108 protein-coding genes and 1 pseudogene (1 of these 109 cut by a window edge) are annotated in these 112,429 nt (G+C 64.5%); 72 read left to right on the plus strand and 37 right to left on the minus strand.

Features of this window, described 5'->3' with window-relative positions; genetic code table 11:
* A partial coding sequence (locus LY622_RS14560; RefSeq protein WP_234291563.1) for an aldehyde dehydrogenase family protein occupies positions 1 to 804 on the plus strand: 804 nt, incomplete at its 5' end.
* A gap of 88 nt (positions 805 to 892) precedes the next feature.
* Positions 893 to 1,639, plus strand: a complete 747-nt coding sequence (locus tag LY622_RS14565; protein ID WP_223137484.1) for a CvfB family protein — start codon at positions 893 to 895, stop codon at positions 1,637 to 1,639.
* A 39-nt stretch (positions 1,640 to 1,678) separates the two neighbouring features.
* On the opposite strand, the gene LY622_RS14570 is transcribed toward LY622_RS14565, so the two are convergent.
* A complete protein-coding gene (locus tag LY622_RS14570) occupies positions 1,679 to 2,224 on the minus strand; it encodes a VOC family protein (protein WP_223137485.1) in 546 nt (181 codons plus the stop codon).
* Positions 2,225 to 2,388: 164 nt separating this feature from the next.
* On the opposite strand from LY622_RS14570, the gene gshB reads away from it, so the two are divergent.
* Genes gshB through ruvX form a run of 4 tightly spaced genes read left to right on the plus strand, consistent with a single transcriptional unit; the run spans position 2,389 to position 5,407 of the window.
* Positions 2,389 to 3,372, plus strand: a complete 984-nt coding sequence (gshB, locus tag LY622_RS14575) for a glutathione synthase (protein WP_234291564.1) — start codon at positions 2,389 to 2,391, stop codon at positions 3,370 to 3,372.
* Positions 3,373 to 3,417: 45 nt separating this feature from the next.
* The gene (locus tag LY622_RS22565) at positions 3,418 to 4,341 is read left to right on the plus strand and encodes an energy transducer TonB (protein ID WP_305038587.1); all 924 of its coding nucleotides are present in this window, start codon (positions 3,418 to 3,420) and stop codon (positions 4,339 to 4,341) included.
* A gap of 38 nt (positions 4,342 to 4,379) precedes the next feature.
* On the plus strand, positions 4,380 to 4,952 hold the full coding sequence (locus tag LY622_RS14585) for a YqgE/AlgH family protein (RefSeq protein ID WP_066445876.1): 573 nt from the start codon (positions 4,380 to 4,382) through the stop codon (positions 4,950 to 4,952).
* Positions 4,952 to 5,407 (plus strand): Holliday junction resolvase RuvX, encoded by a 456-nt coding sequence (gene ruvX / locus LY622_RS14590; protein ID WP_234291565.1) that lies wholly within the window; start codon positions 4,952 to 4,954, stop codon positions 5,405 to 5,407. Before LY622_RS14585 ends, ruvX begins: the two co-directional genes overlap by 1 nt.
* Positions 5,408 to 5,430: 23 nt before the next feature.
* On the opposite strand, the gene LY622_RS14595 is transcribed toward ruvX, so the two are convergent.
* The 6 genes from LY622_RS14595 to LY622_RS14620 all read right to left on the minus strand — a co-directional run bounded on the left by LY622_RS14595 (position 5,431) and on the right by LY622_RS14620 (position 11,338).
* A complete protein-coding gene (locus LY622_RS14595) occupies positions 5,431 to 6,651 on the minus strand; it encodes a Tm-1-like ATP-binding domain-containing protein (RefSeq protein WP_234291566.1) in 1,221 nt (406 codons plus the stop codon).
* A 56-nt stretch (positions 6,652 to 6,707) separates the two neighbouring features.
* Entirely contained in the window at positions 6,708 to 7,145 is a 438-nt protein-coding gene (locus tag LY622_RS14600; RefSeq protein WP_234291567.1) for an SRPBCC family protein, read from the minus strand.
* A 21-nt stretch (positions 7,146 to 7,166) separates the two neighbouring features.
* A complete protein-coding gene (locus LY622_RS14605; protein ID WP_234291568.1) occupies positions 7,167 to 7,994 on the minus strand; it encodes a phosphoenolpyruvate hydrolase family protein in 828 nt (275 codons plus the stop codon).
* Between the two features lie 22 nt (positions 7,995 to 8,016).
* On the minus strand, positions 8,017 to 9,000 hold the full coding sequence (locus tag LY622_RS14610) for a branched-chain amino acid ABC transporter permease (protein ID WP_234291569.1): 984 nt from the start codon (positions 8,998 to 9,000) through the stop codon (positions 8,017 to 8,019).
* A 2-nt stretch (positions 9,001 to 9,002) separates the two neighbouring features.
* The gene (locus tag LY622_RS14615; protein WP_234291570.1) at positions 9,003 to 9,890 is read right to left on the minus strand and encodes a branched-chain amino acid ABC transporter permease; all 888 of its coding nucleotides are present in this window, start codon (positions 9,888 to 9,890) and stop codon (positions 9,003 to 9,005) included.
* 218 nt (positions 9,891 to 10,108) lie between these two features.
* Positions 10,109 to 11,338, minus strand: coding sequence for an ABC transporter substrate-binding protein (locus LY622_RS14620; RefSeq protein ID WP_234291571.1), 1,230 nt, complete (start codon positions 11,336 to 11,338; stop codon positions 10,109 to 10,111).
* Positions 11,339 to 11,445: 107 nt separating this feature from the next.
* Here LY622_RS14620 and LY622_RS14625 point away from each other — a divergent pair, with 107 nt between their 5' ends.
* Positions 11,446 to 12,291 (plus strand): helix-turn-helix transcriptional regulator, encoded by an 846-nt coding sequence (locus tag LY622_RS14625; RefSeq protein ID WP_234291572.1) that lies wholly within the window; start codon positions 11,446 to 11,448, stop codon positions 12,289 to 12,291.
* Between the two features lie 8 nt (positions 12,292 to 12,299).
* Here LY622_RS14625 and LY622_RS14630 read toward each other — a convergent pair whose 3' ends face one another.
* From LY622_RS14630 to LY622_RS14650, 5 genes are all read right to left on the minus strand, one after another.
* Complete coding sequence (locus LY622_RS14630) at positions 12,300 to 13,028, minus strand: ABC transporter ATP-binding protein (protein WP_234291573.1); 729 nt, start codon at positions 13,026 to 13,028, stop codon at positions 12,300 to 12,302.
* Positions 13,021 to 13,776 carry an ABC transporter ATP-binding protein gene (locus LY622_RS14635; RefSeq protein WP_234291574.1) on the minus strand — a complete coding sequence of 252 codons (756 nt, stop codon included), beginning with the start codon at positions 13,774 to 13,776 and terminating at the stop codon, positions 13,021 to 13,023. Before LY622_RS14635 ends, LY622_RS14630 begins: the two co-directional genes overlap by 8 nt.
* Positions 13,777 to 14,015: 239 nt before the next feature.
* The gene (locus LY622_RS14640) at positions 14,016 to 14,663 is read right to left on the minus strand and encodes a hypothetical protein (RefSeq protein ID WP_234291575.1); all 648 of its coding nucleotides are present in this window, start codon (positions 14,661 to 14,663) and stop codon (positions 14,016 to 14,018) included.
* A gap of 229 nt (positions 14,664 to 14,892) precedes the next feature.
* A complete protein-coding gene (pyrB, locus tag LY622_RS14645) occupies positions 14,893 to 15,924 on the minus strand; it encodes an aspartate carbamoyltransferase (protein ID WP_234291576.1) in 1,032 nt (343 codons plus the stop codon).
* A gap of 88 nt (positions 15,925 to 16,012) precedes the next feature.
* The gene (locus LY622_RS14650) at positions 16,013 to 16,690 is read right to left on the minus strand and encodes an IclR family transcriptional regulator (RefSeq protein ID WP_234291577.1); all 678 of its coding nucleotides are present in this window, start codon (positions 16,688 to 16,690) and stop codon (positions 16,013 to 16,015) included.
* 185 nt (positions 16,691 to 16,875) lie between these two features.
* Between LY622_RS14650 and LY622_RS14655 the strand changes: the two genes are divergently transcribed.
* The 3 genes from LY622_RS14655 to LY622_RS14665 all read left to right on the plus strand — a co-directional run bounded on the left by LY622_RS14655 (position 16,876) and on the right by LY622_RS14665 (position 20,952).
* Positions 16,876 to 19,218 (plus strand): cytochrome P450/oxidoreductase, encoded by a 2,343-nt coding sequence (locus tag LY622_RS14655; protein WP_234291578.1) that lies wholly within the window; start codon positions 16,876 to 16,878, stop codon positions 19,216 to 19,218.
* 74 nt (positions 19,219 to 19,292) lie between these two features.
* Positions 19,293 to 20,348, plus strand: a complete 1,056-nt coding sequence (locus tag LY622_RS14660) for a TRAP transporter substrate-binding protein (RefSeq protein ID WP_234291667.1) — start codon at positions 19,293 to 19,295, stop codon at positions 20,346 to 20,348.
* 169 nt (positions 20,349 to 20,517) lie between these two features.
* The gene (locus tag LY622_RS14665) at positions 20,518 to 20,952 is read left to right on the plus strand and encodes a hypothetical protein (protein ID WP_234291579.1); all 435 of its coding nucleotides are present in this window, start codon (positions 20,518 to 20,520) and stop codon (positions 20,950 to 20,952) included.
* 57 nt (positions 20,953 to 21,009) lie between these two features.
* On the opposite strand, the gene LY622_RS14670 is transcribed toward LY622_RS14665, so the two are convergent.
* Positions 21,010 to 21,939: a LysR family transcriptional regulator gene (locus LY622_RS14670; protein ID WP_234291580.1), complete on the minus strand. Its 930-nt coding sequence runs from the start codon at positions 21,937 to 21,939 to the stop codon at positions 21,010 to 21,012.
* 123 nt (positions 21,940 to 22,062) lie between these two features.
* Here LY622_RS14670 and amaB point away from each other — a divergent pair, with 123 nt between their 5' ends.
* Positions 22,063 to 23,556, plus strand: coding sequence for an L-piperidine-6-carboxylate dehydrogenase (gene amaB, locus LY622_RS14675; protein WP_234291581.1), 1,494 nt, complete (start codon positions 22,063 to 22,065; stop codon positions 23,554 to 23,556).
* Between the two features lie 39 nt (positions 23,557 to 23,595).
* On the plus strand, positions 23,596 to 24,876 hold the full coding sequence (gene amaA / locus LY622_RS14680; protein ID WP_234291582.1) for an L-pipecolate oxidase: 1,281 nt from the start codon (positions 23,596 to 23,598) through the stop codon (positions 24,874 to 24,876).
* A gap of 37 nt (positions 24,877 to 24,913) precedes the next feature.
* Here the strand turns inward: amaA and LY622_RS14685 are convergent, their stop codons facing one another.
* Positions 24,914 to 25,396: an Lrp/AsnC ligand binding domain-containing protein gene (locus tag LY622_RS14685; RefSeq protein ID WP_234291583.1), complete on the minus strand. Its 483-nt coding sequence runs from the start codon at positions 25,394 to 25,396 to the stop codon at positions 24,914 to 24,916.
* Between the two features lie 205 nt (positions 25,397 to 25,601).
* Here LY622_RS14685 and nhaC point away from each other — a divergent pair, with 205 nt between their 5' ends.
* Positions 25,602 to 27,146 carry a Na+/H+ antiporter NhaC gene (nhaC, locus tag LY622_RS14690; RefSeq protein ID WP_234291584.1) on the plus strand — a complete coding sequence of 515 codons (1,545 nt, stop codon included), beginning with the start codon at positions 25,602 to 25,604 and terminating at the stop codon, positions 27,144 to 27,146.
* A gap of 114 nt (positions 27,147 to 27,260) precedes the next feature.
* Here the strand turns inward: nhaC and LY622_RS14695 are convergent, their stop codons facing one another.
* Positions 27,261 to 28,508, minus strand: coding sequence for an NAD(P)/FAD-dependent oxidoreductase (locus tag LY622_RS14695; protein WP_234291585.1), 1,248 nt, complete (start codon positions 28,506 to 28,508; stop codon positions 27,261 to 27,263).
* A gap of 326 nt (positions 28,509 to 28,834) precedes the next feature.
* Here LY622_RS14695 and LY622_RS14700 point away from each other — a divergent pair, with 326 nt between their 5' ends.
* Positions 28,835 to 29,086, plus strand: a complete 252-nt coding sequence (locus LY622_RS14700) for a hypothetical protein (RefSeq protein ID WP_234291586.1) — start codon at positions 28,835 to 28,837, stop codon at positions 29,084 to 29,086.
* A 333-nt stretch (positions 29,087 to 29,419) separates the two neighbouring features.
* Here LY622_RS14700 and LY622_RS14705 read toward each other — a convergent pair whose 3' ends face one another.
* A complete protein-coding gene (locus LY622_RS14705) occupies positions 29,420 to 30,226 on the minus strand; it encodes an outer membrane protein OmpK (protein WP_234291587.1) in 807 nt (268 codons plus the stop codon).
* Between the two features lie 540 nt (positions 30,227 to 30,766).
* Positions 30,767 to 32,341: a sulfatase-like hydrolase/transferase gene (locus LY622_RS14710; protein WP_234291588.1), complete on the minus strand. Its 1,575-nt coding sequence runs from the start codon at positions 32,339 to 32,341 to the stop codon at positions 30,767 to 30,769.
* Positions 32,342 to 32,474: 133 nt separating this feature from the next.
* Here LY622_RS14710 and LY622_RS14715 point away from each other — a divergent pair, with 133 nt between their 5' ends.
* The 7 genes from LY622_RS14715 (at position 32,475) to LY622_RS14745 (ending at position 39,319) form a co-directional block, all read left to right on the plus strand.
* Positions 32,475 to 33,269: a helix-turn-helix domain-containing protein gene (locus tag LY622_RS14715; RefSeq protein ID WP_234291589.1), complete on the plus strand. Its 795-nt coding sequence runs from the start codon at positions 32,475 to 32,477 to the stop codon at positions 33,267 to 33,269.
* A 106-nt stretch (positions 33,270 to 33,375) separates the two neighbouring features.
* The gene (locus LY622_RS14720) at positions 33,376 to 34,410 is read left to right on the plus strand and encodes a type 2 periplasmic-binding domain-containing protein (protein ID WP_234291590.1); all 1,035 of its coding nucleotides are present in this window, start codon (positions 33,376 to 33,378) and stop codon (positions 34,408 to 34,410) included.
* On the plus strand, positions 34,385 to 34,897 hold the full coding sequence (locus tag LY622_RS14725; RefSeq protein ID WP_234291591.1) for a TRAP transporter small permease: 513 nt from the start codon (positions 34,385 to 34,387) through the stop codon (positions 34,895 to 34,897). The genes LY622_RS14720 and LY622_RS14725 overlap by 26 nt, the downstream gene beginning before the upstream one ends.
* On the plus strand, positions 34,891 to 36,189 hold the full coding sequence (locus tag LY622_RS14730; protein ID WP_234291592.1) for a TRAP transporter large permease: 1,299 nt from the start codon (positions 34,891 to 34,893) through the stop codon (positions 36,187 to 36,189). The genes LY622_RS14725 and LY622_RS14730 overlap by 7 nt, the downstream gene beginning before the upstream one ends.
* Before the next feature lie 267 nt (positions 36,190 to 36,456).
* Entirely contained in the window at positions 36,457 to 36,729 is a 273-nt protein-coding gene (locus LY622_RS22570; protein WP_305038588.1) for a GMC oxidoreductase, read from the plus strand.
* An 11-nt stretch (positions 36,730 to 36,740) separates the two neighbouring features.
* Positions 36,741 to 38,165, plus strand: coding sequence for an aldehyde dehydrogenase family protein (locus LY622_RS14740; protein WP_234291593.1), 1,425 nt, complete (start codon positions 36,741 to 36,743; stop codon positions 38,163 to 38,165).
* A gap of 38 nt (positions 38,166 to 38,203) precedes the next feature.
* A complete protein-coding gene (locus LY622_RS14745) occupies positions 38,204 to 39,319 on the plus strand; it encodes a class II histone deacetylase (RefSeq protein ID WP_234291594.1) in 1,116 nt (371 codons plus the stop codon).
* 231 nt (positions 39,320 to 39,550) lie between these two features.
* Here LY622_RS14745 and LY622_RS14750 read toward each other — a convergent pair whose 3' ends face one another.
* On the minus strand, positions 39,551 to 40,915 hold the full coding sequence (locus tag LY622_RS14750) for an aminotransferase (RefSeq protein WP_234291595.1): 1,365 nt from the start codon (positions 40,913 to 40,915) through the stop codon (positions 39,551 to 39,553).
* A 128-nt stretch (positions 40,916 to 41,043) separates the two neighbouring features.
* On the opposite strand from LY622_RS14750, the pseudogene LY622_RS14755 reads away from it, so the two are divergent.
* Positions 41,044 to 41,316: pseudogene (locus LY622_RS14755) on the plus strand (IS1634 family transposase); the annotation flags it as partial.
* Positions 41,317 to 41,449: 133 nt separating this feature from the next.
* Here the strand turns inward: LY622_RS14755 and LY622_RS14760 are convergent.
* Positions 41,450 to 42,493, minus strand: a complete 1,044-nt coding sequence (locus LY622_RS14760; RefSeq protein ID WP_234291596.1) for a TAXI family TRAP transporter solute-binding subunit — start codon at positions 42,491 to 42,493, stop codon at positions 41,450 to 41,452.
* Between the two features lie 27 nt (positions 42,494 to 42,520).
* Positions 42,521 to 44,392, minus strand: a complete 1,872-nt coding sequence (locus LY622_RS14765; RefSeq protein ID WP_234291597.1) for a TRAP transporter permease — start codon at positions 44,390 to 44,392, stop codon at positions 42,521 to 42,523.
* Positions 44,393 to 44,962: 570 nt separating this feature from the next.
* Here LY622_RS14765 and LY622_RS14770 point away from each other — a divergent pair.
* From LY622_RS14770 to hpaR, 8 genes are all read left to right on the plus strand, one after another.
* Complete coding sequence (locus tag LY622_RS14770) at positions 44,963 to 45,352, plus strand: 5-carboxymethyl-2-hydroxymuconate Delta-isomerase (RefSeq protein WP_234291598.1); 390 nt, start codon at positions 44,963 to 44,965, stop codon at positions 45,350 to 45,352.
* A 13-nt stretch (positions 45,353 to 45,365) separates the two neighbouring features.
* On the plus strand, positions 45,366 to 46,874 hold the full coding sequence (gene hpaE, locus LY622_RS14775) for a 5-carboxymethyl-2-hydroxymuconate semialdehyde dehydrogenase (protein WP_234291599.1): 1,509 nt from the start codon (positions 45,366 to 45,368) through the stop codon (positions 46,872 to 46,874).
* A gap of 114 nt (positions 46,875 to 46,988) precedes the next feature.
* Entirely contained in the window at positions 46,989 to 47,867 is an 879-nt protein-coding gene (locus LY622_RS14780) for a fumarylacetoacetate hydrolase family protein (RefSeq protein ID WP_234291600.1), read from the plus strand.
* Positions 47,864 to 48,667, plus strand: a complete 804-nt coding sequence (hpaH, locus tag LY622_RS14785) for a 2-oxo-hept-4-ene-1,7-dioate hydratase (RefSeq protein ID WP_234291601.1) — start codon at positions 47,864 to 47,866, stop codon at positions 48,665 to 48,667. The genes LY622_RS14780 and hpaH overlap by 4 nt, the downstream gene beginning before the upstream one ends.
* 35 nt (positions 48,668 to 48,702) lie before the next feature.
* Positions 48,703 to 49,566 carry a 3,4-dihydroxyphenylacetate 2,3-dioxygenase gene (gene hpaD / locus LY622_RS14790; RefSeq protein WP_234291602.1) on the plus strand — a complete coding sequence of 288 codons (864 nt, stop codon included), beginning with the start codon at positions 48,703 to 48,705 and terminating at the stop codon, positions 49,564 to 49,566.
* Between the two features lie 70 nt (positions 49,567 to 49,636).
* A complete protein-coding gene (hpaI, locus tag LY622_RS14795; RefSeq protein ID WP_234291603.1) occupies positions 49,637 to 50,440 on the plus strand; it encodes a 4-hydroxy-2-oxoheptanedioate aldolase in 804 nt (267 codons plus the stop codon).
* A 19-nt stretch (positions 50,441 to 50,459) separates the two neighbouring features.
* Positions 50,460 to 51,914: an NAD-dependent succinate-semialdehyde dehydrogenase gene (locus LY622_RS14800; protein WP_234291604.1), complete on the plus strand. Its 1,455-nt coding sequence runs from the start codon at positions 50,460 to 50,462 to the stop codon at positions 51,912 to 51,914.
* 65 nt (positions 51,915 to 51,979) lie between these two features.
* Positions 51,980 to 52,408 (plus strand): homoprotocatechuate degradation operon regulator HpaR, encoded by a 429-nt coding sequence (hpaR, locus tag LY622_RS14805; protein WP_234291605.1) that lies wholly within the window; start codon positions 51,980 to 51,982, stop codon positions 52,406 to 52,408.
* Between the two features lie 150 nt (positions 52,409 to 52,558).
* Here the strand turns inward: hpaR and LY622_RS14810 are convergent, their stop codons facing one another.
* Positions 52,559 to 53,476, minus strand: coding sequence for a LysR family transcriptional regulator (locus LY622_RS14810; protein ID WP_234291606.1), 918 nt, complete (start codon positions 53,474 to 53,476; stop codon positions 52,559 to 52,561).
* 163 nt (positions 53,477 to 53,639) lie between these two features.
* Between LY622_RS14810 and LY622_RS14815 the strand changes: the two genes are divergently transcribed.
* A complete protein-coding gene (locus LY622_RS14815) occupies positions 53,640 to 54,398 on the plus strand; it encodes a sulfite exporter TauE/SafE family protein (RefSeq protein ID WP_234291607.1) in 759 nt (252 codons plus the stop codon).
* 102 nt (positions 54,399 to 54,500) lie between these two features.
* On the opposite strand, the gene LY622_RS14820 is transcribed toward LY622_RS14815, so the two are convergent.
* The gene (locus LY622_RS14820) at positions 54,501 to 55,286 is read right to left on the minus strand and encodes a helix-turn-helix transcriptional regulator (RefSeq protein ID WP_234291608.1); all 786 of its coding nucleotides are present in this window, start codon (positions 55,284 to 55,286) and stop codon (positions 54,501 to 54,503) included.
* Positions 55,287 to 55,398: 112 nt separating this feature from the next.
* Here LY622_RS14820 and LY622_RS14825 point away from each other — a divergent pair, with 112 nt between their 5' ends.
* On the plus strand, positions 55,399 to 57,096 hold the full coding sequence (locus LY622_RS14825; protein WP_234291609.1) for an FAD-dependent monooxygenase: 1,698 nt from the start codon (positions 55,399 to 55,401) through the stop codon (positions 57,094 to 57,096).
* A gap of 2 nt (positions 57,097 to 57,098) precedes the next feature.
* Positions 57,099 to 57,302 carry a DUF2783 domain-containing protein gene (locus LY622_RS14830; protein ID WP_066445818.1) on the plus strand — a complete coding sequence of 68 codons (204 nt, stop codon included), beginning with the start codon at positions 57,099 to 57,101 and terminating at the stop codon, positions 57,300 to 57,302.
* On the opposite strand, the gene LY622_RS14835 is transcribed toward LY622_RS14830, so the two are convergent.
* Together LY622_RS14835 and LY622_RS14840 are read right to left on the minus strand one after the other, a co-directional pair.
* A complete protein-coding gene (locus LY622_RS14835) occupies positions 57,295 to 57,750 on the minus strand; it encodes a hypothetical protein (protein WP_234291610.1) in 456 nt (151 codons plus the stop codon). The two genes, LY622_RS14830 and LY622_RS14835, sit on opposite strands and share 8 nt — an antisense overlap.
* 122 nt (positions 57,751 to 57,872) lie before the next feature.
* Positions 57,873 to 59,297: an aminotransferase-like domain-containing protein gene (locus tag LY622_RS14840; protein WP_234291611.1), complete on the minus strand. Its 1,425-nt coding sequence runs from the start codon at positions 59,295 to 59,297 to the stop codon at positions 57,873 to 57,875.
* Between the two features lie 167 nt (positions 59,298 to 59,464).
* On the opposite strand from LY622_RS14840, the gene LY622_RS14845 reads away from it, so the two are divergent.
* The 22 genes from LY622_RS14845 to LY622_RS14950 all read left to right on the plus strand — a co-directional run bounded on the left by LY622_RS14845 (position 59,465) and on the right by LY622_RS14950 (position 80,745).
* Positions 59,465 to 59,629: a DUF1127 domain-containing protein gene (locus LY622_RS14845; protein ID WP_234291612.1), complete on the plus strand. Its 165-nt coding sequence runs from the start codon at positions 59,465 to 59,467 to the stop codon at positions 59,627 to 59,629.
* A 286-nt stretch (positions 59,630 to 59,915) separates the two neighbouring features.
* A complete protein-coding gene (locus LY622_RS14850; RefSeq protein WP_234291613.1) occupies positions 59,916 to 60,680 on the plus strand; it encodes a GntR family transcriptional regulator in 765 nt (254 codons plus the stop codon).
* A 219-nt stretch (positions 60,681 to 60,899) separates the two neighbouring features.
* The gene (gene nirD, locus LY622_RS14855; RefSeq protein WP_234291614.1) at positions 60,900 to 61,217 is read left to right on the plus strand and encodes a nitrite reductase small subunit NirD; all 318 of its coding nucleotides are present in this window, start codon (positions 60,900 to 60,902) and stop codon (positions 61,215 to 61,217) included.
* 4 nt (positions 61,218 to 61,221) lie between these two features.
* Positions 61,222 to 61,530: a recombinase-like helix-turn-helix domain-containing protein gene (locus LY622_RS14860; RefSeq protein WP_234291615.1), complete on the plus strand. Its 309-nt coding sequence runs from the start codon at positions 61,222 to 61,224 to the stop codon at positions 61,528 to 61,530.
* Between the two features lie 38 nt (positions 61,531 to 61,568).
* Positions 61,569 to 62,600 (plus strand): Rieske 2Fe-2S domain-containing protein, encoded by a 1,032-nt coding sequence (locus tag LY622_RS14865; RefSeq protein ID WP_369413792.1) that lies wholly within the window; start codon positions 61,569 to 61,571, stop codon positions 62,598 to 62,600.
* Between the two features lies 1 nt (position 62,601).
* Complete coding sequence (locus tag LY622_RS14870) at positions 62,602 to 63,360, plus strand: SDR family oxidoreductase (RefSeq protein ID WP_234291616.1); 759 nt, start codon at positions 62,602 to 62,604, stop codon at positions 63,358 to 63,360.
* A gap of 11 nt (positions 63,361 to 63,371) precedes the next feature.
* On the plus strand, positions 63,372 to 64,580 hold the full coding sequence (locus LY622_RS14875) for an NAD(P)/FAD-dependent oxidoreductase (protein ID WP_234291617.1): 1,209 nt from the start codon (positions 63,372 to 63,374) through the stop codon (positions 64,578 to 64,580).
* Positions 64,581 to 64,660: 80 nt separating this feature from the next.
* Positions 64,661 to 64,891, plus strand: a complete 231-nt coding sequence (locus tag LY622_RS14880; protein ID WP_234291618.1) for a DUF2798 domain-containing protein — start codon at positions 64,661 to 64,663, stop codon at positions 64,889 to 64,891.
* A 225-nt stretch (positions 64,892 to 65,116) separates the two neighbouring features.
* On the plus strand, positions 65,117 to 66,247 hold the full coding sequence (locus tag LY622_RS14885; protein WP_234291619.1) for an FAD-dependent monooxygenase: 1,131 nt from the start codon (positions 65,117 to 65,119) through the stop codon (positions 66,245 to 66,247).
* A gap of 49 nt (positions 66,248 to 66,296) precedes the next feature.
* A complete protein-coding gene (gene dctP, locus LY622_RS14890) occupies positions 66,297 to 67,277 on the plus strand; it encodes a TRAP transporter substrate-binding protein DctP (RefSeq protein ID WP_234291620.1) in 981 nt (326 codons plus the stop codon).
* Positions 67,278 to 67,350: 73 nt separating this feature from the next.
* The gene (locus LY622_RS14895) at positions 67,351 to 67,863 is read left to right on the plus strand and encodes a TRAP transporter small permease (protein ID WP_234291621.1); all 513 of its coding nucleotides are present in this window, start codon (positions 67,351 to 67,353) and stop codon (positions 67,861 to 67,863) included.
* 43 nt (positions 67,864 to 67,906) lie between these two features.
* Positions 67,907 to 69,223, plus strand: coding sequence for a TRAP transporter large permease (locus tag LY622_RS14900; protein ID WP_234291622.1), 1,317 nt, complete (start codon positions 67,907 to 67,909; stop codon positions 69,221 to 69,223).
* A 61-nt stretch (positions 69,224 to 69,284) separates the two neighbouring features.
* Complete coding sequence (locus LY622_RS14905) at positions 69,285 to 70,847, plus strand: sulfatase family protein (RefSeq protein ID WP_234291623.1); 1,563 nt, start codon at positions 69,285 to 69,287, stop codon at positions 70,845 to 70,847.
* A gap of 296 nt (positions 70,848 to 71,143) precedes the next feature.
* The gene (locus LY622_RS14910; RefSeq protein WP_234291624.1) at positions 71,144 to 71,944 is read left to right on the plus strand and encodes an IclR family transcriptional regulator; all 801 of its coding nucleotides are present in this window, start codon (positions 71,144 to 71,146) and stop codon (positions 71,942 to 71,944) included.
* A gap of 97 nt (positions 71,945 to 72,041) precedes the next feature.
* Entirely contained in the window at positions 72,042 to 72,959 is a 918-nt protein-coding gene (locus tag LY622_RS14915; RefSeq protein WP_234291625.1) for a VOC family protein, read from the plus strand.
* A 252-nt stretch (positions 72,960 to 73,211) separates the two neighbouring features.
* Positions 73,212 to 73,733 carry a cupin domain-containing protein gene (locus LY622_RS14920; protein WP_234291626.1) on the plus strand — a complete coding sequence of 174 codons (522 nt, stop codon included), beginning with the start codon at positions 73,212 to 73,214 and terminating at the stop codon, positions 73,731 to 73,733.
* Positions 73,734 to 73,746: 13 nt separating this feature from the next.
* Positions 73,747 to 74,580: an alpha/beta fold hydrolase gene (locus tag LY622_RS14925; protein ID WP_234291627.1), complete on the plus strand. Its 834-nt coding sequence runs from the start codon at positions 73,747 to 73,749 to the stop codon at positions 74,578 to 74,580.
* 9 nt (positions 74,581 to 74,589) lie between these two features.
* The gene (locus LY622_RS14930; RefSeq protein ID WP_234291628.1) at positions 74,590 to 75,384 is read left to right on the plus strand and encodes an SDR family oxidoreductase; all 795 of its coding nucleotides are present in this window, start codon (positions 74,590 to 74,592) and stop codon (positions 75,382 to 75,384) included.
* 20 nt (positions 75,385 to 75,404) lie between these two features.
* On the plus strand, positions 75,405 to 76,202 hold the full coding sequence (locus LY622_RS14935) for an aspartate dehydrogenase (protein WP_234291629.1): 798 nt from the start codon (positions 75,405 to 75,407) through the stop codon (positions 76,200 to 76,202).
* Positions 76,203 to 76,219: 17 nt separating this feature from the next.
* Positions 76,220 to 77,686 (plus strand): aldehyde dehydrogenase, encoded by a 1,467-nt coding sequence (locus LY622_RS14940; protein WP_234291630.1) that lies wholly within the window; start codon positions 76,220 to 76,222, stop codon positions 77,684 to 77,686.
* A gap of 40 nt (positions 77,687 to 77,726) precedes the next feature.
* The gene (locus LY622_RS14945) at positions 77,727 to 79,358 is read left to right on the plus strand and encodes a thiamine pyrophosphate-binding protein (protein WP_234291631.1); all 1,632 of its coding nucleotides are present in this window, start codon (positions 77,727 to 77,729) and stop codon (positions 79,356 to 79,358) included.
* Between the two features lie 172 nt (positions 79,359 to 79,530).
* Positions 79,531 to 80,745, plus strand: coding sequence for a DcaP family trimeric outer membrane transporter (locus LY622_RS14950; RefSeq protein ID WP_234291632.1), 1,215 nt, complete (start codon positions 79,531 to 79,533; stop codon positions 80,743 to 80,745).
* Positions 80,746 to 80,868: 123 nt separating this feature from the next.
* Here the strand turns inward: LY622_RS14950 and LY622_RS14955 are convergent, their stop codons facing one another.
* The 8 genes from LY622_RS14955 to LY622_RS14990 form a co-directional block, all read right to left on the minus strand.
* Entirely contained in the window at positions 80,869 to 82,083 is a 1,215-nt protein-coding gene (locus tag LY622_RS14955) for an MFS transporter (protein ID WP_234291633.1), read from the minus strand.
* A gap of 2 nt (positions 82,084 to 82,085) precedes the next feature.
* Positions 82,086 to 83,300, minus strand: coding sequence for a multidrug effflux MFS transporter (locus tag LY622_RS14960; RefSeq protein ID WP_234291634.1), 1,215 nt, complete (start codon positions 83,298 to 83,300; stop codon positions 82,086 to 82,088).
* Between the two features lie 140 nt (positions 83,301 to 83,440).
* Positions 83,441 to 84,085 carry a maleylacetoacetate isomerase gene (gene maiA, locus LY622_RS14965; RefSeq protein WP_234291635.1) on the minus strand — a complete coding sequence of 215 codons (645 nt, stop codon included), beginning with the start codon at positions 84,083 to 84,085 and terminating at the stop codon, positions 83,441 to 83,443.
* Positions 84,086 to 84,103: 18 nt separating this feature from the next.
* A complete protein-coding gene (locus tag LY622_RS14970; RefSeq protein WP_234291636.1) occupies positions 84,104 to 85,138 on the minus strand; it encodes a fumarylacetoacetate hydrolase family protein in 1,035 nt (344 codons plus the stop codon).
* Between the two features lie 123 nt (positions 85,139 to 85,261).
* Entirely contained in the window at positions 85,262 to 86,572 is a 1,311-nt protein-coding gene (gene hmgA, locus LY622_RS14975) for a homogentisate 1,2-dioxygenase (RefSeq protein ID WP_234291637.1), read from the minus strand.
* A 26-nt stretch (positions 86,573 to 86,598) separates the two neighbouring features.
* On the minus strand, positions 86,599 to 86,829 hold the full coding sequence (locus LY622_RS14980; protein WP_114479251.1) for a DUF2783 domain-containing protein: 231 nt from the start codon (positions 86,827 to 86,829) through the stop codon (positions 86,599 to 86,601).
* The gene (locus LY622_RS14985) at positions 86,816 to 88,552 is read right to left on the minus strand and encodes an FAD-dependent oxidoreductase (RefSeq protein ID WP_234291638.1); all 1,737 of its coding nucleotides are present in this window, start codon (positions 88,550 to 88,552) and stop codon (positions 86,816 to 86,818) included. Before LY622_RS14985 ends, LY622_RS14980 begins: the two co-directional genes overlap by 14 nt.
* 99 nt (positions 88,553 to 88,651) lie before the next feature.
* A complete protein-coding gene (locus LY622_RS14990) occupies positions 88,652 to 89,620 on the minus strand; it encodes an MBL fold metallo-hydrolase (RefSeq protein ID WP_234291639.1) in 969 nt (322 codons plus the stop codon).
* Positions 89,621 to 89,995: 375 nt separating this feature from the next.
* Between LY622_RS14990 and LY622_RS14995 the strand changes: the two genes are divergently transcribed.
* Genes LY622_RS14995 through LY622_RS15010 form a run of 4 tightly spaced genes read left to right on the plus strand, consistent with a single transcriptional unit; the run spans position 89,996 to position 93,483 of the window.
* The gene (locus LY622_RS14995; RefSeq protein WP_234291640.1) at positions 89,996 to 91,051 is read left to right on the plus strand and encodes a TRAP transporter substrate-binding protein; all 1,056 of its coding nucleotides are present in this window, start codon (positions 89,996 to 89,998) and stop codon (positions 91,049 to 91,051) included.
* 24 nt (positions 91,052 to 91,075) lie between these two features.
* Positions 91,076 to 91,627: a TRAP transporter small permease gene (locus LY622_RS15000; protein ID WP_234291641.1), complete on the plus strand. Its 552-nt coding sequence runs from the start codon at positions 91,076 to 91,078 to the stop codon at positions 91,625 to 91,627.
* Entirely contained in the window at positions 91,624 to 92,919 is a 1,296-nt protein-coding gene (locus LY622_RS15005; RefSeq protein WP_234291642.1) for a TRAP transporter large permease, read from the plus strand. Before LY622_RS15000 ends, LY622_RS15005 begins: the two co-directional genes overlap by 4 nt.
* Positions 92,920 to 92,964: 45 nt before the next feature.
* Positions 92,965 to 93,483, plus strand: a complete 519-nt coding sequence (locus LY622_RS15010) for a MarR family winged helix-turn-helix transcriptional regulator (RefSeq protein ID WP_234291643.1) — start codon at positions 92,965 to 92,967, stop codon at positions 93,481 to 93,483.
* Positions 93,484 to 93,492: 9 nt separating this feature from the next.
* On the opposite strand, the gene LY622_RS15015 is transcribed toward LY622_RS15010, so the two are convergent.
* The 3 genes from LY622_RS15015 to LY622_RS15025 all read right to left on the minus strand — a co-directional run bounded on the left by LY622_RS15015 (position 93,493) and on the right by LY622_RS15025 (position 95,794).
* On the minus strand, positions 93,493 to 94,017 hold the full coding sequence (locus LY622_RS15015; protein ID WP_234291644.1) for an Lcl C-terminal domain-containing protein: 525 nt from the start codon (positions 94,015 to 94,017) through the stop codon (positions 93,493 to 93,495).
* A complete protein-coding gene (locus tag LY622_RS15020; protein WP_234291645.1) occupies positions 94,014 to 94,853 on the minus strand; it encodes an IclR family transcriptional regulator in 840 nt (279 codons plus the stop codon). The genes LY622_RS15015 and LY622_RS15020 overlap by 4 nt, the downstream gene beginning before the upstream one ends.
* A 149-nt stretch (positions 94,854 to 95,002) precedes the next feature.
* A complete protein-coding gene (locus LY622_RS15025; RefSeq protein ID WP_234291646.1) occupies positions 95,003 to 95,794 on the minus strand; it encodes an enoyl-CoA hydratase in 792 nt (263 codons plus the stop codon).
* A 119-nt stretch (positions 95,795 to 95,913) separates the two neighbouring features.
* Between LY622_RS15025 and LY622_RS15030 the strand changes: the two genes are divergently transcribed.
* Entirely contained in the window at positions 95,914 to 97,161 is a 1,248-nt protein-coding gene (locus LY622_RS15030) for an amino acid deaminase (protein ID WP_234291647.1), read from the plus strand.
* Here LY622_RS15030 and LY622_RS15035 read toward each other — a convergent pair.
* Both LY622_RS15035 and serA read right to left on the minus strand, forming a co-directional pair.
* On the minus strand, positions 97,158 to 98,069 hold the full coding sequence (locus tag LY622_RS15035; protein ID WP_234291648.1) for a DMT family transporter: 912 nt from the start codon (positions 98,067 to 98,069) through the stop codon (positions 97,158 to 97,160). The genes LY622_RS15030 and LY622_RS15035 overlap by 4 nt on opposite strands.
* Positions 98,070 to 98,360: 291 nt before the next feature.
* Positions 98,361 to 99,611, minus strand: a complete 1,251-nt coding sequence (gene serA / locus LY622_RS15040) for a phosphoglycerate dehydrogenase (protein WP_234291649.1) — start codon at positions 99,609 to 99,611, stop codon at positions 98,361 to 98,363.
* A gap of 280 nt (positions 99,612 to 99,891) precedes the next feature.
* On the opposite strand from serA, the gene LY622_RS15045 reads away from it, so the two are divergent.
* The 12 genes from LY622_RS15045 to icmH form a co-directional block, all read left to right on the plus strand.
* Entirely contained in the window at positions 99,892 to 100,191 is a 300-nt protein-coding gene (locus LY622_RS15045) for an exodeoxyribonuclease VII small subunit (protein WP_234291650.1), read from the plus strand.
* Complete coding sequence (locus LY622_RS15050) at positions 100,178 to 101,065, plus strand: farnesyl diphosphate synthase (protein WP_439649593.1); 888 nt, start codon at positions 100,178 to 100,180, stop codon at positions 101,063 to 101,065. The genes LY622_RS15045 and LY622_RS15050 overlap by 14 nt, the downstream gene beginning before the upstream one ends.
* A 51-nt stretch (positions 101,066 to 101,116) precedes the next feature.
* Entirely contained in the window at positions 101,117 to 103,021 is a 1,905-nt protein-coding gene (gene dxs / locus LY622_RS15055) for a 1-deoxy-D-xylulose-5-phosphate synthase (protein ID WP_234291652.1), read from the plus strand.
* Positions 103,022 to 103,662: 641 nt separating this feature from the next.
* Positions 103,663 to 104,172, plus strand: a complete 510-nt coding sequence (gene tssB, locus LY622_RS15060) for a type VI secretion system contractile sheath small subunit (protein ID WP_234291653.1) — start codon at positions 103,663 to 103,665, stop codon at positions 104,170 to 104,172.
* Positions 104,173 to 104,250: 78 nt separating this feature from the next.
* Positions 104,251 to 105,732, plus strand: coding sequence for a type VI secretion system contractile sheath large subunit (tssC, locus tag LY622_RS15065; RefSeq protein WP_223137517.1), 1,482 nt, complete (start codon positions 104,251 to 104,253; stop codon positions 105,730 to 105,732).
* A gap of 15 nt (positions 105,733 to 105,747) precedes the next feature.
* Positions 105,748 to 106,179 carry a type VI secretion system baseplate subunit TssE gene (tssE, locus tag LY622_RS15070; protein ID WP_114479268.1) on the plus strand — a complete coding sequence of 144 codons (432 nt, stop codon included), beginning with the start codon at positions 105,748 to 105,750 and terminating at the stop codon, positions 106,177 to 106,179.
* A gap of 74 nt (positions 106,180 to 106,253) precedes the next feature.
* Positions 106,254 to 108,017, plus strand: coding sequence for a type VI secretion system baseplate subunit TssF (tssF, locus tag LY622_RS15075; protein ID WP_114572646.1), 1,764 nt, complete (start codon positions 106,254 to 106,256; stop codon positions 108,015 to 108,017).
* Complete coding sequence (tssG, locus tag LY622_RS15080; protein ID WP_234291654.1) at positions 107,981 to 109,003, plus strand: type VI secretion system baseplate subunit TssG; 1,023 nt, start codon at positions 107,981 to 107,983, stop codon at positions 109,001 to 109,003. The genes tssF and tssG overlap by 37 nt, the downstream gene beginning before the upstream one ends.
* Before the next feature lie 6 nt (positions 109,004 to 109,009).
* Positions 109,010 to 110,416, plus strand: a complete 1,407-nt coding sequence (gene tagH, locus LY622_RS15085; RefSeq protein ID WP_234291655.1) for a type VI secretion system-associated FHA domain protein TagH — start codon at positions 109,010 to 109,012, stop codon at positions 110,414 to 110,416.
* 56 nt (positions 110,417 to 110,472) lie between these two features.
* Positions 110,473 to 111,012: a type VI secretion system lipoprotein TssJ gene (tssJ, locus tag LY622_RS15090; protein ID WP_234291656.1), complete on the plus strand. Its 540-nt coding sequence runs from the start codon at positions 110,473 to 110,475 to the stop codon at positions 111,010 to 111,012.
* Positions 111,012 to 112,346, plus strand: a complete 1,335-nt coding sequence (tssK, locus tag LY622_RS15095; RefSeq protein ID WP_234291657.1) for a type VI secretion system baseplate subunit TssK — start codon at positions 111,012 to 111,014, stop codon at positions 112,344 to 112,346. The genes tssJ and tssK overlap by 1 nt, the downstream gene beginning before the upstream one ends.
* 3 nt (positions 112,347 to 112,349) lie before the next feature.
* Positions 112,350 to 112,429 carry the 5' portion of a type IVB secretion system protein IcmH/DotU gene (gene icmH, locus LY622_RS15100; RefSeq protein ID WP_234291658.1) on the plus strand. The gene runs 763 nt beyond the window's last position, so only the first 80 of its 843 coding nucleotides appear in the window; its start codon is at positions 112,350 to 112,352; the stop codon falls past the right edge of the window.

A 112,429-nucleotide genomic window follows, 5' to 3' on the forward strand; every position in this document is an offset into this window, starting at 1 on the left:
CCGATCCCGGTCTACGCCGAGATGAGCTCGATCAACCCGGTGTTCCTGCTGCCCGAGGCCTTGAAGGCGCGCGGCGACAAGATCGCCGAGGGCTTAGTCGCCTCGATGAACATGGGCGCCGGGCAGTTCTGCACCAACCCGGGGCTGGTGATCGCGGAGAAGGGGCCCGAACTCGATGCCTTCATCGAAGCCGCCGGCAGCGCCGTCAAGGGCAGCGCCGCCCAGACCATGCTCACCCCCGGCATCCACGGCGCCTATGCCGACGGCCTCGGGGCGCTGGCCGGTCATCCCAAGGTCCGCGAGATCGCTCGCGGCCAGAGTGGCGACGGCCCGTACCAGTGCCAGACCGGGCTGTTCGTGGCCAGTGCGGCGGACTTCCTCGCCGACGAGGCGCTGCAGGCCGAAGTCTTCGGCGCCACCTCGCTGGTGATCGAGTGCCAGGACGCGCAGGAGATGCAGCGCGTGGCGGCCCAGCTCGAAGGCCAGCTCACCGCTACCCTGCAGATGGACGACGGCGATCTCGCCGTGGCGAAAGGCCTGCTGCCCATTCTCGAGCGCAAGGCGGGGCGGATCCTGGCCAACGGCTGGCCCACTGGCGTGGAGGTGTGCCACGCCATGGTCCACGGCGGGCCCTACCCGGCGACGTCGGACTCCCGCACCACCTCGGTGGGCAGCGCGGCGATTTTCCGCTTCCTGCGCCCGGTGTGCTACCAGGCGCTGCCGGAAGGCTTGCTGCCGGAGCCGCTCAAGGACGGCAACCCCTGGGGTGTGTCGCGGCTGGTGGATGGCAAGCGCGAGGCCTGAAGCAGGGGAGTTCTCTATTGGCGGCCCGGGCAACCCGGCGCCGCCTTTTTTTGCCATAATGCCCGCACACTCCTGCGGAACCCTCGCCATGTCCTCCTCCTTTCACGATCGTCGTAACGGTCGGCCCACAGCGTCCCGCCCGCCTCAACCCTCCGGCCGTGAGAGTCGGCCTCGTGCCCCGAAGGCAGCGGTGGGCGAGGTGGCCTACCTCGAGGTAGTGACGGTCAACGAGACCGGTGCCTTCCTCGACTGGGGGCATCCGAGGGACCTGCTGCTGCCCTACGGTGAGCAGCGCTTCCGGCCCACGCCCGGCAAGCGGGTGCTGGTGATTATCTACGAGGATCAGCAGGGCCGGCCGGTGGCCTCCCAGAAGCTCGACCGATTCGTTCAGGACGAGGCCACCGGCTACGCCGCGGGAGATGAGGTCGTGCTGGTCATCGCCGACCGCACCGACCTCGGCTACAAGACGGTGGTCGACCATCGCTTCTGGGGCCTGCTCTACCAGGATGACGTGACCCGGCCGCTGCGTCGGGGCCAGCGTGTGCCCGGCTTCGTCAAGCGGCTGCGCGAGGATGGTCGCCTCGACCTTTCGCTGTTGCCGCCGGGGCCGGCTCGGCTCGATGTGGTGGGGGAGCAGGTGCTCAAGGCGCTGCGGGAAAGCGGCGGCTACCTGCCGCTCTCCGATGCCAGCCCGGCCCACGTGATCAAGGCCCGGCTGGGGGTGAGCAAGAATGCCTTCAAGCAGGCCATCGGGCGGCTCTACAAGCGCCGCCTGATCGTCATCGAGGCGAGCGGTATTCGCCTGGTGCCCGGGGCAACGAGCGACCCAGCCTGATCCCCGGATCGCCTGGATCGGTCTTCATCGAAGGGGCGCTCAGTCGAGCGCCTTGAACTCCTCCTCGTGCAGCCAGGCGGCGTGCTTGGGCGCCCGCTTGGTCCTGGACCACTCCTCGACCATGGCCGGGGCCACTTCCCGAAGCTGCTTCATCTGTGCCGGGGTGCCCTTCTCATAGGTCAGCTCCAGGCGATGCCCATTGGGATCGAAGAAGTAGATCGAGCGGATGATGCCGTGCTCGGTGGGGCCCAGCACCTTCACGCCCTTGCTCTCCAGCTCCTCCTTGGCCGCCAGCAGGGCGGCCTCATCGGCCACGCGGAAGGCGATGTGCTGGACCCACTCCGGGGTGTTGGGGTCGCGGCCCATGGGCGGTGAATTGGGGATCTCGAAGAAGGCCAGGATATTGCCGTTGCCCGCATCGAGGAACAGGTGCATGTAGGGGTCGGGTTCCTTGGTGGAGGGCACCCGGTCCTCGGCGATGGCGACCAGGAAGTCCATATTGAGCTTGTCCTGGTACCACTCGACGGTCTCCTTGGCATCGCGGCAACGATAGGCGACGTGATGAATCTGCTGGATATCGATCATGGCGTGGGTCTCTTGGCGGTGCGCTATAATAGTTTCAACTGAAACTAAATCTAGTGGCAGTGATTGATGAAGTCAAGCGCAACGCATCGGGTCCGCCTTGGTGTTGCCCTCGAGCCTGCGGCATACTTCGCCCACACCAATCCATTCGTGGAAGCCCGGAGCCGATGAGCAAGCCGAGTAGCAAGCCGACAAGCGAACGTGCCCTCAGGGTAGGGGTGGTGATGGATGCCATCGCCGACCTCACCTACAAGAAGGACACGACACTGGCCATGCTGTGGGCCGCCCAGGAGCGCGGCTGGTCGCTGCACTACATGGAGCAGGAGGACCTGTTCCTGAAGGATGGCCGCGCCCATGCGCGGATGCGCGACCTGACCGCCTTTCGCGACCCCGAGCGGTGGTATGCCCTGGGCGCACCGGAACCCACCCCGCTCGCCGAGCTCGACGTGATCCTGATGCGCAAGGATCCGCCGGTGGACAGCCACTTTCTCAACGCGGTGCACCTGCTGGGCTTCGCCGAACGCGAGGGCGTCCTGGTGGTCAACCCTACGGTGGCGCTGCTCGCCTGCAACGAGAAGCTCTTTGCCCAGGAGTTTCCGCAGTGCTGTACGCCGACCCTGGTCTCCTGCAGCGAGCCGGTGCTGCGCGACTTCCACGCCGAGCATGGCGACGTGATCTTCAAGCCACTGGACGGCATGGGCGGCAGCGGCATCTTCCACGTGCAGCCGGAAGGGCGAAACCTGGGGGCGATCATCGAGACGCTCACCGAGCGGGGCCAGCGACAGATCATGGCCCAGCGCTACATTCCCGAGATCAGGGATGGCGATACCCGCATCCTGTTGGTCGACGGTGAACCGGTGCCCTATGGCCTGGCCCGGGTGCCCATGGCCGGCGAGACCCGCGGCAACCTGGCCGCCGGGGGCACGGGCGTCACCCGTGAGCTGACCGCGCGCGACTATTGGTTGATCGAGCAGGTGCAGCCGATGATTCGCGAGCGGGGGCTGATGTTCGTTGGCCTCGACGTGATCGGCGACTACATCACCGAGATCAACGTCACCAGCCCCACCTGCGTGCGCGAGATCGATGACCAGCGTGGTACCGATATCGCCGGGCTGTTGATGGATGCCATCGAGCGACGCCTGGCGCGGTAACCCCATATCGCCACACATCCAGTACGAGGAGAGCCTGCGAATACCATGGCGGTCACCATCAGCGATCCCATCCGCTATGCTCCGGTCACGCGGTCCTATCGCCGCTGGCTGGCGCTCTCGGCTGCGCTGCTGCTGCATCTGGCCCTGATCGGTGTGGTGGCCAGCTTCCGGTTTGCGCCGGCTCCGGCGGAACGCTCGAGCCTGGATGTGGTGCTGGTGACGCAGCCCGCCGAGATACCGGTGGAGGCGGACGCCATGGCCGAGGCCGATCAGCAGGCTGCCGGGGAGCCTTCCGAAGAGGCTCCCGCCGAGTCGCGGGCGGCGGCCATGGAGGAGATACCCGTGCTGGAGGCGCCGGAGAGCGCGGTTGACCCGGCCACCACGGCGGAGCCGGAGCGTGCGGCTCAAAGCGAGACGGAGCCGGCCCCCGCTGAGGAGGCACCGCCGTCAGCGGAAGTGGCCCGTGATGAGAGCGCCGTTCCCGAACCCCGCGAAAGCGCTCCCCAGGCCAGCGAGTCGCCCACCGCGCCGGCCACGGCGGCCCCATCGGCATCGGGCCGCGACCTGCTGGCCCAGGCCACCAGCAGCATTCGCGAGCAGGGGCTGGCGCCCAGCGTGGAGGGCCCCTCCGCCGATTCGCAGCGGCCGGCGGCCCAGCGCGCCGCCGAGGCCCGCTATATCGACGACTGGACGCGACGGGTGGAGGACTATGGCAACCGGGTTCACCCGGCACCTCGCCACCTGGACGGACAGCTGCGCATCCGCGTGGTGATTGGACGAGATGGTCAGCTCCGTCAGGCGGAGGTGGTACAATCGTCAGGACATACCGAACTCGACCAGGCGGCACTGGATACCGTCCATGGCGCGGGCCCCTACCGGCCCTTCGACAGCGGCATGGGAGAGCTGGACAGCCTCTCCATTACCCGGGTCTGGCGGTTCGGACAAGGCAATCATTTCGGCGTGCGGTAGGGCCCTGGCACGAGCTGGGCCTGCCGTCCGGGAGTCACATGCAATCTGCGCAAAGCTTAGGCTTGAAACACCATTTTCTGATGGCGATGCCTCATCTGGAAGATCCGAATTTTGCCGGTTCTCTCAGCTACCTGTGTGACCATGACGAGAACGGCACCATGGGTGTTATCGTCAATCGGCCGCTGGATATCAGCCTGGATGCCCTGTTCGAGCAGCTGGAGCTTGAGGCGGAAGAGAGCCCACACCGCAATGCACCGGTCTACTATGGCGGACCCACGCACAAGGATCGCGGCTTCATCCTACATCGTGGCTCGAGCGAAGGCTGGGATTCCAGTATTCAGGTGGACAGCGATATCGCCCTGACCACCTCCATGGATATCCTGCTGGCGCTGGCGGCCGGCCGCGGACCGAAGGAGTTCCTCGTCTGCCTGGGCTGTGCCGGCTGGGAGGCGGGGCAGCTCGAGGCCGAGCTGCTCGACAACGCCTGGCTGACCGTGGAAGGGCGCGCCGACATCCTCTTCGAGGTACCGCCGGAGCAGCGCCTGACGGCCGCCGCCGGTATCCTCGGCGTGGACCTCAATTTGATGACGCGTGAAGCCGGCCATTCGTAATGGCCGAGGCTGGCAAGCGCCTGATCCTGGCCTTCGACTTCGGTACCCGGCGCATCGGCGTGGCAGTGGGCAACGAGATGATCGCCAGTGCCCGCCCCCTCGACTCGCTGCCGGCCCGCGACGGCATTCCCGACTGGAACCGGGTCACGCGCCTGGTGGAGGAGTGGCGGCCGGACCTGTTCGTGGTGGGGCTGCCGCTCAACATGGACGGTACCGAGTCGGCGATGAGCTTGCGGGCGCGCAAGTTCGGCAAGCGGCTCTACGGCCGCTATGGCAAACCCTGCGAGATGGTCGACGAGCGTGGTTCCACCCGGGAGGCCAAGGCCATCGCCCGCGAGGCGGGACACCTGCGTGATCGTGACAAGAGCTATCGCGACGACGGTGTCGACGGCATCGCGGCGGTATTGATACTCGAAAGCTGGTTCGCCCGCCAGGAGGGGTTGCCGGCGGGCTGATTCACCAGGACCGGCTCATTGCCTCATCCTGAAGACAGCGACTGTGTGCGCATCAATTCCTGGAACTCTGCGATGGCCGCGGCGGCGAATTCCGGGTCGTTGATATGCCAGGGGCCGCGGATCAGGCGACGCTCCGGCGTCTGCCGTACGGTGGCTTCCAGGGCCGCGAACAGAGCGGCGTCTGCCTCCGGGTCGTGGAAAGGCTGTCCCGGGGCATCCAGTGCCGAGACACCGCCTTCGGGCAGCAGGAAGCGCACCGGCCCCCGGCAACGATTCAGCTTTTCCCCGATCCAGCGTCCCATCTGCGCGTTCTCCTCGGCGGTCGTGCGCATCAGGGTGATCTGGGGATTGTGCTCGTAGACAAGCCGCTGTCGGTATTTCTCCGGTAACGTTTCCGGGCCGGCGAAATTGACCATATCGAGAGCACCGCAGGAGCCCACGTAAGGCAGGTCGGTCTGTCCCAGTACGTCCAGCCGTGTCTCGCCGGCACTGAAGATGCCGCCCATCAGCAGGTCGCAGATTTCGGTGGTGGTGATATCCAGCAGCCCTTTCAGCATGCCGCTCGCGGCCAGCTTCTCCATCGAGCGCCCACCGGTACCGGTGGCATGGAAGACCAGACAGTCGTACCCCGGCGATAGTGCCTCGGTGATCCTGTTCACGCATTGGGTGGTGACCCCGAACATGCTCAGGCCGATCGCCGGCTTGTCTTCGGCGACTTCGGGAATCCGGCCCTGGAGCATGCCGAGCAGCGCATGGGCGGCATTGCCCAGCACGCGACGCGAGATTCGGTTGAGCCCCGCCACGTCGGTCACCGAGTAGATCATGGCGATATCGCTGGGCCCGACGTAAGGCGCGACGTTGCTCGAGGCGATAGTGGAGACCATTACCTTGGGCACGCCGATGTCGAGGTCGCGCATGGCCGGCGTTATCAGCGCGGTGCCGCCGGAGCCGCCGATCCCGATGACGCCGCCGACATCAGCACGTTCCGCGAGAAAACGACGCAACGCCTCGGCCATCTGACCCACGGCCCGACCGCGGTCGTTGACGAAGACTGCCTTGGCGCCCTGAGGGTGACAGGCGGCTATCTGGCTGGCGGGAATGTCTGCCTCGGGTGCAGCGTTGCCGCCGGTGCCCACGTCGACGATCAGTGCCTCGGCCCCTGCCGCCCGCAGCAGGTCGCGCAGGTAGCATAGCTCCACGGCCTTGGTATCACAGGTGCCGATGATGAAGGCTTTCTGTCCCATGGTGCCTCCTGGCCGGCATGCGTCGCGCCGGCCTGATTGTTATCGGAATGGTAGCATCAGCCTTGGTAGCGCTCGGCGGCCCCTTCGAAGGCGAGCCGGAAGGTGTCCGACACCCGCTGCATGACATCCTCGCGATCGGCCTCGGCCACTTCGAACTCCGCCCACCATTCGCCGAAACACTGCCCGCTGGTGGTGATCGGCTTCAGGCGCATTTCCGCCACGTAGCCTTGTACCGGAAGGGCGGGGGCTTCGAGGATACGGTAGCAGCAGAGGTGGTCGCGGTCCGAGAGGGAGAGCAGCTCCTCGCGGATGTGATTGCCATCGTGGTCGTGGAAATGGCGTACGCAGCCGAGCTGGTCGGCGGGCTTGCCGTCCTCGATATAGCTCTTGGCGAAGAACGGGTGGTAGTCGGGCAGCCCGTTGAAATCGCGCAGCACGCGCCAGGCTTGCTCCAGGCTGATCGGCATTACGGCGCTGACGTAGACCCTGGTCATGGTGGCGTCTCCTTGAGTCGATCAGGCAATGGCCTTGAACCGGCGAATCTGTTCGGTGAGAGCAATTTCCGTTGGCAGGCGCTCCATGCTGGAGGCGCCGTAGAAGCCGTTGCAGTGCTCGCTCTGTTTCATGACATAGGTGGCATCCTCGGGGGTGGCAATGGGGCCGCCGTGACAGAGGATGATCACGTCCCGGCGCACGCGCCTGGCTGCCTCGGCCCAGTCATCGATCAGGCGCACCGATTCGTCGAGGCTCTTGGACGACTCAGCGCCGATGGTGCCGCCCACGGTGACGCCCATGTGCGCCACGATGATGTCGGCGCCCGCCTTCGCCATGGCCACGGCCTCGTCGGCCGAGAACACGTAGGGTGTGGTGAGCATGTCCATCTCGTGGGCCTGGCGGATCATGTCGACCTCGCTGCCGTAGGTGATGCCGGTCTCCTCCAGGCTGATGCGGAAGGTGCCGTCGATCAGGCCTACGGTGGGAAAATTCTGCACCCCCGAGAAGCCCAGCTCCTTCAGCTCACGCAGCAGCTTGGGCATGATCACGAAGGGGTCGGTGCCGTTGACCCCGGCCAGAACCGGGGTGTGCTTGACCACCGGCAGGACCTCCAGCGCCATCTCCTGAACGATCTGGTTGGCATTGCCATAGGCCAGCAGGCCGGCGGAAGAGGCGCGCCCCGCCATGCGGTAGCGCCCCGAGTTGTAGATGACGATCAAATCGATGCCGCCGGCTTCCTCGCACTTGGCCGAGATGCCGGTGCCGGCACCGCCGCCGATGATCGGCTGGCCGCGGGCGACCATGTCCTGGAAGCGGCTCATCAACTCCTGTCTATCGAAGGTGGGCATAGCGGTTCTCCTTGTGATCCATTTATCGATGATTGGTGTGGGGGCGCGAGTCGACCTTGGCGGCGGGCGCTGAGGGTCGGCGGGAGCGGAGCAGTTGGCCGAGCTGGCCCACCACCCCCTGGCGGAAGGTCAGTACGCAGGTCATGAACACCAGGCCGGTGATCACCGTGACCCAGGCACCGAACGGATCCAGGTAATGGTTGAGTGCCGAGACCAGGGCGGCCCCCACGGCAGGCCCGAACACCGTGCTCATGCCACCCATCAGCGTCATCAGGATGACGTCGCCGGAGGTGTGCCAGTGGGCGTCGTAGAGGGCCGCCAGCTGAAAGACGATCGCCTTGAGTGCGCCGGCGACGCCGGACAGGCCGGCCGAGATGGTGAAGACCAGTACCTTGTAGCGGGCCACGGGATAGCCCAGCGAGATGGCGCGGGGCTCATGCTCGCGGATGGCCCGCAGCACGTGGCCAAAGGGCGAGTTGACGGTGCGCCACACCAGCCACAGGCCGGCACCGACGATGCCCAGCACCACGTAGTAGAGCGCCGTGTCGTTGCGCAGGTCGACGATGCCCAGGAAGGTGCCGCGGGGAATGCGCTGCAGGCCGTCCTCGGCGCCGGTGAACGGCGCCTGCAGGAAGAAGAAGAACACCAGCTGCGACAGGGCCAGGGTGATCATGGCCAGATAGATGCCGCTGCGTCGGATGGCCAGAGCACCGATGATCGCGCCCAGCGCGGCGGCCACCAGGCCGCCGGCGAGAATGCCCAGCTCGGTGGGCACGCCATAGGCCTTGACCAGCACGCCCGTCACATAGGCACCGGTACCGAAGAAGGCAGCATGGCCGAAGGAGAGGATGCCGGTATGGCCCAGCAGCAGGTTGAAGGCGCATGCAAAGAGCACGAAGCATAGCGTCTTCATGACGAAGATAGAGTAGACCAGCTGCGGGAAGAAGGGCACCGCCAGCAGGGCCAGCAGCCCCAGGGCGAGCAGGGCAGAGGACAACGGTCGCATGCTCAGCCCTCCTCTCTACCGAAGAGGCCGGCCGGACGTAGCAGCAGCACCAGCACCATGACCAGGAAGACGATGGTGGAGGAGAACTCCGAATAGAACACCCGGGTGAAGCCCTCCACCACGCCGAGGCCCAGCCCGGTGACGATGGCCCCCATGATCGAGCCGAGCCCGCCGATGACCACCACGGCGAAGATGATGATCACCAGGCTCGAGCCCATGGAGGGGTTGACGTGGAAGATCGGGGCGGCAAGCACGCCGGCAAAGGCCGCGAGGCCCACGCCCACGCCATAGGTCAGGGTGATCAGCCGAGGCACGTTGACGCCGAAGGCCTGGGTCAGCTCGGAGCGCTCGGTGGCGGCACGCAGGTTGGCCCCCAGCGAGGTGCGCTCGATGACATACCAGGTGACCAGGCACAGCAGCAGTGCCGAGACGATCACGAAGCCACGATAGAGCGGCAGGATCATGAAGCCCAGGTTGATGGTGCCCCGCAGCTGTTCGGGCGTGGCGAAAGGCTGGCCGGAGGAGCCGAAGGCAACCCGGAAGCCTCCTTCCAGCACCAGCACCAGGCTGAAGGTGAGCAGCAGGCCGTAGATGGGGTCGAGCCCATAGAGGCGGCGCAGGAACAGGAACTCGAATGCCATGCCGAACAGCGCCACGAGCAGCGGGGCGAGGAGCAGAGTCATCCAGTAGTTGGCGCCCATGTACTGGGCCAGCAGGAAGGCGGTGAACGCCCCCACCATGAAGAAGGCGCCGTGGGCGAAATTGACGATCTTGAGCACGCCGAAGATGATCGCCAGCCCCAGGCTAAGAACCGCATAGAAGGAGCCGTTGACGATACCCAGCATGAGTTGGCCCATGAGGGCCTGTATGGGAATACCTAATATGTCCATTGTCACTTGCTCACAGGGCTAAGAGGGGGATGACAAATTACTGCGCTAGGCCATGCGGCGTTGAAATCAGCCTTAAAATGCTCATTTAACACCCGGTAAACTCCGCTTTTTCAGCCGATTTCGCCTTGCCTGGCCGTCGCTCGTGACATTTGTAAACACCCCTCTGACAAAGAGTGGAGGTTCGTGCCCGGCCATGGCCGGGCACGAATGGCAGGACATCAACTGCCATTGAGCAGGTGACAGGAACTCTTCTCCAGCGGCTGGAAGGCTTCCTCGCCGGGGATGGTGGTTACCAGGCGCATGAAGTCGTAGTCATACTCCGACTCGTCGGGCGACTTCACTTCCCACAGGTACTGGTCATGCACCATGCGGCCGTTGGGGCGGATATAGCCGCCAGAGGCGAAGAAATCGTTGATCTCCATCTCGCGCATTGCCTCGGAGACCGCGGTGGCGTCGTCGGTGCCGGCGGCCTCGACGGCGTTCAGGTAGTGCATGGTGGAGGAGTAGTTGCCGGCATGCGCCATGTTGGGCATGCGCCCGGTGCGCTCATAGAAGCGCTGGGAAAACTCGCGGGTCTCGTCGTTGGCATCCCAGTAGAAGGCATTGGTCAGCAGCAGGCCCTGGGCGGTCTCGAGACCCAGGCTGACGATGTCGTCATACCACAGCAGCAGGGCTGCCGGCCGCTGATCCGGGGTAACGCCGAATTCCGCCAGGGCGTTGATGGCGTTGATGGCATCCGCGCCGGTGGAGGCGATGCCGATGATTTCGGCGCCGGAGGCCTGGGCCTGCAGGGCGTAGGAGGAGAAGTCGGTGGTGTCGAGCGGGTGTCGTGCGGCACCAACCACCTGGCCGCCGGCCTCGCGTACCACCTCGGATACCTGCTCCTCGAGCCCGATGCCGAAGGCGAAGTCCACGGTGAGGAAGAACCAGGTGTCGCCACCGTCCTCGACGATCGACTTGCCGGTGCCGTGAGCCAGTGAGTATGCGTCGTAGGTGTAGTGCGTCACATAGGGCGAGCAGTAGTCGTTGGTCAGCCCGATGTTGGACGCCGAGTTGGAAATGGCGTGGCGCTGCTGCTCGTCGGCCACGGCGGCCACCGCCAGCGCGACCCCGGAGTTGGACAGGTCGTTGATCATGTCCACGCCGTCATTGTTGTACCACTCGCGGGCACGGCTGGCGCCGGTGTCGGCACGATTGCGGTGATCGCCATGGATGACCTCGATGGGCACGCCGTTGACCTCGCCACCGAAGTCCTCGACGGCCATTCGCACGGCCTCCACCGCCGCCTCGCCGGAAAGGTCGGTATAGATACCCGACATGTCGGTCAGCACGCCGATTCGCACCACGTCGTCGGAATAGCCTTCGCTTGCCATGGCACTGGAGAGGCCCCCCAGGCTCAGTACGGCGGAAGACACCATCAGGGTTTTCAAGGAGTTTTTGGCTGGCATTGTTTTCTCCTGTTCACTTTGGAAGTTATTGTTGTACTTTGCTCTGATTAGAACGTTCTTGTTTTCCATTGCCACTATCAGTTAGGGCCAATCAGGGCGATTACGCCATGGCTACAGAGCACGAACAGCTATCCGAAACACACATAGTCGGCGACGATACCCAGCAGTGGATCGTGCGCGCCGCGGACTGTCCCGTCCTCGAGCAGCGGCATATCTCCCACGTTGGCTTCGGTGATGCTGCGGTGCCCTACCGCATCGTTCGAACCCGGCTGAGCGGTGCCTATATCCACGGCTCTCTTGGTGGCGAAGGACGCATGCTGCTCGACGGGCGCTGGTGCACCATGCGGCGCAACATGATGTCCTTCGCCCCGGCCCACGCGCTGCACGCCTTCCACGCCGTACCGAAGAAGCGCTGGCAGTACTGCTGGCTGCGCTATCTGCCCAGCGCGCCACGCTCGGTGGTGGGCACCATTGCGCCGATCATGCAGGACTTCGATCCCGAGCCCATGAAGTACGCCATCCTGGGCCTCTACAGCGAGGTGTTCCACGGCCAGGGAGACCCGGCCAGCTGCGTGATGTGGGTCGACACCATCGAGCGCTACATCTCGCGCTTTGCCGACCCGTGGCGGCGCGATCCCCGTATCGTTGCCGTCTTCGATGCGGTGATGCCGACACTGGAGCGCCAGTGGAGCATCGAGGAGATGGCCGAGATCGCACATGTCAGCACCGAACACCTGCGACGCATCAGCCGCAAGGTATTCGGCCGCAGTCCGATGCAGCAGCTCACCCAGCTGCGCATGCAGCACGCATCGCATCTGCTGGCGACCAGCGATCTCCCCGTGGAGGAGATCGCCGGGCGAGTGGGGTATCAGAGTCCTTTCGCCTTCTCCAAGACCTTCAAGCGCATGAACGGTGTCTCGCCTTCGCGCTTTCGCCTGCACTCTCGTGACTGACCTCTTTCCTAGACGCCAAGGCGGGCCAGCAGGGCGTCGGCATCCTCCTCGATCCCCTTGCGGTCATAGCTCGCCGCCACCTGGCCGTGGTCGATCAGGTAGAAGTGGTCGGCCACGCTCATGGCGAAGCGCAGGTTCTGCTCCACCAGGAGGATGGTGTAGCCCTGCGCCTTGAGCTGGCGGATGGTGTCGCCGATCTGCTCGACGATGCTGGGAGCCAGCCCCTCGGTGGGCTCGTCGAGGAGGAGGAGTCTTGCTCCAGTACACAGGGTGCGGCCGATGGCCAGCATCTGCTGCTCACCCCCGGATAGCTTGGTGCCGGGGCTATGGAGTCTTTCACGCAGGTGCGGGAAAAGGTCCAGCACCTGTTCGGTGCTCAGGCCGTTGTCATTGACCCGCGCTGGCAGCTCGAGATGCTCCTTCACGTCCAGGGTGGCATAGATGCCGCGATCCTCGGGGCAGAAGGCCACGCCGTGCCGGGCGATGTGATAGGGACGCAGATCGATGGTCTCGGTGCCCTGCAGCCGGATGCTGCCGCGGCGGCGCGGCACGATGCCCATGATCGACTTCAGCGTGGTGGACTTGCCGGCGCCGTTTCGGCCCAGCAGGGTGACGACCCGCCCCGACGGCACATCCAGGTCGATACCGTGCAACACATGGCTTTCGCCGTACCAGGCATGAAGATCGCGAATGGCCAGCATGGGCTCGGGAGCGTGGACGGCTGCGACGTCAGTCATGGCGGGCTCCTCCGATATAGGATTCGATCACGCGCTCATCGCGCGAGACCGTGGCGTAATCGCCCTCCACCAGCACTTCGCCGCGGGCCAGCACGGTAATGCGGTCGCAGAGTTCGGCCACCACGCCCAGGTTGTGCTCCACCATGAGTACCGATCGACCCTCGGCCACGCGGCGGATCAGCGCGGCGGTGCGGCCTACGTCTTCGGCGCCCATGCCGGCGAGTGGCTCGTCGAGCAGCATCAGCTGAGGGTCGAGCGCCAGCGTGGTCGCGAGCTCCAGCGCACGCTTGCGACCGTATGGCAGCTCGGCGGCGGGGGTATCGGCCCAGGCCTCGAGCCCCACGTCCTCGAGCAGCGCCATGGCACGTTCCTGATGATGGTCGAGCCGGTGATGGGAGGCCCAGAAATCGTAGGACTCGCCGCGCTGTCGCTGCAGCGCCAGCTTGACGTTCTCGAGGGTCGTCAGGCGGCTGAAGACGGCGGATATCTGAAACGAACGGACCATGCCAAGCCGTGCCACCTGGTCCGGCTTGAGCCGGGTAATGTCGCGCCCCTGGTAGAAGATGCTGCCGGCACTGGGCTCGAGGAACTTGGTCAGCAGGTTGAAACAGGTCGTCTTGCCTGCACCGTTGGCGCCGATCATGGCATGTATGGTGCCGGGCTCGATACGAATGGAGATATCGCTGACCGCCTTGAAGCCCCGGAAGCTCTTGGTCAGGCCCCGGGTCTCGATAATTGCCTCTGCCATTGCACACTCCGCTATTGTTGTTGTCCGGTGTCGAGGCGACGGGATCGGCGTGATTGCATCGCGGCGCTCCGTCAGCTTCAGTGTTGTAGCAACAGAGGGGCTGTGCCATGGCCGCAGGGCACGTGAGGCTATCCAAAAGCCACATCATTGGCTCGGCTCGGCGTGCAGGGAGGCGGTAGACAACGAAAACCGGACCGCGAGGGGTCCGGTCGGAGAGACAGTAAGGTGAAGCCCAGGCCTCAGGTGGTCAGAACGCGTTCCTGGTCGTAGTGGGCGGCGATATCGCTGACCGAGATGCAGGTGTACTTGATGACGAAGAAGGCCAGGGTGGCGGGGCAGGAGAACGTCTCTTCGAACTGCTCCACCTGGGCGCCGCGGCCACGGGTGACGCTGGCCCGGTAGGTATCGCCGGCCTTGGTCAGCTTGACCTTGGCCTGGCTGTCGGCCTCCTGCTTCTCCAGCACCAGTTCCTGCTGCTTCGACAGCATCTCACCCAGCATCTTGCCGCCTTCGCGCTCCTCCGGCGTGGCCCAGACCTCCTGGTCCCGGTTGCCATACTGGTAGAGCATGATGATCGGCAGGACGGAGAAGATGGCACCGCTCAGCACCCAGGTCAGTTCGCCACCGGAGAGCCCACCGGTGAATACCGCCAGCAGCTGTACGACGATGCCGACGGCGAGCAGGCCGGCCAGCGGCCGCCACATGCGCGGATTGAGGAAGGGCTTGCCGAGGGTATGGCCCCAGAGCCCCGTTGCCACCAGGACGCCCACGCCGGTAGAGACCAGGGCCCACAGCGGCCCCCCGCCCACCAGCAGTGCAATGGCTCCCAACAGCACCAGCACGCTGTAGAAAACCGCCAGTAAAATGTACGCGCGATGCAGGTTCATGCGTAACGTCTCCTTGTTCCGGGTTGCCGGCCGGCAACGCCTGTTGTTGTCGTCGAACGCTTGGTGGCTAGCTGTATCTGGCGCCAGCTCTGTCGTCATGGGGGTGGCCGCGCCAAGGCTGCCCTTAGCTTCGCACATTCCTCGGCTGCGATCAGCATAGCGCTGACCAACGCTGTACGCACCGCGCAACGCAGCGATTTACCCGCGCAGACATTTATGCAGTGTTTCCCTAGTGATTGGCGTCGTCCACGCCGGTCTGCTCGGGCACGAACCAGCGCACGGGGCGCAGGTCCTTCTCGATCAGGTCCTCCACCCGGAGCAGGGCGGCAAAGATCGCCATGCGCATGGGAATGCCGTTGTCGGTCTGGCGAAAGATCGCCAGACGCGGGTCGCCGTTGAGGTCGACGTTGAGATCGTTGGCGCCGGGCCGGCTGTCACGGGGCAGCGGGTGCATGACGATGGTGGTGTCGTTGCAGCGCGCATCGAGGAAGTCGCGGCCCACGCTGAAGTCCTGCGAGACCCCGGCGAAGCTCTCGCTCATCTCCTCGGTGAAGCGCTCCTTCTGGATGCGGGTGGTGTAGACCACGTCCAGGTCGGAGAAGTCGCAGGCCAGGCTGTCGCGCTGTTCGACCCGGTGGCCCCGGGAGACGACCCGGTCGATCACATGGCTCGGCATCTCCAGGCCCGGCGGCGAGACCAGGGTGATGCGCATCGGGTCGTAGAGTGACAGCAGCTTGATCAGCGAATGGACGGTACGGCCGTACTTCAGGTCGCCGGTCAGCAGGATATGGGCCCCCGCCAGCTTCTTGCCCAGGCGTGCGAACTCCTTGTCGATGGTGTAGAGGTCGAGCAGCGCCTGGCTGGGGTGCTCGCCGGGGCCGTCGCCACCGTTGATCACAGGTACATGGGTGGCGGCGGCGAATTCGGCCACCGAGCCCTGTTCCGGGTGGCGCATGACGATGGCGTCGCAGTAGCCGCTCATCACCCGGCTGGTGTCGTAGAGCGACTCCCCCTTGGCCATGGAGGAAAAGGTGAAGCCGGTGGTGTCGCAGACGCTGCCGCCCAGCCGGCAGAAGGCCGCATTGAAGCTGACCCGGGTCCGGGTGCTGGCCTCGAAGAAGAGATTGCCGAGTACCGCCCCCTCCAGTACCCGGGTGACCTGCCGCCGCTGGGCGATGGGCTCCATGCGCGCCGCGACACGCAGCAGGTGATCGACATGGTCTCGGGTCAGGGGGTCGATGGAGAGCAGATGGGGACTCATCACAGGCCTCGGGTTGGCAACGGGAATGGCCGTAGTGTAACCCTCCATGCGGTCCGCATCACGGGCGAATGTCGCTGAATATCAGCGGCTACTGGCCGATCAGCTCGGCGAGGTGGCGCGCATGGGTGACCACCTCGTGGCTCGCCCGCTCGGTGTCCAGGTCGTCCATGGCGACCACGCCGATACACGCCTCCACACCGGCACGGAACTGGGGGGTGGCGATGGCGCTGGCCACGCCCACGGCGCCACGCTGAAGCTGGCCACGCGTCAGGCTGAAGCCGTCGGTACGGGCCTGGCGTACCGCCTCGCTGTCATCCTTGCGGGGTGGACGCCCGGCCAGGATGGCAATCCCCGCCGCCCCCTGGGTCAACGGATGGCGGCTGCCCACCCGGTAGCCGACTCGCAGCAGCCCCTCGTCGGGCTCCGCCACCAGGAGCACCACGCACTCCTCCCCCTGGGCGACCGAAATGAACGCCGTGGCCCGGGTCGCCTTGGCCAGCGCCTGCAGCAGCGGCTGGGCCACCGCACGCAGCTGCGGTTCGAAGCGCGAGGCGAGCAGGGCGACACCCGCCCCCAGGCGAATCGGCCCCTCGCTGGTGCGAGTGACCAGGGCGTGGCTCTCCAGGGTGGCGACGATGCGATAGGCGATGGCGCGATGCACGTCCAGTTGCCTGGCGAGTTCGGCAATCGTCATGCCTTCGCTGTGCTCGGCGATCAGCGCGAGGGCGCTCAGGCCACGATCCAGGGTCTGCAGGGTAGTGGACATCGGCGGCGGTACCTCGGATGGCGAGTGGCACTGCAATGGTAGCGCAGCGGCACCAGGGTTTGACGCGACGAGAGAAACTGCCTATTTTCTCCACTGAGTTCGTTAAACGATACCATGTGTGCGATAAAAGTAAATAAACCATGGCACACGCCGTCGAGAAACCAGACCGTTCACCTGGAGCCACCATGACGCCAGTTTCCCATCGTGCCGAAGCGGGCGGTTGCCCCTTCCATCAGGCGAGCCGGGAAGAAGCGGTATCGCCCACGGGCTGCCCCGTCTCGGCTGCCGCTGCCGCCTTCGATCCCTTCGAGGCGCCCTACCAGCTCGACCCCGCCGAGGCGCTGCGCTGGTCCCGTGAGCAGGAGCCGGTCTTCTACAGCCCCAGGCTCGGCTACTGGGTCGTGAGCCGCTACGACGACATCAAGGCGATCTTCCGCGATAACCACACCTTCTCGCCGTCGATCGCCCTGGAAAAGATCACCCCGGCGAGCAAAGAGGCCCAGGCGGTGCTCGAGCGCTACGACTACGGCATGAACCGTACCCTGGTGAACGAGGACGAGCCGGCCCACATGGCGCGGCGGCGCGAGCTGCTCGAGGCCTTCTCCCCCGAGGCGCTCGAGACCCACGCGCCCATGGTGCGCCGCCTGGTGCGCGAGAAGCTCGACGCCATCGTCGACCGCGGCCGCGCCGACCTGGTTGCCGAGATGTTCTGGGAGGTCCCGCTGACCGTGGCGCTGCACTTCCTCGGCGTGCCCGAGGAGGACATGGAGCAGCTGCGCCGCTTCTCGGTGGCCCATACCCTCAATACCTGGGGGCGGCCTTCGCCCGAACAGCAGGTCGAGGTAGCCGAGGGCGTCGGCAAGTTCTGGCAGTACTCCGGTGAGGTGCTCGAGAAGATGCAGCGCCAGACCCAGGGGAAGGGCTGGATGTACGATATGATCGAGAAGAATCGGCAGAAGCCCGATGTCGTCACCGACAATTACCTGCACTCGATGATGATGGCGATCATCGTCGCCGCCCACGAGACCACGGCGCTGGCCACCGCCAACGCCTTCCGCCAGCTGCTCTCGCGCCCGGCGGTGTGGGACGAGCTGTGCGACAACCCCGAGCTGATCCCCGCGGCGGCCGAGGAGTGCCTGCGCCACTCCGGTTCGGTGGTGGCCTGGCGGCGGCGGGCTACCCGAGAGGTGGCGGTGGGCGGTGTGACCATTCCCGAGGACGGCAAGATCCTGATGGTCACGGCCTCGGGCAATCACGACCCGAGCCACTTCGAAAACCCCGACGAACTCGACATCTACCGCGACAATGCCGTCGACCACCTGACCTTCGGCTACGGCAGCCACCAGTGCATGGGCAAGAACCTGGGGCGCATGGAGATGCGCATCTTCCTTGAGGAGTTCACCCGGCGGCTGCCGCACCTGGAACTCGAGGAGCAGGCGTTCACCTTCCTGCCCAATACCTCGTTCCGCGGCCCCGAGGCGCTGTGGGTGCGCTGGGACCCGGCAAAGAACCCCGAGCGACAGGATCCCGCCGTGCGCACTGCCCAGCGGGATTTTCCGGTAGGGGCGCCGGAGGCCCACAGTATCGTGCGGCGAGTTCGCGTGACCCGCGCCGAGCCAGAGGCCGAGGGCGTGCTCGGCGTGACCCTGACCGACCCCGCCGGGCGCGACCTGCCGGCGTGGACGCCGGGATCGCATCTCGACGTGGTGCTGCCCATCGGCGAGGCGCGCAAGTATTCGCTGTGCGGCTCGCCAGATGCCGGCGACTGGCGCATCGCCGTGCTGAACGAGGAGGCCGGCCGTGGCGGCTCGCGCTGGATGCATGAGTCGGTCCGTGAGGGCATCGAGCTGCGGGTGCGCGGGCCCAAGAACCACTTCCGCCTCGATGAATCGGCGCAGCACTACGTGCTGATTGCCGGCGGCATCGGCATCACCCCGATCATCGCCATGGCCGACCGTCTCAGGCGGCTGGGCAAGTCCTATGAGCTGCACTACGCGGGGCGCTCCCGTTCCAGCATGGCCTTTATCGAACGGCTCGAGCGCGATCATGGGGAGGCCCTGCACCTCTACCCCAAGGACGAGGGGTGCCGTCTCGATCTGGCCGGGCTGCTCGCCGAACCGCGCGAGGATACCCTGCTCTACGCCTGCGGCCCGGAGCGGTTGCTCACAGCGCTGGAAGCCGGCACCGCCCACTGGCCGGAGGGCAGTCTTCACGTGGAGCATTTCACCGCCGAGGGTGCACTGCTCGATCCGAAGAACGAGCACGCCTTCGAGGCCGAGCTCACCGACTCCGAGCTCACCGTGGCGGTGCCACCGGACAGGACGCTGCTCCAGGCCCTGCGCAGCGCCGGGATCGACGTGCCCAGTGACTGCGAGGAGGGCCTGTGCGGCTCCTGCCAGGTCGAGGTGGTCGAGGGCGAGATCGACCATCGCGACAAGGTGCTCACCGCCGCCGAGCGGGCCGGCCAGGATCGGCTGATGAGCTGTTGCTCAAGAGCCAAGGGCAAGAAGCTGGTGCTGGCCCTTTGACCCAGAAAAACCATAACGCAGAAAAAACGTACGCCAATCCTGACAATCGGGACTCACGAGGAACGACAATGAAAATGCACAAGCTCGCGACACTGACGACACTCACCGCGCTCTCTCTCGGCGCCTTCCAGGGCGCCGCCGCCACCGAGCTGCAGGTCAGCACCTGGGCCGGGCCCAACCACGGCGTCAACACCATCGTCTGGCCGACCTGGGCCAGCTGGGTCGAGGAGGCCACCGAAGGCCGCGTCACCGTCAACGTGGTGCACGACATGGGCCCGCCGGGAGCGCAGATGGAGCTGATCGCCGATGGCGTGGCCGACGTCACCTGGCTGTTCCACGGCCTCATGCCGGGGCGCTTCGAGCTGACCAAGCTGCCCGAGCTGCCCACCTTCGAGGACTTCCCGTCCGAGCACGCCTCGGTGGCCTACTGGCGGACCCATAAGGAGTACTTCGCCGAGGCCGGCGAGCATCGCGGCGTCGAGGTGATCGGCCTGGGGGTACACGGCCCGGGCACGCTGTTCCTCGACGAGTCGATCGACAGCCTCGATGACCTCGACGGCAAGCGCGTCCGCATCGGCGGCGGCGTGATGGCCGACATCTCCAACGCCCTGGCGCTGACCGGCGTGGCGCTGCCGCCGGCGGGCACCTACGAGGCCGCCACCCAGGGGGTGGTCGATGGCGCCATGCTGACGCTGGAGGGCCTCAAGAGCTTCCGCCTCGCCGAGGTGCTGCCCTACACGGTGCAGATGCCGGGTGGCTTCTACCGCGGCAGTTTCTCGCTGGTGATCAACCCCGACACCTGGGCCTCGCTCTCCGAGGAGGATCGCGAGGCGATCGAGAGCGTCTCCGGTGAGCGGCTGTCCCGCCTGTTCGGCTACATGATGGACGTGGTCGACGTGCGCGGCATCGAGTTCGCCGAACAGCAGGGCAACACCTTCATCGAGCTGCCGGCCGAGGAGGTCGATCGCTTCCAGCAGATGGCGGCGGAACTGCCGGGCAAGTGGAAGGCAGAGGCGGAACAGAAGGGCGTCGACGGGGAGGCCGCCCGTGCCTACTTCCTCGAGCAGCTCGAGGCGGTCGGTGAGGAAGAGGGGCTCGCTGCCGACGAGGTGATCGACCCCGAGGCCTGATCCCGGCTAGCCAGCGACCGACCTGCGAGCACGGCCAATGGCCGTGCTCGCTGCGTTACGGCAGTCGCCGATTGATTTTGTTTCATTTGAAACTATTTTGATCCGTGTCAATGTCGGGAGAGGGCCAGGGGACGATACTGTCGGAAACGTACCTGACGGGAGAGTCCTCATGAATCACACACCGAAGTCATCGCGTAGCTCATGGTGGGATCGTCTCTGTGAACGCACCTATCGTGCCACCACCCCTCGGCTGGTGCGCGAGATCGAGGCGGAATCGCCCGGTGCCTATAGCGAGATGCTCCAGGACCTGAAGATGCCTCTCGAGCCGGCTTTCGAACGTGAAGTCGCAAGGCATATCGACCATGGCGGCTTTCGCGCCTTCGTGCCGGCCGATACCCTGATGCCGGCCATGCTGCAGCGGTTCGGCCTAAACAAGGCGACCGTTGCCGCGCATGTCAGCTATCCGAGCCTGCGTGGCAACTGCAACGCCTGTCCGGTGGCCGGCTACTGCTGGCACGCCATGCGCCGCGACGCCGGCGTCGATGAGTGCCGCGCCTTCTGCCCCAACGCCGCGGCCTTCGATCGCCAGGCCGAGCTGACCTGAAGGCCAGGCCGATTCAACGATTCCATTCCAAATATTCCTGCTAAGTGGCTGCTGGCGTTACGCGCCGGCAGGCCATTTGCCATCGGCTTCCTTGGCCTGCGCGTCGAGGTGCTCGAGGATCCACTCGATGAACCCCTTCACCTTGGCCTGTTCCGCCTTGTACTCGGGGTAGGCCAGGTAGTAGGCATCGCGACTGGTCAGCGAGAACGCCCAGGGAATGATCAACTGTCCTGCCTTCAGTTCCTCCTCGGCCAGGAAGCGTGGCACCAGCGCCACGCCGCAACCCGCCCGGGCTGCCCCTAGCGACATGGAGAACGTATCGAATCGCGGGCCGTGATAGCTGTGCTCGGTATAGGCCCCTTGGGCGGCAAACCAGTCGTGCCAGGCCTCCGGACGGGTAGCGCTCTGCAGCAGCACCAGTTCGGTCAGCGCCAGGGGGTCCCCGATCCCGCCCTTCGGCACCACCGATGGGGCGCAGACAGCCACGACTTCCTCATCGAGCAGCTTGATGCACTCGGCCTTCGGCCATGCACCATGGCCGAAGAAGAAGGCGACATCGACGCGCTCATCCTCGAGGTCGAAGGGCTCCATCCGGTTGCTGATGTTCAGGTAGACATTGGGATGGCGAAAACGAAAGCCATTGAGCCGGGGGATCAGCCAGCGGGCGCCGAAGGTCGGCAGCGTGGTGACGTTGAGCACCTCGCTCTGGCCGCCGTAGGACTGCATGTAGCGGGTCGACATCTCGACCTGGGCGAGGATCTTGCGCACCTCGGTCAGGTAGAGCGAGCCCTCGGGGGTAACCTGCAGGCGCTTGCGGACGCGGCGGAACAGCGGATGCTCGAGCACCGACTCGAGCTGGGCCACCTGCTTGCTGACCGCGCTCTGGGTCAGGCTCAGTTCATCGGCGGCGCGGGTGAAGCTGAGGTGGCGGGCCGAAGCCTCGAAGCACTGCATGGCGGTGAGGGTCGGCAGGTGGCGGCGGCTCATTTCAGTACCCAATCGGAAAAAAAGGAATGACCTTCGTATAAAACGTCGTTTGAGGCAGGTCAATCACGACGGCAATACTGCTTGCGATCATCATGTTCATAACGAGTCGCAGGAGGAGGAAGAATGATCGATGCCGTCATGAGGCGCCTCGGTGTGCCCGAGACCCTGTACCGCCAAGGCGACTACCCCGTCACCTCCCCTACCGACGGCGCCGAGATCGGCCGCATCGCGCTCGAGGGAACGGACGCGGTCGAGTCCCGTATCGCCCGTGCCCAGCAGGCCTTCGAGCAGTGGAGCCGGGTGCCGGCGCCCCGCCGCGGCGAGCTGGTCCGCCTGTTCGGCGAGCAGCTGCGTCGCCACAAGGAGGACCTCGGTACCCTGGTGACCCTGGAGTGCGGCAAGATCCTGCAGGAAGGCCTCGGCGAGGTGCAGGAGATGATCGACATCTGCGACCTGGCGGTCGGTCAGTCGCGTCAGCTCTACGGCTTGACCATCGCCTCCGAGCGCCCCGGGCACCATATGCGTGAGAGCTGGCATCCGCTGGGCCCGGTCGGCCTGATCACCGCCTTCAACTTCCCGGTCGCCCCCTGGGCCTGGAACGCCGCCCTGGCCCTGGTGTGCGGCGACAGCCTGCTGTGGAAGCCCTCCGAGAAGACCCCGCTCAGCGCCCTGGCCTGCCAGGCCCTGCTCGAGCGCGCCATGACTGAGTTCGGCGACGAGGCCCCGGCGGATCTCAGCCAGGTCATTCTCGGCGACCGCGAGGCCGGTGAGCGCCTGGCCGACGACCCCCGCGTCCCCCTGATCAGCGCCACCGGCAGCACCCGCATGGGCCGCGAGGTCGCGCCGCGGGTTGCCGCCCGCTTCGGGCGCAGCATCCTGGAGCTCGGCGGCAACAACGCCATGATTCTAGCGCCCAGCGCCGACCTGGACATGGCCGTGCGCGCGATTCTCTTCTCGGCCGTGGGTACCGCCGGCCAGCGCTGCACCACCCTGCGCCGCCTGATCGTCCATGAGTCCATTCGCGACGAGGTGCTCGAGCGGGTGAAGACGGCCTACACGGGCATCAGCATCGGCGACCCCATGGCGGGGAACCTCGTCGGGCCGCTGATCGACGCCCAGGCCTATGACCAGATGCAGTCCGCCCTGGATCGGGCTCGTCAGCAGGGGGCCCGGGTATTCGGCGGCGAACGCCAGCTGGCCGAGACCTACCCCAACGGCTACTACGTGGCCCCGGCCATCGTCGAGGTCCCAGGCCAGGACGAGCTGGTCAAGAACGAGACCTTCGCCCCGATTCTCTACGTCATGGGCTATCGCGACTTCGACGAGGCGCTGGCGCTGAACAACGGCGTGCCCCAGGGCCTGTCGTCGTGCGTCTTCACCACCGACGTACGCGAAGCCGAGGCCTTTGTCTCCGACCAGGGCAGCGACTGCGGGATCGCCAACGTCAATATCGGCCCCAGCGGCGCCGAGATCGGCGGCGCCTTCGGCGGCGAGAAGGAGACCGGTGGCGGGCGTGAGTCAGGTTCGGACGTGTGGAAGAGCTACATGCGCCGTCAGACCAACACCGTCAACTACTCCCGCGAGCTGCCCCTGGCCCAGGGTATCCGGTTCGACTGACCCGGGCAGCGTCCACCCGGCCCAAGCATGGGAGGCAACATGAAGGAGCGCTGTCTCTGGCAATCCACCTCGCTGGAACCGCCCTTGAGCCTGGGTGCGCTGCAGGGCGACCACAGTGCCGATGTGGTGGTCATCGGCGGTGGTATCACCGGGCTCAGCACCGCGCTGCACCTCGCCGAGGGCGGTATCGACGTGACCCTGGTCGAGGCTGGGGATATCCCCAGCGGTGGTTCGGGACGCAGCGTCGGCCTGGTCAATGCGGGGCTGTGGATTCCACCGGATGACATCATGGCGGCTCTGGGCGAGGAGGATGGCGAGCGTGCCAACGCCATTCTGGGTGCCGCCCCCGCGGACGTCTTTTCGCTGATCGAGCGGCACGGCATCGACTGCCAGGCGACCCGCACGGGGACCCTGCACCTGGCCCACAATGGCAGGGGCGAGCAGGAGCTGGCGCGTCGCGCGGAACAGTTTCAGCGACGTGGCGCTCCCGTGGAGCTCCTCGAGGCGGACGCCTGCCGGGAGTACGTGGGTACCCGGCGTATTCGCCGGGCACTGCTCGACCGGCGTGCCGGCACCCTGAACCCCACCGCCTATACCCGGGGCCTGGCGCGCGCCGCCAAGGTGGCCGGCGCTCGCCTGTACACCCACAGCGCCGTGGTTGGCGTCGCCAGAGCGGGGGATGACTGGCGGGTGACCACCGACCACGGCAGCGTCACGGCTGCGCGGCTGGTGCTCGCCACCAACGCCTACACCGAGGACCGCTGGAACGAAGTCCGCCATCACTTCTTTCCCGGCCACTTCTTCCAGGTCGCTTCCCGGCCGCTACCCGCGGCACTCGCCGGCGACATCCTGCCCGAGCGTCAGGGCGCCTGGGATACCCGCATGGTATTGAGCAGCCTGCGCCGCGACCCAGAGGGCCGGCTGATTCTCGGTAGCCTGGGCAAGGGGGAGGGGAAGCCCGCCGCCTTCCTACGCTGCTGGGCCAACCGCATTCAGCGCCACTACTTTCCCCAGCTGGGGACCGTGGAATGGGAGTGCACCTGGACGGGGCGAATCGCCTTCACGCCGGACCATACGCTGCGTCTCTTCGAACTCGCCCCTGGCGTGTTGGGAGTCTCGGGCTACAACGGACGCGGCATCACCACCGGCACCGTGGTGGGCAAGGGCTTTGCCAGATACCTGATCACCGGCGATGACGCCTTGTTACCCCTGCCGATCCGAGCCCCCCAGCCGATACGTGCCCGGTCTCTTAGAAGTTCAGGCTATGAGGGGGGCTTTACGCTCTATCACACGGGGCAGTGCCTGCGGGTATTGAGCTGAGCTGAGCTGAACTGAACCTGGCCAAAGGCGATGCCGCTCAGGGGAGGGGATCGATGGGAACCGGTACCGTCACGTCGTCTTTCACCAGTTCCATCACGACGAAGGAGTGCGTCTGGTGGACGTTCGGCAGTCGTCCGATCTGCTGCACCAGCACGTCACGATAATGCGAAATATCGTGGGTCCTCACCTTGAGCAGGTAATCGAAGTTCCCCGCCACCATATAGCAGCCCTGCACTTCGGGAATCAGACGTACGGCTCTGTTGAATCGGTCCAGGGCGTCTTCGCTGGTCTTCTCCATGGTCACCAGTACCACCAGTACGTTGCCCGCCCCGAGCTGTTCCGGATCCAGGTCGGCACGGTAGCCACGGATGATGCCGTCCTGCTCGAGGCGGCGCACACGCTGCGCGCAGGGCGTCTTGGTGAGGTTCACCCGATGGGCCAGCTCCACGATGGAGAGGCGCCCATGCTCCTGTAGCTGGTTCAGGATACGGCGATCGATACGATCCAGCTTAATAGCCATATTGCCTACCATTTCTTGTTATCGAGGACAAAGGTAAACCAATTTAGCGATATTTGGAGCCAATTCCTAGGAAAATTGGCCAACAATGAGCCTGGAAGGTAACCCAGTGAAATAAGAGGAGTGATTATTTGAGAACAAACTAACCAAGCGATTCCTGTTGTCGAACGACAGTCGCTCGATAAATATCAAACCCAAGGTAATTGTTATGACAACTCCAAGAACATCCATTCCAAAAAAGCCCATCGAATACCAACGCCCCGGCCTGATGCTGGCGCTTACCCCCGTCGTCCTGACGTTGCTGGTGCTCGGCGTGCAGCTGTTCTATTTCGGCGACTTCACGCCGCATATCCCCTTGGCCATCGGCCTGGCGATCACGGCGCTGGTGGGGGTCAAGCTCGGCTTCCGCTGGAAACAGATCGAAGAGGGCATCTTTCACGTCATTCATGTCTCCCTGCCCTCCGTCTCGGTGCTGATCTGCGTCGGCATGATCATTGGCGTGTGGATCGCCAGCGGCACCGTGCCGACCCTGATCTACTACGGCCTGACGCTGCTCTCGCCGGCCATCTTCCTGGCGGCGGCCATGCTGCTCTGCTCGGTTGTCTCGCTGGCGCTGGGCACCTCCTGGGGCACGGTCGGCACCGTGGGCCTGGCGCTGATGGGCATCGGCGCGGGCTTCGATATCCCGATGTACTGGACCGCCGGCGCGGTGGTGTCGGGCGCCTTCTTCGGCGACAAGGTCTCGCCGCTGTCGGATACCACGAACCTCGCCCCGGCGGTCACCGGCACGGACGTCTTCTCGCATATCAAGAACATGATGCCGACGACGGTTCCGGCGATGCTGATCGCCTTCGCCATCTACCTGGTGGCGGGCTTCACCATGATCGACGATGCCAACGCCTCCTTCGAACGGATCGATGCCATTACGGCCGCGCTGCAGGCGAACTTCACCATCTCGGCCTGGCTGCTGCTGCCGGCGGTGCTGGTGATTGCCCTCGCGGTCAAGCGTATGCCGCCCATCCCGTCCTTGTTCGCTGGCGCCCTGGCCGGGGCGGTCACCGCCATGGTCGTGCAGGGGGTCGGCGTGCACGATGTGCTCACCTACGCCAACAGCGGCTACTCGATCGAGACCGGCGTTGCCGCCATCGATAGCCTGCTCAACCGCGGTGGCATCCAGTCGATGATGTGGACCATCTCGCTGGTGCTCATCGCGCTGGGTTTCGGCGGCGCGCTGGAGAAGACCGGCTGTCTGGAGGCGATCATCCGTGCAATCATGACCAAGGTGCGTAGCTTCGCTGGGCTGCAGACCTCGGCGGTGCTGACCTCTGTCTCCACCAACCTGGTCGCCGGTGACCCCTACCTCTCCATCGCCCTGCCCGGTCGCATGTATGCGCCCACCTACCGCGGCATGGGCTATTCGACCCTGAACCTGTCGCGGGCGATCGAGGAAGGCGGGACGCTCATCTCTCCCCTGATTCCCTGGAACGCCGGCGGCGCCTTCGTGATCAGCGCACTGGCCCTGGGTATCGCCGACGGCAATGTCGAGAACCTGCTGTACATCCCGCTGGCCTTCGCCTGCTGGCTGTCGCCGGTGATCGGCCTGATCTATGCGCAGACCGGCCTGTTTTCACCCAAGGCCAGCGAGGAGGAGCGTCAACTCTGGGAAGAGCAGGGCGAGGCCATCGCCACCGACCTGGGGGCTGCCGGCGGTGCCGACGACGTTGCTACTGCCACGCCGCGACCCTCGAGCTGACATTACCGCCACGCCATCGGCGTGGCCACGACACAAGCCCAGCAGGCCATGCCTGCTGGGCTTCTTGTTGCCACCCGGCCGTCAGAACCTGGCCATCGGCGAGGGCGACATCCGCTAGAACCTCGAAGCACGGAAAGGCGAGATGTCCTCGGCGCTCCTTCTGCCCTGCAGCAGGTCGGCGATCAGTCGCCCCGTAGTGGCACCCAGCGTCAGGCCGAGCTGGCCGTGGCCGAATGCCATGGCCGCATTCGCGAGCTTCGGAGACTTGTCGATGACAGGCTTGGTGTCGGGCAGGAAGGGGCGGAAGCCCGCGCCGAACTCGACATCGGAGGTATCGAGTGATGGCAGTATCCGCTTTGCCTTCTCCAGGATGATGCGGGCTCGCTCGTAGTTGGGCTCGGCATCGTCACCGGCGAACTCGATGGTGCCGCCGATCTGTAGCCCCCGGGTCATGGGCACGAAGAGGAAGCCACCATCGGCATAGACCGTGGCATGCTTCAGTTCGACGCCGCCGTGGCGCACCACGGCCTGATAGCCGCCGATGCCTATCAGCGGCACCTTGACGCCCAGCGCATCGAAGAAGCGCTTGCTGCCGTTGCCCGCGGCGACCACCAGCTGGTCCAGCGCAACGGCGCGGCCGCTCTCGAGGCGGATGCCCGTCGCTTTCCCCTGACTCGACTCGATACGCTTGACCGACTCCTGCAGCCTTGTCCCACCCTGGTCGACGAAACGCTTCGTCAGCGCGGCGATGAAGCCCTTGGTATCGCGCACCGTTCGCCAGTCGGAGAGCAGCAGCCCATGGGAAAACTTTCCCGCCAGGGCCGGCTCGATCTCGCCGATCTCGCCCGCTCCCAGCGACTCCACCTTGAAGCCGAGTTCGCGCCTCAGCGCGATGTAGGCTTGCTCATGTGCCAGGCCCGCAGGCGTATCGAAGACCTCCAGAGTCGGCTGCGAACCGAGCAGCGCCTTGTCCTCGCAGTGTTCGAACAGGCTTTCGTAATCCTGGTAGACCTTGCTCGTCAGAGAGGCGAGCTCCTTGGCAATGGTCTCGATTCGAGAGCGGCGGGCGTTGGCCAGGAACCGCATCATCCAGGGCAATAGTGCCGGCACCGCAGTCGGCCTCAGCGCCAAGGGGCCCCTCTGGTCCAGCATCCAGCCCGGAATCTTCTTGAGGATGCCGGGCTTGGACAGGGGCACGATTTCACTGACGGCCATCTGGCCACAGCTCCAATTGGCCGTACTCTCACCCGGTTCTGCAGCATCCACCAGCGTGACGTTGTGGCCTTCCCGTTGGAGATAGAGGGCGCAGCAGACCCCCACGATACCTCCACCAATCACCACAGTGGATGGAGCGACGCCCATCGGATACTCCTTGTATAAGGACAGGTAGAGCGGCTGCACGCTCCTGCCAAAGCATGATCTTCTGGATGAGCTTGCTCGTCTTGAGCCTGTTCATCACCGGGGCAATATTCCATTCAGGACGCTGTAGCCCAGCTGGATGGCTACCTGCATCAGATAGTTGTACAGCATGATGAGTTACCACGGCCACGCCCTTTCGCTACCAGACATCAAACAGGTAGCCGCGCTTGTGGGCCATGCCCGTCTGTTCGGCCACCCGCTGGTTGCTCACGGTGATCCGTCGCTTACGCTTGAGAGCCCATTCACTCAACGCCTGCTGCAGGGTTTGGATGCTGCTGGAAGGCACCCAAGACCGGATGCGGCTGGGCTCCCTCCTGCTCGGCGCGCACCGCAGGCAGGACGTCCTCTGGGTGATTAAGGAAAAGCTCTGCTGGATCCAGAAGGACCCGACACCGCGGTCTGCCCGATGGCGTATCACGAACTACCTCAAGGTCATGTGGGAAGCGATCACCGACAAGCCACTGCTCAAGCCAATGGCAAGTGCCTTGATAACGCAGGGCGGCACGGGATCTCGGGACTGACGAATGCACGGCTGGAGGGTATTGTTGGCCTGTTTGAGGCTGCTTGGTAACGCGCACACGGCTATCGGAATGAGGCCAACTTCATTGCGATGATCTACCTAATTGGCAGTCCTGTTGGGTGGCTACAATGTTAGGCCAAATCTACATGAAACGTCGAAGTACCACTCTTTTGGGAGAACCCCCTCTGTCCGTTAGCAGGTGGAAAATTATAAATTGTGAAATATTAGAAGTTTCGGGGCGTTGTAATAGTTTTGTCTAGGCGCTTTTTCAACTATAAAATAGAGCCGCCTTTTGAGCGGCTCCGTGCTGGTTTAAGTTTTACTTTGTGTGTTTCTAGAATGAAAGTCCGATACGGTATTCTATGATATGATTGGTGTCAGAAGAGTAGCCTCCGTAATTGGATTGGTTCTTGTAAGTTAGAGTGGTAGATAGGGTGTTGGTAATATTCCAGCGGAGAGAGGTGCTGGCTAAATATCCGATGCTGCCTTTACCTAGAGTATCCCAGTCAAGATGTGATCCTGAGAAAGACTGTTCACGATATCTTCTGTTGGGTCGGAACCCTTCTGTATAGAATATAAAGCTGAGGTTCTGCCCATAAAGCTGAAATGGATTGACGTAAGTCGCAGCGAAGGCCTCCCCGGCGTGGCCATGCAGTGATTCTCCAAATGGGTTTCTTCCCATGACATAATGAAGCCCGGCATTGATGTTCCACAGCCCCGTCCTTGGGTTTCCACCATGGATGCCAAGTCCATAATAAAAGTTGTCTTCGGTAATGACTTCGTTGGCGACCAGGTAGTTCTGAGTCCACAGGTGGAAGGGTGAATCGCCAAGATGGTAGTTAAAGGATACCCAGTGCTTTCCCGTGGTGATCCCCTCCTCGCCTGACTGATTGTCAGAGTGCTTGAAAGGGTTGTCTATTTGAAGAAATTGGGTGAAGTTTCCCCAGTCGTAGGTCGTCCTGTTGTCCCATCGAAGATACTGAAGATTGAATTTGTTGGGACTCTTTTCCAGGGTGCCAGAGATATGCTGAATATGACCAAGGCTCAACGTGTTGCTGGAGGTTCTTACCTCTGCTTGTGCGATGCTTCCAGCCATTATTGTAATGAGGGTCAGTCCTGAAGCCATACTCTTAATTAGCATGCTGAGTCTCCTTTTTCGGTTTTTGTGTTTTATTTTTGTGCTGGTCGGATATGGTGATCTGTGATGATGGTTGACTTGTATTTTGTTTCTTTAGGTAAGTTATTTAATCCGACTTTCTTGCCTGTGAAAAGTCGGATTTTTTACTGTATGAAATGATTGTTGCAGCTTTGTAGGTGTTCGAATTGTCAGGTTGTCCACTCTCCTTCATGAGTCGTGAAATCCAACAGGGTGAGGTGATAAAAATGGCTGTGATGATCAGGCGATAAAGCTGACAGGCAGCCCCGAGAAGAGTGCTGGGCTGCCTGTTTTTCTGATGTTGAGTACACTTTTATGGGGCGCTATGCAGTCAATGCTCCATGCGAAACGGGGGGTCCATGGTGCTCAAGGCACTGGGAATTCTTCTATAAATATGTGCCGATATGGCGTGTCCTGCTCAGGCCACTAAGCCGAGTTCAATCATTTCTACTCCCTGCATATTTATCGAGCGATCTGGATATCTCCTGGTAGGACTCGCTTACACACCTAATTATTGAGGAATGCCTACCAGAGCCCGAAGAGGTAGCCACGCTCGTGAGCTCGGCCGGTGGCTTGGGCGACCCTTTGGTTGGAGATGGTCGTGCGTACCTTGCGTGAGTTGTGCCAGTGGAGGAGCGCTTCCTGCAAGGATTGGCGAGTCGCTTTATAAGCGGGGTGGCCGCCCAGATCGTTTTGCTCGTCAGGATCCGCGGCGAGATCGAATAGTTGGGGGGCGAAGCCTTCGTAGTGGATATACTTCCATCGGCCATCGGTGACCATGAAGGCCCGAGCCCGGTCCGGAGCGACTTTAAGCAGATGGCGAGCCGGACGCCAGGCGTAATCGCCTTCGCTAAAGGCGTAGTGGCGCCATTCACTGACTGTCTTCCCTTGTATCAGCGGCCGCAGTGAGCGCCCTTCGAGGCGATGGTCATAAGCAGGGCCACCCGCATAGTCGACCAGAGTCGGCACCAGATCGATGGCTTCCACCAGGTGTTCGCAGATCGTTCCCCGAGATGCATCGGCCTCGCGGCGGGGATCACACAGAATCAGCGGGATGCGTACGCTGGCTTCATGAAAGAGCTCCTTCTCTCCTAGCCAGTGATCCCCTAGGTAGTCACCATGGTCGGAGGTCAGCACTACTATGGTGTTGTCCAACTGCCCCCGGGCCTCGAGGAAGGCCATCAAGCGGCCGATATGGTCATCCAGCTGGGTGACCAGGCCCATATAGGCGGGGATGACCCGCTCACGTACCTCGTCTCGGGAAAACTCCAGGGATTCACCGTGCTGCATAAAGGCCTCCACCACAGGGTGGGGAGAGCGGCGTTCACTTTCATCGCGGTTGGCCGGGAGCACATGGTCTGCCGTGTAGAGGTCATGGTATGGGGTGGGTGCGATATAGGGCCAGTGGGGCTTGATATAGCTTAGGTGTAGGCACCAGGGTTGGTCGCCGGCCTGCTCGATGAACTCCATGGCGCGCCGGGTGGTATAGGCAGTTTCCGAGTCCTCTTCCCTGACCCGTGCCGGACGATTGGCGTTACGCATATACCAGCCGCTGAGCACTTCACCATTCTCGCCTTCCACGGAATTGGCAAAATCGTGCCAAGGGTTGGGGCTCTCATAGCCTTTATCGCGCAGGTAGCGGTTGTAGCGCAGGTCGGGATCCACCGATTGATCCGGGTGCAGGCCATCATCGCGCTCGAAGGGCTCGAAACCGCACTCGCTGACCAACACGCCTCGAGACGAGTCCGGGTCGACACCCAGGCGGCGCATGCCTTCATCGTCGCGCTTCATATGAGTCTTTCCCACGAGGGCGACGCGGTAGCCTTCGGGGCGCAGGTAGTCCCCCAGGGTGTGCTCATCGACGCGTAACGGCACATTGTTGTAGCTGGCACCATGGCTGGAGGCATAGCGACCGGTATAGAAAGACATCCGTGAGGGCCCACAGACCGGGGCCTGGCAATAGGTGCGCAGGAAATTGACGCCCCGTGCCGCCAGGGCATCGATATGTGGCGTACGGATATATGGGTGTCCGGTGCAGCCCAGGTAATCGGCACGCAGCTGGTCAGCCATAATAAACAGTAGGTTAGGTTTCTTTTCCATCGGCTCTACATCCGTTCGGTGATGCCTAAGCCCTGGCATTGGAAGCAGCAGGGCAGTATCGGGTTTCTTGAACTCTCCATTGACAGGGGGCGCTTCTCAAGCAAGTCTTTTATTCTGTGAAAAGGAGCCGCTCATGACCAAGCAGATCCGTGCCCTGGCCCGAGGCCTGGCGATCGTCAATGCCATCGACAGTGCAGAGGCCCCTCCTACCCTGGGAGAACTCCATCACGTCACTGGTATCGATCGCGCCACCATTTTGAGAATCCTGGCCACCCTGGAGGCAGCCGGCTGGGTCTATCGGGGGATCGGTGACAATCGCTACCGTCTCACCTACAAGCTTCATGAGATCGGAGATCGAGTCAGCATCCACGATGCCATTGCACAGCTGGCTAGCCCCGTTATCGACCGTCTGCAGAAGGAGATTCAGTGGCCTTCAGATATCTCGGTCTACAACGGGCGCAGCATGGAAATCGTGGAGACGACCCGCAAGCGTACGCCCTTCGTGATGAACCGTGAGGCGATCGGCTATTCACCGAGCATGCTGCAATCCGCCATGGGGCGGGCCTATCTGGCCTTCAGCGATGAGCGCCAGCGGCAACTCATACTAAGGCGTTTGCAGGAGGGAGGCGGTGAAGATGCTCGCCTAGCCAAGGATGTGGAGAGCATAGAGTTGTTGCTGAGAGAGATTCGCGAGCGAGGCTTCGCGACCCGCGATCCCAATACTTCGATCCTCTACGTGGATTTCGACGGAAGTTTTAGCGCCATCGCGGTGCCGATCCTGGTGAAGGGGGACGTCCAGGCCTGTCTAAACGTGGTGTGGATCACCGAAGCGTATGCTGACCCCGGCACCGAGAACCTCTTCTTCGAGAAACTCAAGCCCGCCGCTGAAGAGCTATCCGAGCTATTCTTGGAAAATCGCATCTACTAGCTCGTTTTTTCACTTGGTGAAAAGATCCATTGCGATCGGTCGATGTCATCGGCTAGCTTCAGCCATAGCCGTACAACAACATCAAGACCAACGAGGAGACCCTCTGATGAAAAAGCTCCCTTCCCTGCTTGCTGTATCGACGCTCCTTGCCGGTAGCGCAATGGCCAGCGGCGATGATGATGTCACCACCATCGTCTTCAACAGCTTTATTTCCAGTCAGCACTTCTTTAATCAGGAAATTCTGCACCCTTGGCTGGAGGAAGTCACCGAGGCCACCGAAGGGCGAGTTGTCTTCGAGGTACCTTCCAGTAGCCTGGCGGCGCCCCATCAGCAGTATGACAGTATCGTCAATGGTGTCTTCGATGCCGGCTACCTGCTGAATTCCATCAATCCGGAACGGGTTAAGCTGATGAGTATGGCGCAGCTGCCCTTCATAACCACTACTCCGGAGCAGAACTCCGTTGCCCTCTGGCGAACCTATCAGGAGTACTTCGCGGATACCGAAGAGTTCTCTGACCTCAAGGTGCTTGGTACCTTTGTAACCAATCCAGCGGAACTCTTTAGCCTTGGTGAGCCGATCAAAGGTGTCGAGGATATTCGTGGCCGTCGCTCCTACGCAGTGCCTGGCGTCTCGGCATATATGATGCAAGGGTTGGGGTCCGGTGTTCTGGCTCAGCCGGCGGTGCGCTCTTATGAGATTATCTCTTCCGGAGCCGTTGATCTCTTTACCGGCTATTCTACGGCCGATGCGATTCCTTTCCGAACTCTCCAGTTCATAGAGTCGATTACTGATATTCCTGGCTATATCTCCGCTCCCAGCTTCACTCTGGTCTTCAATCAGGAGGTCTGGAATTCCCTGGATGAGCGTGATCAGCGCATCATCGAATCTCTGGCTGGGGAGGAATGGGCGCAACGATTCGCTATCTATTCGGAGAAGCAGCGCGAGGCCCGTGAGCAGGCTAGTGCCAGCGGCATTGAGTTCTATGAAGCCAGTGATGCCCTGATGGAGGCCCTAAATGAGGTGGGCTATGGGCTGCACCAGGAGTGGATCGATACCGCGAATGCCATGGGCGTGGATGGTCGCGCCGCCCTCGACTTTTATATCGAACAGTCCAATGTCAACCATGAAATCGAGCGTTAAGCGCTGCGCCGAGCTGCTCCTGGGGGTGGGCTGTGCCCTGCCCTTGTTGACCATTGTATTGGTGACCTTTGTCGACGTCTTTGCTCGCTACCTATTCTCTCGGCCGATCTTGGGCTCATCGGAGCTGATCGAGTACTGCATGGCGCTGACCGTATTTTCGTCGTTGCCGCTGGTCAGCTGGAAGGGGGAGCATGTCTCGGTGTCGCTTCTCAATGGGCTCAAGGGGTGGGGGCGTATAGTCAGAAGCCTATTGATAGGCCTGGTCTCTACCTTCGCCATGTTGTTGCTTTCTAGGCTGCTTTGGAATCAAGCAACAAACTATCTAGCGTACGATACGAGAACTCTATTTATGCAGCTGCCCATGGGATATTTGGCTATTGCTATGAGCCTGTTTTCGGCGCTATCTGCTCTAGGAGTGATATTGGCTACCTGGAATGAAATTCATGCGGCCATCGACCAGAGAAAAGCGGAGAGCTCGTCATGTTGATCGCAACGCTTGGTATCAGCCTCGTGCTTTTTCTGGCCTTTCTTGGGACCCCCTTGGGACTCTCAATGTTATTAGTCGGAATCGGTGGATTTGCCTGGATACGTGGTATCGATGCGGCCCTGTTCATGGGCTCGCAAACGGTAATCGATGCCTCCGCCAACTATGGCCTGTCGGTTCTTCCCATGTTTATTCTCATGGGGGTCTTTATCCATCGCTCAAATATTGCCGACGAGCTCTATGAGTTTGCCAATCGGGTTGCTGGCAACGTTAAGGGTAGCCTGGCTCAGGCCACGGTGGGCTCCTGTGCCATGTTTGGCGTGCTGACTGGTAGCTCTATCGCCACGGCGGCGACAATGAGCAAGGTCGCGATTCCACCGATGCGCAAGCTGGGCTACAGCGATACCCTTTCCACTGGCTGCGTAGCTTCTGCTGGCGTGCTTGGAATGCTGATCCCGCCTAGCGTACCCCTGATTATCTTCGGCCTGATCTCGGATCAGGACATCCTGTCACTGTTTATCGCAGCGATCGGCCCTGGCTTACTGGTGGCACTACTTTTTTCTATAACGATCTGGGTTATCGCTACTGTTCGTCCGGAGCTTTGTCCCAACCCCCAGTCTTCTGCCGAGCGGCGTCGCAGATCGACGAGTAGTGCTAAGACACTAATCCCCTTCTTCTTTCTTTTTCTACTGGTAGTGGGCGGCATGTACAGTGGTGTCTTTACCATCACCGAGGCGGCGGGTATCGGTGCCTTCGGTGCCTTCCTGATTGCCCTGCTGCGTCGAAAGCTATGCCCGACAAGTTTCCTCGCCTGCCTGGTGGATGCCGCCAAGACAACGGGAAAGCTGTTCGTCGTGGTCTTCGGAGCCATGGTCTTCGGCACCTTTATCAATATGACCGGCATGGCCCGGGAGTTGGTACAGGTGATCGAATCCCTCAATCTTGGGCTCTTCGGGTTGTTGTTGGTGTTGATGCTGATGTACTTCGTGCTGGGAGCGGTGCTGGAAACCATCGGAGTGATGATCCTGACGGTGCCTATTCTGCTCCCGGTGATGACGCTCTATGGTGTCGATCTGGTGTGGTTCGGGATTTTTGTGGTGATGATGATCGAGATCGGCATGTTGACTCCGCCGATCGGCATTAATGTCTTTACGGTGTCCTCGGTCTTTCCCGATATCCCGCTGAAGAAGATCTTCCTGGGCACGGCTCCCTTCCTGGTCGCCAACCTTGTCGCCGTGTTGGCCATCGTACTCTTCCCGGAAATCGCCATGCTACCCCTCGCCTGGCTAGGTTAGGCCTCTCGTAAGAGCATGAAGGAGAATTAGGATGCGTTTCGACTATATCGTGGTCGGCGCCGGTTCGGCCGGTGCGTGCTGGCCAATCGGTTGAGTCAATCGGGACGTTATTCGGTAGCCCTCCTGGAGGCAGGTCGGGCCAAGGGACCGTTCCCCCTGGATTCACTTGCCGGTGGGCCTGCAGAAAGCCATGGCTGATCCAACGCTGGAGTGGCGGTTGCCGAATCCGCGGGCAGCCCGAGGATTCGGCAACGCGATGTGGCCTTGATGATCCGAAGCCTGGAGACCGCCCGTGAGCTGGCCGATCAGCCGGCGCTAAGAGCGCTCATCGATACGGAATTGGCCCCCGGCCCGACGGTAATGGGAGAGGCGGACCTCGAGGCTTGGATACGCCAAACGGCGGTTTCCGTTTACCACCCGGTGGAAACCTCGCGGGTGGCGGATGCCTCCATCATGCCGACGCTGGTGTCGGGGAATACCAATGCACCGTCGATCATGATCGGCGAGAAGGGGGCCACCATGATCCTGGGGGCCCGGTGAGGAGGAATAGTATGAGTATCGTTAAGTCGGAACAGTATATCGGGGGACGCTTGCGCCCCTCGGCTTCTTCAGGATGTTTGGAAGTCATCGATCCCTATCGAGGTGAGGTCATCGCCCGGGTACCCCGTGGCCATCGAGACGATGTGGATGCTGCCGTGGATGCGGCAAGGCGCGCTTTCCCGGCCTGGGGCGAGACATCACCGGCGCGTCGGAAGGCTTACCTTAAGGACCTGTTGGAGCAACTGATAACACGTCGGGAAGCCGCTGCGGACGTCATCACCGCCGAGATCGGCGTGCCGCGTCGCCTGGCCCGCACCATGCAACTGGATATGCCGATCGGCATCCTCGAGGCAACGCTGGCCGCTATGGACGAGATTCCCTGGGTGGAAACGATTGGCCATAGCGGCGTGCTGCGCGAGCCCATCGGGGTCGTGGCGGCGGTGACGCCCTGGAACGTGCCTCTTCATCAGATCATGGCCAAGCTGGCGCCGGCCCTCGCCGCCGGTTGCACCCTGGTACTCAAGCCCAGTGAGGTGTCTCCGCTCAGCGCCTACTTCCTGGCCGAGTTGGTTGATGCCATCGGACTGCCGGAGGGGGTCTTCAACCTGGTTTGCGGCGACGCCGAGGCTGTGGCCAAGCCGCTGGTGGCCCATCCCGGGGTGGATATGGTCAGCTTCACCGGCTCGGTGGAAGTGGGCAAGGCGGTCATGTCTGCCGCAGCGGCCAATCTGGCCAAGGTGAACCTGGAGCTGGGTGGCAAGTCGGTCAACCTGATGGCGCCAGGCACCGACCCGGAGAAGGTCGCCGCCGCCGCTTTGCGTCAGTGCTGGACCAACGCCGGCCAGATCTGTGTCTCCCACTCCCGGCTGCTGGTGCCGAGGTCCGAGCAGGAGGCTCTCTGCGAGCGGCTTCTGGTCGCCTCCGTCGACTGGACGCTCGGCGATCCCAACGAGGAGACTACTTGGGTGGGCCCCCTGGCTACCCGTGGCCAGTTTCACAAGGCGCGTGACTATATGATCGGGGCCGAGGCCGAAGGGGCCGTCTGTATCGTGGGCGGGAGTGCCGCTGTCGATGAAGAGGCGCCCGGGAATCTGATCCCGCCGACCATCTATCGTGATGTGACGCCGACCATGCGTATCGCCCAGGAGGAAACCTTCGCCCCCATTCTCACGGTGATGCCCTACGACGACCTGGATGAGGCGGTGGCCATCGCCAACCAGCTGCCCCTGGGGCTCTCCGGGTCGGTATGGGCCCCGAGTCATGCCGAGGCCGTCGCCCTGGCCAAGTGCCTGCGCACCGGTCAGGTCTTTATCAATGGTGCCCCGCCCAACTTCGCTGCGCCCTTCGGCGGTTACAAGCAGTCGGGAATCGGGCGCGAATATGGCCGCTATGGCATCGAGGAGTATTTCGAGCTTAAGTCTATCCATGGCTATTGAGCCTTGGGCCCATATTTTCCAAGCGCTAGGTGATAACAATGCAGAGAAAGACCGGTTTCTTCTTCGACGAGCGCTGCCTGTGGCATAGCGCCGGCCAGCACGTACTGGTGATGCCCGTGGGGGGCTGGGTGCAGCCCCCGGCGGGGGCCGGCCATGCCGAATCCCCCGAGACCAAGCGACGACTCAAGAACCTGATGGATGTCTCGGGCCTGACTGCCCAGTTGATGCAGAGCTCGGCGTCTCCGGCCAGTGAGGAGAGCTTGCTGCGGGTGCATACGCCCGACTACCTGAGAAAATTCAAGGAACTCAGTGATCAGGGGTATGGCAGTGTGGGCCTCCATGCTCCGGTGGGGCCCGGCAGCTATGAGATCGCCAAGGTCTCGGCCGGGCTGGCCATCGCCGCCGTCGAGGCGGTGGTGACCGGCGAGTTGGAGAATGCCTACTCCCTATCTCGCCCCCCGGGGCATCACTGTTTGCCCGACGAGGGCATGGGCTTCTGCTATTTGTCGAATATCGCCATCGCGGTAGAGGACGCCAAGGCGCGTCATGGCCTGGGCCGGGTGGCGATCCTCGACTGGGATGTCCACCAGGGCAATGGTACCCAGGCGATCTTCTATGAACGCCCCGATGTATTGACGATCTCGCTGCATCAGGACGGCGCCTTTCCCCGCGGCTACGGCGGTGCCCAGGATCGTGGGACCGGCGATGGCGAGGGTTATAACATCAATGTGCCGCTGATTCCGGGTGGCGGCGGTGATGCCTACCGCCACGCCATGGAGCGCATCGTGGTGCCGGCGTTGGAGCGCTTCGAACCGGAGCTGATCGTGGTTGCCTGCGGCTATGACGCCAACTCCATGGATCCGCTGGGGCGCATGATGCTGGGCAGCGAAGACTTCCGCCAGATGACCGAGACAGTGATAGCAGTGGCGGATCGACTCTGTGGCGGACGACTGGTCATGGTCCACGAGGGAGGTTATTCCGAGGCCTATGTACCTTTCTGTGGCCATGCGGTAATCGAGGCACTAGCCGGTGTACGTACTGAGGTGGAAGACGTGGCCTATGCCGCGATTCAGGATCAGCAACCCCGACGCGAGCAGCGGGAGTTGCAGCGTGAGCTGATCGATCAGCAGGCTCAAAGCCTCTTTGCAGGATAGGCAACAAACTATCGAGCTAAATGGCATGGCGCCCCCTGGCCAGATGGCAGGGGGCGTTATCATCTGGGTAACATCAAAGGCCGATAGGGCGCGACAATTCTTTCGAATATCGTCGAAGGCTGAGTGGTTGATGTAAGAGGAGACATATATTGATTCTGGTGTTTTCAGTATAAAAAAAGGGAGCCATTGGCTCCCATAAGGCGACGGAAATATCGAGAGAAATCGACTGGTTCAGGCAGCTTCTAGCCCCGTAGCCACCCGATCCAGTGCCAGGCTCAGGGTGGTGACGATTTCATCGAGCTGGGCTTCCTCAATGATCAGTGGTGGCGCGATGGCGATGGTGTCACCGGCGATGGGACGGATCAGCAGACCATGCGCCTCAGCGATATCCACGACCTGCTTGGCCACGCCCTGGGAAGGCTCGAACTGGGCCTTGGTCGACTTGTCGCGAACCAGCTCGATGCCCATCAGTAGTCCGGCACCACGGATATCACCCACCAGGGGATGTTCGCGTAAGGGCTCGAGGCGGGACGCGAGGTAGTCGCCCTTGGCACGGGCCTGGCCGGCGATGTCACGCTCTTCGTAGATCTTCAGTGCCTCAAGGGCCACGGCGGCACATACCGGGTGACCACCGTAGGTATAGCCATGGCCGAAGATCCCCAGGCGTTCGCTCTGCTGGACCATGGCCTGGTAGATCGATTCGGTCATCAGCGTCGCCGAGATCGGCAGGTAGGCTGAGGATAGTGCCTTGGCACTGGTTAGGATATCCGGACGCATGCCTACGGTCTGACTGCCCCATAGCTGACCGGTGCGTCCGAAACCGCAAATCACCTCGTCGGCAATCAGAAGGATGTCATGCCTTTCCAGTAGTACATTGAGCCGGGGGAAGTAGTCCGACGGTGGAACCACCACGCCTCCAACCCCCATGATCGGCTCGGCGAAGAAGGCGGCGATGTTATCGGCCCCCTCTTTCTCGATCAGGGCCTCCACGTTGCCGATCATGCGCTCGGTGAACTGGGCCTCGCTCTCGCCGGGTCGGCCAAAGCGATAGTAGTGGGGACAGTCCACATGCAGCACCCAGTCGAAGGGCAGGTTGAACTCCTCATGCATATGCGGCAGGCCGGTGACGCTGGCGGTCGCCAGGCCAGTACCGTGGTAGCCGCGCTGCCGGCCGATGATCTTGCGCTTGCCCGGTTTACCCTGGGCGTGGTGGTAGTACCAGGCAAGCTTGATGGCGGTGTCGTTGGCCTCACTGCCCGAGGATTGGAAGAGTGCCTTGGACATCGGCACCGGGGCCATCTGCACCAGCTTCTCGGCAAGCTCGATGGTCGGTGCATTGGAGCGATGGGCAAAGGTCTGGCCATAGGGGAGGGTACGTAGCTGCCGGACTGCGGCCTCGATCAGTCGTTCCTCGCTGTAGCCCAGGGCAGTACACCAGAGCCCGGAGACCCCCTCGATATAACGTTTGCCCTGATCGTCTTCCACATATACCCCCTCCCCGCGAGCCAGCACCGCGGGCCCCTGGCGTTCGTGGAGAGCGAGATTGGTTTGGGGATGCACCAGGTAGGTAATGTCCTTTTTATGTAATTCGTTCATGGTCGCTTCACTTCTTGGTGGGAGAGACGGAGCCGAGCTCCGGCGATGCTACGAAGCTAGCCCCTTCTCGGCTATGGCCTCAAACACATATTTCACGCTGTGAAAATCCGAATGGAAGTCTCTCGGCCGAATCCGCGCCGGTCTACTATTGGCTACCGGATCGTATCCGCGCCCATGCGCGGATCTATTTCCTCGACCTAGTCATGTACCGCGTGCTGATGATGCGGCTGAAGGCCGGCGAGCACCCTATGTCGCCGACTCGGGCACTGGAAATTGCCTGCAAAATCCAATTCCATCAGGTCCTGCTTCACCGTCGAGAGACGGCGAGCGGCCTGACAAAATTGAAACCTGAACAACGCGGCCTCTTCGAGGCCATCGACCTGCCGGCACCTACCGAATAATGCTTGCAGTGCCAATTTTTACAACGCGTTTCAGGTAAATCAGTAGATTACGGTTCTATCTGTTGGACTCCGGAGCTCCTGACTCATTGACACACGAAATTGCGCCAGAGCATCGCCGGACGCAACTTAATCATTACTTCAACTCTGAGGGCACAAGGTTGTCGGGGATGTCGAGCCCTACCTCCTGATAATAACGAAGAGCACCGGGATGCAGGGGGGTGTTCATATCCTGGAAGACGGTATCCAGAGACAGGTTGCGCATCTGCGGAATCGCATTTTGCTTTTCCTCCAAGTTCTCCCAGAATGCCTTGGTCATCGCATAAATGGCTTCTTCCGGCATGTCCTTGTTGGTCGCCATGCCTATGGTCACCTGTATGGACCGAGCTGGCTCGGTATTGACCTGATTATCGCCGTATATTCCAGCAGGCAATTCCGCTATGCGAAAGCCAGGCCGGCTCAGTACAGCCTCAAGATCACCTTCTTCTGTTTCCGGAATACTCAAGAAACGAATCTTATTGGCCATCGCTATCTGGGTCAAGATAGGGCTGGGAGCCTGGGTTGGATTGAAATAGACATCAATGTTTCCATCTTGAAAGCTCTGAGCAGCCGCATCCCAGCTGATATTGATTGCCCGATAGTCTTCGCCAGCCTTATAGCCAGTCACGCCCTCTATAAGCGGCTCAACCGTTTGTCGTGCCTGTCCGGTCGGCGGTCCAGTAAAAACGCGCTTCCCCTGCAGGTCGGCGTATGTCTCTATTCCAGAGTCTGCATAAACTACTGCATGATAGAGCCCCATGGGATAATTGAAAATGGCGCGCATATTGTCATATAGTTCAGGTGCCTGAGGTAGTGTCTCAAACATGCCAGTACCACTCTGCATCAACGCCGCCATGCCCGGCGAAAAGCTAGCAGTAAGCTGTGTAACTCCTTGAGCCGTAGCAACGGCATGCTCCGGACCACTACCGGTCGCATCGACTTGAATTGCATACTCCGTCTGGTTGCTAACAATATCAGAAAACACAGTCGACACCACATAGGGAGAGCTCCCCGTACCGAGCGTTTTGAGCCGGTAGTTTGATTGTGCAAGGCTCTCATCGGAGCTGATCATACCGAGTACGCCGCTCAGCAGAGCTCCTCCTATCAAGGTCATCGTCAAGGGTTTTATTACTTTTATCATGATGGTGCTCCTTCTCTGGCTTGTTGGTTATATCAAAGTTGATAGAGGGCGCTTGAAATGTGAAACCGCTATCAAGGTTATCCCCCCCATGAAGGCACCGAACACTTGGATTGGCAGTGATGGTGCCACGAGAGCAATCGACACCGTGGCTGATACGCCCCACCAGAGTCGACCACGAATGCTGATTGTCGCAATCAGGTAGGCTGCCAGAACCAGCCGAGCAAGCGACCAGATAAGCTCGCCGAACGAGAAGTCGGCGATCAGTAGCATCGACGGGCTATAGACGAAAACGAAAGGCGTCAGGAAGCCAATGAATGCCAGGCGTCCCATAGCCGTCATACCGATCGCCATGGGGTTGGCACCGGCGATGGGTGCCGCCGCGAAGGCGGCCAAGGCGACAGGTGGAGTGATTGCCGACAGCACGGCGAAATAGACGACAAACATATGGGCAGCAATGGTCGGAACACCGAGCGCCTCCACGGCCGGCCCCATGATCAGGATGATGATCAGGTAGGCCGGTACCGTAGGCATCCCCATCCCCAGTACGAGGCATGCCAGAGCCATTAGTACAAGCGACAGGAACAGGGATCCATCGGCAACCGATTGAATCGATGAAGCAAAACGCAAGCCGAGCCCCGTCAGGTTCATCACCGCAATGATAATGCCGACGGCTCCCACGGCAATCAGGATGACTCCTCCCGCGCTAGCGCTACCGCTGACGATATTCATGAGAGCCTTTACATTGCGTGCTCTAGGGTTGAATAACAGCCCTAGCACCAAAGCTGCTCCAATCGCCCAGAGCCCAGCCATGGCCGGGGAGCGCCCCTGAAGCATCAACATAACAATGAGGACTAGAGGAACAAGGAAGGCCGAGAGCAGCATCCAGTCCTGGCGGCTGAGGGTGGGAAGAGAGCGACGATCAGCAGCGGTAATCCCCATCCGGCGGGCTTCTGCGCCAACACTGGCAAATAAGCTGCCATAGAAAAGCAGGGCGGGAATCAGCGCGGCCAGACAGATCTGCAGATAAGGGATACCAGTCATATCGGCCATGATAAAGGCTACTGCCCCCATGATGGGCGGCATGATCTGTCCCCCACTGGAGGCCGCGGCCTCTACAGCTCCTGCAAATCGTGCACTGAAGCCGCTCCTTTTGATCATGGGCATGGTCACGACCCCAGTGCCCACGACGTTGGCCACCACGCTGCCTGAGACTGTCCCGAACAAACCACTTGCCATTACCGCTGCATAGGCGGCCCCACCGCGCAATCTTCCCAAAGTACGCAATGATAGGTTGAGTAGCACCTGACCAATACCCAGGGATTCCAGTACTGCACCGAAAATAATGAATACCAGTATGGTACTGGTCACTACGGCCAAGGGCTGACCAAACACACCGTCGAAGCTGTACCAGAAAGTCTGCAGTAGCTCACTATAGGAAATTCCCGAATGTCTTAGTATGCCCGGCAACACATCTCCTAAATAAGCATAAGAAGCCACGATCAAGGCAACCAGAACCAAAGGGAGGCCAATGGCTCGGCGAGTCAACTCAAGAAGTGCCAATATACCCCCCAAGCCGCACCACAGGTCGAGAGGTTGGAGTAAATAGAGTCCCGACTTCAGAAAGTCAGCGATGATAAAGTAACGCCAGGCAGCAACCACAATCAGTACGACAAGGACCAAGTCAAGCAACCATCGTAATGCATGGCTGGGCCGGCGCAGCGAATGAAATAGAAGAAATAATGCACCCAATGTGAAGCCGCCGACACGCACCAGAGCATCATCGAATACCCCGAATCTCGCAGTATAGAGAGCACCGCCGACGAGGAGCGCCCCTACGATATACATCAAGCCAGTGGTGAGCATCACCAGCGGGGAGCAGAAATTATCGCGGGTTGACATGGGGGTTCCTCGCTTAAGTGCATGTCTTTATTGTCTATATCGTGCTTTTATGTCTTCCAAGAAGATTTTATAAATATGTTAATGATCCCAACGTTAGAATGCCGGTGAAGGATGCGCAATCATCATTTTCATAGAATGAAAACTGTGCGGGCCTTTGGCCTCATTGCCGGTCACTGCCACCTCTACCTGGGCAGTTGAGCGTTCGTGCCATACTGAAACATCGGCTTCAGTCTCATTAGGGGGCAGTAATACGCGATTTTCTCAGGCAATTCCAGCACGCTATCGACTCTTCTTTATTTCACTTGGTGAAAAGCATGCCTTCCTTTGTGACGGCAAACTGCCATACTGCCGTCGAATTACCGGCACGACCACCATAGCCATCATAACGTTAACATGTTAACGAGCTGGTAAGTTGCGACGTATCATATGTTCATTGATGCCGAACAACAAACAACAAACAACAAACAACAAACAACAAACAACAAACAACAAACAACAAACAACGAACAACAAACAACGAACAACGAACAACGAACAACGAACAACGAACAACGAACAAGGAGTCACGACGTGCCGCATTTAAGACTCGAATACTCACCGGGACTGGCGCAGCGCGCCGATATCGGCGCCGTCTGCCGGGCCGCCTACGAGGCGATGAAGGCTACGGGCATCTTCCCGCTGGCGGGGATCCGCGTGCGGGCCTATGCCGCCGATCACTGCATCGTCGCCGATGACCTGGCCGAGAACGACTTCGCCGCCCTGACCCTATCGGTCGGTGCCGGCCGCGACAAACCGGCGCTACAGGCCGCCGGGGAGCGGATCTTCGCCGCCGTCCAGGCCGCCCTGGCCGAGCCGCTGGCGACACCCCACTTCGCCCTGTCACTGGAGATCCGCGTCATGGATCCGGATCTGAGCTGGAAAGACACCCCGATACACGCCCGACTCTCGGGCACCAAGTGAGGGAAGGAAAACGATGAGTACGCTTAGCGATAACCTGTCTCGCGCCGAAGGCTACCTGGCACGCTTCCGTGCAAGCGGCGTGATGAACCATATTGATGGCGAGTCCGTACCGGCCGCCTCGGGCAAGACCTTCGAGACGCTCTCGCCGGTCGATCTCAAGCCGCTCGCCCAAGTCGCCAAGGGCAATGCCGACGATATCGACCGCGCCGTCAAGGCCGCCGAAAGGGCCTTCAAGACCTGGAGCAAGACCCCCGGCAAGGAGCGGCGAGCCATCCTCATCCGCGTCGCCGAAGCGATCGAGGCACGCGCCGAGGAGATCGCATTCACCGAGTGCCTGGATACCGGCCAGGCGCTGCGCTTCATGGAAAAGGCTGCGGTTCGCGGTGCCGCCAACTTCCGCTTCTTCGCCGACAAGGCGCCGGAGGCCGAGGATGGATTGGCGCTGCGCAACGCCGACCAGATGAACGTGACGTCGCGGCGTCCGCTGGGCCCCGTGGGGGTCATCACGCCGTGGAACACGCCTTTCATGCTGTCGACCTGGAAGATCGCGCCGGCGCTGGCCTCGGGCTGCACCGTAGTGCACAAGCCGGCCGAATTCTCGCCGATGACCGCCAAGCTGCTGGTCGAGATCGCCGAGGAGGCCGGTCTGCCCAAGGGCGTGCTCAATCTGGTCAACGGCTTCGGCGAGGACGCCGGCAAGGCCTTGACCGAGCACCCGGGGATCAAGGCGATCGCCTTCGTCGGCGAGAGCCGCACCGGCCAGATGATCATGGCCCAGGCGGCGCCGACTCTGAAGCGCTTCCATTTCGAGCTGGGTGGCAAGAACCCGGTCATTGTCTTCGACGACGCCGACCTGGATCGCGCCGTCGACGCCGCCAGCTTCATGATCTACTCGCTCAATGGCGAGCGCTGCACCTCGTCCTCACGGCTGCTGGTGCAAGACTCGATCTACCAGGACTTCACCCGCCGCGTCGCCGAGGTGGCCAACAACATCAAAGTCGGACATCCGCTCGACCCGGACACCGTGGTCGGCCCGCTGATCCATCCCGAGCACGAGCAGAAGGTGCTGTCGTACTTCGCCAAGGCGCGTGACGAGGGAGCGACCATTGCCGCCGGCGGCGAGAAGGTTGGCGAGGAAGGCTGCTTCGTGCGCCCGACGCTGTTCACCGATGCCACCAACGACATGACCGTCGCCCAGGAAGAGATCTTCGGACCGGTGCTTACCGCCATCCCGTTCAAGGATGAGGAAGAGGCACTGCGACTGGCCAACGATACCCAGTACGGCCTGGCCGCCTACCTGTGGACCAACGACCTGAACCGGGCGATGCGCATGACCGACGAGCTGGAAGCCGGAATGATGTGGGTGAACTCGGAGAACGTCCGCCACCTGCCGGCCCCGTTCGGCGGCGTCAAGGCCTCCGGTATCGGCCGCGACGGCGGTGACTGGTCCTTCGACTTCTATATGGAGACCGTCAACGTCTCCTTCCCGCGCCAGATTCACCAGGTGCCGAAGCTCGGTTGATCCCAAACGCCTCGAGCATGGCCCGAGGCCCTGTCGCCACGGTCTTCTGCCCGGCCTGTGGCGGCCCTGATATCCGCGAGCCCGGTGCCGCCGGGATCGCCAGGAGGACGACACATGAATCGACCCATCCCCGCCCGCCTCACCGCCTTCCGCGCCAACGGTGCCGATCGCTACGGCGTGGTCGTCGATGCCGGCATCATCGACCTGACGCCGGAGTTCGGCTCGCGCTTCAGCGGGCTCAAGGAGGTCATCGAAGCCGGCGCCATCGACGAGCTGCTCAAGGCCGCCGAGGGCCGCACACCCAGCTATCGCGAAGAGGACGTGAGCTTCCTGATCCCGATCGCCAACCCGGAGAAGCTGATCTGCGTCGGGGTCAATTTCCCCTCGCGCAACGAGGAGTACAAGGACGGCCAGGCGGCGCCCGGCAAGCCCTCGCTGTTCATCCGCTTCCCGCGCAGCTTCGTCGGCCACCGCCACAACCTGGTGCGCCCCCCGGAGAGCGACCAGCTCGACTACGAGGGCGAGGTGACCATCGTCATCGGCAAGAGCGGTCGCCGGATCCCGCAGGAGCGGGCCTACGAGCACATCGCGGCCCTGACGCTGTGCAATGAGGGCACGATCCGCGACTGGGTTCGCCATGCCAAGTTCAACGTCACCCAGGGCAAGAACTTCGACGCGACCGGCGCGATCGGCCCCTGGCTGGTGCCCTTCACATCGGCCGATCAACTGGATGATATCGAGCTGACCACCCGGGTCAACGGCGAGCTGCGACAGCAGGATCGCACCTCGCGAATGATGTTCGATTTCCGCTACATCGTCAGTTACGTCTCCACCTTCACCACCCTGGTGCCCGGCGACGTCATCGTCTGCGGTACGCCCACGGGTGCCGGTGCCCGCTTCGAGCCGCCGATCTGGCTCAAGCCGGGTGACGTGGTCGAAGTCGAGGCCGAGGGCATCGGCAAGCTCGTCAACGGCGTGGAGGACGAACGATGACGCTGGCACCGGCGCAGGTCGCCTCGGCCGCCGAGTCGCTGCTCGCCGCCGAGGCGAAGCGCGAGCCGATCGGATTGCTGTCTCTCGCCCACCCCGGCATGACCCTGGATGACGCCTATGCCATCCAGGCTGCCCAGATGGAGAAGAAACTCGCCCAGGGGCGAGAGATCATCGGCTGGAAGATCGGGCTGACCTCCAAGGCGATGCAGGACGCGCTCGGTATCGACACCCCCGACAGCGGGGTGCTCTACGACGACATGGCCTTCGCCGACGGCGCCACGATCTCCGAGGCACGTTTCATCCAGCCGCGCATCGAGGCCGAGATCGCCTTTGTCATGAAGGCACCGCTGGAAGGTAATGTCACCCGCATGGAGGTCCTGGCCGCTACCGACTATGTGGCGCCGGCGATCGAGATCCTCGATACCCGCATTCTGCGCAAGGACCCCGAGACGGGCCAGGCCCGCACCATCTTCGACACCGTATCGGACAACGCCGCCAACGCCGGCATCGTTCTGGGTCAGCAGCGACACGCCCCCGACGCCTTCGACCTGCGCTGGGTCGGTTCCATCGTCAAGCAGAACGAGACGGTGGTCGCGACCGGCCTGGGGGCCGGGGTGCTGGACGATCCGGTCACCGGCCTGGTCTGGCTGGCCCGTCGCATGGCGACCTATGGGCAGCGAATCGAAGCCGGCCAGGTCGTGCTGTCGGGCTCCTTCATCGGTCCCGTCGAGTGCCCGTCGGGCACGGACATTCACGCCGATTACGGGCCCTTTGGGTCAGTGAGCCTGCGCTTCGCGTGACCGATAGCGCATTAACCAAATCTTGGAGAAATACCATGGGTGAAGTTGTTCTTGCAGCGAAAGTCACACACGTTCCGTCCATGTACCTGTCGGAACTCCCCGGCCAGCATCATGGCTGCCGCCAGGCGGCCATCGCCGGCCATAAGGAGATCGGCCGTCGCGCCCGCGAGCTGGGCGCGGATACCGCCGTCGTGTTCGACGTCCACTGGCTGGTCAACAGCGGTTATCACATCAACTGCGGCGAGCGGTTCGAGGGCATCTATACCAGCGGTGAGCTACCGCACTTCATCAAGGATATGGCGTACCAGTACCAGGGCTGCCCCGAACTGGGGGAGGCGATTGCCGCCGAGGCCAATGCCGCCGACGTGCGTACCCTGGCCCATAACATTCCCAGCCTGGAGCTGGAATACGGCACCCTGGTGCCGATGCGCTACATGCACATGGACGTGCCCGAAGACCAGCACTTCAAGGTGATCTCCGTCGCGGCCTGGAACGCCTGGCATCGCCTCGAGGACAGCTTCACCTTCGGTGCCGCGGTGCGTCGCGCCATCGAGAAGAGCGATCGCAAGGTGTTGGTGCTGGCCTCAGGCTCGCTGTCGCACCGCTTCTCCGATGACCGCAAGGCCGCCGATAACCTGCACAACTGGACCCGGGAATTCGACAAGCAGGTCGATATGCGTGTCGTCGAACTCTGGAAGCAGGGGCGCTTCAAGGAGTTCTGCGCCATGCTGCCGGAATATGCCGAGCACTGCTACGGCGAAGGCGGCATGCACGATACCGCCATGCTGCTCGGCCTGCTCGGTGGTGAGGAGTACGACAAGCCGGTGGAGATCCTTACCGAGCCGTTCGGCAGTTCCGGGACCGGGCAGATCAACGCCGTCTTTCCGCTTCCCTGGTGAGATCGTCCAAGCCGCTGCCCTTGATCCACCCACGGGGTGAATGATCCGCCCGCTGCACGAGGAGCTCTCAATGCAGATGCCCGTCAACACCTTCAAACAGGCGCTCTCCGAGCAGCGCCAACAACTCGGCATGTGGTTGGGGCTGGCCAATGGCTACAGCGCCGAATTGTGCGCCAATGCCGGCTTCGACTGGCTGCTGCTGGATGGCGAACACGCCCCCAACGACCTGCAGACCCTGCTGGCGCAGCTGCAGGCCATCGCCCCCTATGGCAGCCAGCCGGTGGTCCGCCCGCCGGTGGGGAATACCGCCCTGATCAAGCAGTACCTGGACCTGGGCATCCAGACCCTGCTGGTGCCCATGGTGGACAGCGCCGAGCAGGCCGCTGAGCTGGTGCGTGCCATGCGCTACCCGCCCGAGGGGATACGTGGCGTGGGCAGCGCCCTGGCACGGGCCTCGCGCTGGAACGGTATCCCCGACTACCTCGATCGGGCGGATGAGCAGATGTGCCTGCTGGTGCAGGTGGAGACCCGCGAGGGCTTGGCCAACCTGGACGCCATTGCCGCCGTGGAAGGTGTCGATGGGGTCTTCCTCGGGCCGGCGGACCTTTCCGCCGCCCTGGGGCATCGCGGCAATCCGGTCCATCCCGAGGTTCAGGCCGCCATCGAGGACGCCATCGCCCGCATCCAGCAGGCCGGCAAGGCCGCCGGCATCCTCTCTGCCGACGAGACCCTGGCCAAGCGCTATCTCGAACTGGGCTGCACTTTCGTTGCCGTGGGCGTCGACACCAGTTTGCTGATGAAGGCCCTGACCGGCCTGCTCGGGCGCTTCCGGGAGGGCGCGGACAGGGGCCCCCAGGGCGGCAGCGTCTACTGACAATTGATGAGGAGTCATTATGCAACTTTCCGAACCGTCCCTGTTGTGCACCCGGGCCTATATTAATGGCCGTTGGGTTGATGCCGATGAGGGTGGCCAGTTCGTCGTCTCCGACCCGGCCGATGGTAGCCGGATCGCCGACGTCGCCGACCTCGGGGCGGTCGAGACTCGGCGAGCCATCGGCGCCGCCGAGGCGGCCTTGCCGGCCTGGCGGACTCTGACCGGCAAGGCCAGGGGGGCTATCCTGCGGCGCTGGTACGAGCTGATCCTGGCTCATCAAGAGGATCTGGCACGACTGCTGAGCTGGGAACAGGGCAAGCCGCTTACCGAGAGCCGCGGCGAGATCGCCTATGGGGCCAGCTTCATCGAGTGGTTCGCTGAGGAAGCCAAGCGCGTGTATGGCGATGTCATTCCCCATGACCGTGATGGGCGTCGGCTGGTGGTGATCAAGCAACCGATCGGAGTGGTGGGCGCCATCACCCCCTGGAACTTCCCCAATGCCATGATCACCCGCAAGGCCGGACCGGCTCTCGCCGCGGGTTGTACCCTGGTTCTCAAGCCCGCCGCCGAGACGCCGCTGTCCGCCTTGGCGCTGGCCGAACTCGGCGAGCGGGCGGGCCTGCCGGCGGGGGTCTTCAATGTGGTGCCGGGGACCCGCGCCCGCGAGATCGGTGCGGTACTGACCGGTAGCCCGGCGGTGCGCAAGCTCACCTTCACCGGCTCCACTGGAGTCGGCAAGCAATTGATGGCACAGGGTGCCGAGCATATCCAGAAGCTCAGCCTGGAACTGGGCGGCAACGCGCCCTTTATCGTCTTCGATGACGCCGACCTGGATGCCGCGGTGGAAGGGGCGCTAGCCGCCAAGTTTCGCAACAGTGGCCAGACCTGCGTCTGTACCAATCGGATCCTGGTGCAGGCGGGGATTCACGACGCCTTCGTCCACCGCCTGGCGGCGGCGGTCGACGGGCTCAAGGTGGGACGGGCCGACGAAGTGGGAGTGCAGCAGGGGCCGCTGATCAATGCCCAGGCGGTGGCCAAGGTGCAGGAGCATATCGAGGATGCCCTGAGCCAGGGAGCCGAGCTGGTATGTGGTGGCAAGCCCCACGACCTGGGCGGCGGTTTCTTTGAACCAACCCTGCTGGTGAAAGTCACGTCGGAGATGCAGGTGGCTCACGAGGAGACCTTCGGGCCCTTGGCGCCGGTCTTTTGTTTCACCAGCGAAGAGGAGGCGATCCGCCTGGCCAACGATACGCCCTATGGCCTGGCTTCCTACCTCTATACCCGTGATCTGGGCCGTGCCTGGCGGGTCGGAGAGGCACTGGAATATGGTATGGTCGGCATCAATGAAGGCATCATTTCCACCGAGGTGGCGCCCTTCGGCGGTATCAAGGAGTCCGGCCTCGGTCGCGAGGGCTCCCACTATGGAATCGATGAGTATCTCGAAGTGAAATACCTGTGTCTTGGCATTCAGTGATGCCGATACCGGGGCGCTGGGCTTTGGCCCAGGGCTCGAACTCCTTAGGATGATGATCGCCGAGCATGTCTAGACCGACTCCCTCCCTGACCCTGGCCCTGCTCCAGGCCCGTGAGGCCGCCATGGGCTATTTTCGCCCCCTGCTCAACGAGCACGGGTTGACCGAGCAGCAGTGGCGGGTAATCCGCATACTCAAGCAGTCTCCCGAGGCCACTCTGGAGAGCCGCGAGCTGGCCGAACAGGCCTGTATCCTGCGACCCAGCCTGACCGGCGTCTTGGTGCGCCTGGAACGCGACGGCTATGTGCGGCGCTGGAAGCCGGAGCACGACCAGCGTCGGCTCTGTGTGACCCTGACGGAGCAGGGCCATGCCCTCTTCGATGCCATGAGTATTGGAATGATTCGCCAATACCAAAAAATTCAGCAGCAGTTGGGGGCTGAGAACTTCACAGACTTGATGGCATTACTCAGACGGCTTCGGCAGCTTGAACCTTAATGAGCTTCTGTACATTCGGCCCAACGATTACTGAAGCTGGCTTTTCCTCTGTATTTATTTCATGAATTCAATTGGTTAACAGCCTTCCAGTGGAGAGACAGAGCCCCGGCAGGCACGACCTGTCGGGGCTCTGTCTTTCAGGATGGCGGTTCATGGCGCCGACAGGGGCCCGACGGTCTCGAGGGTGCCTATGAAGGCGCGAGCGACGGCATCTAGCATGGCGTCGCCGGCCAGGGCGGGAGCATGCCAGAGGTGCATGTTGCGCTCGCCGAAGTCGGCCGCTACCGGCAGGCTCTTCAGGCCGTACTGTGGGGCGGCGATGTTGGTGAGGCGCTCGGGCATGATACTGAGATAGTCGCCGGTGGGCAGGATATTCAGGCAGACCGTGGCATCGCCGGCCAGGGCGATATGGGTGTTCACCTGCTTGAGCCCCGCCTTCTGCAGGCGTTCCACCGGCGACTCCTCGAATTTGGCGTAGGTGGCGATATTGACCCAGGGGTAGCCGACCAGGTCGCCGATCTCGATGCGCTCCTTGCCCGCCAGGGGATGTTGGAGGGAGGCGAAGATGGCCAGCCGATCCTCGAAGAGGGTGATGCGGTCGAGTTCCTGGCTCGCCGAGAATACCGTGGGGGCCACGGCGATATCCAGCTCGTCGTCGTTGATCTTCTCGAAGAGCCGGTAGGGGCTATCCACCTGGATCAACAGCGACAGGCTCGGGTAGTCGCGCAGCAGCGCCTCGGTGACGGTGTGCATCAACAGGCTGGCCATCAGGGGGCCGACGCCGATGCGCAGCTCGGTCTGCATGCCCAGCCCGAAGCGGGTGGCGGACTGCTCGGCCGCCCATACCGAGGTGGCGATGGCGCGCCCCTGCCTGGCCAATATGCCTCCCAAGGCTGTTTGCCGGACCCCGTGACGGCTGCGGGTAAAGAGGGAGCCCCCGGCCTGCATCTCCAGTGTTTGCATGTTCTTGGTCAGGGTCGGCTGGCTGATGTGCAGCTTGCCGGCGGCCTGGCTGATGGAACCGCAGTCGAGAATGATGGCCAGCTGCATTAGATGCTTGGATTCCATTGCGACCCCTTGCTCTTATTAGTATTCAGTTTCTTTTCTCAAGGGTATCAGAAATGAATTTTTGGAATCTCAAGGCTTGGGGCAGGATAGGCCTTTCCAGAATTCATGCGGGGCGGTTCGGTACCGTTTCGTTTCGCTCTCGAGTCTTGCCATGGAGTAGTCGATGTACGAAGTCACGGCCCTGCTGTTCGGTGTCCTCTGTGGCCTGTTGATCCTGCTTTCCGGGGTCGGCGCCGGGGTGATCATGGTGCCGGGTCTGATGCTGCTGTTCGGCGTGGCGCCGGCTTCGGCGGTGGGCACCGCCAGCCTGGTCTCGGTGCTGATCAAGGTGGTGGCGACCTATGCTAACGGGCGCGACAGCCGCGTCGACTGGGCACTGTTCAGGCGCTTCTCGCTCTGGGCGATGCCCAGCTGTCTGCTACTTGCCCTGGTCATCACCCTGCTGTTGCGCACCTCCTGGGGGGAGAGCGTGCAGCATGGGCTCAAGCTGGCGGTGCTGGCCGCCGCCGGCTTCGCACTGCTGGCCAGCTTCCGGCCCCAGGCACTGCAGCACGTCGGCCAGTGGCTGGGCGGGCTGATGCCATCGACCTGTGGGGCCATGGTGGGTGCCACCGGAGTGGGCGGCGGGGTGCTGATCGTGCCGGCCCTGCGCGCCATGAGTAGTGCCGACATCAAGGTGGTTGTGGGTACCTCGACGGTCATCGGCCTGCTGTTGTCGGCCTGCACAGGTCTGGTGTTCGGTGGCGGTGGGCATCTCGACCCGCTGCTCGCCCTGCTGGTGACCTTGGGTGGTGCCGTGGGGGTAATGCTGGGCCGCCCCCTGGCTGCCAGGCTGTCGAGCCTTGCCGTCAGCTCCCTAGTCTACACCCTGATCGGCGTCTCACTGCTCAACATGACCTACGGTCTTCTTCTGGTTCAATAGACTCTGTACTTCTAAAAGAGACTAGCTTGCCGCCACATTGCACTGGTCTTTGCCATAGCCTCCGGCCCTATCGCCTGGGGCTTTTGTTTATCGACTTCCTCATCAACTCGGCCGACACAGCGCCACCAGCCTCGCCTTGGAAGGCACGCCGAGCTTGGCGTAGGCGCGCTTGCGGTAGGTCTCGGCGGTGGACAGCGCGATATCGAGTTCGGCGGCGGCGGTCTTGAGGGTGTGGCCACGCAGCAGATAGAGGCAGAGCTGGCGTTCCCGCTCGGAGAGCGGGGTCAGCACGGCGGTTTCCTGGGCGCTGGGCCGCTGGGAGAGGGGGCGGGTGCTGCCGTAGTGTCGCCGGATCAGGCTGGCCAGCAGCGGCGCAAGGCCGTCCAGGCAGGCCAGGTCATCCTTGGTGAAGGGGCCCGCCGTCACGCCACAGTAGAGGTTGAGGTAGTAGATGCTGTCCTGCCCCGGGATGGTCAAGGAGACCTTGTCGACCAGGTCGGGAAAGGCGAATAGATGGCTCTGATAGGCCGGCGACATGGCCTCGGGCTGCATCGTCGTCAGCTCGGTGGCGGCGAGCTTGCCCTTATCATCGATCAGTTGCCGCAAGCGCTGGTAGTTGGGGTCCTGGCGGAACAGGCCGTCGGCGTAGAGCTGGGCCAGGCGGCCGGCGACCCGGGGCTGGCGCTCGTTGGCGGCCAGCAGGCAGTCGATCTCGTCGCTGCTGTCATAGGCGAAGATCATGCACTGCTCGATACGCACCGCCCGGCGCAGCAGGTCGAGCAGGGCCTCATCGAAGCCTTCGCTGCCCATGGCATCGACGCAGGCGGCCATCGCCGGAACCAGCGATGGCCAACTGGATGCGTGCCTGTCTTCGCGCTTATCTGCCATGCTGGCCTCGATCATGGATATTGCCTGTCCCCCCTTTTGCAGGACAGTGCCCCTGTCTGCTTCAGGATAGGCTGTCGTCAGGCTCGACAATAACCCTGACAGGAGAGTGAGCATGCGCCCCGCCGGAAGAGACGAACACGATTCGCTGTACTTCGATTATCCCCGTTTCCCCTTCGTGCGTCCCGCCGAGCTGGAGGGCCGCGAGGTTCGTCATCGCGTGGCCATCGTCGGCGCCGGTCCGGTGGGGGTGACCGCCGCCCTGGAGCTGGCACGCCATGGCATCGCCTCGGTGGTGCTCGACGACAAGGACAGTGTCAACGACGGCTCGCGGGCGATCTGCATCTCCCGCCACAGCCTGGAGATCCTCCAGCAACTGGGTGTGGATAAGTGCTTCACCGACAAGGGGCTCGGCTGGACCCGCGGGCGTACCTACTTTCGCGACCGCGAGATCTACCGCTTCGAGATGCCCCACTCCGAGCAGGAGCGCTTCCTGCCCATGGTCAACCTGCAGCAGCAGTACATCGAACAGTTCCTGATCGACAAGGCGATGGCGTCGTCGCTGATCGAGCTGCGCTGGCAGCAGGCGGTGACCGGGGTGAGCCAGGATGGCAGCGGCGTGACCCTGGAGGTCGCGACCCCCGAGGGCGACTATCACCTGCAGAGCGACTACCTGCTGGCCGCCGACGGTGCCCGCAGTGTGGTGCGCAAGGCCTTCGGCCTCCCGCTGCACGGCGAGGCCTACGAAGGGCGCTACGTGATCGCCGACGTGCGGCTGAGATCCGACTTCCCCACCGAACGGCGCGCCTTCTTCAGCCCCTCGGTGATGCCCGATTCCACCCTGCTGGTGCACAAGCAGCCCGACGATATCTGGCGTATTGATTACCAGCTGCTGCCGGATGAGGACCCCGACAAGGCGGTGGAGGAGGCCAGTATCCGTGAGCGGGTCGGCACCATCATCGACATGCTCGGCGAAGGCGATGACTGGGAGCTGGAGTGGTGGAGTCTCTACAAGGCCTACACCCTGGCGCTGGACGACTACCGTCACGGCCGGGTGCTGTTCATCGGCGACAGCGCCCACCTGGTGCCGATCTTCGGTGTGCGCGGGCTCAACAACGGTATCGCCGATGCCGCGAACGCGGCCTGGAAACTGGCCTGGGTATTGAACGGAAGGGCGCCGGATCGGCTGCTCGACAGCTACAGCCCGGAGCGGCGTGGCGCCACCCTGGATGTGTTCGCCAACGCCGGCAAGAGCACCCGCTTCATGACGCCGCCGACCCGTGGCTATCGGTTGATGCGCGATGCCGCCCTGTCGCTGGCGGTGGATAACGACTATGCCAGCGACTTCGCCGATCCCCGCCAGGTCACGCCCTACACCTACGCCGAGAGCCCCCTGACCCTGGCCGATGGCGACGACTTTGCCGCCGGGCCGATCCCCGGGGCTCCGCTGATCAACCGTCGCCTGGGCGAGGATGACTTCCTGCTCGACCATCTCGGCCGGGGCTTCACGCTGCTGCTGTTCAGCGACGATGGTTCTCTGGTGCCGGCGCGGCAGGAGCAAGTGGCCAGCCTGCAAGCCCGGGAGCCTGGCCTCGACGTGCTGATCATCGGCCGTGAGGCGTCGGCCCAGGCGCTCGGCAGGAGCCTGGGTGATAGCCGGGTGAATAGAGAGGGCGGCGTGTTCGAGGCCTATGGCGCCGTCGATGGCACGGCCTACCTGGTACGCCCCGACCGCCATGTGGCGGCGCGCTGGAAAACCCTCGACGCCGCCGACCTCGATGCCGCACTCACGACCGCCCTGGGAGGAGAATGATCATGACCGCACCGACACTGCCTTTTGCCGATCTGGAGCAGGTCTACGAGACGTTGGCGACCACGCTGGATGCCTTGCCCGAGGAGCAGGAACGGCTGTTTCTCGCCCAGCTGGCGCTGGCGCTGGCGCATCGGGTACCCGATGTGGCCCTGGTAAGGGAAGCGATCGAGGAAGCCCGGCGGGGGCTGGCGGTTGCGGCTAGTTAGCGGGGCCGCGGCTATCCGGCTCTGCTGCCCGCGCCTCGAGGGCCTTGGCATTGGGGCAGAAACGCCGGCACTCCTCCCGCGGTGCCTGGTGACGCAGGGCCAGCCAGCAGGTACCCACCTTCGAGCAGGCGTTACAGGTAGTGCGCAAGGCGTGGATGATGGGGTCCTGGTCAAGGTCCCCCGGGGCAAGCCCCAGGGCGCGCATCATCGCCGGCATCAGGGTATCGGTAGGCTGAAAACCCGGGATATCGCCCGCGGCCAGGCTGCGCGCCAGCGCCTGCTCCAGGGATCGGCTCATCGGTTGTGACAGGTCATGGATCAGGACACTCAGCGCTTTCGGCGCACAGCACTTGAGCTCGAGCAGGGCGCGCTGCCCCTCGAGGTAGTCACTGATGGGCTCCTGGCCGGCTGACGGGTTGTCGTCGGCGGGGTGAGTGGGTGAGCTCATAGTCGCTGTTCTCTGCCGGACCTACTTTCACTATGGTCGACACGATCCATCGCCGCCTTGATCGATATCATGTTCTCGGGCAGGCGGCCGACAGGGTCGGCGACTCACCCCGAATCCACCACTCAGGCCGGGCTTGGCAGCAGTTCGGCTACCGCCTCGCCGACGCGCCGGATGGCTGCCTCGACGGCGGGCGTCATCGCGGCGGCGTAGTTCAGCCGCAGGCATTGGCGGAACTTGCCCGAGGCCGAGAACAGCGAGCCCGGCGTGATATGCAGCCCTTCGCGGACCAGGCGCTCTTTCAGGCGCACGCAGTCGACCGAGTCGGGCAGCTCAATCCAGAGCAGGAATCCACCCTGTGGATAGCTGACGCCGGTACCGACAGGGAAGTGGCGCGTGACCCAATCGATCATGATGTCGCGGTGCTGCCTGTACTGGCGGATCATCTCGCGCAGGTGGCGCTCGTAGTGGCCGTGCCGGACGAATTCGGCCACTGCCAGCTGCGGCAGCGTGGCCGAGGCGCCGGTGGAGACGTACTTCATGTGCAGCGCCTGGTCGCGGTAGCGTCCCGGGGCCATCCAGCCGACCCGCAGCCCCGGCACCAGCGTCTTGGAGAAGGCGCTGCACAGCAGTACCCGGCCATCGTCATCGAAGCTCTTGAGGGTAGGCGGCCTGGGCGTGTCGAAGGAAAGATCGCCGTAGATATCGTCCTCGACAATGGCCACGTCGAAGCGCTGGGCCAGGGCGACCAGGGCGCGCTTGCGTGCCTCGGGCATGGTGTAGCCGAGCGGGTTGTTGCAGGTGGGCGTGATCTGGATGGCCTTGATCGGCCACTGCTCCAGCGCCAGTTCCAGCGCCTCCAGGCTGATCCCCGTGCGCGGGTCGGTGGGAATCTCCAGCGCCTTGAGCTTCTGCGCCTTGAGGATCTGCATGGTGCCGTAGAAGCTTGGCGAGTCCACGGCGACCACGTCGCCGGGTTCGGTCAGGGTGCGCAGGGCCAGCGAGAGCGCCTCCTGGCAGCCGGTGGTGATGAGGATATCGTCGGGATGCAGCAGGCAGCCCGACTTGTCGGCCAGGCGAGCCACCTGCCGACGCAGCTCGAGGCTGCCCTGCAGGCTGTCGTAGTTGAGCTCGTGGGCCGCCGCGTGCCGATGCAGCGTAGCCAATTGCCGCTGCAGCGGGCGCAGGCTGGCGGCAGTGAGGTCGGGGATGCCGCGCCCCAGCATCATCAGGCGATCCTCCTGGGGAGCGCGTGCCACCAGCTCCAGCACCTGATCCCATTGGGAGACGTCCAGCGGGCGCTGGGCGGGACGCGACACCTTCGGCAGCACGTTCGGAGTTGGCCGGGGCTGCACGTAATAGCCCGAGCGTGGACGCGCCTCGACCAGCCCCGATGCCTCCAGGCGCCGATAGGCCTCTTGCACCGTGGAAATACTCACGCCGAGCTCGCGGCAGAGAAGGCGAACGGAGGGCAGCCGGTCGCCGATGCGATACTGGCCCTGCTCGATGCGCTGGGTCAGGGTCTGGGCGACCTGGTCGTAACGCTTCATGACAGATCCATGGCGTTGATTTCCTGCTTCGATACAGAAGGCGTATCAGCGAGCGATACAGAGACAGAATAGCCCTTTCTGTACTGATTAAATAAACATTTCTTGAATCTGTATTGGTGTGGTCGAGCGGCCGTAGCCTGTCAGTACGCCTGACAGGAGATGCCCCCATGATTCTCGAACACCTCTTATACCTGCCCGACCGCCTCAGAACCCAGCGGCAGCGCCACCGTTCTCGACGCCAACTGCGCCATCTCGACGACCGCCTGCTGGCCGATATCGGGCTTGACCGAACCACGGCCAAGCGAGAGGTGAGCAAACCGTTCTGGCGATGACGCACCGGCATGGCGGGCGGGAACCCGCCCAGAGGCCTGCTGGCCACAAAGGAAAAATCGTGAGCACCGAGACAGCAAGGCGGAAGCATGATCGAAATACGTCAGGCCCCCGAGTACGTGGCGGTGAACGCCAGGCGCCGAGGGAGTGCCGAGCTTCTGCTCCAACGCCAGGATCTTTGAGTGCCAACGCTTTGAGCAATGAATCCGGGAGGCCCATGCTGGTATGCTGAGCGCTAATATACGATTGCGGTTAGACTGGCCGCCCATATAAGGCTAAGGCATCGCCGTGTTGACCCTGCTTGCCGAGCGTGTCGCCCGACATCTCGAAGACTCGCCCCGCACCCCCAAGTACTTGTGCCTGCGCGATGCCCTGATTGAGCTGATCGTCGAGGGCGAATTGGCCGAGGGCACTCGCCTGCCCACCGAGCAGGAGCTGGCCGCGACTCTGCCGCTGAGCCTGGGTACCGTGCAGAAAGCGCTGCGCGACCTGGTCGAGAGCGGTGAGTTGTACCGTCGGAGGCGGCTCGGTACCTTCGTTGCCGACGGAAACCACCGTCGCGAGATCGCCACCCCTACCTTTGGCTTCCTGCGTCCGGATGGCACCCGTGTCCGGATGGTCTTCATCCGGTTGATCAAGCGCGGAATGTTGCAGCGCCGAGGGGCATGGATCGAAGTGCTTGGTGAGTGCGAGGCGGGCCATGTGCACCTGGTGCGCCAGGATCGTATCGATGGCGCCTTCGACTGCTATACCGAGATTTACCTGCGCGCCGACGTGGCCAGCGAGCTGCTGGACCTGCCCGCCGAGGCCCTGGAGCACGAGAGCGTGCTGCCGCTACTGCAGGCCCAGGGCCATGAGGTCAGCACGGCGGAGAACCGGATCAGCCTGGGGCGCCTGCCCCGGACCATCGTGCCGGACCTCGCCGAGGCCCCGCCACCGGGCATTCGCCTGGAGACCCGCTATCTGGATGCCGAGGCCGGGGTGCTGGCCTGGCAGATCATGTACATCCCCCCCACCGACTACCGGCTCACCCTGATCACCGAGCCGCGCTGATCCCCTTCAATCAGAGCCATGCCTTCCTGACCTGACTGACCTTGCCCTGCCCGTGGCCTACCTCGGACGGAACCTTCGAGCATCACCACGATCAATACTATATAGTATTGACAGGCAGAATGGCTTGGCTATACTCGCCAAAGGATCAAATAATAAATCATGTTTCAAATATGATTCCATTCATGGATGACCCCATACCCCGTGATGAGGACAGCCCCTATGAGTTGGACCCCTGTCTGCAAGACCGATCAGGTGCAGGAAGACTTCCCCTTCTCCGCCAAGCTGGGCGACAAGGAGATCGGCGTCTATGTGCTGGACGGCGAATACTATGCCCTCGAGGACATCTGCCCTCACGCCTATGCGCTGCTCTCCCAGGGCTTCGTCGAGGATGGCCAGGTGGAGTGCCCGCTCCACGAGGCGGTGTTCGACATCAAGACCGGCAAGTGCCTGCGAGAGCCTGCCGACCGGGACCTGCATGTCTACCCGGTACGCATCATCGACGACGAGATTCAGTTGCAAGTCAGCGAGGAGGCCTGAGCCCATGTCCACCACCCTCGACCACAACCCCGAGCTCAAGACCTGGGCCCGCATCATCCCCTCCTTGGAGCCGGGCCAGGGCCATATCGAGCGCCCCGGCGGCTTCGACAACCGGGTCTGGCAGAATCGCCAGCGCGCCCCGGAGGCCTTCGAGCTGGCCCTGGTGGCCGCCCTGGAGGAGGTCTTCGAGAGCGGCGCCAGCGAACTCGACGCGGTGATCGCCGGGCTCAATGCCCGCCATAGCCAGGATCGCCAGGGCCGGCCCTGGACCGAAGAGAGTTTCCTCCAGGAGATGGCGGTGCTGGGCCAGTAAGGCCGCCCCCCGAGACAACGACAATCAAGGTGAGAGAGATGACGACAGCCGCTTCTATGGACACCGACGTCCAAGACTATCTCGATACCGGCCTGCGCTCCCTGTGGTACCCGGTGGTGGCCAGCTGGGAGGTGGGCAGCAACCCCTTAGGCATCACCCGCCTGGGCGAAAACCTCGCCCTGTGGCGCGATCATGACGGCGTGGTACACGCCATTGAGGATCGCTGTCCCCATCGCGGTGCCCGCCTCTCCAAGGGCTGGAACCTGGGCAACCGTCTGGCCTGCTGGTACCACGGGGTCGAGGTGGACGGGGAAGGCACCGTCTGCGACGTGCCGGCGATCAGCAACAGCCCCATGGTGGGCACCTCCTGCGTGCGTCACTATCCGGTGCAGGAGGCCCAGGGCACCATCTTCGTCTTTTTCGGCACCACCCCGGATGAGGAGCCGCCGGCCCTGGAGCTGCCCGAGCAGCTCACCGACGAGGCCACCTACGGTCACTTCCTGTGTACCGCCACCTGGAAGTGCAACTATCAGTATGCGGTGGATAACGTCATGGACCCCATGCACGGCACCTACCTGCATGCCGACTCCCACTCCATGGCCGAGGGCGACCGCCAGGCTGAGATGGTGCTGGAGCCTACCGAGACGGGCTTCATCTTCAAGAAGACCGGCCAGACCGGGGTCAACTTCGACTGGGTGGAGTACGGCAACAGCGGCGCCCTCTGGCTGCGTCTGTCGATCCCCTACCAGAAGCGCTTCGGGCCGGGTGGTCCCTTCTGGATCGTCGGCATGGCAGTACCCGAAGACAAGGAGCACACCCGGGTGTTCTTCTGGCGGGTGCGCAAGGTGGACGGCTGGCAGCGCCAGGTGTGGCGCTTCTTCTACCGCACCAAGCTCGAGGGCCTGCACTGGGACGTGCTGGAGCAGGATCGCGTCATCCTCGAGAACCTGGCCCCGGACGCCCGTCATCACGAGAACCTCTATCAGCACGACGTGGGCCTCTCGCGGCTGCGCCGGGTGATGCTGAAGATGGCCAAGGCGCAGCTCGCCAAGCGCCGGGAGGCGGCCTGAGATGGCCGGCGCAGGGCTGGCCGGCAAGCGGCTGATGATCACCGGCGCCGCCCGCGGCCTGGGGCGTAGCATCGCCGAGGCCGCCGCCGCCGAGGGGGCGCGCCTGGTGATCAGTGACATCCTCGAGGCGGAGCTGGAACAGACCGCCGCGGCGCTGCGCGACGGCGGTGCCGAGGTGGAGGCGCTGGTGATCGATCAGGGCGATGCCGCCTCCATCGAGGCGGGCCTGGCCCGGGTCGCCGAGGGCGGTGCCCTGGATGGCCTGGTCAATAACGCCGCCATCGCCACCAATGTGGGCGGCAAGACCCTGGACGAGTACGACCCCGAGCTGTGGGACCGGGTGATGGCGGTGAATGTGCGCGGGGTCTGGCAGATGACCAGGGCGGCGCGGCCGCTGCTGGCCCAGGCCGAGCACGGCAAGGTGGTCAATGTGGCCTCTGACACCGCCCTCTGGGGGGCGCCGCGGCTGATGGCCTATGTGGCCAGCAAGGGCGCGGTGATCTCGATGACCCGGGCCATGGCCCGGGAGCTGGGCGAGCAGGGCATCTGCATCAATGCCATCGCCCCGGGATTGACCCACTGCGAGGCCACCGAGTACGTGCCCGAGGAGCGTTACGCCTTCTATGCCGCCGGGCGCGCCCTCAAGGAGGAGCAGCATCCCCGGGACATTGATGGCACCGTGCTCTACCTGCTCTCGGACTGGTCGAACTTCGTCACCGGCCAGCTGATCCCCATCAACGGCGGTTTCGTCTTCAACTAGGGGGAAGGATCATGTCCAGCGAGGAGATTTCCCGCATCGTGGTGATCGGCGGCGGCCAGGCCGGCGGCTACGCCTGCAAGGCGCTGCGCGGCGAGGGTTATACCGGCCGCCTTACCGTGGTGGCCGATGAGCCCCACGACTTCTACGAGCGCCCGCCGCTCTCCAAGGGGGTGGTTACCGCGGGCGAGCCGCTGCCGCGACTCTTCCCGGAGGAGAGCCTGGCGGCCCTGGCCATCGACTGGCGGCGCCCTCGGCGTGCCACCGCCATCGACCGCCAGGCCCAGGAGGTGGTGCTCGACGACGGCGAGCGGCTGGCCTATGACCGCCTGCTTATCGCCACCGGTAGCCGGCCCAGGCTGCCGGTGCCCGAGTGGGCGGAGATCGGCAATGTCATGACCCTGCGCACCTGGGACGACGCCTCCCGGCTCAAGGCACAATTCGAGGCGAGCCGGCGCATCGGCGTCATCGGCGGCGGCTGGATCGGCCTGGAGGTGGCCTCCAGCGCCCGCAAGCTGGGTCTCGAGGTGGACGTCTTCGAACGCGCCCCGGCGCTGTGCGGCCGTAGCGTGGGCCCCGAGGTGGCCGAGGCGATCCGTGAGCTCCACGAGCGCCACGGCGTGGGCCTGGCGCTGAACCGCCAGGAGATCCGGCTGAGCGAGGAGAGCGACGGGCGGGTGACGATCACCGCCGGCGCTGAGGCCCGCGCGCCCTATGAACTGGTAGTGGTGGGGGTCGGCGTCGAGATCAACCTGGAGCTGGCCCGCGAGGCGGGGCTACGCACCGAGCAGGGCATCATCGTGGATGCCGCCGGGCATACCTCCGACCCGAAGATCTTCGCCGCCGGTGATGTCTCCCAGCACCCCCAGTTGGGGCTCTGCCTGCAGTCCTGGGCCTATGCCCAGAACCAGGCCCGGGTGGTGGCCGATGCCATGCTTGGCAAGGCGGCCCACTACGACGAGCCGGCCTGGCTCTGGTCCGACCAGCACGGGGTGAATATCCAGATCCTTGGCGTGCCGAGCGGTGAGCTCCAGTGCGTGGTGCGTCGGGAGGCCCAGGGCCCGGTGTTCTTCTATCTCGACGACGAGCAGCGCCTGGTGCAGATGATCGCCTTCGACCAGCCGCGGGCCATCAAGCTGGGCAAGCGCTGGATCGCCGCCGAGCGGGCACTGGACGCCGCTCAACTGGCCGACCCCGACTTCAACCTGATGACGCTGCGCTGAGGGATCGCGCCCGTCGCGGTCATTCCGGTCGGGCCCCGCCGCTGCCGTGGCGGGGGCCGCGATTCCGTCTCGGAGCTCCCATGCTCTTTCCGCCCCGCTATGCCCCCCTGGTGGTCTCGGTGTTGATGACCACCTACATGGCCGGTCTGATGACCCTGGCCATCACCCTGGTGAACACCGGCCTGGATGCCGGCTTCTTCGGCCGCTGGGCCAAGGCCTTCCTGATCTCCTGGCCGATTGGCTTCACTCTGATCACCGTCGGGCGGCCGCTGGTACTGCGCCTGGCCGCCAAGCTGATTCGCGCTTCCTGAACCCCGCTCTCCTTACGCCGTCGCAACGTACGGTCGCCTGCCAGGCCTGTGGATCGTCATGGCAGGCGCCCAGCGGGCGCTGTCGTGCCTGCGTCGGAGGTGTCGCACTTTTCGTCTTTCGAGGGGTTTGACAAAGCCCGGCGCTCGGCCTACAGTCTGACTATCAAATAATAAACTCTGTTTCATATGTTAAAACATCAACGAGAGACGAGAAACGGGTGGGGTATGACAAGACTAAAGATAGGCATCTGTGGTGGTGGTGTGGGTGGCCTCTGCGCGGCCATCGCCTTGCATGAGGCGGGCCATGAGGCGATCGTCTTCGAGCAGGCCAGGCAGTTCCTGCGTATCGGCGCCGACGTCAACCTCACCCCCAATGCGGTGCGTGCCCTGGACCGGCTGGGGGTGGGCGAGGTCCTGCGCCAGACGGCAGCGCGGCCCACCCATCGCCTGAGTCGTACCTGGGACAGTGGCGAGATTACCTCGAAGCTGCCCATGAGCGATGCTGCTGAGGAGAAGTATGGCGCACCTCAGTTGACCATTCACCGCGGCGACCTGCTCAAGGCACTGGAGGCGCGGCTGCCCGAGTCGGCGATCCGCCTGGGCAGCAAGGTGGCCTGGGTCGAAGCCGAGGGGGAGCGCCCCGTCATCCATTTCGAGGACGGCCGCGAGGAGAGCGTCGACGTGGTAATCGGTGCCGATGGCATCCACTCCGCGGTACGGCGTTCGCTGTTCGGCGACGACCACCCCGAGTTCACCGGCCTGGTCTCCTATCGGGCCGTGGTGCCGCGCTCGGCGGTGCCGGAGGTGGAGAACCTCGATGCCTTCACCAAGTGGTGGGGCGAGACCGCCGACAGCCAGGTGGTGGTCTTCCCCCTGACCCGCGGCGAGGAGGTATTCATCTTCGCCACCACGCCCCAGGAGGGGTGGCGCGAGGAGTCCTGGACCCTGCCCGGCGACGTCGAGGAGCTGCGTGAGGTCTACCAGGACTTCCATCCCGACGTGCGCGCCCTGCTGGCCGCCTGCGAGAGCGTCACCAAGTCGGCCCTCTATGTGCGCGAGCCCATGGCGCAGTGGTCGAAGGGGCAAGTGACCATCCTCGGCGATGCCGCCCATCCCATGGTGCCCTTCATGGCCCAGGGGGCCTGCATGGCCATCGAGGATGCGGTGGTGCTGTCGCGCTGCCTGGCCGAGGCCGATCGTGAGACCGTGCCGGCGGCCCTGGCTCGCTACGAGCGGGCGCGTCGCGAGCGTACCGCCCAGGTGCAGCGTGGCTCCCGGGCCAACAACTGGCTCAAGGGCGAAGGCAACGCCGACTGGGTCTATGGCTACGACGCCTGGGGCGTGGCCATAGACTGACGTTCTCTATCACAACTCACAACTCACAACCACAAGAGCTAGAGAAGCCATGAAAACCTCCAACCTGACAAAACTCGCCGTGGGACTGTCGCTGGCCGGTCTCTCCTTCACCGCCACCGCCAACGAGGTGACCCTAAATGTGGTGAGCTTCACCCCCAAGACCGCCGCGGTCTCCGCCGGCTTCGAGCGCTTCGTGAATGCGGTGAACGAGGAGTTCGAGGGGGAACTGGCGCTCAACTGGCGCGGCGGTCCCGAAGTGATGCCCCCCTTTCGCCTGGCCGATGCGGTGCGTAACAACTCCATCGATATGGCGCTGGTCAGCCCCAGCTACTACTCCGGTCTGGTGCCCTCCTCGAGCAGTGCCAATTTCTCCTTCAAGAACTACGAGGAGATCCTCGAGAGCGGCTACTACGACCGCATGACCGAGATCCACGCCGACCGTGGCCTGCGTTACCTTGGCGAGATTCCCGCCACCGACGTCAAGTTCTTCCTCTTCTTCAAGGATCGAATCGACGGCATCGACGACCTGGCCGGCAAGCGCATCCGGGTCTTCCCCACCGGCCTTCCCTTTGTCGAGGCGTTGGGGGCCAATGGTCTGGTGCTGCCCATCGGCGAAATTTATACCGCCATGGAGCGGGGCGCCATCGACGGTTTCATGCAGGGCAACCTGGGCTGGGCCGAGCAGTACGAGGACGTGGTCAACTACTACATCACTCCGCCCTTCTACCGTGCTGGCTTCAGCATCCTGGTCAGCCAGCGGGCCTGGGATCGCCTCCCCGAGGAGCTGCGAGGCGAGCTTCTGGATTATGTGCGCCATACCTTGGGGCCGGAGCTCGACCAGAGCTGGGGAGACGTGATCGCCGCCGGTAATGGCGAGGTGGCGGCCGCCGGTTTCGAGGAGATCGCCCTGGAAGGCGAAGAAGCCGAGCGTTACTTGCAGATCGCCATCGACGCGGCCTGGGAGCATATGCAGGAGCAGATCGGCAATGACGAACTGACGGCGGAACTGCGCGCCATGCTGGTGGAGTGATCCACCCCGGTGGGGTGCCTCGTCCCATTCTGGGCGGGGCGCCTCCGACTTTCCCTACTTCAGGTGGCTCGATATGCAACAGTCACTCTCCCGCGGTACATCTCTTCTGTTACTGCTGATGCGGGGCGTGAGTCGTTTGAACCTGCTGCTGGCGGGCATCAGCGCAGCCACGCTGGTGGCTGCCACCGCAGCCGTCTTCTGCGAGATCCTGTCGCGATTCTTCTTCGGCAAGTCGCTGGTCTGGGTGGTGGAGCTAAGCGGTTATGCGCTGCTCTACATGACCTTCCTCGGCGCGCCCTACCTGCTGGAAAAGAACCGCCACGTGGCCATCGATATCGTCACTGAGCACCTGCCGCCGCGGCTGCAGAGGCCGTTGGCGTTTCTCGTGGCCCTGTTCGGGGCGGCCATCTGTCTCTATGCCGCCTGGTATGGCCTGGCGGTGACCCTGGACCAGTACCAGTTCGGCTCTCGCGAGACCACCGTGCTGGCGCCGCGCAGTTATCTGCTCACCTGGGTCTTTCCCCTGGGCATGTTCCTGCTCTCTATCCAGTTCGTGGCACAGGCCGTGGCCTGTCTGAAGCGCTGACCCTGTCGGCTCACCCGACTCAGGCCCCCTGTGGAGGTATGTTATGGATTGGTGGCTAACGCTATCGCTTATTCTCGGCGCCCTGCTGGTATTGATGATGCTGGGGCTGCCGGTGGCCTTTTCCTTTCTGGCGGTGAACCTGGTGGGCGCCTACGTCTTCCTGGGCGGCACCTCCGGCATCGAGCAGCTGGTGATCAACACCACCGATGCCTTGACCAGTTTCACTCTGGTGCCCATCGCCATGTTCATGATCATGGGCGAGGTGATGTTCCGCTCCGGCATCGCCAATGACCTGATGGACACCCTCGACAAGTGGTTCGGCAAGCTCAAGGGGCGTTTGGCCTTTATGGCGGTGGGCGGCGGGGTGCTCTTCTCCACCCTGACTGGCAACAGCATGGGTGCCATTGCCCTGCTGGGCTCCAGCTTGACCCCGGAGATGGAGAAGCGCGGTTACAAGAAACCCATGTCGCTGGGGCCCATCATCGGCTCCGCGGGCCTGGCCATCATGATTCCCCCCAGTGCCCTGGCGGTGGTGCTGGGGGTGGTGGCGGAGATCTCCATCGGCCGGCTGCTGATCGCCATTATCCTGCCGGGGTTGCTGATGGCGGTGCTCTATGCGCTCTATATCTGGGGACGCTGTACCCTGCAGCCGGACCTGGCGCCCTCCTTCGATGTGGAGCCGACACCGCTCAAGGTCAAGGTGGAGGCGGGGGTGCGCAATATCCTGCCTATCGGCTTTATCGTCTTCGCCGTGGTGGGGGTGATCTTCCTGGGCCTGGCCACGCCCACCGAGGCGGCGGCTTCCGGGGCGGTGGCCACCATCCTGCTGGCCCTGGTCAAGCGCCGCCTGACGGTAGAGAACTTCCGCACCTCCATGTTCGAGAGTGCCAATATCTCGGTGATGGTGCTGCTGATCGTCGCCGGGGCGGTGGCCTTCAGCCAGCTGCTGGCCTTTACCGGCACCACCTTCGGCTTGATGGACGCCGTGCTCTCCCTGCCGGTGAACGACCATATGATCGTGCTGGCCATGGTGCTCACCGTGGTGCTGCTGGGGATGTTCATGGGGCCGCTGCCGATCATGCTGATCACCCTGCCGATCTTCGTGCCGGTTGTGGACCAGTTGGGCTTCGATACCATCTGGTTCGCGGTGCTCTTCCTGCTGGCCATCGAGACCGGCTCCACCTCGCCGCCGCTGGGCGCGGCCCTGTTCGTGATGAAGGCGGTGGCGCCTCAGGGCACCACCATGGGCAGCATCTACCGGGCCGCCATCCCCTTCCTGATCTGCGACTTCCTGGCCATCGCCATCATCTTTGCCTTCCCGCAGATCGTGACTGTTCCCGTCGGCTGGATGTTCGGCTGATTCCGCCCTCCCCGGGCCAGGCGTGCCGCCGGTCCGGGGAGGTGGCCGTGGAGATATCACTATGCGACGCCCCAGTTTCGTTATCTTTATCACCGACCAGCAGCGTGCCGATCACCTGGGCTGCTATGGCAACCCCACGGTGAAGACGCCGCATATCGATGGCCTGGCCGCGGCCGGGGTGCGCTTCACGCGCTTTCACGTGGTCACGCCGATCTGCCAGCCCAACAGGGCGGCGCTGGTCACCGGCCAGATGCCCTCGGTGAACGGGGTGCGCCAGAACGGCATTCCCCTGGGGCTCGACAGCCTTACCTTCGCCGAGGTGCTGCGCGGGGAGGGCTACCGCACCGGCTATATCGGCAAGGCGCACTTCCAGAACGTCACCGATATCCCGGCGCCGCCCCGGACCCCGGGCAGGCAGGGGGACACGCCGAGGCTTGCCCTGGCGCGGAGCGATCAGCGCCAGGGCCCCGACTACGGCTGGGAAGTGCGCCGTCGCTGGGCACAGCAGCCGGGCCTCGCGCTGCCCGGCCCTTACTACGGCTTCGAGCACGCCCGGCTGTGCATCGGCCACGGCGACCTGGTGGATGGCCACTACACCGCCTGGCTGCATGAGCGCCACCCCGATCCGGCCGCGCTGCGCGGCCCCGCCAATGCCCTTCCGTCATCGGTATCGGCGCCCCAGTGCTGGCGTACCGCCGTGCCCGAGGCGCTCTATCCCACCCGCTATGTCCAGGAGAAGGCCTGCGACTTCCTGGCGAAGCAGGACGCCGAGACCCCCTTCGTGCTGGTGGTCTCCTTTCCTGATCCCCATCATCCCTTTACCCCGCCTGGCCGCTACTGGTCGATGTACGACCCGGACGAGGTGGAACTGCCGGCCTCCTTTCATCATCCGGTGGAGGCCATCGAGGGTCTGCCCGAGTCGGCCCTCGAGGCTTACCGCTGGGGCGCCGAGGATCCGGAGAGCCACTGGCCCTTCGCGGTGAGCGAGCGCCAGGCCCGGGAGATCATCGCCCTCAACTACGGCAGCATCAGCATGGTGGACGATGCCGTGGGGGAGGTGCTGGCCACCTTGAAGACGCGTGGCCTGGTCGACGATACCGTGGTGGCCTTCACTTCGGATCATGGCGACTACATGGGCGATCACGGCAGCATGCTCAAGATGGGCCTGCACTTCCAGAGCGTGTTGCGGGTGCCGCTGATCTGGCACGACCCCCAGAGCGACGCCCATGGAACGGTCTGCGGGCGGCTGGGCAGCGCCATCGACCTGGCCCCCACGCTGCTGCAGCGGGCCGGAATCAAGGTGCCCATCGGCATGCAGGGCGAGGACCTGTTCGGGAGTGAGCCGGCGGCGGACGTGCTGGTGGAGGATCCGGGCATCCTGGTGTTCCGCGACAGTGAGGCGCGCTGCAGCATCATCACCTTGGTCACCGAGCGCTGGCGGCTGAGCCTCTTCGAGGGGGAGGATGGGGGCGAGCTCTATGACCTGGAACGCGATCCCCATGAACTCACCAACCGCTGGAACGATCCCGATTACCAGGCGGTGCGCCTCGACCTTCAGGCGCGGCTTAGCCAGCGCCTGATCGCCCTGCGCGACCGCAGTCTGGTGGCCACGGCCCGTGCCTGAGTCCGGCTGCTCGGCCCTGAGAATTCTGAGATATTTTTACATTAAAAACATGTGGTTATAGTGATCTATTTATGTCGAATGTGACCTTGACAAGGGCTTGGTAAGGACTTATCTTTGTTGTATCAAATAATAAATATGGTTTTATATATGAAACGACCTGAGGTTGACTCCCCTTCTGCCCAATCGCACGGCTGGATGCGACTCGTGCAGCACGACAGCCACTGCGGCTCGAGCGATGACATGCCGCCAAGAGGTATGCTGGTGCCTGGAATGGTCATCACCGGAGAGGACGCCTTATGAGTGACAAAGATGCACGCAAGTATCTGATCCCCGGCCTGGAGCGCGGCCTGACGATCTTGATGGAACTGAGCCGCAACGATCGCGAGATGAGCTTTGCCGAGATCGCTAAGCGGGTGGACATCCCCAAGGCGACCGCCTATCGGGCAATCCAGACCTTGGAGTACATGGGCTTCCTGCGTCGCCACCCCTCCACCGGTCTTTATTCCCTGGGGGTCAATGTCCTGCGGCTCGGCTTCGAGTATGTGGCCTCCCTGGACGTGGTGCAGGTGGGCCAGCCAGTGATCGAGTCGCTGCGGGACACCACCGGCTGCTCGAGCCATATTGCCATCCGCGACGGCCGGGACGTCATCTATGTGGCGCGGGTCAGTGCCGCCAATGCCACCATCCGACGGGTCAGCGTGGGTACCCGCTTGCCGGTGCACCGCACCTCCTTGGGACGGATGCTGCTGACTGGCCTGAGCCGGACGGAGTTCGAGGCGCTCTACCCCGACGAGGCGTTGCCCGATGCTCAGCCAGGCGCACCAGCCAGCCGGGAGGCGCTGTGGGAGCTGGTCCAGGAGGATCGCCGTCGCGGCTACGTGATCGCCGAATCCTTCTTCCAGCTCGGCATCTCCTCCATCGTCTACCCCGTCTTCAATGGCGACGGCGAGATCGAGGCGGTGGTGAGCATCATGGTGCCGGTGCACGAGATTCCCGCCGAGGAGCGCGAGCGGCTGCGCGGCCCGGTGGAAGAGGCAGCGGCGACGATCTCCGGTTTGCTTGGTTACCGAAGCGTTGCCGAGCACCGAGGCACTTAGCAAGGAATGGTGCCGGCCAAGCCGGCCAGTAAATGCCCGACGCCAAGGCGAGGGCCACACAGACGACAACCGCGTCGATTGACGCAGGAGTAAGAGCATGAGCATCGTTGGCATCGAAGCGTTGGAGTTCGGCGTGGAGAACCTGGCGGTCGGCAAGCAATTCGTGGCCGATTTCGGGCTCTCCCCTGTAAACGACACGACCTTTGAAACACTCAATGGTGCGCGCCTGAGCCTGGCGCCGATAAACGACCCGCAGCTGCCGCCGGCGTTCGAGTCCGGCTCGACTCTGCGGCGCATGACCTGGGGCGCGGCCGATGCGACCGCCCTGGCGGCGTTGAAAGTACGCCTGGCCGACCAGCCCGGCTTCGTCGATCATGGCGATCTCATAGAGTGTCGCGACCCCAACGGCATGACGGTGGCCATCCGCGTCAGCACCCTGCGCGAGGTGGAGCTGGAGGTCACCCCGATCAACCAGTACGGCGACATGCGCCGCATCGACACCCCGAGCCCGGTCTACGAGCGCGCCACTCCCGTCGGCATCGGCCATGCGGTCTTCTTCGTCGACGACCTGGAAGCCACCGAGGCCTTCTACCGCGAGAAACTCGGCTTCGCCGTCTCCGACCGCTACACCGACCGCGCGGTCTTTTTGCGCATGCAAGCCCGCGGCGGCCACCACAACCTCTTCCTGCTCAAGCTGCCTCACCGCGGCGCCGGCCTCAACCACGTGGCCTTCACCGTCCGCGACATCCATGAGGTGATCGGCGGCGGGCTGGCCATGAACCGCAAGCAGTGGAGCACCTTCCTGGGCCCTGGGCGTCACCCTATTTCCTCGGCCTACTTCTGGTATGTAAACAGCCCTCTGGGTGGTGCATTCGAGTACTACACCAACGAAGACTATCTCACCGAGGCTTGGGAGCCGCGGGAGATGCAGCACTCCCTGGAATCCTTCACCGAGTGGGCCGTGGAAGGTGGTATCGACGCCGAGACCCGTCGGCAGAAGAAGGCCGAAGTCTGACCCTGATTTCGATAATCGATCCCTGCCAAACGAGCAAGAGCAAACAAGGAACATAAATCACCCGAGATAACAGCGACTACTCCCCCGATATAACGAGACCGTAAGAGACGGACTCGTTACCGATGGAAAGGACCATGCCGAGATGCCCTAAGTTGGCGTCATGGGATCGCGTTGTCTCGATTCACGCAAATCGAGTGGTTTTGAGACCCTCGGCACTACAAGCGAAGTGACCCAAGTAGAGAGGAAACGACAATGTCAGAGATGCTGGAAAGCTGGAAAAAACCCGAAGGTACCACTTTCGAAGAGTGGATGCAGACTCGCATAGCGCGCTTCAAGGGCCGCAAATACGACTGGAACGCCCTGAAGTTTCAGGCCGATTACGATCCTAAGTATCGCCGTGCCCAGATGCGTTATATCGGCACCGGTGCCACCGGGGTCAAGGCTGATACCAACACCATCCCGGCCGAAAACTTCACTTTCTCTACCATGGTGTTGCCGTCCAAGTGCGAAGGGCCGCTGCACGTGCACGACGATGTGGAGGAGGTGTTCTTCGTGCTCAAGGGCACCATCACCCTCTTCCTCAAGGATGGCGACGATTACATGGAGACGGTGCTCGAGGAGCGTGACGTCATCTCCATTCCGCCGCGCATCTATCGGGGCCTGTTCAACCACGGCGAGGAAGAGGCGCTGATGTGCGTGATGCTGGGGACGCACAAGCCGCAGATCCCCACCTATCCGGAGGATCATCCCCTGTCCAAGGTCAAACGTAACTAAGAGGGAGGACGCCGTGGACGCCAAACGCCTCACTCTCGACAGCGGAGCCCAGTGCTACCGCGAGCAGTCGCGGCCCGCGCCAGCCCCGCCCTTGGTGCTGCTGCACGGCATCAGCTCCAGCGCAGGCTCCTGGGCGAAGCTCGCCGAGGAGTTGCCGGGCTACCGCCTGCTGGCCTGGGACGCCCCGGGCTATGGCGAGAGTCAGCCCCTGGCGACGGAGGTGCCCACGGCCGCCGACTATGCCGTGCGTCTGGAGGCCTGGCTGGCGGCGCTCGGTATCGAGCGCTGCGTGCTGGTGGGCCACTCCCTGGGGGCCATGATGGCCGGCGCCTATGTGGCGGCCTATCCGGGCCGGGTGGCCGGTCTGGTGCTGGCCGACCCGGCCCAGGGCTACGGTGATGCCGATGAGGCCAGGCGCGACGAGGTCTATCGCAGCCGCTGGACCCAGCTCGAGGCTCAGGGCCCCGGCGCCTTCGCCCGGGCCCGGGCGCCGCGGCTGCTGCGCGAGGTTGCCGATCCCGCGGACATCGCCCGGGTCGAGGCGGAGATGCACAAGCTGAATCTGCCGGGCTTCATCCAGGCGAACTGGATGCTCGCCCACGACCGTCTGGCGCGCTACCTGCCGGCGGCGCTGGCGGTGCCGGCCCTGGTGGTGTGCGGCGACGAGGATCGCATCACCCCGCCCGAGGACGCCCGGGCTCTGGCCAGCCGCCTGGCGGTGCCCTATCGCGATATCCCGCGGGCCGGTCACGCCAGCTATATCGACGCCCCCGAGGCCTTCGCCCGGGCCCTGGACGACTTCGCCCGCCCGCTGTTCGGCGCGGCTGAGGCGCCAGGGAAACTCTAGGAGATCCCCATGAGCTTTCTGATCGAACGACGCGTCGCCGTGGTCACCGGCGGCTCCTCCGGCATCGGCCTGGAGACCGTGCGCCTGCTGCTGGCGGAGGGGGCCCGGGTGGCTTTCTGCGGCCGCGATACCGAGCGTCTCGAGGCGGCGCGGGCGGCGCTCGCCGACGACTTTCCCGATGCCGAGCTGCTGGCGATGGCCTGCGACGTGCTTGACGAGGCCTCCTGCGCCGATTTTGCCGCCGCGGTGGCGGAGCGCTTCGGCGGCGCCGACATGCTGATTGCCAACGCCGGCCAGGGCTACGTGGCCCACTACGACGACACCCCCAAGGAGGCCTGGCTCGCCGAGGCCAACCTCAAGCTGTTCGGGGTGATCAATCCGCTGAACGCCTTCCGGGGCCAACTGGCTGCCTCCGCGATCGGCTCGCTGACCTGTGTCAACTCCCTGCTGGCGCTGCAGCCGGAGCCCCACATGATCGCCACCTCGGCGGCCCGGGCGGCGCTGCTGAACCTGACCCACTCGCTGGCCCACGAGCTGGTCGACGAGGGCATCCGGGTCAACTCCATCCTGCTCGGCATGGTGGAGTCGGGCCAGTGGCGGCGGCGCTTCGAGGCCCGCGACGACCAGTCGCTGGGCTGGGAGCAGTGGATCGCCGGCATCGCCGCCAAGCGCGGCATTCCCATGAAGCGCCTGGGGCGCCCCGAGGAGCCGGCCCGTGCGCTTGTGTTCCTGGCCTCGCCCCTGGCCTCCTTCACCACCGGCGCCGCCCTGGACGTGTCCGGCGGCTTCAATCACCACCTCTGACCCGCGAGGACGCCCCCGCAATGACGACCAAACGCTTGATGATCATCGGCTACGGGGCCATGGCCCAGGAAGTGCACCGGCTGCTGCCGGCGGGCCTGGAACTGGCCTGGGTGGTGGTGCCCGAGTCGCAGCTGGCCACCACCCGCGAGCGGCTGGGCGCCGGGATCGAGGTGCTGACCTCGGTCGCCCAGTGCGAGGGGCGTCCCGACCTGGTGGTGGAGTGCGCCGGCCAGCCGGGGCTCGCCGAGCACGGTGAGGCGGTGCTCGCCCGTGGCCTGACCCTGGCCATCGTGGCCACCGGCGGCCTGGCCGACGAGGGGCTCTACGGCCGCCTGCGCCAGGCCGCCGAGGCCGGCGGCGGGCGCATGCTGGTGCTCTCCGGCGCCGTGGCCGGCATGGACGGCCTGGCCGCCGCCCGGGAGGGTGGCCTGGAGAGCGTCACCTATGAGGCCTGCAAGGCGCCGCGCAGCTGGAAGGGCAGCCACGCCGAGCAGCTGGTGGACCTCGACGCTCTCAGCGAGGCGACGGTCTTCTACGAGGGCACCGCCGGCGAGGCGGCACGGCTCTTCCCGGCCAACGCCAATGTGGCGGCCACCGTGGCCCTGGCCGGCATCGGCATGCAGGCCACCACCGTGCGCCTTACCGCCGATCCGGCGGCCAGCCGCAACACCCACCGCATCCATGCCCAGGGGCGCTTCGGCGAGTTCCGCATCGAGCTCAACGGTCGCCCCCTGGAGCACAACCCCAAGACCTCGATGCTCGCCGCCCTGTCGGTGGTCCGCGCCTGTCGCCAGGTGTTGGACCCGGTGACGGTGTGAGCGAAAGGAGCACTCCCATGACGCAACCGATCTTTATCGCCGGTGAATGGCGCCAGGGCCGCGGCGATCCCCTGGCCTCGGTCTTCCCCGCCGACGGCTCCGTGACCGCGCGACTCAACGCCGCCAGCCTTGAGGACGTCGAGGAGGCCATCGCGGCCGCCGACATCGCCTGGCGCCGCCCCGAGTGGCGCGACCTGGTGCCCCACCAGCGGGCCACCATCCTCTACCGGGTCAGCCAGCTGATCGAGTCGCGTCTCGAGGAGCTGGCCGCCCTGCAGACCCGCGACAACGGCAAGCCCCTGGCCGAGACCCGCGCCCTGGTGGCCAGCGCCGCCGGCACCGCCCGCTACTTCGCCGCCGCCTGCGAGACCCTGGAGGGCGAGCTGCCCACCCAGCGCAGTAGCGATCTGATGACCCTGAGCACCTACGAGCCGCTCGGCGTGATCGCCGCCATCACGCCCTGGAACTCGCCCATCGCCAGCGAGATACAGAAGATCGCCCCGGCGCTGGCCGCCGGCAACGCCGTGGTGGTCAAGCCTGCCGAGGCGACGCCGCTGCTGGCCCTGAAGCTGGCCGAGCTGTTCGAGGAGGCGGGCCTGCCCAAGGGGCTGCTCAGCGTGCTGCCGGGCCGCGGCCGGGTGATCGGCGAGGCCATCGTGCGCCACCCCAAGGTGCGCAAGATCTCCTTCACCGGCGGCACCAACACCGGCCGCCACCTGGCGCATATCGCCGCCGACAAGCTGATCGGCACCTCGCTCGAGCTGGGCGGCAAGTCGCCCACCATCGTCTGCGAGGATGCCGATCTCGAGGAGGCCACCCGGGGCATCGCCTACGGCATCTTCAGCTCCGCCGGCCAGGCCTGTATCGCCGGTTCGCGGCTTTTCGTGCCGCGTCGCCGCTACGACGAGGTGATGACGCGCCTGCTCGCAATCACCCGCGGCCTGCGCGTCGGCCACCCCGAGACCCCGGGCACTCACCTGGGGCCGCTGATCAGCGAGGCTCATCGCGACGGCGTAGCTGCCTACGTGGACCAGGCCCGCGCCGAGGGTGGCCGGGTGCTGTGCGGCGGCGCCGCACCGGAGGATCCCGAACTGGCCCTGGGCAGCTACTACCTGCCCACCATCATCGGGGGGCTGCCCCACGAAAGCGCGGTGTGCCAGGAGGAGATCTTCGGCCCGGTGCTGGTGGCGCTGCCCTTTGAGGACGAGGACGAGCTGCTGGGCCTGGCCAACGACAACGTCTTCGGCCTGGCCGCGGGGATCTGGACCGCCGACTACCGGCGCGCCCTGCGCCTGGCCGGGCGGCTGGAGGCGGGCACGGTGTGGATCAATACCTACAAGAAGTTCGCCATCTCCACCCCCTTCGGCGGCTTCAAGGAGAGCGGCCTGGGACGCGAGAAGGGGCGCCAGGGCATCCAGGCCTACATGCAGCAGAAGAGCCTCTATCTGGGCCTGGGCAGCGAGCCCATGGGCTGGTCGTACTGAGCCGCTCCGCACGCCGAACCCACAACGACAGGAATTCACCATGAGCACCATCACCGTAGGCGAAGCGATCGCCCGTACCCTCGAAGCCTATGCGGTCTCCGCCGTCTACGGCGTCATCTCCATCCACAACCTGCCGGTCGCCGACGCCATCGGCCGCCGTGACAAGATCCGCTTCGTGCCCGCCCGCGGTGAGGCCGGTTCGGTGACCATGGCCGACGCCCACACTCGAGTGGGCAGCCTGGGCGTGGCCCTGACCAGCACCGGCGCCGGCGCAGGCAATGCCATCGGCGCCCTGCTCGAGGCGCTCAACGCCGGCACGCCCTTGCTGCATATCACCGGCCAGGTGGAGAAGGCCTACCTGGACCGCGACGCCGGCTTCATCCACGAGACCAAGGACCAGCTGACCTTCCTCAAGGCCAGCTCCAAGGCCGCCTACCGGGTCTGTACCCCGGAGCAGGCGGTGCCGCTGCTGCACCGGGCCATTCGCGAGGCGATGACGCTGCCGCGGGGCCCGGTGAGTCTGGAGATCCCCATCGATATCCAGGCCAGTCCGGTCGAGTGGGTAGAAACCGCCCCGGTGGTCCCGGCCACTCCGGCCCCGGTGAGCGACGCCGAGATCGATGCACTGGCCGAGCGGCTCAAGGCCGCCAAGCGCCCGCTGCTGTGGATCGGCGGCGGCACCCTGGCGGCGGGCGAGGCGGTCAGACGGTTGGCGGATGCCGGTATCCCGGTAGTCTCCAGCACCCATGCCCGGGGCGTGCTGCCCGACAGCCACCTGCGCAGCCTGCGTGCCTTCCATAACGCCGTTCCGGTGGAAGCCCTATTCGCCGAGAGCGACCTGATGCTGGTGGCTGGCTCCCGGCTGCGCAGCAACGAGACCAAGACCTACTCCGTCGACCTGCCGCGGCCGCTGGTGCAGATCGATATCGATCCCGCCGCCGCCCACCGCAATTACCGCGCTGACGCCTTCCTGTGCGGCGACTGTGCCGACGTGCTGGGCCGGTTGGCGGACCGCCTGGAAGGTCGCCAGTCGGATCCCGCCTATGATGCCGCCGTGGCCGAGGCGGTGGCCGAGGCCGAGCAGGCGTTGCGCAGCCAGGTGGGCGAATACGCCAAGCTCAGCGATGCGGTACGCGCCGCTCTCCCGGAGGACGGCATCTTCGTACGCGACATCACCGTCTCCGGCAGCACCTGGGGCAGCCGACTGCTGCCCATCGAGCGGCCGCTGACCAATATCCACTCCCTGGCCGGCGCCATAGGGTTGGGCCTGGCGCACGGCATCGGCTGCGCGGTGGCACAGCCCGAGCGCAAGGTGGTCACCCTGGTCGGCGATGGCGGCCTGGCGCTGGGCCTCGGTGAGTTGGCCACTATGGCCCAGGAGCGCCTCGACATGACCCTGATCGTCATGAACGACGGCGGCTACGGGGTGATGCGCGGCATCCAGGAGAAGTACTTCGAGGGGCGCCAGTACTATAACGAACTGCATACCCCCGATTTCCAGCAGCTGGCCGATGCCATGGCCATCCGGCGCTGGAAGGTCAGTCACGGTGACGACTTCGCCGCGGTACTGGCCGAGGCGGTGGGGCATCCGGGGCCGGCCCTGGTGGAAGTGGACATGCCCAGCGTCGGCGAACTGAAGTTCTCCGGCCCGCCGCAGAAAAAACTCTATTGATGAACTGATTCGTCTCGCCAGGACAGGGGTAGCGCTTCCCACCAGCCAAGTGCTTGGTGGGTAGGGACGCTCATGATTGAAGTTCGACTTTCAGGAGGTATGAGGACGCCAATAAAGACTTTCCACGAATTACAAAAATCGCTTTTTATTTGAATCCAAGAGGAACTTAAAAATGAAATATAACAAGGTATTTGCACTGGCTGCGATGCTGCCGGTGGGGCTGACTGCTGCCGCCACTACCCAGGCCTTCGACGTGGTCCCCGCCGGTGAGCCGGTGGTCACCGGCGAACCGAGCCGCGTGGGGGCGCCCTGGAACCACCGCTCCACCTTCAATATTCCCGGTACCAATACCGACGTGGCCTTCGGTGGTTATGTGAAACTGGATGCCTTCTACGATTTCGATTATGACCAGGGCGACAGTACCGATCCGCTGGCGCTGCTCAACTCGGGCAACGAGACCGATGGGCGGACCTCCTTCACCGCCAAGGAGTCGCGGATCAATTTCCGTACCCAGACCCGCTTCGATCAAGGCTTGCTGCACACCTATCTGGAGGGGCACTTCCTGCCCGATGGCAAGTTCAACCTGCGCCACGCCTACGGGGAGTTCGGCCCCTTCTTGGCCGGCCAGAGCTGGACCAACTTCATGCACTTCCATGGCACGCCGCGCAGTCTGAAGCTGGGCGGCCCCATCGGCTATGCCACCGGTCGCCCGGCGCAGCTGCGCTACACCCATCGGGCAGGACCCAATGCCTTCGCGGTCTCCCTGGAAGAGCCTTCCTTCGCGCTCTCGCCCATCGGCAGCGCCGGGGTCGATACCGAGAATCGCCTGCCGACCCTGACCGCTCGCTATCAGTTCGGCCGCACCTTCGGCATCTCCGCGCTGGTCAAGGAGCTCTCCACCAACGAGGCCACCAGTGGCGTCGACGAGAGCACCACCGGCTATGGCGTCGCCGCCCAGTTGGCCCTGCCGCTGGGCAGCGCCACCACCTTCAAGGCCAACGCCACCCTAGGCAGCGGCCTGGGTAGCTACCTTAGCTACGTGCCTGATCCCGTGGCCGGTGGCCGCACTCCCGACGCCTATATCGACGCCGACGGTGCCCTGAAGAGCGTCGACTCCCAGGCCTTCGGGGTCTCCCTGGAGCATAACTGGACCAGCGACTGGTCCAGCGCCATCGGCACCGCGCGTTTCAGCCAGGACCTGCCCGAGGAGATCGCCGGTTTCCAGGCCGGGCTGGATCGGGTGCAGTACTCCTACGTCAATCTGATCTGGGACGTCAACCAGCGACTTTCCACCGGCATCGAGTACCAGCACTCCGATATCAAGCGGGTCAACGGCGATTCCGAGGATGCCAGCCGCATCCAGGCCAGCGTGCAGTTCCACTTCTGACGCGCCCCGGGGTGCGGGCACCGCTCGCCCAGGCCTCGCGCCCCGGCACCTTTCTTGACGCTTACCGTTTGTGCCGATGGCCCCGCCATCGGCACTTTTTCATGGAGACGGCGCCGGGCGCTCTCAGGAACGCGATGGCAGGGGAGACTCGAGCTTGGCGTGTCGCCACTGGCGCAGCAGCCAGGCGAAGGCCATGCCCAGCAGCAGCAGCCATACGCCGGCACCGGCCAGCAGCCACAGGCTATTGGCCAGGCGCAGTATCACCCCGCCCAGGCTGACCCCCACCGACTGGCCCAGGAACAGGCAGCCGGCGAACACCGCCATGGCGGTGCCGCGGGTGGCGGGCGCCATCTGGGTGGCATTGATCTGCAGGGTGCTGTGCATCATGTAGAAGCCCAGCCCGGCGGCAAAGGCCGAGGCCGCGGCCGCTATCGGCTGCTGGGCCAGCGCCAGCCCGACGAAGCCCACCCCCATCAGTACACCGCCGCCGGCGGCCAGGCCCGGCTCGCCCAGGCGCCTGACCATCGGCCTGGCCAGGGCGGCGAAGATCAGCCCCCCCACCCCGAACAGCGCCACCATCAGCCCGGCACGGGTCAGCGAGACGCCGAGACGCTCGTAGAGGTGACTGGCGACGAAGGCCAGGGCGCCGAAGGCGGCAATCCCCTCGAGGAATACCAGCACCAGGATGCGACGGGCCCGGGCGATCAACAGGATCTCGCGCAGCCGCGACAGGAAGGCGACCCCACCCTGTTCCGCCTTGGGTGGGGAGAGGCCGGGGCGGCGCTGGAGCATTGTCAGCAGCAGCCCCCCGGCCAGCAGGAAGAGGGTCGTCAGGAGATAGAAGGCGGCCTGCCAGCCCAGCGTATCGGCGAGGAAACCGCCCGCCACCTGGCCGGTGATCAGGCCCATCACCGCGCCGGAGAGCATATGGGCCAGGGTCACCTGGCGGCTCTCGTAGGGCACGTTGTCACCCACCCAGGCCATGGAGAGCGGAATGATCGCGGCGGCGGTGGCACCGGTCAGGGTGCGAAACAGCAGCAGCGTCGATAGCGACCCGGAAAGCGCCGAGCCCAGGGCACCCAGCGCGCAGGCCACCGTGGCCAGGCCGATGACCCGAAGAGTGCCGTGACGGTCGCCCAGCGGGCCATAGCAGAGCTGCATCAGGCCATAGGCGATGGCGAAGAAGGTGATGTTCTGCGCCACGTCGGCCACCGGGCGCTCGAAGGCCTGCGACAGCGCTGGCAGCATGGCATCGGTGACCCGCATCGACGCCATGCTGGCGAAGCCGGCCAGGGCCAGCATCAGGATGACGAGACGGGGAGGGGCGGCGTCACTCATGGCTAGCTCCGTGCCTGGCTGGCGGCGGCCGCCCGGCTTGCCGGTCGCACGATGGCGAGGTACGCCACCAGTGCGAACACCCCGCCGAGGCCGATGGAGATGGCCATGGTGCGGGACGTGCCGTCATGGAACTGGCCCACCAGCGCGCCAGCCAGCGCCGCGATGGTCATCTGCAGGAAGCCGAACAGCGAGGAGGCCGCCCCCGCGCACTGGGGATTGGGCGCCAGGGCGCCGGACATGCTCTGCGGCATCACGATGCCGAAGCCGACCAGGAACAGGATATGGGGGCCGATGACGGCCCAGGGGGCATAGATGCCGGCCACTGCCAGCCCCGCCATGATTGATCCGGCCAGGGCGCAGCACAGCGTGGCCAGCAACAGGAGCCGGTCGCGTCCCAGCCGATGGCTATAGCGGCCGCTGAATATCGTGCCCGAGAAGAAGCCGGCCACGATCAGCGTGAAGCCGATCCCGTACTCGAAGGGTGTCATGCCCATGAACTCGATCAGCACGAAGGAGGAGCCGGAGAGAAAGGCGAACAGGCTGGCGAAGCCACTGGCATTGACCAGCGTATAGCCGATGAAGGCGCGCTGGGTCAGCAGCATGCGGTAGTTGCGAAGGATGGCCCGGGGGCTGATCGATTGCCGATTCGCCGGCGACAGCGGCTCGGGCATCAGCAAGGCGAGTACCAGCAGCATGATGCCGGCATAGAACGTCAGCAGCACGAAGATCGATTGCCAGCCGAAGTACAGCAGAAGCCCGGCCCCGACCACGGGGGCCAGGGCCGGGGCGAGGGCCATGGTGCTGGCCATGTAGGAGAGCACCCGTCCGGCCTCGATGGGGCCGTAGATATCGCGCACGGCGGCACGGCCCAGGACCGGGCCGGCGGCACCGCCCAGCGCCTGCAGGAAGCGCCCGACCAGCAGCCACTCGATGCTGGGGGCGAAGGCGCAGAGCAGGCTGGCCAGTAGGAACAGGCTGAAACCGGCGACCATGACCGGCTTGCGTCCGAATCGGTCGGAAATGGGCCCGCAGAAGATCTGGGCCATGGCAAAGCCGGCCATGTAGAGGCTCAGTGTCAACTGTATCTGGTCGGGGCCGGTGTCGAGCGCCTCGGCCATGGCCGGCATGGCGGGCAGATACATGTCGGTCGCCAGCGGGCCCAGTGCGGTCAGGGCCGCCAGGGTCACCACCGTGGCGGGGGATGTCAGCCTCAGCACATTGACCTCTTCTCGAAGGGCGCCTCGGGGGGCGAACAACGACCAGCGGGCGCCACCCTTCCCGGCTCGGCCTGAGCGGGATAGAGCGGCGCCCGTGTGTCGTTAGCCTGCTTATTGTAGCCGAAACGATTCGCGATTGCTCAGCCGGCGTCCGGCTGCTCCTCCGGGGAGGCCTGGTGGAAGGCATCGAGTGCCCGGCAGTTGGCGACGATGCGCTGGATCCGCGGGTAGGCGGAGAGGTCGCACTCGAAGCGCTCGGCGTTGAACACCTGGGGCACCAGGCAGACGTCGGCGAGCGTCGGGGTGTCGCCGTGGCAGAAGTCGCCGCTGCCCGCCTCCCGGGAGAGCATCGCCTCCAGGGCGTCGAAGCCACCGGTCACCCAGTGGCGGTACCAGGCCAGCTTGGCCTCGTCGTCCAGTTTCAGTTCGTGGACCAGGTACTTGAGCACCCGCAGGTTGTTGAGCGGGTGGATCTCGCAGGCCACCAGCTGGGCCAGTGCCCGCACCCGGGCCCGCTCTGCCGGCTCGAGCGGCAGCAGCGCGGGGCTGGGGTGGAGTTCCTCCAGGTACTCGCAGATCGCCAGCGACTGGGTCAGGGTGGTGCCGTCGTCGGTAACCAGCGCCGGCACCAGCCCCTGGGGGTTATGGGCGCGAAAGGTCTCGCTGCGCTGTTCGCCCTTCACCAGGTTGACCGGGACCTGCTCAAAGGCCAGGCCCTTGAGGTTGAGCACGATGCGCACCCGGTAGGCCGCCGACGAGCGGAAATAGCCGTATAGCGTGGTCATGGTTGCCTCTCCCTGCATTTACTTGGGCTGGTACTGGACCACCTGCTGGTCGATGGCGCCGAAGATGCTCTTGCCCTCGCGGTCGAACATCTCGATGCGCACCCGATCGCCGAAGCGCATGAAGGAGGTCTTGGCCTGGCCGTGCAGGATCTGCTCGACCATGCGTACCTCGGCCAGGCAGCTATAGCCCACGCCGCCATCGGCGATTGGCTTTCCGGGGCCGCCGTCGGGGTCGGGGTTGGAGACGGTGCCGGAGCCAACCACCGCGCCGGCGCCCAGGTAGCGGGTCTTGGCCGCATGGGCGACCAGCTGCGGGAAGCTGAAGATCATGTCGGGACCGGCTTCCGGTTCGCCGAACTTCTCGCCGTTGAAGTGCACGGTGAGCGGCAGGTGCACCTTGCCGTCCTGCCAGGCGTCGCCGAGTTCGTCCGGGGTCACCGCGATGGGCGAGAAGCTCGAGGCCGGCTTGGCCTGGAAGAAGCCGAAGCCCTTGGCCAGCTCGCCGGGGATCAGGCCGCGCAGGCTGACGTCGTTGACCAGCATCACCAGCTTGATGTGGCCGGCGGCCTGCTCGGGGGTCACCGCCATGGGCACGTCGTCGGTGATCACCGCGATCTCGCCCTCGAAGTCGATGCCGTGCTCCTCGCTGACCGCCTCGATGTCTTCTGTCGGGGCCAGGAAGCGGTCGCCGCCGCCCTGGTACATCAGCGGGTCGGTCCAGAAGGTCTCGGGCATCTCGGCGTTGCGCGCCTGGCGTACCAGCTTGACGTGGTTCAGGTAGGCGGAACCGTCGGCCCAGTGGTAGCTGCGCGGCAGCGGCGAGTGCAGCTGGCTCTGGTCCAGGGCGAAGGCGCCCTCGGCCTGGCCGTCGTTGAGCTGGGCATAGCGCTGCTCCAGCTTGGGTGCGAGGCTGTCCCAGCTCTCCACCGCCTGCTGCAGGGTGGCGGCAATGTCGCTGACACGCACGGCGCGGGTCAGGTCGCGGGAGACCACGATCAGTTCGCCATCGCGGCCATGCTCTTTTGTTTCCAGCTTCAGAGTTGCGAGTTTCATCGTCGTTGGGTCCTTTCGTCAGAGGCGAGGCCCTGTGGGCCTCGTCCATTCATTCGTCTTGTCGTTCAGGGCGTTTTTATCGCGCTCAGGGCTGTCTATTCCGCTCAGGGCTGTCTATGGCGCTCAAGGCTGTTCCGGATCGAAGTGCGAACGCAGGGTCGACCAGACATCGACGTAGTCGCGCTGGCGGATCTCGGCGTTCAGTGCCGCCTCGGTCGGGTGGTAGACGTAGCGGCTCTCGAACATGAAGGCCAGGGTATCGCCCTGATGCTGGGGCGCAAGCTCGGCGTTCGATGCCTTCTCGAAGGTATCGGCGTCGGGGCCGTGGGGCGACATGCAGTTGTGCAGGCTGGCGCCGCCGGGCAGGAAGCCCTCGGCCTTGGCGTCGTACTCGCCGTGGATCAGGCCCATGAACTCGCTCATCAGGTTGCGATGGAAGTAGGGCGGGCGGAAGGTGTTCTCGGCCACCATCCAGCGCGGCGGGAAGATCACGAAGTCCAGGTTGGCCATCCCCGGGGTATCGGAGGCCGAGGTCAGCACGGTGAAGATCGACGGGTCCGGGTGGTCGAAGCTCACCGTATTGATGGTGTTGAAGTGGGCCAGGTCGTACTTGTAGGGCGCGTAGTTGCCGTGCCAGGCCACCACGTCCAGCGGCGAGTGGTCGAGCCGGGTCACCCAGAAACGACCGGAGAACTTGGCCACCAGCTCGTACTCGCCGGTGAGGTCCTCGTAGCTCGCCACGGGGCTCTGGAAGTCGCGGGGGTTGGCCAGGCCGTTGGCGCCGATGGGGCCGAGGCCGGGCAGTTCCAGCGGGCTGCCGTAGTTCTCGCAGATGTAGCCGCGGGCGGCGTCTGAGCCTTCCACCAGGCGCACCTGGAACTTGATGCCGCGGGGAATCACCGCGATCTCGCCGCCCTTGACCTGAAGCTCGCCCAGCTCGGTGCGCAGGCGCAGGGTGCCCAGCTGCGGCACGATCAGCAGCTCGCCGTCGGCGTTGTAGAAGAAGCGTTCGGTCATGTCCCGGTTGAAGGCGTAGACGTGCACGCCGCAGCCGGATTGGGCACCGGCGTCGCCGTTGACCGCCACCGTCAGCAGGCCATCGACGAAGTCGGTGGGCTCGGCGGGAATCGGCAGCGGGTCCCAGCGCATCTGGTTGGGGTCGGCGGCGGGCTTGGCCAGCGGCGAGGTTGCCACGCCTTCCACGGCGAGCGGGCGATAGGCGCTCTGCACCACCGAGGGGCGGATGCGATAGAGCCAGCTGCGCAGGTTCTGGTGGCGCGGGGCGGTGAAGGCCGAGCCGGTGTACTGCTCGGCGTAGAGCCCATAGGCACAGCGCTGGGGCGAGTTCTGGCCTATGGGCAGGGCGCCGGGCAGCGCCTCGGTGGAGAAGTGGTTGCGAAAGCCGCTCTGGTACTCAAGCGTCTCGGTCGTCATGGGGAGTATCCTCGTCATCCGTGCTGTTATTGTTGCCGGGCTTCGGTCTCGGTGGCTCGGGGCTCGGCGGCCTGGGTGGCGATCTCCAGAGCCTCTTCGAGCACCTGCTGGTCGCCGATATGGTTGGCCAGCAGCAGGATCAGCCGGGCGTTGATGCGTTCGCTCTGCGCCTCGTCGCGTTCACGGTGCGCCTCGGTCAGCGCGGCGTAGAAGGCGTCCGGGTCGGTGAAGTTGGGGTTGAGTTCAAGCCGTGGCATGGCGGCCTCCCTGATGGTCGGGGCGATCTTCGGAAACGGCGGCAAGGTTGGCGCCCAGGGCGCGGTCCATCGCGGCACCCACCGCCCTGGCCGAGACCTCGGGCCAGCGGGCGGTCACGTGCTGGTCGGGCCGCAGCAGGTAGCCGGCGCCGGCCGTGAGGCCATAGCGCTCCCCGATCAGGTTCTCGGCGTCCTCGATCGTAACGCTGCGGGGCAGCTCGGAGAGGGCGTGAGGCGTGGGTCCGACGATGACCAGGTCGAGGTCGTCGCGCTCATCCAGCAGCGACTGCAGTTCGGCCTTCAGGCTCTCGGCCCGGGCGCTGTCGACGCGGCCATCGAGCAGCAGCACGAAGCGGTTGCCCAGCTGGTTGAGCAGCCAGGCGCTCTGCCCGGCGAGTCGAATCGGCGCATCCTTGGCCGGGCTGCCGGGGCGCAGCTCAAGCGGGAAGCCCTCGGCGCCGGTGTCGTTGAGCGGCGAGCCGTCATAGCGGCAGGGCACCGACAGTCGGCCGCTGTTCACCAGGCTGCGGGCGAAGGGGTAGTGTTCGGCCAGTTCCAGGGTGGTGTCGCGGAACACCCGGCTGATGCGGCTCTTGGGCGTGATGAAGTCGGTGGCGCGGGTCGAGTTGAGGATGTTCTCGGCGGCACCGTGCTGGCGCTCGTCGTTGTAGGTGGCGAGCAGCGCCTCGGGGGCCTGGCCCCTGAGTACCCGGGCCAGTTTCCAGGCCAGGTTCTCGGTGCTCTGCAGCGCACCGTTGGCGCCACGGGCGCCAAAGGGCGAGACCTGGTGGGCGGCGTCGCCCATGAAGAACACCCGGTTGTGAATATAGTCGTCCATCTTGCGGCAGCGGAAGGTGTAGACGCTGGCCCACTCCAGTTCGAACTCCACGTCCTCGCCGAGCATCGCCTGCACGCGGGGGCGGATGTTCTCCTCCTTCTTCTCCTCTTCCGGATCGGCGTCCCAGCCCAGCTGGAAGTCGATGCGCCAGACGTTGTCCGGCTGCTTGTGCAGCAGCACCGACTGGTTGGGGTGGAAGGGCGGGTCGAACCAGAACCAGCGCTCGGTGGGGAAGTCCGCCTTCATGATCACGTCGGCGATCAGGAAGTGGTCCTGGAAGATCTGGCCGCGGCTCTCCAGGCCTAGCATGTCGCGGATCTTGCTGTTGGCGCCATCGGCCACCAGCAGGTAGTCGCAGGAGAGGCGGTACTCGCCATCCTCGGTGCTGACCACGATTTCGCTGCGTTCGGGCCGGCTGTCGACCTCGGTCACCTTGTGCTTCCAGCGCAGTTCGATGAGGTCGGAGAGTTCGTCTGCCCGGTCGACCAGGTACTCCTCGAAGTAGTACTGCTGCAGGTTGATGAAGGCCGGCATGCGGTGGCCCTCTTCCGGCAGCAGGTTGAAGTCGTAGACCTCGCGTTCCTGGAAGAACACGCGGCCGTGCTGCCAGGTCACGCCCTTGTCGATCATCGGCTGGCCGCAGCCCAGGCGATCGAGGATCTCCAGGGTGCGCTTGGCGAAGCAGATCGCCCGGGAGCCGACGCTGACGGTGTTGTTGTCGTCCAGCACGACGCTGGCGATGCCCTGCTGGGCCAGGTCGATGGCCATGCCCAGGCCGGTGGGACCGGCGCCGACGATCACCACCGGGCAGTGGCGCACGTCGTCGCGGTCCAGCTCCGGCGCACGATGGTATGGATAGACGGGATTGTTGTAGGTACTTGGCATGTTTCCTCCGACCGCGGTTGCTTCAGGGACAAGGCCGCCGCGGTGCGCTGCGGCCTGTCCCCGGCGCCGCTCGCCAGGCATTTTTTTGAAAACGGCTCGTTACTGGTTCTCGACGACGTCCTGCAGCGAGTGCCACATGGCAGTGTCGCGCTCGGCGGTCCAGATGCGCGGATCCGGATACTCGCCGCCCGCCTCGTCGTAGCAGCGGGTGATGTCGAAGGGCACGCAGTGATCGAAGATCACCCAGTGGCCGTATTTCAGCTTGAGCAGGGCGTAGGTCTCGGCGTAGCACTCGGAGAGGCTCTTGCCGGCGGCCTTGCCCGCCTTGACGCTCTCGTACATGTCGTTGAGGAAGTCGCGGGTGCCCTGGATGGCCTCCTGGCACTGCTCCGGGGTCTGCAGGGCGTCGCCGCGGCCCGGCACCAGCTTCTGGGGGGCCATGGCCTGCAGGCGGTCCAGGGTGGCGGGCCAGTATTCGTGATAGGCGTCGCCGGTGTAGGGGGTGGCGCCGTATTCGACCAGGTCGCCGGAGAACATCACCTTCTCCTCGGGGAGCCAGACGATGGTGTCGCCCTTGGTGTGGCCACGGCCCAGGTGGATGATGCGCACCTCGCGCTTGCCCATGTACACCGTCAGTTCCTGCTGGAAGACGATGTTCGGCCATGTCAGGCCGGGCACGGAGTCGACGCCCTTGAATAGGCGCGGGAAGCGACCGACCTCGGACTCGTAGTCCTGCTGGCCGCGTTCGACGATCAGGTCATAGGTGTGCTGGCTGGCGTAGATGTTCTCGGCCTGATAGGCGGAGGCACCCAGCACGCGCACGGCGTGGTAGTGCGTCAGTACCACGTGCTTGATCGGCAGGTCGGTGACCTCGCGGATCCGGCGGATCACGTCCTGGGCCATGATCGGGGTGGCCTGGGTGTCGATCACCATCACGCTGTCGTCGCCGATCACGATGCCGGTGTTGGGGTCACCCTCGGCGGTGTAGGCATAGAGGCCTTCGGCCAGTTTGTCGAAGCTGATCTGCTTCTCTTCGGTATCGGCGTGCGAGGCGAATTTCTTGCTCATGGATCCTCTCCAATGTCTCGTCGGGGCGTCTTGGCCAGGCGATCGGTGACAGCCGGTCTCGACCCGACTCAGGTGTGTCAGGGTGAATCGAGCATAGTTGCTTTTGAAACTATATGTCCAGCTCTCCTGTCATTGGTTTCACGCGATGTCGCCGAGAGAATGGTAAAAAATTGCCTAAGATCATGGATTTCTTTGGTTTTTAATACCTAAGTCTAATACGAAATTTTGCCAAATTAGTTGCAGGGGAGAGTAACTGCGGTCATGGTGACAGCGGAGAACAGGAAGACTGAAAGCTCTTGGCCGATGGCTTCCAGAGCCCAGTCGACAAGATCGTAATTCGGCGCATGTCGCCCCGTGACGACGTAGGAGCACAACATGAACAAGACAACTCGCCTGATGGCCGGCGCCCTGGCGACGCTCGGCTTGGGCCTCGGCACCCCGGCACTGGCCCAGACCACCATTACCGTGAGCACCTGGGGTGGCCCCAACCATGGCGTCAATACCATCGTCTGGCCGAGCTGGAAGGCATGGATCGAAGAGGCCACCGAAGGTCGCGTGACCGTGGACGTCGTGCACGACATGGGGCCCCCGGCGGCACAGATGGAGATCGTTGCCGACGGCATCGCCGATGCCAGCTGGATCTTCCATGCCCACATGGCGGGTCGCTTCCTGGCCACGCAGCTGCCGGAATTCCCCACCTTCGAGGAGTTCTCCTCCGAGGATGCCGCCGCTGCCTACTGGCATACCCATCAGGAGCACCTGGCCCAGGCTAACGAGCACCGCGGCATCGACGTGATGGCCATGGGCGTGCATGGCCCCGGTCAGATCTTCACCCGCGACCAGGTCGACAACCTGGACGGACTGGCCGGCAAGCGCCTGCGTGTCGGCGGTGGTGTGATGAGCGGCCTGGCCGATGCCATGGGCGTGACCGGCGTGGCGCTGCCGCCCACCGGCGTCTATGAGGCGGCTTCCCAGGGTGTGGTCGACGGCGCCATGCTGACGCTGGAGAGCCTGCGCAGCTTCCGGGTCGCCGAAGTGGCGCCTCATGCCCTTACCGTGGATGGCGGCTTCTATCGTGGCAGCTTCGCCATCGTGATGAACCCGATGGTCTGGGACCAGATCTCCGAGGAGGATCGCGAGGCGATCGAAGCGGTTTCCGGCGAGCACCTGTCGCGCCTGTTCGGCTACATGATGGACGTCTCCGACGAGAGCGGCGTCGAATTCGCCAATGAGCGTGGCCAGACCTTCACCCAGGTGCCCGAGGAGGATGTCGAGAGGCTGCGTGGCGTGACCGAGGAGCTGATCGCCGAATGGGCCGCCGCCGTGGAAGACCGCGGTGTCGACGCCGATGCCGCACTCGAGCACTTCCGCGAGCAGCTTGCCCTGGCCGCCGAGAGCGAAGGCATCGCCGACCGCGTCGTGCGCCAGTAACGTCCCGGCTAGCGGAGACCCATCATGCCGACTTCGTCGACACTCTGGTTACGGGTCGGCCGTTTCATGCAGCTGGGACTGGAGGGGGTGGCGGGCGCCACCCTCTTCGCCATGATGCTGCTGACCACGGCTGACGTCATCGGTCGCTACTTCTTCAATTCGCCGATACTCGGCACCGTCGAGCTGACCCAGCTGATGCTGGCGGCGGTGGTGTTCCTGTCGCTGCCGGTGGTGTGCTGGCGAGAGGAGCACGTCAGCGTCGACCTGCTCGACGCCATCTTTCCGCCCCGCCTGATCTGGATCCGCCAGGTGATCGTCAACCTGATCGTCACCGGCGCGCTGTGGGTGATGGCCCGTCGGGTCTGGGCGCTGGCTGAGCGCGCCATGGAGTGGGGGGACGTGACCGAGTTCCTGCGCATCCCCAACGGTTACCTGATCTATCTGATTTCCATCATGCTGGCGGCGTCGGCGCTGCTGACGCTGCTGCGTGCCGTGCTCTACTTCCTCGAGGGTATTCGGGTGGTCGAGCGCGGAGGCCCGCTCAGTCCTGAGAAAGGCAAGGGAGGCGATACATGATTGAAGCACTCTACGGGTTCGCCGCCCTGCTGCTGCTGGCGTTCCTGCGCGTGCCACTGGCCTTTGCCATGGGCATCGTCGGCTTCGCTGGCTTCTACTACCTGACCGGCAACTGGAACGCCGCCGAGGCCATGGCCGCGCGTCGGGTGGTGGACACCGCCATGGACTACGGCCTGTCGGTGATCCCGCTGTTCATCCTGATGGGCAACTTCGTCTCGCATGCGGGGATGTCGGATGCGCTGTTCCGCGCGTCCAACGGCTTTCTCGGCCACCGCAAGGGCGGCCAGGCCATGGCCACCATCGTCGCCTGCGGCGGCTTCAGCGCCATCTGCGGCTCCAGCCTCGCCACCTGCGCCACCATGGGGCGCGTGGCGATGCCCCAGATGCGCAAGTACGGCTACAAGGACTCCCTGGCCGCGGCCTCGATTGCCGCGGGTGGCACCCTGGGCATCCTGATCCCGCCCAGCGTGATGCTGGTGATCTACGGCATCCTCACCGAGACCAGTATCCGTGAGCTGTTCGCCGCCGGTTTCATCCCCGGTATCCTGGGGATCTTCCTCTACCTGGGGTCGGTGAAGTGGGTCATGTGGCGCGACCCCGAGGCCGGCCCCGCCGGCGAGAGGGTGCCCTGGCCCGAGCGCATGGCGGCATTGAAGAGCGTGGGCAGCACCCTGGCGCTGTTCGTGCTGGTGATCGGCGGCATCTACCTGGGCGTATTCACGCCCACCGAGGCGGCGGGCATCGGCGCCATGGGTGCCTTCCTGATTGCCCTGTGGCGGCGAGCGCTCACCCCCCAGGTGCTGATGAACGTGCTGATGGACACGGTGCGCACCACGGGCATGCTGTTCGCCGTGATCCTCACCGCGCTGATTTTCGCCAACTTCATCAACCGTGCCGGGCTGCCCAGCGACCTGCTGGCCTTCGTCAACGCACTGGATATCGCGCCCTTCCTGGTGATCCTGGTGATACTCGCCATCTATATCGTGCTGGGCTGCGTGTTCGAGAGCATGTCGATGCTGCTGCTCACCGTGCCGGTGTTCTTCCCGGTGGTGGCGGGCCTGGGCTACGACCTGGTGTGGTTCGGCATCCTGGTGGTGATCGTGATCGAGATCAGCCTGATCACGCCACCGGTGGGGATGAACGTCTTCGTGCTGCGGGCGGTGCTGCCGGACGTGTCCACGGGGACGATCTTCCGCGGGGTGACGCCGTTCTGGGTGGCCGGCATGGTGCGCGCGTTGCTGGTGCTGCTGTTCCCGGCTATTGTGCTGTTCCTGCCGCAACTGCTCTATTGATTTCGCTATTGATGTCAGACCGGGCGTGGGATGAGGAGAGCCGCGATGAACATGGAAGACACCCAAGCCGATACCGCCAGGGATGGCACTGTCGGTGACGATGGGCCGTCGACGAAACCGGAGCTGGATCTCAACCAGTTCCTGCCCTATCGACTCAACAGCCTGGCCGACCGTATCAGCCAGGCCCTGGCGCAGCTCTATGAGGAGCGCTATCAGCTCAATATCGCCCAGTGGCGGGTGCTGGCCTGGCTCAGCCACTGCGACGAGCTGACGGCGAAGAAGGTGTGCGCCTACACCAACATGGACAAGGCCCGTGTCTCCAGGGCGATCCAGGCCCTGGAGGACCGGGGGCTGATCAGCCGCACGCCGTCGCCCAGGGATCAGCGCCTGCACGATCTCCACCTCACCCCGGCGGGCCAGGTGCTGCTGGCCGAGCTGATTCCCGCGGCCCAGGCCTGGGAGGCGGAGCTGGTCGCGACCCTCACCGCCGGCGAGTATCGCGACCTGCTCAACGTGATGCGCAAGCTCGAGCGGCAGCTGGAGCGGATTGGCGATAAGGGCTAGCCGTCGTGGCTATGGCGCGACACAGAAGGGGGCGGCATTCTCCAGTGACATCACCGGCCGCAGGTAGAACTGCCCGCCCATGTTGCAGCGCGTACGCCCTTCGCCGCTGAAGTCGACGAAACAGTCCTGCTGGGAATGGCCACCGGCGCTGACCTGATTCCAGTACCAGCCAGACGGCGTGTCCGGAAAGGCGTCGAGATCGATAGCCATGGGCGTCTGCCCCTGGCGCTCTTCCGGAGGCTGTATCAGGCCGCTCAGCTCATGAAAGCGGGGCATTCGCCACGGACAGTCGGCGCTTGCCTCCTGCTGGACGCGCTGCTGCGCCGCGCTCCAGTTGAATCGCTCGGCTTCGCCCAGGCAGCGGCCATCGTGGTAGCGCTGTCCCAGGCTGCAGCGCATCCAGGCGAGCTGCTGGCGCGTGTCCTTTACCATGCCATCGTGATCGGTCTCATACCTGGACTCGCCGCTGCCCAGGGCCGGACCAGCCAATGCCAGGAGCAGCCCCGCCACTAGTGCCCGGCAGTGCAGGTTCATGCCTCGGCCGACGTCTCGCTGGGGATGTGCCCGCCCAGGCGAGCGGTAATCTCCGCGGCGGTTTCGCGAACCAGCTCGCCGAGCTCCACCAGGCGGGATTCCGGGATGCGGGCCACCGGGCCGGAGACCGAAATGGCTGCCAGCGGCGTGCCATGCTCGTCATGGACGCAGGCCGCCACGCAGTGCAGGCCGATGGCATGCTCCTCACGGTCGCAGGCGTAGCCCTGCCGGCGAATCTCGGCCAGGCCGGCCCGCAGGGACTCGGGCGTGTGCAGGGTGTTCTCGGTCACCCGGGACAGGCCACGCTCGGCCAGCACGCGCTCGAACTCGTCATCGGGGAGCCAGGCCATCAGCGCCTTGCCGACACCCGAGGCATGCAGGGGCGCCCGGGAGCCGAGGCGAGTGATCATGCGCATCATCTGCGGCGATTCACTCTGGGCCAGGAAGACGGCCGTGGCGCCATCGCGGATGCCCAGGTTGGCGGTCTCGCCGGTCTGGGCGGTCAGGCGACGCAGGAAGGGCCGGCTGGTGGCCACGAAGTCCCGGGCTTCCAGGAAGCTGTTGCCGATGCGGAAGGTCTTGACGTCGATCTTCCACACGCCAAGCTCGTTATCCTGGGTGATGAAGCCTTGTCCCTGCAGGGCCTGGAGCAGTCGGTGGGTGGTGGAGGGCGCCAGGTCGACCATCTCGGCCAGTTCGGATAGCGCCAGGCCGCCCGGTGTTGCCGCCAGCCGCTCGAGCAGGTTGAGCCCGCGCACCAGCGATTGGCTGTGGCCACTCGTACTCTTGCCGGGGCCTGGCGGCCGTCCCGCCGTTCTGCGTTTGACTTCACTCACCTGGGTTGTCTCCAAATTCTGGGTGGGCCGCTCGTATTAGCCAGGGCCAGGCCTTCTTGCCGGCATGAAAGCAGCTCTCAGGATACCCGCTCCGCTTCACCTTGTCGCGGCGACGGAAAAGCCTTCCATTCCCTGTTTCCCACGCCTTTTCAGCGATGCCGCCAGTTCGGCGGGCGTTTCTCGATGAAGGCATCGATGCCCTCGGCCACGTCCTCGGCCATCATGTTGCAGGCCATGGTGTCGCCGGCGAAGGCGTAGGCTTCCTGCAGCGGCATCTGCAACTGGCGCTGGAACATGGCCTTGCCGGTACGCACCGCCACGGCGCTCTTGGTGCAGATGCTGGCCGTCAGTCCACCGAGAACCTCATCCAGCGCATCCTCCTCGGCGACCCGGTTGATCAACCCCCAGTCCAGGGCCTGGTCGGCGTCGATGAAGTCGCCGGTGAAGAGCATCTCCTGGGCGCGCTTGCGACCGACGCTGCGGGAGAGCGCCACCGCCGGGGTCGAACAGAACAGGCCCACGTTGATACCCGATACGGCAAAGCGGGCCGAGCGGGTCGCCACGGCCAGGTCGCAGCTGGCCACCAGCTGGCAGCCGGCGGCGGTGGCGATGCCCTGGACGCGGGCGATCACCGGCACCGGCAGGTTGACGATGCGCTGCATGACCTCACCGCAATGGGCGAACAGCGACCGGTAGTAGGCTTCGTCGGGGTTGGCCCGCATCTGCTTGAGATCGTGACCGGCGCAGAAGGCCTTTCCGGTGGCCGCGATAACCACGCAGCGTACCGCGTCATCCTCGGCCAGGCGGGAGAGCTCATGGTCCAGGGCTGCCAGAATCTCTTCGGAGAGGGCATTGAACTGGCGCGGACGGTTCATCGTCAGGGTGGCGACCCCGCCCTTGTCCCGTCGAACCAGCGGCAGGTCGTCATCAGTGGTCGGCATTGATATATCCTTGGTCTAATGTGATACCGCCACCAGCCTAGCCCGTCCCGACCGTCTTTCGGCACTCCTGCGACCAAAGACGAGGCTCAGGTACCAAAGACGATGTCCAGGAGAGCGCCATGACCGATTCGACACGCCACCCATTGGCCGAGGCCTCGCTGCACAAGGGACTGCCTGAGACCGGCAACCGGCTGCTGGTTGACGTGAGCCTGCCCGCCGCCGTCATTCACGAGGCGGCGCTGGCCCACAACCTGGCCTGGATGCAGCGCTTCTGCGATGCCCATGGGGCGCGGCTGGCCCCCCATGGCAAGACCACCATGGCGCCGGCACTCTTCCATCGGCAGCTGCAAGCCGGCGCCTGGGGCATCACCCTGGCCACTGCGCCGCAGTGCCGCGCGGCTTTCGCCCACGGTATCCATCGCCTGCTGATGGCCAATCAGCTCGTCGGCGAGGCCAACATGGCCATCGTCGCCGAGCTGATCGAGGCCGGCGCCGACTTCTACTGCGTGGTCGACAGTGCCGCCAACGTCGACCAGCTGGCTCGCTATTTCGCTGCGCGAGGCCTGCGTCTCAAGGTGTTGATCGAACTGGGCGTGCCCGGCGGACGCTGCGGCTGTCGCGATACCGACGAGGTGATGGCGCTCGCCGAGCGCATCGACAGCGAACAGGCCCTGGTGCTGTCGGGTCTGGAAGGCTACGAGGGCGTGATGCACGGTGACGATCCCGAGCGCGCCGTGCGTGCCTACGCCTGGCAATTGGTCGAGGTGGTCCAGGGGCTGGAGCGTGACGCCCTGATCGAAAGTCCGCAGCCAATCATCACGGCGTCCGGCTCGGTCTGGTACGACCTGATCGCCGATGTATTCCGCGAGGCACGACTGGGCGCGCAGTTCGTACCGGTGCTGCGTCCCGGCTGTTACGTGGTTCACGACCACGGCATCTATCGCCAGGCCCAGCGCGAGATCCTGGCAAGGCAGCCGCACATCGAGAACGGGTTGAAGCCGGCACTCGAGGTCTTCGCCCAAGTGATCTCACTGCCCGAGCCGGGGCTGGCCATCGTGGGACTGGGCAAGCGCGATATCGGCCACGACCAGTTGCCCGAGCCGCTGCGACGCTATCGGGAGGGCGATGACCGGGGGCGCCCCCTGTCGGTGGAGGGCTGGCGTGTGACCAGGCTGATGGACCAGCACGCCTTCGTCAGGCTGCCCGCCGACGAGGATGAGCCCGGCAACGGCAATGGGCGGGTACGAGTGGGCGATATCGTTGCCTTCGGCGCTTCCCACCCCTGCCTGACCTTCGACAAGTGGCGGCGGATCTGTCGCATCGACGAGCGGCTCGAGGTGGTCGAAGTGATGGAAACCTGTTTCTAACTGTGACGCGTGACGGCTGCCTCACGCCCGGCCTTGAGCCGTGCCAGCCGGTCGCCGAACAGGTAGGCGCCCAGTGCCACCAGGATGAGCAGGGCGCCCAGCAGCATGTAGCCTGACGGCTGTTCCTGGTTCAGCGCCATGCCCAGGCCGAGGGCCAGTATCGGCGTGATCAGGGTGACCAGGGCCACGGTGGCAGCCGGGAGCCGCGAGAGGATCAGGAAGTAGCAGATAAAACCCAGCAATGAGCCGAACAGGGCGAGATAGAGCACCGACCACAGGCCGCGGGTGGTGAGCGGCACCGCAAGGGGCTCGCCGCTGGCAAGCCACAGCACGAAGAAGCACGGCAGGCTGAGCGCCAGGGCGCCGAGGGTCTGCTCCAGGGGACCTAGCCCGGCGGCAACGCGCTGAACGGCGATGCCGCTGCCGCTGAACAGCGTCACTGCCACCAGCATCAGTGCCAGCGCCAGGAACTGGTCCTGCCCCAGCGCCAGGCTGTCGGCGAACACCACCGCCAGGCCCACCACGCCCAGGGCACAGCCCAGCCAGTGCCAGCGCTTCAGCTTGGTGGCCCCCGGCAGCACCTGCAGGATGAGTCCGGAGATCAGCGGCGCCATGCCGAACATCACCGACATCAGCCCCGACGGCAGCGTCATGGAGGCGTGATAGCTCAACGCCATGGCCCCGAATACCCCGGGGACGGCGGCGGCATAGCTCGTCACGGCCCGGCGATCCAGCCGAAGCCGCTCGCGGCGCAGGAACAGTACCACCGCCAGGCCCGCCAGCAGGGCGATCAGCATGCGCAGCAGTACGCTGCCGACCGGCGCGCCGGCCTCGGCGCTCCACTTGATGGTCAGTGGCGTGGTGGCCCACACCAGCACCACGATCAGATAGGCGGCTCCGGTTGGCATGCAATCGTCCTTGCTGCTGCCCATGGGCAGGATAATGTTCGGATAGTAACCATTAGCACAAAAAACACCGCTGCGTCATACGACGCAGCGGTGTGTTCGGTCTGCCTGGGAGCCTGTCGGACTTAACGCTGATCTACTGCGAGATCCGGTCTTTCGGCCAATTTCATTCGCTCTGATTCGTTAAATAGCGGGCTATTCGCCTCATCAGATCGATAAACTTGTCTCGAAACCCAAATCTCTCGTGACGATCGGTCAAATCCGACAGGCTCCTGGGCTCGGCGCTAGCCGGCCTCAATCCTGGAAGTTGGTCTCGGAGTAGAGCACCCGCACCTTCAGCGTGTGCTGGACCTGGCGCAGGGCTTCCAGTGCCTGGGCGCCGTAGGCCTTGTCCACGTCGATGACCACGTAGCCGACCTTTTCATTGGTCTGCAGGTACTGCCCGGAGATGTTGATGTTGCTCTCGGAGAGGACGCGGTTGATCTCGGAGAGCACCCCCGGCACGTTTTCGTGGATATGCAGCACCCGGTGCTTGTCCGGGTGCGCCGGCAGGGCCACCTCGGGGAAGTTGACCGAGGTGACGGTGGTGCCGTTGTCGGAGTAGGTGATCAGCTTCTCGGAGACCTCGATGCCGATGTTCTCCTGGGCTTCCAGCGTGGAGCCGCCGACGTGCGGCGTCAGAATCACGTTGTCCAGGCCACGCAGGGGGCTGACGAACTCCTCGTCGTTGCCCTTGGGCTCCACCGGGAAGACGTCGATGGCGGCGCCGTAGAGCCGGCCCTCCTTCAGCGCCTCGGCCAGATCCTCGATCACCACCACGCTGCCGCGGGAGGCGTTGATCAGGATGCCGCTGCGCTTCATCAGCGCCAGCTGCTCCCTGGCGATCATCCACTTGGTTGAGGGCAGTTCCGGCACGTGCAGGCTGACCACATCGGCGCGGGCCAGCAGCTCTTCCAGGCTGGCCACCTGGTTGGCGTTACCCATGCCGAGCTTGGTCACCACGTCGTAGAAGATGACGTTGAAGCCCAGCGATTCCGCCAGCACCGAGAGCTGGGCGCCGATATTGCCGTAGCCGACGATACCCAGGGTCTTGCCGCGGGCCTCATGGGAGTTCTTGGCGCTCTTCAGCCAGCCGCCCTGATGGGCGTGGGCGTTCTTCTGGGGAATGCCGCGAAGCAGCATGATCGCCTCGGCCAGCACCAGCTCCGCCACCGAACGCGTGTTGGAGTAGGGCGCATTGAACACCGGGATACCACGGATCAGCGCCGACGTCAGGTCGACCTGGTTGGTGCCGATGCAGAAACAGCCCACGGCCGCGAGCTTCTCGGCCGCCTCGAACACCCGCGAGTTGAGCTGGGTGCGCGAGCGAATGCCGATGAAATGAACGTCCCGAACCTTCTCGATCAGCGTCGCCTCGTCCAGCGAGGTCGCGACGTGCTCGATGTTGGTGTAACCGGCGTTCAGGAAATTGTCCACCGCGCTCTGGTGGACGCCCTCGAGCAGCAGGATCTTGATCTTGCTCTTGTCCAGGGACGTTTTGGCCATGGTCGAATCAACCCCTTCTTCGGTGCGAGCCGCATGCGGTGACAGGACCGCCGTGCCGCGACAGTAGTGAGCCTGAGGGCCTGCCGGACAGCGACGGGAAAGGGCACTGGCAGGCTCGAAACAGGGCGCTTATGGTAGCACAACCGCTTCGGGCGAAGATGAAAATGCTGCGCCGCCAAGATGAGCGGGCTGCAGGTTGTACATGCCGGGCAGACGAACCCCGGGGGAGAGCGTGTATACTGTGGCCCCTATAGATAGCGGTGACGGGCTGGGACTTTCCATGGCAGAGCGAGACAAGCAACCGTCGTGCGAACCGATGGCGAGCGAGGAGGCCGGTGCCGACTTCGCCACCACCGTCGAGCGACTGGAACAGTTGGTGGAGCGGCTGGAGTCCGGCGAGCTGTCGCTGGAGGGCTCGCTTGCCGCCTTCGAGCAGGGTGTGCGCCTGACCCGCGATGCCCAGCGTCGCCTGGACGAGGCCGAGCTGCGGGTGCGCACCCTGATCGAGGGTCCCGATGGCGGCGTCGACTTCGACAGCTTCACTGCGCCACCCGGGGAGGACGGCGATAGTGAACGCTGACGCCTTCGCGGTGCGCCTGGCCGCCGATCGTGCCCGGGTGGACGCCTACCTGGCGCGTGCCTTCGATGCGCGCCAGGCCGCCGCGCCCCGCCTGGAAGAGGCCATGCGCCATGGGCTGCTGGTGGGCGGCAAGCGGCTGCGTCCGGTGCTGGTCTACCTGGCCGGCCGCGCGCTGGGTGCCGCCGACGCCGATCTGGACCCCTCGGCCGCCGCGGTGGAGCTGGTTCACGCCTACTCGCTGGTACATGACGACCTGCCCGCCATGGACGACGACGACCTGCGCCGCGGCCAGCCCACGGTCCATCGCGCCTATGACGAGGCCACGGCGATACTGGCCGGCGATGCCCTGCAGACCCTCGCCTTCGAGGTGCTGGCCAGGGCCGCCCATCCGCGGCTGCCGGCACTGATGCTGACCCTGGCCCAGGCCGCCGGCCGCGACGGCATGGTGGGCGGACAGGCGCTGGACCTGGCGGCCGTTGGCGGCCACCCTGACGTCGAGGCCCTGGCCACCATGCACGCCCACAAGACCGGCGCGCTGATTCGTGCCGCGGTGCGCATGGGAGCGCTGACGGCGGTGGTCGAGAGCGACCCCAGGGTGGCGGCGCTGGAACACTACGCCCAAGCCCTTGGCCTGGCCTTCCAGATACACGATGACGTCCTCGACGTGACCGGTGATACCCGCACACTGGGCAAGGCCTCCGGCGCCGATGCGGCCCGCGACAAGCCCACCTACCCGGCACTGCTGGGGCTGGATGGCGCCCGGGCCCGGGCCTTGGAGCTGACCGAGGAGGCCCTGGCGGCCCTGGCGCCGCTGGGCGAGGCGAGTGCACCGCTGGCCGAGCTGGCCCGCTACATGATCGAACGAGACCACTGAGGAGGCGTTGAAAGCAGTGATTCAGCGATTCCCTGACAGACAGAAGCCTACATGAAGCTCTACGACGAAATTCCCGGCGAGCGCCCGGTGACACCGCTGCTCGACACGCTGGATACCCCGGCGGCGCTGCGGGCGATGAACGCCGGCCAACTGGTACAGCTGGCCGATGAGCTGCGTGCCTACCTGCTCTACAGCGTCGGGGCTTCCGGTGGCCATTTTGGCGCCGGCCTGGGCGTGGTGGAACTCACCGTGGCGCTGCATCACGCCCTGGAGACCCCCCACGACCGGCTGGTGTGGGACGTGGGGCACCAGGCCTACCCGCACAAGATCCTCACCGGCCGGCGCGAGGCCATGGCCTCCATACGCCAGTACGGCGGCCTGGCCGCGTTTCCGCGCCGTGCCGAGTCGAAGTACGACACCTTCGGCGTGGGCCACTCCAGCACCTCGATCTCGGCAGCGCTGGGCATGGCCCTGGCGGCGCGCACCCGGGGCGAGAAGCGGCGTATCTGTGCGGTGATCGGCGACGGCGCCCTGACCGCCGGCATGGCCTTCGAGGCACTGGCCCATGCCGGTCATGTGGACGCCAACCTGTTGGTGGTGCTCAACGACAACGAGATGTCGATCTCCGAGAACGTCGGCGGTATCGCCAGCTACCTGGCGAGCATCCTCTCCAGCAAGCCCTACCTGGCCATCCGCGAAGAGGGCAAGCGGGTGCTGTCGCATCTGCCGGGGGCGCTGGAGCTGGCGCGGCGCACCGAAGAGCACATGAAGGGCATGGTCAGCCCGGCCACGCTGTTCGAGGAGATGGGCTTCAACTATATCGGCCCCCTCGACGGCCACGACCTGCCCACCCTGGTCCAGACCCTGCGCAACATCCGTGACCTGGACGGCCCCCAGTTCCTCCACGTCAAGACGCGCAAGGGCCGCGGCTTCCTGCCCGCCGAGGCCGACCCCATCGGCTACCACGCCATCACCAAGCTGGAAAAAAACGGTGACGAGCCGACCAGCGCACCCGCTGCCCCCGCCAGGAAGGCACCCAAGTATTGCAACGTCTTCGGCGACTGGCTGTGCGACATGGCGGCCAGCGACGAGCGCCTGATCGGCATCACCCCGGCGATGCGCGAAGGCTCCGACCTGATCCGCTTCTCCAAGGAGTACCCCGAGCGCTACTACGACGTGGCCATCGCCGAGCAGCATGCGGTGACGTTGGCCGCCGGCATGGCCTGCGAGGCGATGAAGCCGGTGGTGGCGATCTACTCCACCTTCCTGCAGCGCGGCTACGATCAGCTGATCCACGACGTGGCGGTGCAGGGGCTCGATGTCACCTTCGCCATCGACCGGGCGGGCCTGGTCGGCGAGGACGGCCCCACCCATCACGGCAGCATGGATCTCTCCTACCTGCGCTGCGTGCCGGGCCTGGTGGTGCTGGCGCCCGCCGACGAGGCCGAGTGCCGCGCCATGCTCAGCGCCGCCTATCACTACCCCGGCCCCGCCGCGGTGCGCTACCCACGCGGCAGCGGCCCCGGCGTGGCGATTCCGGCGAACCTGGTGCCGCTGGAGATCGGCAAGGCGGAGCATCGGCGCGAGGCCGGCAGCGATGGCAGTCGTATCGCACTGCTGGCCTTCGGCAGTCTCAACGGCCCCGCCGCTGCGGTGGCCGAAGCGCTGGACGCCACCCACATCAACATGCGCTCCATCAAGCCGCTGGACCGGGAGGCCATCCTGGCCGCCGCCGACGAGCACGACCTGCTGGTAACCCTGGAAGAGAACGTCGTGGCAGGCGGCGCCGGCAGCGCCGTCAATGAGCTGCTGGCCGCCGAGGGGGTGCAGGTGGAACTCCTCAACCTCGGCCTGCCCGACGCCTTCGTCGAGCATGGCAAGCCGGCAGAACTGCTCGCCGAATGCGGGCTGGATGCACCGGGTATCGAAGCGGCGATTCGCGCGCGACTGGGGTGATGTAGAGGCAGTCGATAAGCGAAACAACGCCTGTTTCCCAACCGGCCATGAACCTGGGTTCCTGGCCGGTTTTTTCATGCTGAGTTTCGGTTTAAACCCCTGCACTCCCCCGTCTTGTCGGCTGCCATACCCGCTTCCACATGTCGTCAGGCACGGCCGCGTAGCAGTCGTACGCAGAAAACCGCAGCGTCCCTCGAGCGCATTGCGGAGTGATAGTGGCGTACATCGCTTATATTCGCGTAAGCCATTTCCTACAACGCCTGTAAGCAAAGGTGTATGTCGTACTAACTGTTTCAAGGTGACTCGACGATATCCGTCACGATGCCTGCATGTTCCCGGTAGTTGGCGCTGTTTGTTCTATTTTCGTGCTCGTAAGTAACGTCCACGTAAACTTGCCTGTCGCCCATGGCGTCGTTTGGCACCCCCCCGCTTCCTGTTTACCCTCTCGCGACATCAGCTACAGCGGCAAACGCTTCTTCGGCTCTGCCGGCTAGCCTTGGTCATCTCGCTACCGCGGATGGCCTCGACTTGGCCAGGCTCGGCTCGCGTAGCCCGTTCCTGGCTCGTTCACCGGGCCAGTATCAAGATGCAGCACTTAATCGTTCCAAAAAAACCAGCGGTTCGTCAGGGAGCTCCAGACAATGGCAAAGGAAGGGACCGTTGCGCCGAAAGAGCGCATCAATATCAAGTATGTACCGGCCACCGGTGACCAGCAGGCGGAAACCGAGCTACCGCTCAAGCTGCTGGTGGTAGGGGACTTCAAGGGTGGTGCGGAAGAGACGCCCATCGAGGAGCGCGACAAGGTCTCGGTGGACAAGAACAACTTCCAGTCGGTCATGCGCGAGGCGGGCCTTGGCCTGCAGGCTGCCGTGCCCAACCGCCTCGAAGAGGGCGAAGAGCCGACCGACCTGGCGGTGAACCTCTCATTCAAGTCACTGGAAGACTTCGCCCCCGACAGCGTGGCTCGGCAGGTGCCGGAGCTGCGCAAGCTGGTCGAGCTGCGCGAGGCGCTGGTTGCGCTCAAGGGGCCGCTGGGCAATGTGCCGGCCTTCCGCGATCAGCTGCAGAAGCTGATGGAGAGCGACGAGGCGCGTCAGCAGCTGCTCTCGGAGCTCGAGCTGCTCGAGACGAATAACAAGGGCGACGCCTGATTCCTGTCGGACCAGGTGCAGGGCAGATCAGGTGAAGGCAGGCGATTCAACGCCAGGTAAAGGATTCGAGGCAACCCCATGACCGATTCGGTACAAACCCAGGGCCAGGCCGCCGGGGCCCAGGCTGAAGACTCCCTTCTCGACCAGGTGATGGCGCAGACGCGCATGGCACCGGCCGATGAAGGCTACGACATCGCCAAGCAGGGCGTGGCGGCGTTCATCGCCGAGCTGCTGCAGAGCACCAGCGACGCGCCTCAGGTCAACAAGTCGGTGGTCGATCGCATGATCGTCGAGCTCGATCGCAAGATCGGCAGCCAGGTGGACGAGATCCTGCACGACCGGGGCTTCCAGGAGCTGGAATCGGCCTGGCGCGGCCTCAAGCTGCTGGTCGATCGCACCGACTTCCGCGAGAACATCAAGCTGGACGTGCTGCATGCCACCAAGGCAGAGCTGCTCGAGGACTTCGAGTTCGCTCCCGAGCTCAGCCAGAGCGGGCTCTACCAGCACGTCTATGCGGCGGAATACGGCCAGTTCGGCGGCGAGCCGGTCGCCGGCATCATCGGCCACTACGATTTCTCGCCCTCGACGCCGGACATCAAGCTGCTGCAGTTCACCGCCGCGGTGGGCGCCATGGCCCACGCCCCCTTCCTCTCCTCGGTGGCGCCGAGCTTCTTCGGTATCGACAGCTTCGAGGAGCTGCCCAATATCAAGGACTTCAAGGCGATCTTCGAAGGGCCGAAATACGCCCGCTGGCGGAGCCTGCGTGAATCCGAAGACGCCCGCTACCTGGGCCTGACCGCGCCGCGTTTCCTGCTGCGCATGCCCTATGACCCGGTGGAGAACCCGGTCAAGAGCTTCAATTACCGTGAAACGGTAAATGAGAACCACGAGCACTACCTGTGGGGCAACACCGCCTACCTGCTCGCCGAGCGCCTGACCGACAGCTTCGCCAAGTACCGCTGGTGCCCGAACATCATCGGCCCCCAGAGCGGCGGCGCGGTGGAGAACCTGCCGGTGCACACCTATGAGGCGCTGGGGCAGCTGCAGGCCAAGATTCCCACCGAGGTGCTGGTTACCGACCGGCGTGAATTCGAGATGGCCGAAGAGGGCTTCATCTCGCTGACCATGCGCAAGGGCAGCGACAACGCCGCCTTCTTCTCCGCCAACTCGGTGCAGAAGCCCAAGGTCTTCCCCAACACCGCCGAAGGCAAGGCCGCCGAGACCAATTTCAAGCTCGGCACCCAACTGCCCTACATGTTCATCATCAATCGCCTGGCGCACTACATCAAGGTGCTGCAGCGCGAGCAGATCGGTTCATGGAAGGAGCGTCAGGACCTCGAGCGCGAGCTCAACGCCTGGATTCGCCAGTACGTCGCCGACCAGGAAAATCCGCCGGCCGAGGTGCGTAGCCGCCGGCCGCTGCGGGCCGCCTCGATCCAGGTCTCCGACGTCGAGGGCGATCCGGGCTGGTATCAGGTCTCCATGGCGGTGCGTCCGCACTTCAAGTACATGGGCGCCAACTTCGAGCTGTCGCTGGTGGGTCGCCTCGACAAGGAGTAAGGGAGTGTCGCTGCCATGAGCCTTTACCGTGGTGGCGTGCTCGGCAACCGGCTGTTCGAGCGCCTGGCGGCGACCGGACAGCCGGTCGAGGCAGGGGGCGAGGCCAGCCTCGCCGACACCGTGGAGTCCATCAAGCGACATCTTGTCGATCTGCTCAACAGCCACCCGGGACACAGCGAATGTGCGCCTGAGCTGGGGCTACTCGACTTCAATGACGCGACCATCGGTGTGCTCGACCTGGAACTCAATATCCAGCGCGCCATTCGTCAGTGCATCGAACGCTTCGAGCCTCGAGTGCAGCGAGTGGAAGTGGAGTCGTTGCCCCATGGCGGCGACCCCCTGCAGCTGCGGTTCCAGGTTCACGCAACCCTGGATCTTGGCCGGGACAACGCCCAGACCACCATCGATCTGCTGCTGAACGACAAACGCTATCAGTGCCTGAATTGAGAACCTGAATTGAGAACGAAGCGGCGCCGGAACGGAGCGTCCGATTAGCCAAGCACCTGGGGAACGAGACTCGCATGCTGAATCGCTATTACCGGGACGAGCTCGACTTTCTGAAGTTGCAGGGGAAGGAGTTTGCCGAGGCCAATCCCGGCCTCAGCCGCTTCCTCTCCGAGCGCAGCACCGATCCGGACGTCGAGCGCCTGCTGGAAGGCTTTGCCTTCCTGACCGGGCGCATGCGGGAGAAGGTCGAGGACGAGTTCCCCGAGCTGACCCATTCGCTGATCAGCATGCTGTGGCCCAACTATCTGCGCCCGGTGCCGAGCATGACCGTCATGCAGTTCACTCCGAAGTGGCATGCCCTGAGCGCGTCCCAGTCCGTGGCGGCGGGCACCGCGGTGGGGAGCCGGCCGGTGGACGGCACGGCCTGTCGCTTTCGCACCTGCCACGAGGTGGCGCTCTATCCGCTGCAGCATGCCGGCGTCGAAGCGCGACACTCCCGCGAGGCCTCCGTGGTCGAACTCAACCTCGACGTTCGCAGCGATCAGCCCCTCGATGCCCTGGGCATCGACACGCTGCGGCTCCACCTGGGGGGCAACGGCTACACGGCGCGCAGCCTCTACCTGTGGCTGAACCACTACCTGTCGCGTATCGAGCTGGAGATCGACGGCGAACGTCGCCGCTTGCCCAACAGCCTGCTGCAGCCGGTGGGCTTCGCGCGAGAGGACGCCCTGCTGCCCTATCCGCGCAATGCCTACCAGGGCTATCGCATCCTGCAGGAGTATCTCTGCTTTCCCGAGGCCTTCCACTTCGTCGACCTGGCCTCGCTGGGGCGCCACCTGCCTTCCGTGCAGGCCCAGCGGCTGACGCTGCGCTTTGTCTTTACCCGCACGCTGCCGGCGGATGCCCGGGTGCGCGACGAGCACCTGGCGCTCTACTGCACGCCGGCCATCAACCTGTTCACCCACGATGCCGATCCCATCGACCTGAGCGGCGAGCGCAGCGAGTACCACATTCGTCCCAGCAGCCGGTCGCCGGCCAACTACGAGGTGTTCAGCGTCGACGGGGTGCATGGCTGGCTGGAGAGCGAATCCGGCAAGGTCCGTGGCGAGCCGCGCAACTATGTGCCCTTCGAGAGCTTCCAGCACCAGATCGAACGTGACCGGGAGCGCCAGGCGCTCTACTACCGGGTGCGGGTTCGCGACAGCCTGCGTGGCGATGGCTTCGATCACGACATCGCCTTCGTGCGCGGCGACGAGCGGGCCTGCCTGGGCATGCGCGAGACCATCTCGCTGCGGCTCACCTGCAGCAACCGCGAGTTGCCCGAGAAGCTGACCGTGGGCGATGTCTGCGTCGAGACCGAGAACAGCCCCGTGTATGCCGACTTTCGCAACATCACCCGGCCGACGCCGGCGCTGCGTCCGACCCTCGACGGCAGCCTGATGTGGACCCTGATCTCCAACCTGTCCCTCAACTACCTGTCGCTGCTCGAGCGGGATGCGCTGTGTTCGGTACTGAGGGCCTACGACTTCCGGGCACTGGTCGACCGCCAGGCGGAGCGCGTCTCCCAGAAGCGCCTGACGGGCATCGCCGATATCGAGACCCAATCCATCGACCGGCTCCAGCGCGGCCTGCCGGTACGCGGGCTGCGGTCGGTGATGACATTGGACCAGGAAGCCTTCGGCGACGAGGGCAGCCTCTACCTGTTCGGCAGCGTGCTGGCGCGTTTCTTCTCGCTCTACGCCAGCATCAACTCGTTCCATGAGCTGCATGTCATCAACCGACACAACCGTGAGCGCTACGCATGGACCTTACAGTCGGGCCAGCAGCCGCTGATGTAGCGCCGGCAGCCCTGGTAGAAGGGGCGCGACGCTACGACTTCTTCCAGCTCGTCGAGCTGTTGCACCGCCACCATGAGGATGACCTCGAAGGTGGCGGCGGCGGTAGCGTGGCGGCCTTTGAACGGGTGCGCTACAGCGCGTCGGCGTCGCTGGGCTTCCCGGGCAGCGACGTGGTCTCGCTCGAGCCCGGCGCCGATGGCGGCTACCGGCTGGAGGTCAGCTTCTTCGGGCTGCAGGGGTCCCAGTCGCCGCTGCCCGGCTACTACTTGGAGAGCCTGGCCCATGGCGCGGCCCACCACGAGGGTAGCGCCGGCGATTTCCTCGACTTCTTCAATCATCGCCTGCTGACCCTGGTTCATCGCGCCTGGCGCAAGTACCGCCACTATGTGCGCTACCAGGACAATGCCAGCGACGGCTTCTCCGCCGCCGTCTTTGCCCTGGTGGGCCTGGCCGATGCCGAGCTGCGCGGCGAGACGCCGATCAACTGGAGCAAGATGCTCGCCTATGCGGGCCTTCTCGCGGGGCGTTCGCGCTCCCCCGAGGTGGTGTGCAGCATCGTCGGCCACTGCTTCGACCTCGACGACGTGCATCTCGAGGAGTGGGTGCACCGCTGGGTGGTGATTCCCGAGGACCAGCGCAGCCGGTCGGGGCTTTCCGCCATGACGCTGGGGGAGGACATGATCGCCGGCGAGCGGGTCGCCGACATCGGCGGCAAGTTCGCCCTCTGCCTGAGGGGCCTGAGCCTCGCGCGCTTCCGCGACTTTCTGCCGGACGGCTGTGAGCACGCGCCGCTCAAGACCCTGGTGAACTTCGTGCTGCGGGAGCCCCTGGCCTACGACCTCGAGCTCGAACTGCTGCCCAGTGCCGTCAAGCCGATGCGCCTGGGCGAGGCCGGCAGCTGCCAGCTCGGCTGGACCACCTTCGTCAACCCCGAATCCGGCGATGCTTCCAGGCGTCGTCGGGTACGCATACAGATGACAGGCTAACCGCCCATGCAAGCCTCCTACCAGCAAACCACCGAGCGTCACGCCGCTGCCCATACGGCCATCACCCTGGTGGTCATCAACAGCGAGCGGCTGGAAGGCCGCTCCACCAGCAGCCATGTCTTCCATGAGCCCGGCGGTACCCTGGGCAGCGGCCACAGCGACGACTGGCTGCTGCAGGACCATGCCGGCCGCATTCGTCCCGGGCATGCCGAGATACAGCGCCAGGACGGCCGCTTCTGTCTTGTCGACCGCAGCGGGCACACCTTCATCAATCACGCCACGCTGCCTCTCGGCCGCGACCGGCGGGTTGCCCTGTGCGATGGCGACGAGCTGAGGCTCGGCGACTACCACCTGCGGGTCCACCTCGGCGACCGCCAGAGTAGCCAGCCTGGTGCCCAGCCGCTGACCGCGCTGATCAATGAGGAGCAGGAGGCGCTGGCGGGGCAAGGCATGCCGCTGGTTCATTCCATGGCGCAGGGGAGCATGGCGCCGCCGCGGCAGGATGACCCCCTCGAGGCGCTGGGCGAGGCGACCCCCGGTGCCAGCCATCAGGACCCCATGACGGCGCTGAAGCACCCCGATGAGGCAGTCATCGACGTCACCGCCCCGCTGCTCGACGAGCTGGACGTGCCGAGTTCGAGCGGGACGATTTACCACCAACGGGAGCGGCGCGAAACCGCGCCGGCCAAGCCGACGATTCGACCATACGAGGACAATAACGCCATGAGCAGGGAAATGGATGAAGGGCTGTTGAACGACCTGGAACGCTCGGTTGGCGAGCAGCTCGAGGACCGCTGGCAGGACTCGGTGCCGGCAGCAGGGGGACATGCGGGAGCCGATCCCCTGATGCGTGCGCTGGGCGCCAATCTTCGCTTCCACGACAGCGAAGAGCAGCAGGCCTTCCTCATGGAGGCCGGCAACACCCTGCGGGCCGCCATCGAAGGACTTCAGGCGCTGCACCAGGCCCAGGACGACAGCCGCTATCCGCTGCGAGATCGCCGCCTTCAGCCCATCGAGGACAACCCCCTGCGGCTGGGCCAGCCCTATGGCGAAACCGTGGAGACCCTGTTCTCCGCCCGTCGCAGCCCGGTGCATCTCTCGGCGCCGGCGGCGGTGGCCGAATGCCTGGCCCACCAGGGCCAGCACCAGGCGGCAGTGGAAGAGGCCATCGGCCAGGCGCTGCAGTCGATTCTGGATGCCTTTGCGCCCGATGCCCTGCTCAAGCGCTTCCACGCCTATCGCGGTGCCGGCAATCGCCTGGATGACGAAGGTGGCTGGGCCTGGGAGATGTACCGCCACTACTACCAGGAGCTGAATTCCGGTCGCCAGCAGGGCTTCGCCAAGCTGTTCTGGGAGGTCTTCGAGCAGGCCTATGACCAGTCGGTGCGCCGCCAGCAGCGGGAGGAGACATGAGCGCAATAATGACAGGCACGAGAAAAAAGCCAGCAAGCAATTGGCGCACGAGCTATATGCCGGTACGCGGCCCGCTCGCCTGGCTGACCGTTGCCATGCTGGCGCTGCTGCTCAGCGGCTGCGCCTCGACCCGCGAGGCCGCGGGCAAGACCTGGCAGGTCATGAAGGACCCGTCGATTCCGGTGGGCTATCCCGAGGCGCGCCTTTCCCGGGTCGATCTCGCCATGGTTGCCGAGCCCGACGTCAACCGCAACCTGGACGGCGACGGTACGCCGCTGCGCTTTCAGATCCTGCAGCTCAAGGACGACTCCATGCTGATGGCCGCCGACCATTACCAGCTGCGTGACGATCTCGAGGATGCCCTGGGCACCAACTACCTGACCCATGACGACTTCACCCTGCTCCCCGGTCAGTGGAAGTTCTACGAGCCCTTCGAGGTCGACGAAGAGACGCGCTATATCGGCCTCATCGCCTTCTACAACACCCCGGACGAGGCCGAGTGGAAGAAGGTGGTCAAGGTCAACTCCCAGGGCGGTGACTACCATCTGCTGGTTCACCTGCGCGCGGACGAAGCCGAGCTGAGGGACCAGGACTGATGGCTAGTCGCAACCGTGTGGTCTGGAGCGAAGGGCTGTTCATCAAGCCGCAGCACTTCCAGCAGCAGCAGCGCAGCCTGGAAGGGCTGATCGACGCGCGCCTGCGCGGCGTCAGCCACTGTCTCTACGGTTTCCAGATGCTGGAGCTCAATGCGGAGTTCCTCAGCTTCGGGCGTATCGCCATCAGCCGTGCCAGCGGCGTGATGCCGGACGGCACCGCCTTCCAGCTGCCCGACGACGATATCGAGCCGCAGCCGCTGGAGATCGGCGACGCCGGCATTACCAACCAGGTGGTCTACCTGGGGCTGCCGCTGGCCACCGATGCGGTGGGCGAGGTGCGCTGGCCCGGCGACGACCTGCCGGCCCGCTACCGCCTCTCGCAGCGCGGCGTGCGCGACCTGCACTCCCGCGATGGCGATACCACCGAGCTCGACGTGGCCCGGGTCGCCCCGCGGCTGTTGCTGGAGCGCGACGACCGCAGCGCCTACGCCTGCCTGGCGGTGGCCCGCATCGTCGAGCGCCGGCCCGACGGCAGCCTGGTGCTCGACGAGCAGTTCCTGCCGACCCTGCTCAGCGTCCAGGCGGCACCGCTGCTGCAGCGCTTCGTCGGCGAGATGGCTGGCCTGATGCGTGAGCGGGCCCGCAACATCGCCCAGCGTCTCTCCACGCCCCACCAGACCGGGGTGGCCGACGTCTCCGACTTCATGCTGCTGCAGCTGCTCAACCGTGCCCAGCCTCGCTTCCAGCACCTGGCGCGCCTGGGTCAGCTGCATCCGGAGCGGCTCTTCGACACCATGCTCGAGACCGCCAGTGAGCTGGTCACCTTCACCGACGAGTCGCGGTTGCCGCCGGAATACCCGGCCTACGACCACGACCACCCCGAGCGCGCCTTCCGCATGCTGATGCAGGGGCTTCGCCAGGCGCTCTCCACGGTGCTGGAGCCGCGGGCACTCGCCATCCAGCTGCAGTCGCGTCGCTATGGCCTGCTGGTGGCGCCGCTGTCGGACCCGGGGCTGCTCGACGACGCCGACTTCATTCTCGCCGTGCGGGCCGACATGCCCCACGAGCGCCTGCGCAAGCTGTTCCTGCAGCAGACCAAGGTCGCCAGCGTCGAGCGCATCCGCGACCTCATCAGTCTGCAGCTGCCGGGGGTTCCGCTGGAGCCGCTGCCGGTGGCTCCGCGGGAGCTGCCCTATCACGCCGGGTTCAGCTACTTCCGGCTCGACCGTCAGTGCCAGGCCTGGAGCATGCTCGACGGCGCCAGTGGCTTCGCCTTCCATGTGGCGGGCGAATTCCCCGGTTTGGAAATGCAGTTCTGGGCGATCAGGAGTTAAGCCATGCAAGATCTTGCCACGCAACTCGACATGGAATCCGGTGCCGTCTCGCGTTACTCACCCACGCGCCACGAGGACCGCAT

This window comes from Halomonas alkalisoli (assembly GCF_021412585.1).
Lineage (GTDB): Bacteria > Pseudomonadota > Gammaproteobacteria > Pseudomonadales > Halomonadaceae > Halomonas > Halomonas alkalisoli.

Excerpts from the sequence above, each read along its gene's own strand:
- LY622_RS14830 (WP_066445818.1), top strand. The coding sequence starts at position 57,099 with ATGACCGCACCGACACTGCCTTTTGCCGATCTGGAGCAGGTCTACGAG.
- LY622_RS14650 (WP_234291577.1), bottom strand. The coding sequence starts at position 16,690 with ATGTCCACTACCCTGCAGACCCTGGATCGTGGCCTGAGCGCCCTCGCG.
- LY622_RS15035 (WP_234291648.1), bottom strand. The coding sequence starts at position 98,069 with ATGCCAACCGGAGCCGCCTATCTGATCGTGGTGCTGGTGTGGGCCACC.
- LY622_RS14875 (WP_234291617.1), top strand. The coding sequence starts at position 63,372 with ATGTCCAGCGAGGAGATTTCCCGCATCGTGGTGATCGGCGGCGGCCAG.
- LY622_RS15015 (WP_234291644.1), bottom strand. The coding sequence starts at position 94,017 with ATGAACCTGCACTGCCGGGCACTAGTGGCGGGGCTGCTCCTGGCATTG.
- LY622_RS14730 (WP_234291592.1), top strand. The coding sequence starts at position 34,891 with ATGTTGATCGCAACGCTTGGTATCAGCCTCGTGCTTTTTCTGGCCTTT.
- hmgA (WP_234291637.1), bottom strand. The coding sequence starts at position 86,572 with ATGACGACCGAGACGCTTGAGTACCAGAGCGGCTTTCGCAACCACTTC.
- LY622_RS15030 (WP_234291647.1), top strand. The coding sequence starts at position 95,914 with ATGACCGATTCGACACGCCACCCATTGGCCGAGGCCTCGCTGCACAAG.
- LY622_RS14990 (WP_234291639.1), bottom strand. The coding sequence starts at position 89,620 with ATGAGCAAGAAATTCGCCTCGCACGCCGATACCGAAGAGAAGCAGATC.
- LY622_RS14885 (WP_234291619.1), top strand. The coding sequence starts at position 65,117 with ATGACAAGACTAAAGATAGGCATCTGTGGTGGTGGTGTGGGTGGCCTC.
- hpaI (WP_234291603.1), top strand. The coding sequence starts at position 49,637 with ATGCAGATGCCCGTCAACACCTTCAAACAGGCGCTCTCCGAGCAGCGC.
- LY622_RS14880 (WP_234291618.1), top strand. The coding sequence starts at position 64,661 with ATGCTCTTTCCGCCCCGCTATGCCCCCCTGGTGGTCTCGGTGTTGATG.
- nhaC (WP_234291584.1), top strand. The coding sequence starts at position 25,602 with ATGACAACTCCAAGAACATCCATTCCAAAAAAGCCCATCGAATACCAA.
- tssE (WP_114479268.1), top strand. The coding sequence starts at position 105,748 with ATGAGCCTTTACCGTGGTGGCGTGCTCGGCAACCGGCTGTTCGAGCGC.
- nirD (WP_234291614.1), top strand. The coding sequence starts at position 60,900 with ATGAGTTGGACCCCTGTCTGCAAGACCGATCAGGTGCAGGAAGACTTC.
- dctP (WP_234291620.1), top strand. The coding sequence starts at position 66,297 with ATGAAAACCTCCAACCTGACAAAACTCGCCGTGGGACTGTCGCTGGCC.
- LY622_RS14665 (WP_234291579.1), top strand. The coding sequence starts at position 20,518 with ATGAATCACACACCGAAGTCATCGCGTAGCTCATGGTGGGATCGTCTC.
- LY622_RS14920 (WP_234291626.1), top strand. The coding sequence starts at position 73,212 with ATGTCAGAGATGCTGGAAAGCTGGAAAAAACCCGAAGGTACCACTTTC.
- LY622_RS14750 (WP_234291595.1), bottom strand. The coding sequence starts at position 40,915 with ATGAACGAATTACATAAAAAGGACATTACCTACCTGGTGCATCCCCAA.
- gshB (WP_234291564.1), top strand. The coding sequence starts at position 2,389 with ATGAGCAAGCCGAGTAGCAAGCCGACAAGCGAACGTGCCCTCAGGGTA.
- LY622_RS22570 (WP_305038588.1), top strand. The coding sequence starts at position 36,457 with ATGATCCGAAGCCTGGAGACCGCCCGTGAGCTGGCCGATCAGCCGGCG.
- LY622_RS14895 (WP_234291621.1), top strand. The coding sequence starts at position 67,351 with ATGCAACAGTCACTCTCCCGCGGTACATCTCTTCTGTTACTGCTGATG.
- LY622_RS14825 (WP_234291609.1), top strand. The coding sequence starts at position 55,399 with ATGCGCCCCGCCGGAAGAGACGAACACGATTCGCTGTACTTCGATTAT.
- amaB (WP_234291581.1), top strand. The coding sequence starts at position 22,063 with ATGATCGATGCCGTCATGAGGCGCCTCGGTGTGCCCGAGACCCTGTAC.
- hpaR (WP_234291605.1), top strand. The coding sequence starts at position 51,980 with ATGTCTAGACCGACTCCCTCCCTGACCCTGGCCCTGCTCCAGGCCCGT.
- LY622_RS15010 (WP_234291643.1), top strand. The coding sequence starts at position 92,965 with ATGAACATGGAAGACACCCAAGCCGATACCGCCAGGGATGGCACTGTC.
- tssJ (WP_234291656.1), top strand. The coding sequence starts at position 110,473 with ATGCCGGTACGCGGCCCGCTCGCCTGGCTGACCGTTGCCATGCTGGCG.
- LY622_RS14915 (WP_234291625.1), top strand. The coding sequence starts at position 72,042 with ATGAGCATCGTTGGCATCGAAGCGTTGGAGTTCGGCGTGGAGAACCTG.
- LY622_RS14940 (WP_234291630.1), top strand. The coding sequence starts at position 76,220 with ATGACGCAACCGATCTTTATCGCCGGTGAATGGCGCCAGGGCCGCGGC.
- LY622_RS14710 (WP_234291588.1), bottom strand. The coding sequence starts at position 32,341 with ATGGAAAAGAAACCTAACCTACTGTTTATTATGGCTGACCAGCTGCGT.
- LY622_RS14955 (WP_234291633.1), bottom strand. The coding sequence starts at position 82,083 with ATGAGTGACGCCGCCCCTCCCCGTCTCGTCATCCTGATGCTGGCCCTG.
- LY622_RS14670 (WP_234291580.1), bottom strand. The coding sequence starts at position 21,939 with ATGAGCCGCCGCCACCTGCCGACCCTCACCGCCATGCAGTGCTTCGAG.
- LY622_RS14860 (WP_234291615.1), top strand. The coding sequence starts at position 61,222 with ATGTCCACCACCCTCGACCACAACCCCGAGCTCAAGACCTGGGCCCGC.
- LY622_RS14995 (WP_234291640.1), top strand. The coding sequence starts at position 89,996 with ATGAACAAGACAACTCGCCTGATGGCCGGCGCCCTGGCGACGCTCGGC.
- LY622_RS14740 (WP_234291593.1), top strand. The coding sequence starts at position 36,741 with ATGAGTATCGTTAAGTCGGAACAGTATATCGGGGGACGCTTGCGCCCC.
- LY622_RS14720 (WP_234291590.1), top strand. The coding sequence starts at position 33,376 with ATGAAAAAGCTCCCTTCCCTGCTTGCTGTATCGACGCTCCTTGCCGGT.
- hpaH (WP_234291601.1), top strand. The coding sequence starts at position 47,864 with ATGACGCTGGCACCGGCGCAGGTCGCCTCGGCCGCCGAGTCGCTGCTC.
- LY622_RS14685 (WP_234291583.1), bottom strand. The coding sequence starts at position 25,396 with ATGGCTATTAAGCTGGATCGTATCGATCGCCGTATCCTGAACCAGCTA.
- LY622_RS15000 (WP_234291641.1), top strand. The coding sequence starts at position 91,076 with ATGCCGACTTCGTCGACACTCTGGTTACGGGTCGGCCGTTTCATGCAG.
- LY622_RS15025 (WP_234291646.1), bottom strand. The coding sequence starts at position 95,794 with ATGCCGACCACTGATGACGACCTGCCGCTGGTTCGACGGGACAAGGGC.
- LY622_RS14840 (WP_234291611.1), bottom strand. The coding sequence starts at position 59,297 with ATGAAGCGTTACGACCAGGTCGCCCAGACCCTGACCCAGCGCATCGAG.
- LY622_RS14570 (WP_223137485.1), bottom strand. The coding sequence starts at position 2,224 with ATGATCGATATCCAGCAGATTCATCACGTCGCCTATCGTTGCCGCGAT.
- LY622_RS14950 (WP_234291632.1), top strand. The coding sequence starts at position 79,531 with ATGAAATATAACAAGGTATTTGCACTGGCTGCGATGCTGCCGGTGGGG.
- LY622_RS14725 (WP_234291591.1), top strand. The coding sequence starts at position 34,385 with ATGTCAACCATGAAATCGAGCGTTAAGCGCTGCGCCGAGCTGCTCCTG.
- LY622_RS22565 (WP_305038587.1), top strand. The coding sequence starts at position 3,418 with ATGGCGGTCACCATCAGCGATCCCATCCGCTATGCTCCGGTCACGCGG.
- hpaD (WP_234291602.1), top strand. The coding sequence starts at position 48,703 with ATGGGTGAAGTTGTTCTTGCAGCGAAAGTCACACACGTTCCGTCCATG.
- LY622_RS14615 (WP_234291570.1), bottom strand. The coding sequence starts at position 9,890 with ATGGACATATTAGGTATTCCCATACAGGCCCTCATGGGCCAACTCATG.
- LY622_RS14900 (WP_234291622.1), top strand. The coding sequence starts at position 67,907 with ATGGATTGGTGGCTAACGCTATCGCTTATTCTCGGCGCCCTGCTGGTA.
- LY622_RS14635 (WP_234291574.1), bottom strand. The coding sequence starts at position 13,776 with ATGGCAGAGGCAATTATCGAGACCCGGGGCCTGACCAAGAGCTTCCGG.
- LY622_RS14970 (WP_234291636.1), bottom strand. The coding sequence starts at position 85,138 with ATGAAACTCGCAACTCTGAAGCTGGAAACAAAAGAGCATGGCCGCGAT.
- LY622_RS14765 (WP_234291597.1), bottom strand. The coding sequence starts at position 44,392 with ATGTCAACCCGCGATAATTTCTGCTCCCCGCTGGTGATGCTCACCACT.
- LY622_RS14865 (WP_369413792.1), top strand. The coding sequence starts at position 61,569 with ATGACGACAGCCGCTTCTATGGACACCGACGTCCAAGACTATCTCGAT.
- amaA (WP_234291582.1), top strand. The coding sequence starts at position 23,596 with ATGAAGGAGCGCTGTCTCTGGCAATCCACCTCGCTGGAACCGCCCTTG.
- LY622_RS14660 (WP_234291667.1), top strand. The coding sequence starts at position 19,293 with ATGCACAAGCTCGCGACACTGACGACACTCACCGCGCTCTCTCTCGGC.
- LY622_RS14910 (WP_234291624.1), top strand. The coding sequence starts at position 71,144 with ATGAGTGACAAAGATGCACGCAAGTATCTGATCCCCGGCCTGGAGCGC.
- LY622_RS14745 (WP_234291594.1), top strand. The coding sequence starts at position 38,204 with ATGCAGAGAAAGACCGGTTTCTTCTTCGACGAGCGCTGCCTGTGGCAT.
- LY622_RS14945 (WP_234291631.1), top strand. The coding sequence starts at position 77,727 with ATGAGCACCATCACCGTAGGCGAAGCGATCGCCCGTACCCTCGAAGCC.
- LY622_RS14585 (WP_066445876.1), top strand. The coding sequence starts at position 4,380 with ATGCAATCTGCGCAAAGCTTAGGCTTGAAACACCATTTTCTGATGGCG.
- tagH (WP_234291655.1), top strand. The coding sequence starts at position 109,010 with ATGCAAGCCTCCTACCAGCAAACCACCGAGCGTCACGCCGCTGCCCAT.
- maiA (WP_234291635.1), bottom strand. The coding sequence starts at position 84,085 with ATGACCACGCTATACGGCTATTTCCGCTCGTCGGCGGCCTACCGGGTG.
- tssF (WP_114572646.1), top strand. The coding sequence starts at position 106,254 with ATGCTGAATCGCTATTACCGGGACGAGCTCGACTTTCTGAAGTTGCAG.
- LY622_RS14640 (WP_234291575.1), bottom strand. The coding sequence starts at position 14,663 with ATGAACCTGCATCGCGCGTACATTTTACTGGCGGTTTTCTACAGCGTG.
- LY622_RS14845 (WP_234291612.1), top strand. The coding sequence starts at position 59,465 with ATGATTCTCGAACACCTCTTATACCTGCCCGACCGCCTCAGAACCCAG.
- hpaE (WP_234291599.1), top strand. The coding sequence starts at position 45,366 with ATGAGTACGCTTAGCGATAACCTGTCTCGCGCCGAAGGCTACCTGGCA.
- LY622_RS14835 (WP_234291610.1), bottom strand. The coding sequence starts at position 57,750 with ATGAGCTCACCCACTCACCCCGCCGACGACAACCCGTCAGCCGGCCAG.
- tssK (WP_234291657.1), top strand. The coding sequence starts at position 111,012 with ATGGCTAGTCGCAACCGTGTGGTCTGGAGCGAAGGGCTGTTCATCAAG.
- LY622_RS14700 (WP_234291586.1), top strand. The coding sequence starts at position 28,835 with ATGCTGCTGGAAGGCACCCAAGACCGGATGCGGCTGGGCTCCCTCCTG.
- LY622_RS14820 (WP_234291608.1), bottom strand. The coding sequence starts at position 55,286 with ATGGCAGATAAGCGCGAAGACAGGCACGCATCCAGTTGGCCATCGCTG.
- LY622_RS14600 (WP_234291567.1), bottom strand. The coding sequence starts at position 7,145 with ATGACCAGGGTCTACGTCAGCGCCGTAATGCCGATCAGCCTGGAGCAA.
- LY622_RS15005 (WP_234291642.1), top strand. The coding sequence starts at position 91,624 with ATGATTGAAGCACTCTACGGGTTCGCCGCCCTGCTGCTGCTGGCGTTC.
- LY622_RS14905 (WP_234291623.1), top strand. The coding sequence starts at position 69,285 with ATGCGACGCCCCAGTTTCGTTATCTTTATCACCGACCAGCAGCGTGCC.
- LY622_RS14630 (WP_234291573.1), bottom strand. The coding sequence starts at position 13,028 with ATGACTGACGTCGCAGCCGTCCACGCTCCCGAGCCCATGCTGGCCATT.
- LY622_RS14800 (WP_234291604.1), top strand. The coding sequence starts at position 50,460 with ATGCAACTTTCCGAACCGTCCCTGTTGTGCACCCGGGCCTATATTAAT.
- LY622_RS14780 (WP_234291600.1), top strand. The coding sequence starts at position 46,989 with ATGAATCGACCCATCCCCGCCCGCCTCACCGCCTTCCGCGCCAACGGT.
- LY622_RS14985 (WP_234291638.1), bottom strand. The coding sequence starts at position 88,552 with ATGCCAAGTACCTACAACAATCCCGTCTATCCATACCATCGTGCGCCG.
- LY622_RS14870 (WP_234291616.1), top strand. The coding sequence starts at position 62,602 with ATGGCCGGCGCAGGGCTGGCCGGCAAGCGGCTGATGATCACCGGCGCC.
- ruvX (WP_234291565.1), top strand. The coding sequence starts at position 4,952 with ATGGCCGAGGCTGGCAAGCGCCTGATCCTGGCCTTCGACTTCGGTACC.
- serA (WP_234291649.1), bottom strand. The coding sequence starts at position 99,611 with ATGGCCAAAACGTCCCTGGACAAGAGCAAGATCAAGATCCTGCTGCTC.
- LY622_RS14715 (WP_234291589.1), top strand. The coding sequence starts at position 32,475 with ATGACCAAGCAGATCCGTGCCCTGGCCCGAGGCCTGGCGATCGTCAAT.
- LY622_RS14620 (WP_234291571.1), bottom strand. The coding sequence starts at position 11,338 with ATGCCAGCCAAAAACTCCTTGAAAACCCTGATGGTGTCTTCCGCCGTA.
- LY622_RS14625 (WP_234291572.1), top strand. The coding sequence starts at position 11,446 with ATGGCTACAGAGCACGAACAGCTATCCGAAACACACATAGTCGGCGAC.
- LY622_RS14810 (WP_234291606.1), bottom strand. The coding sequence starts at position 53,476 with ATGGAATCCAAGCATCTAATGCAGCTGGCCATCATTCTCGACTGCGGT.
- LY622_RS14595 (WP_234291566.1), bottom strand. The coding sequence starts at position 6,651 with ATGGGACAGAAAGCCTTCATCATCGGCACCTGTGATACCAAGGCCGTG.
- dxs (WP_234291652.1), top strand. The coding sequence starts at position 101,117 with ATGAAGCTCTACGACGAAATTCCCGGCGAGCGCCCGGTGACACCGCTG.
- LY622_RS14935 (WP_234291629.1), top strand. The coding sequence starts at position 75,405 with ATGACGACCAAACGCTTGATGATCATCGGCTACGGGGCCATGGCCCAG.
- tssC (WP_223137517.1), top strand. The coding sequence starts at position 104,251 with ATGACCGATTCGGTACAAACCCAGGGCCAGGCCGCCGGGGCCCAGGCT.
- LY622_RS14655 (WP_234291578.1), top strand. The coding sequence starts at position 16,876 with ATGACGCCAGTTTCCCATCGTGCCGAAGCGGGCGGTTGCCCCTTCCAT.
- LY622_RS14705 (WP_234291587.1), bottom strand. The coding sequence starts at position 30,226 with ATGCTAATTAAGAGTATGGCTTCAGGACTGACCCTCATTACAATAATG.
- pyrB (WP_234291576.1), bottom strand. The coding sequence starts at position 15,924 with ATGAGTCCCCATCTGCTCTCCATCGACCCCCTGACCCGAGACCATGTC.
- LY622_RS15045 (WP_234291650.1), top strand. The coding sequence starts at position 99,892 with ATGGCAGAGCGAGACAAGCAACCGTCGTGCGAACCGATGGCGAGCGAG.
- LY622_RS14760 (WP_234291596.1), bottom strand. The coding sequence starts at position 42,493 with ATGATAAAAGTAATAAAACCCTTGACGATGACCTTGATAGGAGGAGCT.
- LY622_RS14815 (WP_234291607.1), top strand. The coding sequence starts at position 53,640 with ATGTACGAAGTCACGGCCCTGCTGTTCGGTGTCCTCTGTGGCCTGTTG.
- LY622_RS14605 (WP_234291568.1), bottom strand. The coding sequence starts at position 7,994 with ATGCCCACCTTCGATAGACAGGAGTTGATGAGCCGCTTCCAGGACATG.
- LY622_RS14980 (WP_114479251.1), bottom strand. The coding sequence starts at position 86,829 with ATGCCACGGCTTGAACTCAACCCCAACTTCACCGACCCGGACGCCTTC.
- tssG (WP_234291654.1), top strand. The coding sequence starts at position 107,981 with ATGGACCTTACAGTCGGGCCAGCAGCCGCTGATGTAGCGCCGGCAGCC.
- LY622_RS14695 (WP_234291585.1), bottom strand. The coding sequence starts at position 28,508 with ATGGGCGTCGCTCCATCCACTGTGGTGATTGGTGGAGGTATCGTGGGG.
- LY622_RS14930 (WP_234291628.1), top strand. The coding sequence starts at position 74,590 with ATGAGCTTTCTGATCGAACGACGCGTCGCCGTGGTCACCGGCGGCTCC.
- LY622_RS14565 (WP_223137484.1), top strand. The coding sequence starts at position 893 with ATGTCCTCCTCCTTTCACGATCGTCGTAACGGTCGGCCCACAGCGTCC.
- tssB (WP_234291653.1), top strand. The coding sequence starts at position 103,663 with ATGGCAAAGGAAGGGACCGTTGCGCCGAAAGAGCGCATCAATATCAAG.
- LY622_RS14610 (WP_234291569.1), bottom strand. The coding sequence starts at position 9,000 with ATGCGACCGTTGTCCTCTGCCCTGCTCGCCCTGGGGCTGCTGGCCCTG.